This window comes from Halomonas koreensis (genome assembly GCF_031451675.1).
Lineage (GTDB): Bacteria > Pseudomonadota > Gammaproteobacteria > Pseudomonadales > Halomonadaceae > Halomonas > Halomonas koreensis.
Genome location: NZ_JARWAK010000004.1, coordinates 166,155 through 277,924, shown reverse-complemented (window position 1 = coordinate 277,924; position 111,770 = coordinate 166,155). Strand labels below are relative to the sequence as shown.

The 111,770-nt window shown below is 69.0% G+C and carries 105 protein-coding genes and 1 tRNA gene (1 of these 106 only partly in view); 62 read left to right on the top strand and 44 right to left on the bottom strand.

Going from position 1 to position 111,770, the window contains the following annotated elements; translation table 11 throughout:
• Nucleotides 1-246: 246 nt before the first annotated feature.
• A complete protein-coding gene (gene gmhB, locus QC818_RS07190) occupies nt 247-813 on the top strand; it encodes a D-glycero-beta-D-manno-heptose 1,7-bisphosphate 7-phosphatase (protein WP_309652164.1) in 567 nt (188 codons plus the stop codon).
• 393 nt (nt 814-1,206) lie between these two features.
• On the opposite strand, the gene gyrB is transcribed toward gmhB, so the two are convergent.
• The 4 genes from gyrB to dnaA form a co-directional block, all read right to left on the bottom strand.
• Nucleotides 1,207-3,627: a DNA topoisomerase (ATP-hydrolyzing) subunit B gene (gyrB, locus tag QC818_RS07185; RefSeq protein ID WP_309652163.1), complete on the bottom strand. Its 2,421-nt coding sequence runs from the start codon at nt 3,625-3,627 to the stop codon at nt 1,207-1,209.
• Between the two features lie 11 nt (nt 3,628-3,638).
• Nucleotides 3,639-4,754 (bottom strand): DNA replication/repair protein RecF, encoded by a 1,116-nt coding sequence (gene recF, locus QC818_RS07180; RefSeq protein ID WP_309652162.1) that lies wholly within the window; start codon nt 4,752-4,754, stop codon nt 3,639-3,641.
• A 15-nt stretch (nt 4,755-4,769) separates the two neighbouring features.
• A complete protein-coding gene (dnaN, locus tag QC818_RS07175) occupies nt 4,770-5,873 on the bottom strand; it encodes a DNA polymerase III subunit beta (protein WP_309652161.1) in 1,104 nt (367 codons plus the stop codon).
• A 73-nt stretch (nt 5,874-5,946) separates the two neighbouring features.
• Nucleotides 5,947-7,410, bottom strand: a complete 1,464-nt coding sequence (gene dnaA / locus QC818_RS07170; RefSeq protein ID WP_309652160.1) for a chromosomal replication initiator protein DnaA — start codon at nt 7,408-7,410, stop codon at nt 5,947-5,949.
• Nucleotides 7,411-7,967: 557 nt separating this feature from the next.
• Between dnaA and rpmH the strand changes: the two genes are divergently transcribed.
• From rpmH to mnmE, 4 genes are all read left to right on the top strand, one after another.
• Complete coding sequence (gene rpmH / locus QC818_RS07165) at nt 7,968-8,102, top strand: 50S ribosomal protein L34 (protein WP_008959105.1); 135 nt, start codon at nt 7,968-7,970, stop codon at nt 8,100-8,102.
• Nucleotides 8,103-8,115: 13 nt separating this feature from the next.
• Entirely contained in the window at nt 8,116-8,520 is a 405-nt protein-coding gene (gene rnpA / locus QC818_RS07160) for a ribonuclease P protein component (RefSeq protein ID WP_309652159.1), read from the top strand.
• Between the two features lie 192 nt (nt 8,521-8,712).
• Nucleotides 8,713-10,395 carry a membrane protein insertase YidC gene (yidC, locus tag QC818_RS07155; RefSeq protein ID WP_309652158.1) on the top strand — a complete coding sequence of 561 codons (1,683 nt, stop codon included), beginning with the start codon at nt 8,713-8,715 and terminating at the stop codon, nt 10,393-10,395.
• Between the two features lie 122 nt (nt 10,396-10,517).
• Nucleotides 10,518-11,888, top strand: a complete 1,371-nt coding sequence (gene mnmE / locus QC818_RS07150; RefSeq protein WP_309652157.1) for a tRNA uridine-5-carboxymethylaminomethyl(34) synthesis GTPase MnmE — start codon at nt 10,518-10,520, stop codon at nt 11,886-11,888.
• Nucleotides 11,889-12,216: 328 nt separating this feature from the next.
• Here the strand turns inward: mnmE and QC818_RS07145 are convergent, their stop codons facing one another.
• From QC818_RS07145 to rdgB, 3 genes are read right to left on the bottom strand one after another with little or no spacing between them, the layout of a single operon-like run.
• Nucleotides 12,217-12,888: an OmpA family protein gene (locus QC818_RS07145; protein WP_309652156.1), complete on the bottom strand. Its 672-nt coding sequence runs from the start codon at nt 12,886-12,888 to the stop codon at nt 12,217-12,219.
• A 35-nt stretch (nt 12,889-12,923) separates the two neighbouring features.
• Entirely contained in the window at nt 12,924-14,099 is a 1,176-nt protein-coding gene (gene hemW / locus QC818_RS07140; protein ID WP_309652155.1) for a radical SAM family heme chaperone HemW, read from the bottom strand.
• Nucleotides 14,096-14,701: an RdgB/HAM1 family non-canonical purine NTP pyrophosphatase gene (rdgB, locus tag QC818_RS07135; RefSeq protein ID WP_309652154.1), complete on the bottom strand. Its 606-nt coding sequence runs from the start codon at nt 14,699-14,701 to the stop codon at nt 14,096-14,098. Before rdgB ends, hemW begins: the two co-directional genes overlap by 4 nt.
• Nucleotides 14,702-15,039: 338 nt before the next feature.
• Here rdgB and QC818_RS07130 point away from each other — a divergent pair, with 338 nt between their 5' ends.
• From QC818_RS07130 to QC818_RS07120, 3 genes are all read left to right on the top strand, one after another.
• Nucleotides 15,040-15,711 carry a LuxR C-terminal-related transcriptional regulator gene (locus QC818_RS07130; RefSeq protein ID WP_309652153.1) on the top strand — a complete coding sequence of 224 codons (672 nt, stop codon included), beginning with the start codon at nt 15,040-15,042 and terminating at the stop codon, nt 15,709-15,711.
• A gap of 127 nt (nt 15,712-15,838) precedes the next feature.
• Nucleotides 15,839-17,254 (top strand): sigma-54 interaction domain-containing protein, encoded by a 1,416-nt coding sequence (locus QC818_RS07125; protein WP_309652152.1) that lies wholly within the window; start codon nt 15,839-15,841, stop codon nt 17,252-17,254.
• A 377-nt stretch (nt 17,255-17,631) separates the two neighbouring features.
• A complete protein-coding gene (locus QC818_RS07120; protein WP_309652151.1) occupies nt 17,632-18,540 on the top strand; it encodes a transporter in 909 nt (302 codons plus the stop codon).
• Nucleotides 18,541-18,612: 72 nt separating this feature from the next.
• Here the strand turns inward: QC818_RS07120 and QC818_RS07115 are convergent, their stop codons facing one another.
• The 10 genes from QC818_RS07115 to QC818_RS07070 form a co-directional block, all read right to left on the bottom strand.
• The gene (locus QC818_RS07115; protein WP_309652150.1) at nt 18,613-19,272 is read right to left on the bottom strand and encodes a hypothetical protein; all 660 of its coding nucleotides are present in this window, start codon (nt 19,270-19,272) and stop codon (nt 18,613-18,615) included.
• Between the two features lie 21 nt (nt 19,273-19,293).
• Entirely contained in the window at nt 19,294-19,998 is a 705-nt protein-coding gene (locus QC818_RS07110; protein WP_309652149.1) for a C39 family peptidase, read from the bottom strand.
• A gap of 63 nt (nt 19,999-20,061) precedes the next feature.
• Complete coding sequence (locus tag QC818_RS07105; protein WP_309652148.1) at nt 20,062-20,472, bottom strand: hypothetical protein; 411 nt, start codon at nt 20,470-20,472, stop codon at nt 20,062-20,064.
• A gap of 104 nt (nt 20,473-20,576) precedes the next feature.
• Nucleotides 20,577-21,734, bottom strand: coding sequence for a hypothetical protein (locus tag QC818_RS07100; RefSeq protein ID WP_309652147.1), 1,158 nt, complete (start codon nt 21,732-21,734; stop codon nt 20,577-20,579).
• 523 nt (nt 21,735-22,257) lie between these two features.
• The gene (locus tag QC818_RS07095) at nt 22,258-23,502 is read right to left on the bottom strand and encodes an AAA family ATPase (RefSeq protein WP_309652146.1); all 1,245 of its coding nucleotides are present in this window, start codon (nt 23,500-23,502) and stop codon (nt 22,258-22,260) included.
• Nucleotides 23,503-23,536: 34 nt separating this feature from the next.
• Nucleotides 23,537-24,826: a glutamate-1-semialdehyde 2,1-aminomutase gene (hemL, locus tag QC818_RS07090; RefSeq protein ID WP_309652145.1), complete on the bottom strand. Its 1,290-nt coding sequence runs from the start codon at nt 24,824-24,826 to the stop codon at nt 23,537-23,539.
• A 1-nt stretch (nt 24,827) separates the two neighbouring features.
• A complete protein-coding gene (locus QC818_RS07085) occupies nt 24,828-24,989 on the bottom strand; it encodes a hypothetical protein (protein ID WP_309652144.1) in 162 nt (53 codons plus the stop codon).
• Between the two features lie 35 nt (nt 24,990-25,024).
• Nucleotides 25,025-25,843, bottom strand: a complete 819-nt coding sequence (gene thiD, locus QC818_RS07080; protein WP_309652143.1) for a bifunctional hydroxymethylpyrimidine kinase/phosphomethylpyrimidine kinase — start codon at nt 25,841-25,843, stop codon at nt 25,025-25,027.
• An 8-nt stretch (nt 25,844-25,851) separates the two neighbouring features.
• Nucleotides 25,852-26,283, bottom strand: coding sequence for a protoporphyrinogen oxidase HemJ (gene hemJ / locus QC818_RS07075; protein WP_309652142.1), 432 nt, complete (start codon nt 26,281-26,283; stop codon nt 25,852-25,854).
• Nucleotides 26,284-26,292: 9 nt separating this feature from the next.
• Nucleotides 26,293-28,068 carry a chloride channel protein gene (locus tag QC818_RS07070; protein WP_309652141.1) on the bottom strand — a complete coding sequence of 592 codons (1,776 nt, stop codon included), beginning with the start codon at nt 28,066-28,068 and terminating at the stop codon, nt 26,293-26,295.
• A gap of 107 nt (nt 28,069-28,175) precedes the next feature.
• Between QC818_RS07070 and argC the strand changes: the two genes are divergently transcribed.
• From argC to QC818_RS06945, 25 genes are all read left to right on the top strand, one after another.
• A complete protein-coding gene (gene argC / locus QC818_RS07065; RefSeq protein WP_309652140.1) occupies nt 28,176-29,210 on the top strand; it encodes an N-acetyl-gamma-glutamyl-phosphate reductase in 1,035 nt (344 codons plus the stop codon).
• A 343-nt stretch (nt 29,211-29,553) separates the two neighbouring features.
• Nucleotides 29,554-29,907 (top strand): iron-sulfur cluster insertion protein ErpA, encoded by a 354-nt coding sequence (gene erpA / locus QC818_RS07060; RefSeq protein ID WP_309652139.1) that lies wholly within the window; start codon nt 29,554-29,556, stop codon nt 29,905-29,907.
• A 114-nt stretch (nt 29,908-30,021) separates the two neighbouring features.
• The gene (locus QC818_RS07055) at nt 30,022-30,789 is read left to right on the top strand and encodes a transporter substrate-binding domain-containing protein (protein WP_309652138.1); all 768 of its coding nucleotides are present in this window, start codon (nt 30,022-30,024) and stop codon (nt 30,787-30,789) included.
• Nucleotides 30,790-30,897: 108 nt separating this feature from the next.
• Nucleotides 30,898-31,569, top strand: a complete 672-nt coding sequence (locus QC818_RS07050; RefSeq protein WP_309652137.1) for an amino acid ABC transporter permease — start codon at nt 30,898-30,900, stop codon at nt 31,567-31,569.
• A gap of 12 nt (nt 31,570-31,581) precedes the next feature.
• On the top strand, nt 31,582-32,355 hold the full coding sequence (locus QC818_RS07045; RefSeq protein WP_309652136.1) for an amino acid ABC transporter ATP-binding protein: 774 nt from the start codon (nt 31,582-31,584) through the stop codon (nt 32,353-32,355).
• 527 nt (nt 32,356-32,882) lie between these two features.
• Nucleotides 32,883-34,778: a tRNA uridine-5-carboxymethylaminomethyl(34) synthesis enzyme MnmG gene (gene mnmG / locus QC818_RS07040; RefSeq protein ID WP_309652135.1), complete on the top strand. Its 1,896-nt coding sequence runs from the start codon at nt 32,883-32,885 to the stop codon at nt 34,776-34,778.
• A complete protein-coding gene (rsmG, locus tag QC818_RS07035; RefSeq protein WP_309652134.1) occupies nt 34,775-35,425 on the top strand; it encodes a 16S rRNA (guanine(527)-N(7))-methyltransferase RsmG in 651 nt (216 codons plus the stop codon). The genes mnmG and rsmG overlap by 4 nt, the downstream gene beginning before the upstream one ends.
• A gap of 58 nt (nt 35,426-35,483) precedes the next feature.
• Nucleotides 35,484-36,254 (top strand): ParA family protein, encoded by a 771-nt coding sequence (locus QC818_RS07030; protein ID WP_309652133.1) that lies wholly within the window; start codon nt 35,484-35,486, stop codon nt 36,252-36,254.
• A 40-nt stretch (nt 36,255-36,294) separates the two neighbouring features.
• Nucleotides 36,295-37,218, top strand: a complete 924-nt coding sequence (locus QC818_RS07025) for a ParB/RepB/Spo0J family partition protein (protein ID WP_309652132.1) — start codon at nt 36,295-36,297, stop codon at nt 37,216-37,218.
• A 214-nt stretch (nt 37,219-37,432) separates the two neighbouring features.
• Complete coding sequence (locus tag QC818_RS07020) at nt 37,433-37,819, top strand: ATP synthase subunit I (protein WP_309652131.1); 387 nt, start codon at nt 37,433-37,435, stop codon at nt 37,817-37,819.
• A gap of 14 nt (nt 37,820-37,833) precedes the next feature.
• Nucleotides 37,834-38,697: a F0F1 ATP synthase subunit A gene (atpB, locus tag QC818_RS07015; protein ID WP_309652130.1), complete on the top strand. Its 864-nt coding sequence runs from the start codon at nt 37,834-37,836 to the stop codon at nt 38,695-38,697.
• A gap of 69 nt (nt 38,698-38,766) precedes the next feature.
• Complete coding sequence (gene atpE / locus QC818_RS07010) at nt 38,767-39,015, top strand: F0F1 ATP synthase subunit C (protein WP_071943354.1); 249 nt, start codon at nt 38,767-38,769, stop codon at nt 39,013-39,015.
• 64 nt (nt 39,016-39,079) lie between these two features.
• Entirely contained in the window at nt 39,080-39,550 is a 471-nt protein-coding gene (locus QC818_RS07005; RefSeq protein WP_309652129.1) for a F0F1 ATP synthase subunit B, read from the top strand.
• Nucleotides 39,551-39,561: 11 nt separating this feature from the next.
• A complete protein-coding gene (locus tag QC818_RS07000) occupies nt 39,562-40,101 on the top strand; it encodes a F0F1 ATP synthase subunit delta (RefSeq protein ID WP_309652128.1) in 540 nt (179 codons plus the stop codon).
• Between the two features lie 16 nt (nt 40,102-40,117).
• Nucleotides 40,118-41,662: a F0F1 ATP synthase subunit alpha gene (gene atpA / locus QC818_RS06995; RefSeq protein WP_309652127.1), complete on the top strand. Its 1,545-nt coding sequence runs from the start codon at nt 40,118-40,120 to the stop codon at nt 41,660-41,662.
• A 67-nt stretch (nt 41,663-41,729) separates the two neighbouring features.
• Nucleotides 41,730-42,611, top strand: a complete 882-nt coding sequence (gene atpG, locus QC818_RS06990) for a F0F1 ATP synthase subunit gamma (RefSeq protein ID WP_309652126.1) — start codon at nt 41,730-41,732, stop codon at nt 42,609-42,611.
• Between the two features lie 66 nt (nt 42,612-42,677).
• Nucleotides 42,678-44,054 carry a F0F1 ATP synthase subunit beta gene (gene atpD, locus QC818_RS06985; RefSeq protein WP_309652125.1) on the top strand — a complete coding sequence of 459 codons (1,377 nt, stop codon included), beginning with the start codon at nt 42,678-42,680 and terminating at the stop codon, nt 44,052-44,054.
• Between the two features lie 24 nt (nt 44,055-44,078).
• Nucleotides 44,079-44,507, top strand: coding sequence for a F0F1 ATP synthase subunit epsilon (locus tag QC818_RS06980; protein WP_309652124.1), 429 nt, complete (start codon nt 44,079-44,081; stop codon nt 44,505-44,507).
• Between the two features lie 87 nt (nt 44,508-44,594).
• Nucleotides 44,595-45,965, top strand: a complete 1,371-nt coding sequence (mgtE, locus tag QC818_RS06975) for a magnesium transporter (protein ID WP_309652123.1) — start codon at nt 44,595-44,597, stop codon at nt 45,963-45,965.
• A 71-nt stretch (nt 45,966-46,036) separates the two neighbouring features.
• Nucleotides 46,037-46,834 carry an undecaprenyl-diphosphate phosphatase gene (locus QC818_RS06970; protein ID WP_309652122.1) on the top strand — a complete coding sequence of 266 codons (798 nt, stop codon included), beginning with the start codon at nt 46,037-46,039 and terminating at the stop codon, nt 46,832-46,834.
• A gap of 207 nt (nt 46,835-47,041) precedes the next feature.
• A complete protein-coding gene (locus tag QC818_RS06965; RefSeq protein WP_309652121.1) occupies nt 47,042-48,172 on the top strand; it encodes an FAD:protein FMN transferase in 1,131 nt (376 codons plus the stop codon).
• Between the two features lie 33 nt (nt 48,173-48,205).
• Complete coding sequence (gene glmU / locus QC818_RS06960) at nt 48,206-49,573, top strand: bifunctional UDP-N-acetylglucosamine diphosphorylase/glucosamine-1-phosphate N-acetyltransferase GlmU (RefSeq protein WP_309652120.1); 1,368 nt, start codon at nt 48,206-48,208, stop codon at nt 49,571-49,573.
• 10 nt (nt 49,574-49,583) lie between these two features.
• The gene (glmS, locus tag QC818_RS06955; RefSeq protein ID WP_309652119.1) at nt 49,584-51,416 is read left to right on the top strand and encodes a glutamine--fructose-6-phosphate transaminase (isomerizing); all 1,833 of its coding nucleotides are present in this window, start codon (nt 49,584-49,586) and stop codon (nt 51,414-51,416) included.
• Nucleotides 51,413-52,303 (top strand): DUF72 domain-containing protein, encoded by an 891-nt coding sequence (locus QC818_RS06950; RefSeq protein WP_309652118.1) that lies wholly within the window; start codon nt 51,413-51,415, stop codon nt 52,301-52,303. Before glmS ends, QC818_RS06950 begins: the two co-directional genes overlap by 4 nt.
• 318 nt (nt 52,304-52,621) lie before the next feature.
• Nucleotides 52,622-53,962 (top strand): sodium-dependent transporter, encoded by a 1,341-nt coding sequence (locus QC818_RS06945; protein ID WP_309652117.1) that lies wholly within the window; start codon nt 52,622-52,624, stop codon nt 53,960-53,962.
• A gap of 78 nt (nt 53,963-54,040) precedes the next feature.
• Here QC818_RS06945 and QC818_RS06940 read toward each other — a convergent pair whose 3' ends face one another.
• Nucleotides 54,041-54,247 (bottom strand): PA3496 family putative envelope integrity protein, encoded by a 207-nt coding sequence (locus QC818_RS06940; RefSeq protein WP_309652116.1) that lies wholly within the window; start codon nt 54,245-54,247, stop codon nt 54,041-54,043.
• A 194-nt stretch (nt 54,248-54,441) separates the two neighbouring features.
• On the opposite strand from QC818_RS06940, the gene hexR reads away from it, so the two are divergent.
• The gene (hexR, locus tag QC818_RS06935; protein ID WP_309652115.1) at nt 54,442-55,308 is read left to right on the top strand and encodes a transcriptional regulator HexR; all 867 of its coding nucleotides are present in this window, start codon (nt 54,442-54,444) and stop codon (nt 55,306-55,308) included.
• On the opposite strand, the gene QC818_RS06930 is transcribed toward hexR, so the two are convergent.
• Nucleotides 55,265-56,410, bottom strand: coding sequence for a glycosyltransferase family protein (locus QC818_RS06930; protein ID WP_309652114.1), 1,146 nt, complete (start codon nt 56,408-56,410; stop codon nt 55,265-55,267). The two genes, hexR and QC818_RS06930, sit on opposite strands and share 44 nt — an antisense overlap.
• A gap of 151 nt (nt 56,411-56,561) precedes the next feature.
• On the opposite strand from QC818_RS06930, the gene uvrD reads away from it, so the two are divergent.
• Together uvrD and QC818_RS06920 are read left to right on the top strand one after the other, a co-directional pair.
• Nucleotides 56,562-58,760: a DNA helicase II gene (gene uvrD / locus QC818_RS06925; RefSeq protein WP_309652113.1), complete on the top strand. Its 2,199-nt coding sequence runs from the start codon at nt 56,562-56,564 to the stop codon at nt 58,758-58,760.
• Nucleotides 58,761-58,949: 189 nt separating this feature from the next.
• Nucleotides 58,950-60,038, top strand: coding sequence for a TRAP transporter substrate-binding protein (locus QC818_RS06920; protein ID WP_309652112.1), 1,089 nt, complete (start codon nt 58,950-58,952; stop codon nt 60,036-60,038).
• Between the two features lie 64 nt (nt 60,039-60,102).
• Here QC818_RS06920 and QC818_RS06915 read toward each other — a convergent pair whose 3' ends face one another.
• A complete protein-coding gene (locus QC818_RS06915; RefSeq protein WP_309652111.1) occupies nt 60,103-60,510 on the bottom strand; it encodes an acyl-CoA thioesterase in 408 nt (135 codons plus the stop codon).
• Between the two features lie 157 nt (nt 60,511-60,667).
• Between QC818_RS06915 and QC818_RS06910 the strand changes: the two genes are divergently transcribed.
• The 6 genes from QC818_RS06910 (at nt 60,668) to cysZ (ending at nt 66,865) form a co-directional block, all read left to right on the top strand.
• Nucleotides 60,668-61,606: a PstS family phosphate ABC transporter substrate-binding protein gene (locus QC818_RS06910; protein WP_374710058.1), complete on the top strand. Its 939-nt coding sequence runs from the start codon at nt 60,668-60,670 to the stop codon at nt 61,604-61,606.
• 67 nt (nt 61,607-61,673) lie between these two features.
• Nucleotides 61,674-62,900: an ABC transporter permease subunit gene (locus QC818_RS06905; protein WP_309652109.1), complete on the top strand. Its 1,227-nt coding sequence runs from the start codon at nt 61,674-61,676 to the stop codon at nt 62,898-62,900.
• On the top strand, nt 62,897-64,447 hold the full coding sequence (gene pstA, locus QC818_RS06900; RefSeq protein ID WP_309652108.1) for a phosphate ABC transporter permease PstA: 1,551 nt from the start codon (nt 62,897-62,899) through the stop codon (nt 64,445-64,447). The genes QC818_RS06905 and pstA overlap by 4 nt, the downstream gene beginning before the upstream one ends.
• 30 nt (nt 64,448-64,477) lie before the next feature.
• Nucleotides 64,478-65,290 (top strand): phosphate ABC transporter ATP-binding protein PstB, encoded by an 813-nt coding sequence (gene pstB / locus QC818_RS06895; RefSeq protein ID WP_309652107.1) that lies wholly within the window; start codon nt 64,478-64,480, stop codon nt 65,288-65,290.
• A gap of 25 nt (nt 65,291-65,315) precedes the next feature.
• A complete protein-coding gene (gene phoU, locus QC818_RS06890) occupies nt 65,316-66,041 on the top strand; it encodes a phosphate signaling complex protein PhoU (protein ID WP_309652106.1) in 726 nt (241 codons plus the stop codon).
• Nucleotides 66,042-66,124: 83 nt separating this feature from the next.
• Nucleotides 66,125-66,865, top strand: a complete 741-nt coding sequence (gene cysZ, locus QC818_RS06885) for a sulfate transporter CysZ (RefSeq protein WP_309652105.1) — start codon at nt 66,125-66,127, stop codon at nt 66,863-66,865.
• A gap of 160 nt (nt 66,866-67,025) precedes the next feature.
• Here cysZ and QC818_RS06880 read toward each other — a convergent pair whose 3' ends face one another.
• Complete coding sequence (locus tag QC818_RS06880) at nt 67,026-68,456, bottom strand: MFS transporter (RefSeq protein ID WP_309652104.1); 1,431 nt, start codon at nt 68,454-68,456, stop codon at nt 67,026-67,028.
• A gap of 92 nt (nt 68,457-68,548) precedes the next feature.
• Here QC818_RS06880 and QC818_RS06875 point away from each other — a divergent pair, with 92 nt between their 5' ends.
• Entirely contained in the window at nt 68,549-69,388 is an 840-nt protein-coding gene (locus tag QC818_RS06875) for a helix-turn-helix transcriptional regulator (protein ID WP_309652103.1), read from the top strand.
• Nucleotides 69,389-69,480: 92 nt separating this feature from the next.
• Here the strand turns inward: QC818_RS06875 and QC818_RS06870 are convergent, their stop codons facing one another.
• From QC818_RS06870 to QC818_RS06850, 5 genes are all read right to left on the bottom strand, one after another.
• The gene (locus tag QC818_RS06870) at nt 69,481-71,448 is read right to left on the bottom strand and encodes a methyl-accepting chemotaxis protein (protein WP_309652102.1); all 1,968 of its coding nucleotides are present in this window, start codon (nt 71,446-71,448) and stop codon (nt 69,481-69,483) included.
• A 102-nt stretch (nt 71,449-71,550) separates the two neighbouring features.
• On the bottom strand, nt 71,551-72,885 hold the full coding sequence (gene phoR, locus QC818_RS06865; protein ID WP_309652101.1) for a phosphate regulon sensor histidine kinase PhoR: 1,335 nt from the start codon (nt 72,883-72,885) through the stop codon (nt 71,551-71,553).
• Nucleotide 72,886: 1 nt separating this feature from the next.
• Nucleotides 72,887-73,576, bottom strand: coding sequence for a phosphate regulon transcriptional regulator PhoB (gene phoB / locus QC818_RS06860; RefSeq protein WP_309652100.1), 690 nt, complete (start codon nt 73,574-73,576; stop codon nt 72,887-72,889).
• Between the two features lie 94 nt (nt 73,577-73,670).
• Nucleotides 73,671-74,564 carry a 4-hydroxybenzoate octaprenyltransferase gene (gene ubiA, locus QC818_RS06855; protein WP_309652099.1) on the bottom strand — a complete coding sequence of 298 codons (894 nt, stop codon included), beginning with the start codon at nt 74,562-74,564 and terminating at the stop codon, nt 73,671-73,673.
• A gap of 36 nt (nt 74,565-74,600) precedes the next feature.
• On the bottom strand, nt 74,601-75,077 hold the full coding sequence (locus tag QC818_RS06850; protein WP_309652169.1) for a chorismate--pyruvate lyase family protein: 477 nt from the start codon (nt 75,075-75,077) through the stop codon (nt 74,601-74,603).
• A gap of 136 nt (nt 75,078-75,213) precedes the next feature.
• On the opposite strand from QC818_RS06850, the gene QC818_RS06845 reads away from it, so the two are divergent.
• The 3 genes from QC818_RS06845 to QC818_RS06835 all read left to right on the top strand — a co-directional run bounded on the left by QC818_RS06845 (nt 75,214) and on the right by QC818_RS06835 (nt 77,385).
• Complete coding sequence (locus QC818_RS06845; RefSeq protein ID WP_309652098.1) at nt 75,214-76,374, top strand: NAD(P)/FAD-dependent oxidoreductase; 1,161 nt, start codon at nt 75,214-75,216, stop codon at nt 76,372-76,374.
• Between the two features lie 184 nt (nt 76,375-76,558).
• Nucleotides 76,559-76,855, top strand: a complete 297-nt coding sequence (locus QC818_RS06840) for an HU family DNA-binding protein (protein WP_309652168.1) — start codon at nt 76,559-76,561, stop codon at nt 76,853-76,855.
• Between the two features lie 173 nt (nt 76,856-77,028).
• Nucleotides 77,029-77,385, top strand: a complete 357-nt coding sequence (locus QC818_RS06835; protein WP_309652097.1) for a hypothetical protein — start codon at nt 77,029-77,031, stop codon at nt 77,383-77,385.
• A 182-nt stretch (nt 77,386-77,567) separates the two neighbouring features.
• Here the strand turns inward: QC818_RS06835 and recG are convergent, their stop codons facing one another.
• Together recG and QC818_RS06825 are read right to left on the bottom strand one after the other, a co-directional pair.
• A complete protein-coding gene (gene recG / locus QC818_RS06830) occupies nt 77,568-79,649 on the bottom strand; it encodes an ATP-dependent DNA helicase RecG (RefSeq protein WP_309652096.1) in 2,082 nt (693 codons plus the stop codon).
• Entirely contained in the window at nt 79,646-80,566 is a 921-nt protein-coding gene (locus QC818_RS06825; protein WP_309652095.1) for a hydrogen peroxide-inducible genes activator, read from the bottom strand. The genes recG and QC818_RS06825 overlap by 4 nt, the downstream gene beginning before the upstream one ends.
• 100 nt (nt 80,567-80,666) lie before the next feature.
• Between QC818_RS06825 and QC818_RS06820 the strand changes: the two genes are divergently transcribed.
• Nucleotides 80,667-81,539 carry an SDR family oxidoreductase gene (locus QC818_RS06820; protein ID WP_309652094.1) on the top strand — a complete coding sequence of 291 codons (873 nt, stop codon included), beginning with the start codon at nt 80,667-80,669 and terminating at the stop codon, nt 81,537-81,539.
• A 19-nt stretch (nt 81,540-81,558) separates the two neighbouring features.
• Here QC818_RS06820 and thpR read toward each other — a convergent pair whose 3' ends face one another.
• The 11 genes from thpR to QC818_RS06765 form a co-directional block, all read right to left on the bottom strand.
• Complete coding sequence (gene thpR / locus QC818_RS06815; protein ID WP_309652093.1) at nt 81,559-82,092, bottom strand: RNA 2',3'-cyclic phosphodiesterase; 534 nt, start codon at nt 82,090-82,092, stop codon at nt 81,559-81,561.
• A gap of 71 nt (nt 82,093-82,163) precedes the next feature.
• Complete coding sequence (locus QC818_RS06810) at nt 82,164-82,553, bottom strand: RidA family protein (protein ID WP_309652092.1); 390 nt, start codon at nt 82,551-82,553, stop codon at nt 82,164-82,166.
• Between the two features lie 75 nt (nt 82,554-82,628).
• Nucleotides 82,629-84,764, bottom strand: a complete 2,136-nt coding sequence (locus QC818_RS06805) for a RelA/SpoT family protein (protein WP_309652091.1) — start codon at nt 84,762-84,764, stop codon at nt 82,629-82,631.
• Between the two features lie 54 nt (nt 84,765-84,818).
• Nucleotides 84,819-85,079, bottom strand: coding sequence for a DNA-directed RNA polymerase subunit omega (rpoZ, locus tag QC818_RS06800; protein ID WP_309652090.1), 261 nt, complete (start codon nt 85,077-85,079; stop codon nt 84,819-84,821).
• Between the two features lie 84 nt (nt 85,080-85,163).
• Nucleotides 85,164-85,796: a guanylate kinase gene (gmk, locus tag QC818_RS06795; RefSeq protein WP_309652089.1), complete on the bottom strand. Its 633-nt coding sequence runs from the start codon at nt 85,794-85,796 to the stop codon at nt 85,164-85,166.
• A gap of 94 nt (nt 85,797-85,890) precedes the next feature.
• Complete coding sequence (locus QC818_RS06790; protein WP_309652088.1) at nt 85,891-87,087, bottom strand: MFS transporter; 1,197 nt, start codon at nt 87,085-87,087, stop codon at nt 85,891-85,893.
• Between the two features lie 126 nt (nt 87,088-87,213).
• Nucleotides 87,214-88,221 (bottom strand): glutaminase B, encoded by a 1,008-nt coding sequence (gene glsB, locus QC818_RS06785; RefSeq protein WP_309652087.1) that lies wholly within the window; start codon nt 88,219-88,221, stop codon nt 87,214-87,216.
• Between the two features lie 53 nt (nt 88,222-88,274).
• Nucleotides 88,275-89,741, bottom strand: a complete 1,467-nt coding sequence (locus QC818_RS06780; protein WP_309652086.1) for an alanine/glycine:cation symporter family protein — start codon at nt 89,739-89,741, stop codon at nt 88,275-88,277.
• Nucleotides 89,742-90,074: 333 nt separating this feature from the next.
• Complete coding sequence (locus QC818_RS06775) at nt 90,075-91,505, bottom strand: sigma-54-dependent transcriptional regulator (protein WP_309652085.1); 1,431 nt, start codon at nt 91,503-91,505, stop codon at nt 90,075-90,077.
• Nucleotides 91,502-93,259 carry a transporter substrate-binding domain-containing protein gene (locus QC818_RS06770; protein WP_309652084.1) on the bottom strand — a complete coding sequence of 586 codons (1,758 nt, stop codon included), beginning with the start codon at nt 93,257-93,259 and terminating at the stop codon, nt 91,502-91,504. Before QC818_RS06770 ends, QC818_RS06775 begins: the two co-directional genes overlap by 4 nt.
• Before the next feature lie 7 nt (nt 93,260-93,266).
• The gene (locus QC818_RS06765) at nt 93,267-94,130 is read right to left on the bottom strand and encodes a YicC/YloC family endoribonuclease (RefSeq protein WP_309652083.1); all 864 of its coding nucleotides are present in this window, start codon (nt 94,128-94,130) and stop codon (nt 93,267-93,269) included.
• Nucleotides 94,131-94,237: 107 nt separating this feature from the next.
• Here QC818_RS06765 and rph point away from each other — a divergent pair, with 107 nt between their 5' ends.
• Entirely contained in the window at nt 94,238-94,975 is a 738-nt protein-coding gene (gene rph, locus QC818_RS06760; RefSeq protein ID WP_309652082.1) for a ribonuclease PH, read from the top strand.
• Between the two features lie 77 nt (nt 94,976-95,052).
• Here the strand turns inward: rph and QC818_RS06755 are convergent, their stop codons facing one another.
• Nucleotides 95,053-95,820, bottom strand: a complete 768-nt coding sequence (locus tag QC818_RS06755) for an exodeoxyribonuclease III (RefSeq protein ID WP_309652081.1) — start codon at nt 95,818-95,820, stop codon at nt 95,053-95,055.
• 91 nt (nt 95,821-95,911) lie between these two features.
• On the opposite strand from QC818_RS06755, the gene pyrE reads away from it, so the two are divergent.
• The 3 genes from pyrE (at nt 95,912) to rep (ending at nt 99,233) form a co-directional block, all read left to right on the top strand.
• A complete protein-coding gene (pyrE, locus tag QC818_RS06750; RefSeq protein ID WP_309652080.1) occupies nt 95,912-96,592 on the top strand; it encodes an orotate phosphoribosyltransferase in 681 nt (226 codons plus the stop codon).
• Nucleotides 96,593-96,671: 79 nt separating this feature from the next.
• On the top strand, nt 96,672-97,142 hold the full coding sequence (gene trmL, locus QC818_RS06745; protein WP_309652079.1) for a tRNA (uridine(34)/cytosine(34)/5-carboxymethylaminomethyluridine(34)-2'-O)-methyltransferase TrmL: 471 nt from the start codon (nt 96,672-96,674) through the stop codon (nt 97,140-97,142).
• A 39-nt stretch (nt 97,143-97,181) separates the two neighbouring features.
• Nucleotides 97,182-99,233, top strand: coding sequence for a DNA helicase Rep (gene rep, locus QC818_RS06740; protein ID WP_309652078.1), 2,052 nt, complete (start codon nt 97,182-97,184; stop codon nt 99,231-99,233).
• Nucleotides 99,234-99,430: 197 nt separating this feature from the next.
• On the opposite strand, the gene QC818_RS06735 is transcribed toward rep, so the two are convergent.
• Complete coding sequence (locus QC818_RS06735; RefSeq protein WP_309652077.1) at nt 99,431-100,192, bottom strand: c-type cytochrome; 762 nt, start codon at nt 100,190-100,192, stop codon at nt 99,431-99,433.
• A 236-nt stretch (nt 100,193-100,428) separates the two neighbouring features.
• Between QC818_RS06735 and QC818_RS06730 the strand changes: the two genes are divergently transcribed.
• The 3 genes from QC818_RS06730 to QC818_RS06720 all read left to right on the top strand — a co-directional run bounded on the left by QC818_RS06730 (nt 100,429) and on the right by QC818_RS06720 (nt 104,383).
• A tRNA-Arg gene (locus QC818_RS06730) sits at nt 100,429-100,505 on the top strand.
• 204 nt (nt 100,506-100,709) lie between these two features.
• Nucleotides 100,710-102,470, top strand: a complete 1,761-nt coding sequence (locus QC818_RS06725; RefSeq protein WP_309652076.1) for a formate--tetrahydrofolate ligase — start codon at nt 100,710-100,712, stop codon at nt 102,468-102,470.
• 194 nt (nt 102,471-102,664) lie between these two features.
• Nucleotides 102,665-104,383 carry an EAL domain-containing protein gene (locus tag QC818_RS06720; RefSeq protein WP_309652075.1) on the top strand — a complete coding sequence of 573 codons (1,719 nt, stop codon included), beginning with the start codon at nt 102,665-102,667 and terminating at the stop codon, nt 104,381-104,383.
• A 4-nt stretch (nt 104,384-104,387) separates the two neighbouring features.
• Here QC818_RS06720 and QC818_RS06715 read toward each other — a convergent pair whose 3' ends face one another.
• The 3 genes from QC818_RS06715 to flgA all read right to left on the bottom strand — a co-directional run bounded on the left by QC818_RS06715 (nt 104,388) and on the right by flgA (nt 105,918).
• Nucleotides 104,388-104,837, bottom strand: a complete 450-nt coding sequence (locus tag QC818_RS06715; protein ID WP_309652074.1) for a flagella synthesis protein FlgN — start codon at nt 104,835-104,837, stop codon at nt 104,388-104,390.
• The gene (gene flgM / locus QC818_RS06710) at nt 104,834-105,124 is read right to left on the bottom strand and encodes a flagellar biosynthesis anti-sigma factor FlgM (RefSeq protein ID WP_309652073.1); all 291 of its coding nucleotides are present in this window, start codon (nt 105,122-105,124) and stop codon (nt 104,834-104,836) included. Before flgM ends, QC818_RS06715 begins: the two co-directional genes overlap by 4 nt.
• Before the next feature lie 101 nt (nt 105,125-105,225).
• Entirely contained in the window at nt 105,226-105,918 is a 693-nt protein-coding gene (gene flgA / locus QC818_RS06705) for a flagellar basal body P-ring formation chaperone FlgA (protein ID WP_309652072.1), read from the bottom strand.
• Between the two features lie 158 nt (nt 105,919-106,076).
• Here flgA and flgB point away from each other — a divergent pair, with 158 nt between their 5' ends.
• The 8 genes from flgB to QC818_RS06665 form a co-directional block, all read left to right on the top strand.
• Nucleotides 106,077-106,490, top strand: coding sequence for a flagellar basal body rod protein FlgB (flgB, locus tag QC818_RS06700; RefSeq protein ID WP_309652071.1), 414 nt, complete (start codon nt 106,077-106,079; stop codon nt 106,488-106,490).
• A 15-nt stretch (nt 106,491-106,505) separates the two neighbouring features.
• On the top strand, nt 106,506-106,913 hold the full coding sequence (gene flgC, locus QC818_RS06695; protein WP_309652070.1) for a flagellar basal body rod protein FlgC: 408 nt from the start codon (nt 106,506-106,508) through the stop codon (nt 106,911-106,913).
• A 4-nt stretch (nt 106,914-106,917) separates the two neighbouring features.
• A complete protein-coding gene (flgD, locus tag QC818_RS06690; protein WP_309652069.1) occupies nt 106,918-107,628 on the top strand; it encodes a flagellar hook assembly protein FlgD in 711 nt (236 codons plus the stop codon).
• A 65-nt stretch (nt 107,629-107,693) separates the two neighbouring features.
• On the top strand, nt 107,694-109,109 hold the full coding sequence (gene flgE / locus QC818_RS06685) for a flagellar hook protein FlgE (protein ID WP_309652068.1): 1,416 nt from the start codon (nt 107,694-107,696) through the stop codon (nt 109,107-109,109).
• A gap of 3 nt (nt 109,110-109,112) precedes the next feature.
• Nucleotides 109,113-109,868: a flagellar basal body rod protein FlgF gene (locus QC818_RS06680; protein ID WP_309652067.1), complete on the top strand. Its 756-nt coding sequence runs from the start codon at nt 109,113-109,115 to the stop codon at nt 109,866-109,868.
• Nucleotides 109,869-109,894: 26 nt separating this feature from the next.
• The gene (gene flgG / locus QC818_RS06675; RefSeq protein WP_309652066.1) at nt 109,895-110,677 is read left to right on the top strand and encodes a flagellar basal-body rod protein FlgG; all 783 of its coding nucleotides are present in this window, start codon (nt 109,895-109,897) and stop codon (nt 110,675-110,677) included.
• Between the two features lie 31 nt (nt 110,678-110,708).
• Nucleotides 110,709-111,395, top strand: a complete 687-nt coding sequence (locus QC818_RS06670; protein ID WP_374710062.1) for a flagellar basal body L-ring protein FlgH — start codon at nt 110,709-110,711, stop codon at nt 111,393-111,395.
• A 10-nt stretch (nt 111,396-111,405) separates the two neighbouring features.
• Nucleotides 111,406-111,770 carry the 5' portion of a flagellar basal body P-ring protein FlgI gene (locus tag QC818_RS06665; protein WP_309652064.1) on the top strand. 766 nt of this gene lie beyond the right edge of the window, so 365 of the gene's 1,131 nt are visible here — the first part of the coding sequence; the start codon lies at nt 111,406-111,408; its stop codon lies off the right edge, out of view.

Sequence of the window (111,770 nt, the reverse complement as noted above, 5' to 3'; positions counted from 1 at the left end):
CCCTCTTCCCTCTTCCCTCTTCCCTCTTCCCTCTTCCCTCTTCCCTCTTCCCTCTTCCCTCTTCCCTCTTCCCTCTTCCCTCTTCCCTCTTCCCTCTTCCCTCGCCCCTCGCCCCTCGCCCCTCGCCCCTCGCCCCTCGCCCCTCGCCCCTCGCCCCTCGCCCCTCGCCCCTCGCCCCTCGCCCCTTGGCAGTATGTGTTCCACGTGAAACACTCCCGCCATTCGCCACGCCTGCTGGAGCCCGCCATGCCACATGCCGACAAGCTCGTCATCCTCGACCGCGACGGGGTCATCAACCGGGACTCAGACGACTACGTGAAGTCGCTCGACGAGTTCCTGCCCTACCCCCAGGCCATCGACGCCATCACTCGGCTGTCTAGGGCCGGATGGACGGTGGCGGTGGCCACCAACCAGTCGGGCATCGCCCGGGGCTATTACGACGAGTCGACACTCGCCGCCATGCATGACCGGCTGCGCTCACTGGTCGGACAGGCCGGCGGCGAGCTCGCACGGATCGTCCACTGCCCGCACGGCCCCGACGACGGCTGCGACTGTCGCAAGCCCCTGCCGGGGCTGCTGACGCGGCTGCGTGACGAGCTGGGGCTGGCGACCCTCGAGGGGAGCTGGATGGTCGGCGACAGCCTGCGCGACCTGGAGGCCGGCGAGGCCGTGGGCTGCCGGCCGGCGCTGGTCCGCACGGGCAAGGGCGAGCGTACCCTGGCCAAGCATCCGGCGCTGGCGGAGGATGGTCATACGCGAGTCTTCGTCGACCTGGCCGCCTTCGTCGACTGGCTGCTCGAGGGGCAGCCATAAGGCTGCGAGGTGCGAGGTGCGAGGTGCGAGGTGCGAGGTGCGAGGTGCGAGGTGCGAGGTGCGAGGTGCGAGGTGCGAGGTGCGAGGTGCGAGGTGCGAGGTGCGAGTGGACAGCATGTAACGCATCGAAAAAAGCGCAACCCGAAGCCTTGGCCTCGGGCCTAGCCTATCGCTGGACTCGTGACTGCCCCACTCCGCCACCCGGCCTCTCTAGCGACCTCGAGAGCCCGCTGACCGGACTTGCGCCGACCTTCGCTGCTCCTCTGCTCGATGGATGATCAAGGAGGAAGCTCTTTAGCTGGCTCCAAAAGACACCGCCCCACGGCATCTGCCATGGGGCGGTTTTTCTTACGGCTTAAAGCTTAGGGCTTATGGCTCCGGGCGCAGCCCGGATTAGATGTCCAGGTTCGCCGCCAGGGCGTTACGCTCGATGAAGTCGCGGCGCGGCTCCACCTCGTCGCCCATCAGGGTGTTGAACATCATGTCGGCGGCCACGGCGTCCTCGATCGACACCCGCATCAGGCGACGGGTGTTGGGATCCATGGTGGTCTCCCACAGCTGCTCCGGGTTCATCTCGCCCAGGCCCTTGTAGCGCTGGATGGAGAGCCCGCGCTGAGCCTCCTGCATCAGCCACTCCAGGGCGTCGTAGAAGCTGTCGACCGACTTCTGGCGCTCCCCACGGGCCACGAAGGCGCCTGCCTCGAGCAGGTTGTCCAGGGTCTCGCCGAGCCCGGAGATGGCCCGGTAGTCGGCGCTGGTGAAGAAGTCGACGCCCCACACGTAGTCGCTGGTCACGCCGTGGGCGACCAGGGTCACCGCCGGCAGGAAGAAGCCCCGCTCGGTGTCCTCCTCCAGGCGGAAGGTGTAGCGCGGCCCGCCCTCGTAGGCGACCAGGGAGTCCATCTCGGCCTGCAGGAAATCGATCCACTTCTGCATGGTGACCCGATCGCCGAGGCTCGCCTCGCCCTCGAGCCGCGCGGCGTGCACGATCTTGCGCAACACCACGTCCGGGTAGACGCGGGACAGGCGGTCGATGCGGCGCATCACGTCCCGGTACTGGTCGACCAGCGCCTGCAGCTGCTCGCCGGCGATGCCCGGCGCGTCGGCGTTGACGTGGAGCCGCGCCCCGTCGAGGGCGGTGGTGGTCAGGTAGTCGGTCAACGCCTGCTCGTCCTTGAGGTAGAGCTCCTGCTTGCCGCGCTTGATCTTGTACAGCGGCGGCTGGGCGATGAAGACGTGGCCGCGCTCGATCAGCTGCGACATCTGGCGGAAGAAGAAGGTCAGCAGCAGGGTGCGGATGTGAGAGCCGTCGACGTCGGCGTCGGTCATGATGATGATCGAGTGGTAGCGCAGCTTGTCGGGATTGAACTCCTCCCGGCCGATGCCGCAGCCCAGGGCGGTGATCAGGGTCCCCACCTCCGCCGAGGACAGCATCTTGTCGAAGCGTGCCTTCTCCACGTTGAGGATCTTGCCCTTGAGCGGCAGGATCGCCTGGGTGCGCCGCTCGCGCCCCTGCTTGGCGCTGCCGCCGGCCGAGTCGCCCTCGACCAGGAACAGCTCGGACAGGCTGGGGTCCTTCTCCTGGCAGTCGGCCAGCTTGCCGGGCAGGCCGGCGATGTCCAGGGCGCCCTTGCGGCGCGTCATGTCGCGGGCCTTGCGCGCCGCCTCCCGCGCCCGGGCCGCGTCCAGCATCTTGTTGACGATGGCCTTGGCCTCGTTGGGCTTCTCGACCAGGTAGTCGGCGAACAGCCGTCCCAGCTCCTGCTCCACCGCCGTCTTGACCTCCGAGGAGACCAGCTTGTCCTTGGTCTGGGAGGAGAACTTGGGATCCGGCACCTTGACCGAGATGATCGCCGTCAGGCCCTCCCGGGCATCGTCGCCCGAGGTGTTGACCTTGGACTTCTTGAGCAGGCCCTCGGCGTCGATGTAGTGGTTGAGGGTCCGCGTCAGCGAGGCGCGGAAGCCTGCCAGGTGAGTCCCGCCGTCGCGCTGGGGGATGTTGTTGGTGTAGCAGAAGATGTTCTCGGCGAAGGTGTCGTTCCACTGCATGGCCACCTCGACCCCCACGCCGTCCTCGCGTTCGACGTTGAAGTGGAACACCGGATTGAGCACCGTCTTGTTGGTGTTCAGGTGGTCGACGAAGGCCTTGAGGCCGCCCTCGTAGTGGAAGAGCTCCTCCTTGCCGGTACGCTCGTCGATCAGGCGGATGGCGACGCCGGAGTTGAGGAAGGACAGCTCGCGCAGCCGCTTGGCCAGGACATCGTAATGGAACTCGATGTTGTGGAAGGTCTCGGAGGACGGCCGGAAGTGCACCCGGCTGCCGGACTGCTCGGTCTTGCCCACCACGTCGAGGGGGGCGGCGGGCACGCCATGATGGTAGACCTGCTCGTGCACCAGGCCGTTGCGCCAGATGGTCAGCTTGAGCTCCTCGGACAGGGCGTTGACCACCGAGACGCCGACGCCGTGAAGACCGCCGGACACCTTGTAGGAGTTGTCGTCGAACTTGCCGCCGGCGTGCAGCACCGTCATGATCACCTCGGCCGCCGACACGCCCTCTTCCTCGTGGACGTCGGTGGGAATCCCGCGACCGTTGTCGCTCACGGTGATCGACTCGTCGGGGTGGATGACCACCCGGATCTCGCTGCAGTAACCGGCCAGGGCTTCATCGATGGAGTTGTCCACCAGCTCGAACACCATGTGGTGCAGGCCTGTCCCATCGTCGGTATCGCCGATGTACATGCCGGGCCGCTTGCGTACCGCATCCAGGCCCTTGAGGACCTTGATGCTCGATGAGTCGTAAGCCTGTTCGCTCATTGACTACTCCGTCATGAAGTCTGTCTGTCCGTTGGCAGCAGCTGCCCCTGCCCCGATTCGGCCTGTTTCACGTGAAACATCGCCACCGGCGTTTGCGCGCTCCACGGGCCGGCCAGGGCCTCCGGGTCGACACTGGTAATGAATGCCTGGCAGCGCATCGCTTCCAGCCAGGCGCAGAAGATGCGGCGATGGTCGCTGTCCAGCTCGGCGGGAAGGTCATCGATCAGGTAGACGCAGGATCGGCCGGTGGCCTGTTCCAGCAGGCGCCCCTGGGCCAGCTTCATGGCGCTCACCACCAGCTTCTGCTGCCCCCGCGACAGCACCTCGATGGCCGGCCGACGATCCAGGCGAATCCCCAGATCGGCCCGCTGCGGTCCCTGCTGGGTGAAGCCCATCTGGCGATCGGTATCCCGCCCCTGGCGCAGCACCTCGCCCAGGGAGCGCTTGCGGTCCCAGCCCCGGGCATAGCGCAACTCGAGGCCGGGAAGCTCGATCAAGCCTGCCAGGGTCTCGGCGAAGACCGGCTGGAAGGCCGCCATCCACTCCCGGCGCAGCGCGTCCAGCTGCTCGCCCCACTGCACCAACTCCTGCTCCCAGGCATCCAGTGAAGCATCGCTCATTCTACCATGCCTGAGCAGGGCATTCCGATGCTTGAGCGCGCGCCGATAGCGGCGCCAGGCGCCCAGGAAGTCGCGTTTCACGTGAAACACGCCCCAGTCCAGGAACTCTCGGCGACCGGCGGGCGCGCCCTCCAGGAGACGGAAGGCATCGGGGTTGATCAGTTGGAGGGGCAGCACCTCGACCAGCCGCGAGACCCGGTCCAGCCGCTCGCCGGCCAGGCGCAGCTCGAGCTCGTCGGCCTCCCGGCGACGGCGCACGCCGAGGGACACCGGCGGCTCGCCGGCCAGGCGCCCGTGCAGGGTCAGCGCCTCGCCGTCATGGCGAATGGCGTGACGCAGCTGGCGGGTCCGGAAGGAGCGCCCCATGCCGAGCACATGGATGCCCTCCAGCAGGCTGGTCTTGCCGCTGCCGTTGGCGCCCGTGAAGAGGTTGATGCGCGGCCCGGGCTCCAGCTCCAGGGCCTGCAGGTTGCGCAGGCCCTGGAACGCGAGGCGATCGAGGGGCATGGACGGCGCCGGCCGTCAGAGGCGCATGGGCATGACGACGTAGAGGGCGTCGCCGCCACCCGGCTCTTCCATCAAGGCGCTGCTGTTGGGGTCGGCCAGGGTCATCTGGACCCGATCCTCGTCGAGCACGTTGAGGACATCGACCAGGTAGCCGACGTTGAAGCCGATCTCCATGGCCGGGCCGGCATACTCGATGCCGACGTTTTCCTCGGCCTCCTCCTGCTCGGGGTTGTTGGCCATGACCCGCAGGTTGCCCTCCTCCAGGTTGAGCCGCACGCCGCGGTACTTCTCGTTGGAGAGGATGGCGGTACGCGACAGCACCTGGCGAAGCTCGGCGCGATCGGCGATGAAGATCTTGTCGCCGCCGCGGGGCACCACACGCTCGTAGTCGGGGAACTTGCCGTCCACCAGCTTGGAGGTGAAGGTGAAGTCGCCGGTATGGGCGCGGATATGGGTGGCGCCGAGGGTCAGGCTGACCGGATCCTCGCCGTCGTCCAGCAGGCGCACCAGCTCGAGCACGCCCTTGCGGGGCACGATCAGCTTCTGGGCCGGCTCGACCTGGATCTCGGCCGGCCGCGAGCACATCGCCAGGCGATGGCCGTCGGTAGCCACCGAGCGCACCAGGTTGCTGCCGAACTCCAGCAGCATGCCGTTGAGGTAGTAGCGCACGTCCTGCTGCGCCATGGCGAAGGAGGTGGCGTCGATCAGCTGCTTGAGGGTGCCCCGGGGCAGGCTCAGCTCGACGCTGCTCTGGCCGTCCTCGATGCTCGGGAACTCGGCCACCGGCAGGGTCGAGAGGGTGAAGCGCGACCGCCCGCTGCGCAGCACGGCTCGCCCATCTTCCAGGGAGAGCTGGAGCTCCGACTGGTCCGGCAGCGACTTGCAGATGTCCATCAGCTTGCGCGCCGGCACGGTGATGCCGCCCGGCTCGTCCACCTGGCTGGCCACGGTGCGCCCGATCAGCTCGACCTCGAGGTCGGTGCCGGTCAGCGCGACCTGGTCCTGCTCGACCTGGATCAGCACGTTCGACAGTACCGGCAGGGTCTGGCGGCGCTCCACCACACCGGCGACCAGCGCCAGGGGGCGCAGCAGCGCTTCACGGGAGATGGAAAATTTCATGTCGTCTCCAACTTCTCTTGTCCTGGAGGGTATTGAGGCCGGCGACCCGACCGGTCGATCGTTCAACGGGGAATCAGCTGGTCAGAAGCCGCAGCAGATTCTTGTAGTCCTCGCGGATGTCCGCGCTCTCTTCCTGAAGCGCCTGCACCTTGCGGCAGGCATGCAGCACCGTGGTGTGGTCGCGGCCGCCGAAGGCGTCGCCGATCTCCGGCAGGCTGTGGTTGGTCAGCTCCTTGGCCAGCGCCATGGCGACCTGACGCGGCCGCGCCACCGAACGCGAGCGACGCTTGGAAAGCAGGTCGGCCAGCTTGATCTTGTAGTACTCGGCCACGGTGCGCTGGATGTTGTCGACGCCGACCTGCTTGTCCTGGAGGGCCAGCAGGTCCTTCAGCGACTCGCGGATGAAATCCTGGGTAATCGACTTGCCCATGAAGTGCGAATCGGCGATGACCTTCTTCAGCGCGCCCTCCAGCTCGCGGACGTTGGAGCGGATCTTCTGGGCGATGAAGAAGGCGGCATCGTGAGGCAGGTCGACCTTGGCCTGGTCGGCCTTCTTCATCAGGATCGCCACCCGGGTCTCGAGCTCCGGGGGCTCGATGGCCACCGTCAGCCCCCAGCCGAACCGGGACTTTAGCCGCTCCTCCACCCCGCTGATTTCCTTGGGATAACGGTCCGAGGTCAGGATCATCTGCTGGCCGCCCTCGAGCAGGGCGTTGAAGGTGTGGAAGAACTCCTCCTGGGAGCGCTCCTTGCCGGCGAAGAACTGGATGTCGTCGATCAGCAGCGCATCGACGCTGCGGTAGAAGCGCTTGAAGTCGTTGATGGCGTTGAGCTGCAACGCCTTGACCATGTCGGCGACGAAGCGTTCGGAGTGCAGGTAGACCACCCGGGCATTCTCGCGCCGTCCGGCCAGGGCGTTGCCCACGGCGTGCATCAGGTGGGTCTTGCCCAGGCCCACGCCCCCGTAGAGGAACAGCGGGTTATAGGCGCCGCCGGGATTCTCCGAGACCTGGCGCGAGGCGGCCCGAGCCAGCTGGTTGGACTTGCCCTCGACGAAGGTCTCGAAGGTGAAGTTGGGATTGAGGCCGCTGTTGTGCTTGAGGCTGCCCTCCACCTGGACCTGGCGCTCGCCGCCGGGACGGCGCGGCGGCTCGGGCTCCTCGACGGCCTGCTCGATCTCGCTCTCGTCGGCGACATCGCCCCGCGGCGGCGTGTGCACGGCGGGGGCTCGCGGCGCCGCGGAGACCGGGTCCCCCAGCTCGCGGGGCTGGGGGGCGGGGGCCGCGGCCCGGCGGCTGCCCACCGTCAGCACCACCTTGGGCGGCTTGGCGGGGGCCAGCTCGCGCATGAGCTCGCTGATGCGCTTGGCGTACTTGTCGCTGACCCAGTCGCGCACGAAGCGGTTGGGAGCCAGCAGCCGCAACTGGTTGGACTCCCCCTCCTCCGCCTGAAGCGGACGAATCCAGGTGTTGAACTGCTGGGAGCTCAGTTCGTCCTGCAGGGTATCCAGACACTGTTGCCAGAGAGCGAGCGACACGCGACCTCACCATTCGATTGAAGAACGACCGGGCATTGTATCGTCCTGCCGCCGGGTTATCCACATGAACCCCTGCCCCCGGATGCGCTGTGGAAAACCGGGCGGCCAGGGTGCGGACAAGCTGCCGGGATTTCGGGGATACCCCTCGGCATGTGGACAAGCGCCTCATTCATGCACCGTCCGTCCACCGCTCCTCCGACGCTCGTCCGCCACTTGCCCACAGCGATATAAAAATCGCAACATCCTGATCTGTGGATACTATATCGAATTATCCACACCATTCGTCCCCAATAGTAATAACAAGGCACTACAAACCTATAAAATTCGTAATAACGATTGGACCGCTTTCCACCGGTGGACGCCTGCCCGCGCTCGAAGGTCGCGCCGAGCCCTCCGCAAGCGCTCGGCGCACGATTGCGTCCCCGGAAAAATTGCGCCGAGGCCCCGCAATCACTACAATTTCCGGTCCTGAGCCGAATCTACCCGGATTCCCCACCGGAACCCGGGCGCCTCTGAATCGCCGATTTGTTCCAAAAACCACGTGGGAATAACGAGTTATGAAACGCACCTTTCAACCCAGCGTCCTCAAGCGCAAGCGCGCTCACGGCTTCCGTGCTCGCATGGCCACCAAGAACGGTCGTGCCGTCCTGGCGCGTCGTCGCGCCAAGGGCCGCAAGCGCCTGAGCGCCTGATCGCGGACCGCGCGTGTCCAGTCAGGGCTTTCCCCGGCAGCTGCGACTGCTGACTGCCGGGGACTACCGGCGCGTCTTCGAAACGGCCGCCTACAAGGTCCACGGCAAGGGGCTGATGGCCCTGGCCTCTCCCAATACCCTGGGATATCCCCGCCTCGGCCTGATCTTCAGCAAGAAGAACGTGCGGCGAGCCGTCGACCGCAACCGCCTCAAGCGCCTCGCGCGCGAGTCCATCCGTCATCGCCAGCACCGGTTACCCGCTGTGGATATCGTGCTGCTCGCCAGGCGCGGCGTGCACGAGCTGGACAACGCGACCGTCCATCGCCAGCTGCATGGCATGTGGCGGCGCCTGGAACGCGAAGCGACCAGGGCGGCAAAGGCCCGCGCCTCCGACACCCCCGCGGCAGATCGCCGATGAGGCACTGCCGGCAGCGACCGGAGCCTGCATGCGCATGACCCGGCCAGACGCCTCCCCGCTTGACGTCGCGGCATCCAGCCCCGACGCTCGACACACGCACGCTAGCCTGCCCCCGGCAGGCTTTCGCGTATGTCGGGTGCGCGTCAGGCATCGCGCCATCGGATTGTTCACCACCCATCGGGCAGATCCCTCATGGACGTAAAACGACTTCTCCTACTGGTTCCCCTGGCGATCCTCGCCTACCTGATCGTCGTGCAGTGGAACCAGGATTACGGCCAGGTGGCCACCGCGCCCCAGGCTCCGGGCATCACGAGCGAGACGCAGCCGGCCCCCGGCGACGGCGGCGCCGACGATCTCTCGGTGCCCGCCGAGCGCCCGGCCGCCGACGATATGGCCGGCACCATCCCCGGCGAAGCGCCGGCCGGCAACAGCCGTGACCTGGTGGCCGTCGCCACCGATGTCCTGGACGTGCGCATCGACCCGCAGGGCGGCGATATCGTCTACGCCGCCCTGCCCCGGCACAAGTTCGCCCTCGACTCCGGCGAGCCCTTCGTGCTGCTGTCCGACAACAGCCGGCGCAGCTATGTGGCCCGCTCCGGGCTCCAGCTGGAGGGGCACCAGGGGCGCATCACCTTCACCCCGGAACAGACCGAGTATCGCCTGAACGAGGGCGACGGCTCGCTGGAGGTGGACCTGCATGCCTCCGTCAACGACGTCGACATCATCAAGCGCTTCGCCTTCGCGCGTGACAGCTATGCCGTGGACGTCAGCTACCACCTGAACAACCGGGGCGAGACGCCGGTGACCGCGCGCTTCATCGGCCAGCTGGTCCGGGACGACAGCAGCGACCCCTCCAGCGGTCCCAAGATGGGCATGCGTTCCTTCCTCGGCGCCGCCTACTCCTCGCCGGAGACCCGCTACGAGAAGGTCGACTTCGAGGACATCAAGGAAGGCAACTTCGAGAACCGCGACGTCGAGGGCGGCTGGGTCGCCATGATCCAGCACTACTTCACCTCGGCCTGGGCCCCGCCCCAGGACCAGCAGAACCTCTACTACGCCACCACCGACTCCCGGGGCCGCAACGTGGCGGCCTTCGCCGGGGCCACCGAGCGCCTGGACGCCGACGGCGCGGCGACCCTGGCGGCGACGCTCTACATGGGGCCCAAGGTGCAGGATCGCCTGGAGGCGGTCGCCCCGCACCTGGAGCTGACCGTCGACTTCGGCTGGCTGTGGTTCATCGCCAACCCGCTGTTCTGGCTGCTCGATCACATCCATGACCTGATCGGCAACTGGGGCTGGTCGATCGTCATCCTGACCCTGCTGGTCAAGGCGGCCCTGCTGCCGCTGTCCGCCAAGGCCTACAAGTCCATGGCGCGCATGCGCAAGCTGGGACCGGAGATGCAGCGCCTGAAGGAGCAGTACGGCGACGATCGCCAGAAGATGTCCCAGGAGATGATGAAGTTCTACCAGAAGGAGAAGATCAATCCTCTGGGCGGCTGTCTGCCGATCCTGGTCCAGATGCCGGTGTTCATCGCCCTGTACTGGATGCTCCTGGAGTCCGTGGAACTGCGCCACGCGCCCTTCATGTTCTGGATCCAGGACCTGTCGGTGAAGGACCCCTACTTCGTCCTGCCGATCCTGATGGGCGCCTCGATGTTCGTGCAGCAGCTGCTCAACCCGACGCCTCCGGATCCGACCCAGGCGAAGATCATGAAGATGCTGCCGATCGTCTTCACCTTCTTCTTCCTGTGGTTCCCGGCCGGCCTGGTGATCTACTGGGTGGTGAACAACATCACCTCCATCGCCCAGCAGTACTTCATCACCCGCAAGATCGAGGCCGACCCGGATATCGGCAAGGGCATGAAGACCAAGTAGGGGCCCGCCCCTCGCCGCTCCAGACCCCCGCCCCGGCGGGGGTCTGGCGTTTCAGGCCCGCCCCGCGGACAATATCGCCATTCCACGGCATGGCCCCGTCGCCTCATCCAAGGAGTCACCCGATGGCCGAGCGCCTCTACCCCCAGGACACCATCGCCGCCCTGGCCACCCCGCCGGGTCGAGGCGGGGTGGGCATCATTCGCGTCTCGGGACCCGCCTGCCGGCGGCTCGCCGAGCCGCTGCTGGGGGAGTGCCCGCCCCCCCGTCAGGCCCACTATGGCCCCTTCCGCGGCCGCGACGGGATGATCGACGAGGGCATCGCCCTGTTCTTCGAGGGCCCCCACTCCTTCACCGGCGAGGACGTCCTGGAGCTCCAGGGACACGGCGGCCCGGTGATCATGGATCTGCTGCTGGAGCGCTGCGTACAGCTGGGGGCCCGCCTTGCCCGCCCCGGGGAGTTCTCCGAGCGCGCCTTCCTCAACGACAAGCTGGACCTGGCCCAGGCCGAGGCGATCGCCGACCTGATCGAGGCCAGCTCCCGCGGCGCCGCCGAGAACGCCCTGCGTTCGCTGCAGGGCGAGTTCTCGCGGCGGGTCGAGGCGCTCGTCCAGCGGCTGATCGAGCTGCGCATGTACGTCGAGGCGGCCATCGACTTTCCCGAGGAGGAGATCGACTTCCTGGCCGACGGCCACGTGGCCGACCAGCTGGCCACGATCCGCGGCGAGCTGGCCGAGGTGCGCGCGGCCGCGGCTCAGGGGGCGCTGATGCGCGAGGGCATGAGCGTGGTCATCGCCGGGCGCCCCAATGCCGGCAAGTCCAGCCTGCTCAATGCCCTCACCGAGCAGGACACCGCCATCGTCACCGATATCGAGGGCACCACCCGGGACGTGCTGCGCGAGCACATCCATCTGGACGGCATGCCCCTGCACGTCATCGACACGGCCGGCCTGCGCGATACGCCGGACGCGGTGGAGCGCATCGGCGTGGCCCGGGCCTGGGAGGAGATCGAGCGGGCCGACCGGGTGCTGCTGATGGTGGATGCCGCCACCACCGAGGCGGTGGACCCGATGGCCATCTGGCCAGCCTTCGTCGAGCGCCTGGCCGACCCCGGCCGACTGACCCTGGTGCGCAACAAGGTGGATGCCAGCCAGGAATCGCCGGGGCTCGACCCGGCCGGCGCCACCCCGGTGGTGCGGCTGTCGGCCAAGACCGGCGAGGGGCTGGAGAGCCTCAAGGAGCACCTCAAGGCGGTGATGGGCTATTCCGCCACCACCGAGGGACGCTTCTCGGCCCGGCGACGTCACCTGGACGCCCTGGATCGCGCCGGGACGGCCCTGGAGGCCGGCGAGCGCCAGCTGGCCGGCTTCGGTGCCGGCGAGCTGCTCGCCGAGGATCTGCGCGAGGCTCAGCAGGCGCTGGGCGAGATCACCGGGGAGTTCAGCGCCGACGACCTGCTCGGCGAGATCTTCGGCAGCTTCTGCATCGGCAAGTAGCCTTCCCGCGCCCGGGGTCGCCGCACGCTCCCGGGCACCTGCCTTCCCATCCCCCGAGGCATCGAGGATCGATGCGCCACGGCCCGTCGACGCCGATTATCGCGCCTCGCCATGGCAGCGGGGCGCTATCGCCTTGCGCCTCGGCTGCGTGCGCGGCAGTAGCGGGGCCTGCATGCCCCTACCCCCGGCGAACGCTCGGACAGCAGGTACATACGTAACTTCCTTTTTATTACGTAAAACGATCGCCGTTACGCCGCAAGGGCATAGCGACGCTGCGGGGAGGCGCCGGGGTGCGGCCGGGCCCGCGGGCCCGGCCGGAAAGAGGCGATCAGCGTTGAGCGATGGGCGTCAGAGTGATCTCGACGCGGCGGTTCTGGGCGCGGCCGGCCTCGGTCTGGTTGCTCGCCACCGGCTGGTTCTCGCCGTAGCCGCTCATGTAGAGGCGGTTCGAGGCGACCCCGGTGCGGGCCAGGTAGTCACCGACGGCCTGAGCACGACGCTCGGAGAGTCGCTGGTTGTAGGCGGCGTCTCCCGTGCTGTCGGTATGGCCGGCGATATTGACGCGGGTCTCGGGATACTGGGTCAGCACCGAGGAGACATCGTTCAGGGCGTTACGCGCCTGCATGGTCAGATCGCTGGAATCGAAGCCGAAGGTCACGCTGCTGGGCATGTTGAGGATGATGTCGTTGCCCTGGCGCTCCACGCCGATGCCGGTGCCCTCCATGCTCTGGCGGAGCTGCTGCTCCTGCTTGTCCATGTAGGCCCCGATGCCACCGCCGGCGGCCGCGCCCACGGCCGCGCCGATCAGGGCGCGATCGCGCCGGCTGGTGCTGCCATCGCCGCTGAGGGCCCCCGCCGCGGCACCGACCACGGCGCCGATGGCGGCCCCGGTCCCGGTCTTGCTGCGCTCGGTCTGGCCCGAATAGGGATCGGTGGTGGTGCAGCCGACCAGCAGGGCGGCGGCGGCGAGCGGGGCGATCATGCGAACGGTCTTGGTCATGGGTTCGTCGACTCCAGTTGACGAGTGCATTCCATCTAGCCCGTCTCGTCGATCAGGGCCAGCAACTCGTTCAAGAATAGTAGACCGCGGGGCGATGCTTGAAGCCGCTCCGCATCTTCCACCAGAAGTCCTTTTTTCCGCGCCTCGACCAGGCGCTGCAGCAGTTCCGCCGGTGGCCGCCCGGTGTGAGCCTGCCAGCTGGCCATCGGCACCCCCTCCACGAGGCGCAGCGCGTTCATGGCGAACTCCAGCGGCAGCTCCTCCGTCGGCACCAGCATCCGCCCGGCCACGAAGCCGCGGGGATCCCGGCGGCGACGCAGGTAGGCCTCGGGTTGCCGCGTCTTCCAGCGTCGCTCGATGCTCAGCCCTTGCTCGGCAGGCTGGCTGAGCTTGCCGTGGGCGCCGGCACCGATGCCCAGGTAGTCGCCGAAGCGCCAGTAGTTGAGGTTGTGTCGCGAGCGCCGTCCGGGGCGGGCGTAGGCCGAGATCTCGTAGCGGCCGAGACCGGCCGCCTCGAGCCGCTCGTGGCCCAGGTCCTGGATATCCCAGAGCACCTCTTCCCGGGGCAGGGCCGGCGGGTCCGAGTGGAAGGCGGTGTTGGGCTCGAGGGTGAGCTGGTACCAGGACAGGTGCTCCGGGCCCAGGGCGAGGGCCCGGTCCAGGTCGGCGAGGGCCAGCTCGGGCGTCTGCCCCGGCAGGCCGTGCATCAGGTCCAGGTTGAGGTTGTCGAACCCCGCCTCGCGAGCCTCCGCCACGGCGGCCAGGGCATCGTCGCCGGAGTGGATGCGGCCCAGCGCCTCCAGCTGCGGGGTCTGGAAGCTCTGCACGCCGATCGACAGTCGGTTGATGCCGGCCCGGCGATAGCCCGCGAAGCGACCGCGCTCCAGGGTCCCCGGATTGGCCTCGAGGGTGATCTCGATATCCCGGGCCAGGGGCAGGCGGGCCGCCAGGGCCTCCAGCAGGCGAGCGTAAAAGTCGGCGGACATCAGGCTGGGCGTGCCGCCGCCGATGAAGACACTGACCAGTTCGCGCCCCGCCGCCAGCGGCAGGTCGGCATCGAGATCGCCGATCAGCGCCTGCAGATAGTTGTCTTCCGGCAGCGAGGCCCCGCCGCCCACGCCGTGCGAGTTGAAGTCGCAGTAGGGGCACTTGCGCACGCACCAGGGCACATGCACATAGAGGGCCAGGGGCGGCCGTCGCGGCGCGCTCATGACAGCGGCCGGGCCTCGAGCCCGGCGAGCAGCTCGTTCAGGGCCCGCCCCCGGTGACTCAGGCGGTTCTTGTCCTCGGCGGGCAGCTCGGCGGCCGAGACGCCGCGTTCGGGCACCCAGAAGAGCGGGTCATAGCCGAAACCGCCCTCGCCGCGCGACGCCGTCAGGATGGCGCCTTCCCAGCAGGCCTGCACGATCAGGGGGACGGGATCCTCGGCATGGCGCAGCAGGACCAGCACGCACCAGTAGCGGGCGGTGCGCTGCCCGGCGGGAACGTCCGACAGCGCCTCCAGCAGCCGGGCATTGTTGCGCGCGTCGCTGCGGGGCTGGCCGGCGAAGCGGGCCGAGTAGATGCCCGGCCGTCCCTGCAGGGCATCCACGGCCAGGCCGGAATCGTCGGCCAGTGCCGGCAGGCCGCTGACGCGGCTGGCCTCCCGGGCCTTGAGCAGGGCGTTCTCCACGAAGGTCAGGCCGGTTTCCTCGACCTCGTCGACCGCAAAATCGGCCTGGGAGCGAACCGTCATGCCCAGCGGCGTCAGCAGTGCGCCGAGTTCGCGCAGCTTGCCGGCATTGCCGCTGGCCAGCACCAGTGTCGTCGTCATATTACCTCTCGTCGAAGTGTGAGGGGGGTGTGGAGCCGGGGCGCGATGAATGGAAAATCGACAGGGCCCGACACGCGACCGCGGGCATGCCGAGAATGAAATTCGTCATGCACGATCGAGCAGAAGCATGATGTCACAATACTTTCACAATAATAGGCTCCTGATTTATATGCGTTTATAAGGGCATATAAAGCAACCATGCTGTGCATAAACGTGCATATAACCAAACGTTAGTTACGCGATGTTACATAGTAGTCGACACTGAAACCCGGACTCGGTATCAGGGCGGCCGAGGCCAGCGGTACGGGGCACTTTGCTACTTCGAGGAGATGAGGGTCATGGCAGAGGACAACCTCCTGATCCAGCTGGTCACGGAATCGAACCCCCAGTCCCAGCTGTTCGCGGACTACCTGCATCAACAGCTGGAATGCCCGGTGACCATACTGTCACCCGAGGCCGCCTGTAAGCCCGCCGACTCGGAACGGCCGCTCTTCCTGCTGGATATCGATCACCTCGGCGACTCGGCCCTTCAGGCATGGCAGCGGCGGGCCGCCGAACAGCCCCACTGCGCCCTGGCCGCCTTCAACCTGCGGGACGAGGACCATGCCGTCGAGATCCTGGCCAGCATGCACCTCCAGGGCGTCTTCTACCGGGACGACGACCTGCCCCTGATCTGCAAGGGCCTGGGGCTCCTCCTCGAGGGCCAGCTATGGATGTCACGCACCCTCATGGCCCGCATGCTGACATTCTACCGGCGACACCAGCTGAATGCCTATCGTCCGGCCTGCGGGCTGACGCAGCGCGAACTGGAGATCATCGGCCTGCTGGGGTCCGGCGCCTCGAACATGGAGATTGCCGATCGGCTCTTCGTCAGCGAGCATACGGTCAAGTCGCACCTCTATAACATCTTCAAGAAGATCGACGTTCACAACCGCATGCAGGCGGTCAACTGGGCTCGGCAAAACCTGGGCGTTCCCCCGCCTTTTCCTGAACGAAAACCCGACAATTAATAGTTCCCTGAGATGAAGAAAATCATGCAATGGCGCGGCGGCAAGATGCTAGTTTTCCTCCTGTAGGACCGCATCGAACATTGTATTTTCCATGGCATTCATGGATAAAAATCATCAGGGAATCGACATGGCCATCAACGATAGAACCCTCATCGTCGACCTGCTCGAGGAAACCATCGAAGCGAGTCTTCCATGCATGGGTGGAGGCATGGAAAGCTGCTCGACACTGGGAAGGGCGTGGCAGCTGATGAAGAAGCATGAATTCGATGTCGGCGTCATGATCATGGACACGCCTTCCCTGAATCAGCTTCATGACATCGAAACGCTGATCAATGAGTTCGCGACCCGGTGGATCGCCCTGACCACCGCTAATACCCAGGAATCCTCGCCGGCGTGCCGCATCATTGCCCGGCTGTTCTTCGGCTACCATGTGCTCCCCGTGACTCCCGAGGCAATCGAGGACGAAATCCATCGGATAGCGGCCCTCGCCCGGCTGGAACGTCGAGAAGACGACATCCCCGACGACCCGGTGCACCGTGAGTGCCACATGGTCGGCACCAGCTCGATCATGAAGCGCCTCTATCGCACCATCCACAAGGTGGCCGCCGTCGATGCTCCGGTCTTCATTCAGGGAGAATCCGGCACGGGAAAGGAGCTCACGGCTCGCGCCATCCACCAGGGCTCCGCCAGGGCGCACCGCCCCTTCAGTGCCGTCAACTGTGGCGCCTTGCCGACGAACCTGATCCAGTCCGAACTGTTCGGTCACGAGAAGGGCGCCTTCACCGGGGCCAGCCAGCGCAAGATCGGCATCATCGAGGGCACCAAGGGCGGCACCCTGTTCCTCGACGAGATCGGCGATCTTCCCCTCGAGTTACAGGTAAACCTGCTCCGTTTCCTGGAGAACCGGACCATCCAGAGGGTCGGCAGCCATCAGGACATTGCGGTGGACGTGCGCGTCCTCGCCGCGACCCATGTCGACCTGGAGAAGGCCGTCGAGGACGGCAAATTCCGGGAAGACCTCTTTCACCGCCTGAATGTACTCCAGATCAGGATGCCCCCCCTGAGGGACAGGGGAGAGGACATCGAGATTCTCGCCCGGTATTTCTTCGATGCCTTCTCCTGCGAAAAGTCCACCCAGGTGAAGGGGTTCACCCGCGAAAGCCTGACGATGATGAGGCTATACGACTGGCCGGGAAACATCCGCGAGCTTATCAATCGCGTCCGGCGTGCCATGGTCATGTGCGAGCATGCGCTGATCAGGCCCGCCGACCTGGGGCTGGAGCGCCGCTCCTCCCGGTCTCGATACGCCGACAGCCTGGAAGAGGCTCGGGACATGGCCGAACGCAGCGTCGTCATGGCCGCCCTGGCGCGCAATACCTTCAATGTTCAGCATGCCGCCAAGGAACTGGGCATTTCTCGGGTCACCCTCTATAGGCTCATGGAAAAGCACGGCATTCAACGCCGACACCCCGAGGGGGACGGGGCATCCGGGGGCGCCGACAGCCTGCATGCTTCCAAGGTCATCCGCTTTTCCGGACGCTGAGGCGCATCGCGCTCCGCCGGTGCCATGAGCATGAAGAACGCCGGGGCTTTTAACGATCATTCTCACCCAGAGGAGGTAACCAAAAGCTCACGCGCTACGCCGTTGGCATGGCGAGTTTGGGCTACGCTGATTCTCGAGGCTTGGCAAGGGCCTCCCAGCCTCCTGAGCACTCAGGAGCCTATCCAAAGGGATCAAGGGGCATACCAATGAAATGTCACTACAAGAGCCTGGTGCTGGCAAGTGCTCTCGCGCCTGTCGCGGTATCCGGCCAGGCATTCGCCCAGTCGTCCGACGACGATACCCTCACCCCCGTCGGGCAGCAGCCTCCCCCTCAACGAGAGGCGCCGGAAATCCAGGCCATTCCGGATATCGGGGGGGTGCTGACGCCCAAGGGGCGCCTGGTCATCGAGCCGGAATTCCAGTACTCGCATGCCAGCGTCAACCGGCTGACCTTCCGCGGGGTGGAGATCCTCAACACCCTGCAGATCGGGGTCCTGGCGGCGGAGGACATCGATCGCGATACCTATACGGCCTCCGTCACCGGTCGCCTGGGCGTGACCGACCGACTCGAGCTGGAGCTCAAGGTACCCTACCTCTACCGGGACGACTCCCAGATCGCGACCGTCGACGTGGACCAGGAGAACCAGTTCGACGTGCCCAACAACCGCGACGGGAACGGCCTGGGCGATATCGAGGCGGCCCTGCACTACCAGATCAACACCCCGCCCCCCGGCTCGCCGTACTTCGTCGGCAACCTGCGCTACAAGTCCACCACCGGGGAAGGCCCCTTCGACGTCGACCGCGACAGCGACGGCATCGAGCAGGAGCTGCCCACCGGCTCCGGCTTCCACTCCATCGAGCCCAGCCTGACGATGCTGCTGCCCTCGGCGCCGGCGGTCTACTTCGCCAACATCGGCTACCTATTCAACCTGGAGGACGACGTCGGCGAGCGGGTGGGCGACTTCGTGATCGACGAGGTGGATCCTGGCGATGCGGTGCGCATCAGCCTGGGCATGGCGTATTCCATCAACCCGCGGTCCTCGTTCACGCTGGGCTACAAGAACGACTTCATCGAGGAGACGGATACGACCTTCACCGACCTCGACAACGGCAACACCACCACCCAGGGTTCCCGGAGCCTCAACGTGGGCTCCATGCTGCTCGGCTGGTCTTACCAGTTCAATCAGGACTCGGCCCTGAACCTCAACCTGGAGTTCGGCATCACCGAAGACGCGCCGGACACGACCCTGACCCTGCGCATGCCGATCGGCCTCAATGTCTTCTAGGACACGGCGGGGAGCGGGCAAAGGAAAGGCTGCCGTCTGGCAGCCTTTTCCTTGGTACTTGTACTTGCGCCCTCAGCGCGGCAGGCCGATCAGGGAATTGACGATCCTGTCCCGCTGCCTGGCCGCGCGAAGGCTGCCTATGTTGTTGATATGCACGCTGATGTCGATGGTGTTGTCCACCACCTGACCATTGGCGTTGGTGGCCAGGGTGCTGACGATGGCGTCGCGGGTGACGCGATGCAGCGCGGCGATCATGCCACCGCCCCGGCCGTTGGCCACCACGCCCGAGAAGTCGGCCAGCCCCGACAGATCGAGCCCTGCGCCGTTGATGCTCGCGGCGCCGAGCGACTGCCCCGGCCCGACCAGGGCGGCGGCGGGACCGCTGGGCTGGAGGTCCGTCAGTTGGCGAGACAGCACCTCGGTACCCGCGCGGGTGAAGGCCACCCGGGTCTCGTAGCGGAGGCGATCGTTGATCATGGTGGTCAGCCGGGCCCCGAAGTTGAGCTCCATGCCGCCCAGGCTGAAGCCGCCGCGCAACTCCTCGAGCCCCGCATCGGCGATGACATGGCCCCGATAGTAGATGTCATGCGTACCCCCCGACAGGATGCCCGGGGGCTCAGGCGTGATATGGCTCACGGCCATGGCGCTCGACGAGGCAAGCAGCGCCATGCCGACCAGAAGGCTAGTGGCCCTCCTCCGGATACCACACCGCGCACACTGGTACGTCTTCATGTCGGTAACTCCCGTTAGATGTTACCTGCCCAGCTCGTGGCGGCCGGGCAATGACAGTAGATAGGAGCCCACGCCGGCTCGCTGCACGCCATCCTCCAGCGGCGAGGCGGGCCTGACCCGCCAGTCGCGTTCGCTGTTGAAGTGGCGTTTCGCCAACTCGACCTCGGACCGAATGCCCAGCACCTTGTTGCTCCACAGGGTCTCGAAGGTCTCCCGCGGCACCACCACGGTGCCGGCCGCGGGATCCCCGACCAGGACATGGCGCGCATCCACGCCCTTTACCACCACGAAGTGCTTGTAGCCGCCGGTATCGACCAGGGTGATGGCCGGCACCCCGATGCGGATGAAGTCGTCCAGGGTGATCTCGAAGCCATCCGAGGGCAGCCCCTGGGCATCGAGATAGCGCTTCATGTCCAGCATGGAGAAGCCGTAGGTCTCGATCTGCTCCCTGTCGCCCTCGCGGATCATGGTCTCGAAGACCTGGGCTTCCGTGGTGGGGCGGTCGTAGTGATGCGTCAGCAGGGTCGCGACCGCCGCGGAGCCGCAGCTGAAGTCGTACTGCTGGCGTACCACGCCTTCCCAACTGATCTCGGCGAGGCTCTTGGCCTCGACCTGGAAGGTGCCGAAGGGGTTGGCGATGGTGACGGGACCCGCCTCGGCCCCGGTGCCGTGCCCCAGCAGCCAGGCGCTCAGGATCACGCCCGATACGCTTACCGCTCGCTTCATGATCGACGCCTCCCGTGGAAGCCTCCGACAAGCCCCCCGCTCGCTCCCGAGGGGGACGACGGGCTAGGGGTTGTTGATATAGATGCTGATGCCGATAGCGTTATTCACGGCATTGGCATTGCCGGTCACGTTGTTGAAGATGCCGGTGCCGCTGTAATGCCCCATGGCGCCGCTCTCGAAGGTGATGTCGCCGGTCACCATGTCGCCGTTGCGGACCCGGAAGCTCGAGCCGCTGGTGGTGGCCTCCATGTCCTGGATGCTCTGCACGTTCACCAGCTCGAACTGGACGCCCTCGCGCCCCCTGGCCGTCTCGAGTTCGCCGACTTCCATGGCCCCGAGCGACGCGAACCCCGCTGATGCCTGAGGGTGCGCCTCGGCCGCCAGGCCGGCCGCGCAGAACGATAGCGCCGCCATTCCCGACAGGAGAATGCCGGCACATCGAATGTAACGCCCTGAAAAGCCTGATCGTTTCATGGTCGTGTCTCCTGACCTTATGCGCCGAGCGCCGGGAACCGGCGGAGCGAACTCCGCCCGTTCCCGGCACGGCCCCTCCCATCCTCGAGGGGCCGGAACGCCTCTCAGTTGCCGATGCTCACGCCGCTGTGGGCAGAGACGCTGGTGCCGGCCAGCTGCGAGTTGTAGAGACCGGTGGAGTTGTTGATGTTGGAGACGCCTCCATACACCCCTCCGGCCGCCACCGAGACGCTGGCCGCGCCGGTGCGGAGCACCGCGGCGCCGCCGTTGCCGCCATTGCCGCCGTGGCCGCCGTTGGCGCCCGCCGCATAGGCCGGGCCGCCGATGCCCTGGCCGCCGCCGCCGCCGCCGCCATTGGCGTTGCCGCCATCGCCGGCCACCGCGCTGGCCCAGCCGCCGTCGCCGCCGTCACCGCCGGTGCCGGCGCCGGCGCCATAGCCCCGGCCGGTGCCGCCCGCATGGGCCTTGGCATAGGCATGATCGGAGTCGGCATCCTGGTCGTTATTCCCGCCACGACCATAGCGGTCACGATCCCGTCCTCCTCGCAGGACATCAAACGGAGGGCCGGGAGGGAAGCCGCCATCCGCGCCATTGTTGTTGGTGGCCTCGGAATCCGCATCGGCATCCGCGGAGCCGCCGCCGCCGAAGCCCAGGCCCAGCCCGATACCGGCCCCCAGGCCGCCATTGTCGCCGTTGGCCTCGGTGTCATCGACGTCGCCGCCGCGTCCGCCCCTGGCATTGCCACCATTGCCGCCGAGCCCGACGCCGGCGCTGACGGATACGACCAGTCCACCGCTGCCGCCCTGCGCCCCTTGGGCACCCTGACCGCCGCGAATCGTGATGGCATCTCCGTTGACGGTGGAACGCATCTTCTGCAGAGAGATGACATTGATCGAGGTGTTGTAGGACTCGCTCATCGCCCAGGCGTCGCCGCCGCGGCCGGTGGAGCCCCCGCTGCCGCCGGAGCCCTGGCCGAAGCCGGAGGCCGCGCCGCCGTCCCCGCCGCCGTCATCGCCGTGGTAGCGGCGCTTCCAGCCGGGGAAGCCGCCATCGCCGCCGCCGCCATTGGCGTAGCCCTTGCCGGTGCCGGTGCCGCTGCCGCCGTCGGCGTCACCGCTGTCGCCGCCGGTGGCCGAGGCGTTCGAGTTGACGGTCTGGGTGGAGTTGCCCTTGACGAAGCCGTTGCTGGGGTTGGCATGGGCGGTGGAAATCGCCATGACCAGCGCCAGCAGGGACGTACCCGCAATTGCATAAGCTTTCATGATCATTCTCCCGTTCGATTCGGCTGAATTCCCTTCATCTCGCCGGAGGATCCGCGACAGCGCGGCCGGCCTTCTTGCCTCCTGCCTGCGCACGCCGAAGGTCGCTCGCTGAGCCCTCGATGATCCCGTCGGCAGGCAGTCAATACGGAGCACGTGGCGTGCCAGCTTTTTGCAAGCCACTGTCGGAAAAGGCGGAATCGGGAAACACGAATGATCGAGACGGGATCGGGAAAGGCGGGCGCCGCCAGGGCGCGGCCGATACTGTCAGGCAGATGAAACAGTCCCTCGACCAGGGACCCGGAAAGGCGCCATTAACTCGTTATCCATCAAGGGGTTAACCTGCTGATACAGAGCGTACACAGTGCTGTTGCAGTCACGACACTGCGCCGAGCCCTGGTAATGATTCCTTGCTTATCAATGCATTACGAGGATTTTCGAGAGAAAGGCAGCGGGCGGGAGATGCAACGCCGATGAAACAGTCGGCGGGAAATCCCCGGCCTCGGGTCGAGGCCGGGGGGCGGGCTCAGCGCCAGTGGAGGTGCTCCTGGATCAGCCCGGCGAGGGTCTCGGCGGCGTTCTCGGCGGTGGTGTCCAGGTGCACCAGGTGCAGCCGCTCGTCGTCGCTGAAGGCCTCGAAGGCCGCCGTCTGGCGGGCCAGCACGGCCAGGCTGTCGGCCTCTGGGACGCCCTGGCGGTCGGCACGCTTGACGATCCGGCGCTTCAGGGTCGCCTCGTCCGCCTCGAAGCTCACCAGCAGCACCGGCAGGCCGCGGCTCTCGGCCTGATGGCGCAGGCGGTCGCGCTGTTCGCGGCGCAGGCAGGTGGCATCGACGCACACCGGCAGACCGGCATCCAGCAGGTCGCCGGCACACTCGGCGAGACGCCGGTAGGTCCGCTGCGTGGCGGTCTCGGAGAAGATATCCACAGCCGGATCGTCGCCGTCCGCCTGTGGATTATCTTCATGGAGGCGACGCCGCTCGGCATCGGAGCACAGCCGCACGGCCCCCAGCCGCGTGACCAGATTGCGGGTGAAGCGGCTCTTGCCGCTGCCCGCCACGCCCACGCCGACCACCAGCGGCGGGAACCGGAACTCGGCGTGCTGCTCGGCCAGTTCGAGATAGCGCCGGCAGGCGGCCATGGTCTCGGCGAGCAGGGCCGGGCGCTCGGCGTCCCCCGGCATCGCCTCGAGCCGGCGCAGGGCACGGCGGGCGCCGGCCAGACACTCCAGGACGCGGCACACCGACAGCAGCCGCCCGGCCCGGTAGTCGCCGGTCAGCCGCAGGTAGGCGTCCAGGGCCCGGCGAGCCAGGCGCGTCTCGTCACGCACCTCGAGACCCACCAGCAGCGAGGCCAGATCGGCGGCGGGATCCTGCACCACCGCCGCCCCGAAGCCCGCCAGATCGCGGTCGATGGCATTGGCCATCACCACCCGCCCCTCGTCCACCAGGCGACTGTCGGGGTGCTCGACGGCCCAGCTGCGCGGCAGCCGGCACGGCTCTCGAGCCTCCAGCACGGGAGCCAGGCGCGCCAGGCTCTCCTCGAGCCAGCGCGTCAGGGACGCCAGGCGCTGGCGATCCTCGTCGCCGCTCATCGCCCCGGTCAGGGCGGCGGTCTCGTCGGCCACCCGCTGGCGCATGGCGCGACTCAGGGGCGTGCCCTCGGCGTCGCCGATCCGGTGCCGGCCGTGCCAGCGGCCGAGGCCCTCGACCAGGGCGTCCAGTGACAGGTCGTCCCGGGCCGGGCGATCGGGGGAAGGTCGCTGCGTCATCGCGTGTCTCCTTGGGTGGCCATCGCCGCCGGCCTCAGGCCTCGTGCAGGGTCGCGAAGGCGGCCTCGGCCGCATCCAGGGTCAGCTGGATGTCCTCCGGGGCATGGGCGCTGGACATGAAGCCGGCCTCGAAGGCCGAGGGTGCCATGTAGACGCCATGCTCGAGCATCGCGGCGAAGAAGCGGCGGAAGGCGTCGCCATTGCAGGCGGTGGCCTGGGCGAAGTTGTCGACCCGGCTCTGGCCGGTGAAGAAGACGCCGAACATGCCGCCGGCGCGCTGGGTGATCATGTCGATGCCCGCCGCGTCGGCCCGCTCCTGGAGGCCATGGCACAGGGTCTCGACCCTCTGGGCCAGGGCGTCGTGGAAGCCGGGCGCGCGCAGCTTCTCGAGCAGGGCGATGCCCGCGGCCATGGCCAGCGGATTGCCGGCCAGGGTGCCGGCCTGATAGATGGGCCCCAGCGGCGAGATGTTCTCCATGATGCCCCGGCGACCGCCGAAGGCGCCCACCGGCATGCCGCCGCCGACGATCTTGCCCAGGCAGGTGAGGTCCGGCTGGACGCCGTAGTGGGCCTGGGCGCCGCCCATGGCCACGCGGAAGCCGGTCATCACCTCGTCGAAGATCAGCACGCTCTCGTGGCGATCGCAGACCCGGCGCAGGGTCTCGAGGAAGCCCGGCTGCGGGGGAATGCAGTTCATGTTGCCGGCCACCGGCTCGACGATGATGCAGGCCACCCGGTCGCCGATCTCCTCGAAGCAGGCCTCGACGGCCTCGGGATCGTTGTAGGGCAGGGTCACGGTGTGCTCGGCCAGGGCCGCCGGAACCCCCGGGGAGCTGGGCTCGCCATGGGTCAGGGCGCCGGAGCCGGCCTTCACCAGCAGGGAATCGGAGTGGCCGTGGTAGTTGCCCTCGAACTTGACGATCTTGTCGCGCCCGGTGTAGCCGCGAGCCAGGCGGATCGCCGACATGGTGGCCTCGGTACCGGAGTTGACCATCCGCACCATCTCGATGCTGGGGATCATCTCGCAGATCAGGTCGGCCATGCTGGTCTCGATGGCCGTAGGGGTGCCGAAGGACAGGCCGTTGTCGAGCCGCTCGCGCACCGCCCCCAGCACCTCGGGGTCGGCGTGGCCGGTGATCATCGGCCCCCAGGAGCCCACGTAATCCACATAGCGCTTGCCTTCCACGTCGAAGAGATAGGCCCCCTGGGCACGCTCCATGAAGACCGGCGGGCGCTCCAGTCCCTTGAAGGCCCGCACCGGCGAGTTCACGCCGCCGGGAATGTGACGGCAGGCCTTCTCGAAGAGCTGTGCGGATGTGGTCATGTCAACCTCGTTTCCTGTTGAAGGGTTTCATCGTATCGGCCGGAGAGCGCGTCGCGGCGGGCGCCGGCCTGTGGATAATTCTCTGGACAATATCTTGGCAGTCGGTGATATGCCGGTGAACGTCGCCCAATCCGGCCGCCGTCGTCGCCTGGTTGTCTTCCATTCTCGATGCTCGTCCCGCCGAAGACCAGCCCGCCCCTAACGCGTCATGGCCGGGAGGCGCCAGAGCCGGCGGGGCAGCGCCTGATCGTGCCCGGGCCGCCAGCCATGGGCCAGCGCCTCCCAGGTGAAGGCCTGGGCCTGCTCGCAGGCCGTCGCCAGCGACTCGCCCAGCGCCAGCCGCGTCGCCAGCGCCGAGGCCAGGGTGCAGCCGGAGCCGTGGAAGTCGCCGGGCAGCCGCGGCCAGCTCCATTGGCGATCGCCGTCCGGCACGTGCAGGGTATGCACCACCCGGCCGGGCGGGACATTCGCCCCGGGCGTATCGGTGCCGGTGACCAGCACGGCCTGGCAGCCCAGGTGCATCAGCGCCACGGCTCGCTCGGTGTCGTCGGCGCAGTCCGCGCCGGCCAGCCGGGCCAGCTCCTGGCGATTGGGCGTCAGGATATCCACACGGGGGAGCAGCTCGCGGCGGAAGGTCGCCTGCAGCGCGGCTGTGGACAACTCGCTGCCGCCGCCGGCCCTGAGCACCGGATCGACCACCACCGGCACGCCGGGGCGCTGTCTCAGGATCTCGAGCGCCGCCTCCAGGGTGGCCGAATCCGCCAGCAGGCCGATCTTGATGGCGGCGATCTCGATATCGGCCAGGGACGCGGCCATGTCGCGCAGGGTCTCGGCGGCCACCGGCTGCACGGCCTGGACGTCCCGGCAGTTCTGGACCGTCAGCGCGGTGGGCAGGGTCAGCGCCCAGCCGCCGCAGGCGGCCACCGCCTCGGCGTCCGCCACCAGGCCGGCACCGCCGGTGGGATCGTGGCCGGCCAGCACCAGCACGACCGGCAGATGGGGCTGGGTCTCGGGCATGGCGACCATCAGAACGGCTTGAGCACGGCGAGGATGACGATCGCCACCAGGGCCAGCACCGGCAGTTCGTTGAAGACGCGGAAGTAGCGGTGGGTCCGGGTGCAGCGCGCGGCGGCGAACTGCTTGAGGTACACCAGGCAGACATGATGGTAGGCCACCAGGGCGACCACCAGGGCCAGCTTAACGTGCATCCAGCCCTGCCCGAGCCAGGCCGGGTTGAGGTACAGCAACCCGCCGCCGAGGGCCAGCACGGCGATCATCGAGGGCGTCATGATGCCCCGATAGAGCTTGCGCTCCATGACCGTGAAGTAGTCGATGGCCTGGCGTTCGCCGCGATCCCGCGCCATGGCGTGGTAGACGTAGAGCCGCGGCAGGTAGAAGAGGGCGGCGAACCAGGTCACCACGGCCACCAGGTGAAGGGCCTTGATCCAGGGGTACATGTCGACTCCTCAGCCGGAGGGTGTATCGCGGTAGCGGTAGTAGCGCTCGATGGCGTCGCGGGTGATGATACCGGAAATCCGCTTCTGCTTCGGGCGATGGCCGTGCTCCACGTAGAGGGCGTCGGCGTGCTTGGTGTTGAGGCGATCGAAGGCCTCGGACAGCGTCGCCTGGAGGTGGATCGGCGCCAGGTCCAGGCGCTGGCCGGGAATCTCCAGCAGGTCGAGACGGCCATCCCGGGCGATCAACTTGTCGTTCGCGTCATGCTCCAGCATCCAGCGGGCCAGGTCGGCGGCCTTCATCGCCAGCGCCGGCTTGGCGTCGCTGGAACGCTCGATCACCACCCACACCGGCTTGGCCTCGAGCAGGGCTCCGGCCTGCTCGAGGGTCACCCGCCGCCGGGTGCGCACCAGTTCGCGCTCCATCACCGCCGGCACCGAGACCCGGTTGAGCGCCTGCATCAGCGGCTGCTGGAGGGGGTGCAGGCCATGCCGGGTCACGCTGACGAAGAAGCCGTCGCAGCCGCACAGCTGCCGGGAGGTCAGCCCCGCCACCACCACCGCCAGCATGCCCGGCAGGATCAGGTTGGGGTTGTGGGTCAGCTCGAGCAGCGCCATCAGGGCGGCCAGCGGCGCCTGGAGCACCGCGCCCATCATCGCGGCCATGCCCAGCATGGCATAGACGGCGGGACCGGCGGCCAGCTCCGGCATCAGCTGCGCCCCGAGCAGCCCGCACAGCGCGCCGGCCGCGCCTCCGGCCACCAGCACCGGGCCGATAATGCTCACCGGGATGCCGCAGGCCACGGTGACGGCGGTGAGCAGCAACTTGCCGATGGCCACCGCCAGCAGCACGTCCAGGCCCAGCTCGCCGCCGATGGTCAGCCCCAGGGTGTCGTAGCCCATGCCCTGCACCTGGGGGTACCACCAGGCCACCAGCCCGACCAGGCCACCGGCCAGCGCGAAGCGCGCGGATAGCGGCAGGCCCTGGAGCCGGCGCCCGGAGCGGGCGATCCGCACGAAGGCGCCCGCCAGCAGCCCGATGCCCAGGGCGCTGAGCACGATCCACGGCAGGTTGAACAGCGAGCCCAGCATGACCCCGCTCTCCTGGAAGGGGCGCTCGAAGCCGAACACCGCCTGGGCCACCACGGCTCCCATGGTCGAGGCCAGGATCACCGGCATGAAGCCGGTGATGGTGTACTCCATCATCACCACCTCCATGGCGAAGATGACCCCGGCGATGGGCGTGTTGAACGAGGCCGAGATGCCGGCGGCGGTGCCGCAGGCCACCAGCACGCGCAGGCTGTTATGGGGCAGGCGCAGGCGCTGGCCCAGGCCGCTGCAGGCCGCCGCCCCCAGGTGGATCGCCGGCCCCTCGCGCCCGGCGGAGAGCCCGCCCAGCACCGAGATCAGCCCCACCCACCACTGGGTGAACCAGTTGCGCAGCGGGAAGCGGCCCTGGTGGTAGGTCAGGCGCTCGAGCACGTGGGCCACGCCGATCTGGCGGCCGGCGGGCGGCAGCCACCACAGCCAGACGCCGATCAGCGCCACCGCCAGCAGCGGCAGTAGCGCACGGGCGGCCGGGGCCAGCGCCTCGAAGGCCTCCGGGTCGCCGCCGGGCAGGAAGGCCAGCGCCCCCAGGGCCAGCAGCAGGCGGAACAGCACCATCAGCCCGCCGGTGATCAGTCCCGATACCAGGCCCAGCACGCACAGCTGGGGCAGCGCATCGACGCTGGCCAGCTGGCGCCGGAACCGATCGAGACTGAAGCGCGGTAGCGAGAGACGCGGCAAGATGACCTTCCTGTTGACCCTGACGCCCCCTCTCCTGTGGGAGCTCTCTCTCTTGTGTATCATATCCGGAGACACAGGTCCCAGCGTCCACCAGTGAGGAGTCCATCGTGATCAAGGTCGGAATCGTCGGCGGCACCGGGTACACCGGCGTCGAACTGCTCAGGCTGCTGGCTCGCCACCCCGAGGTGCGCGTCGAGGCCATCACCTCGCGCAGCGAGGCCGGCCTGGGCGTCAGCGAGCTCTACCCCAACCTGCGCGGGCACTACGACGCGCTGCGTTTCAGCGAGCCGGATCCCGAACGGCTGGCGGCCTGCGATGCCGTCTTCTTCGCCACCCCCCATGGCGTGGCCCACGCCCTGGCCGGCGACCTGCTGGCCCGCGGAACCCGGGTGATCGACCTCTCGGCCGACTTCCGCCTGCGGGACGCCGCCGAGTGGGAAGCCTGGTACGGCCAGCCCCACGGCGCCCCGGCGCTGCTCGACGAGGCCGTCTACGGCCTCCCCGAGGTCAATCGCGAGCGCATCCGCCAGGCGCGGCTGATCGCCGTGCCCGGCTGCTACCCCACCGCCGTGCAGCTCGGCCTGCTGCCGCTGCTGGAGGCCGGCCTGATCGACGCCGACCATGTCATCGCCGACTGCAAGTCCGGCGTCACCGGCGCCGGTCGCGGGGCCAAGGTGCCCTCGCTGCTCGCCGAGGCCAGCGAGTCGATGAAGGCCTACGGCGCCTCGGGGCATCGTCACCTGCCCGAGATCCGCCAGGGGCTCGGCGACGCCGCCGGCGGCCCGGTGGGGCTGACCTTCGTGCCCCACCTGACGCCGATGATCCGCGGCATCCATGCCAGCCTCTACGGCCGCCTGACCGGCGAGCCCGGCGATCTCCAGAAGCGCTTCGAGGAGCGCTTCGCCGACGAGCCCTTCGTCGACGTCATGCCGGCCGGCAGCCACCCCGAGACCCGCAGCGTCAAGGGCGCCAACGTCTGCCGCCTGGCCGTGCACCGCCCGGGGGACGGCGACACCGTGGTGGTGCTCGCGGTGATCGACAACCTGGTCAAGGGCGCCTCCGGCCAGGCCGTGCACAACCTCAACCTGATGTTCGACCTCGACGAGCACGCCGGCCTCGACGCCCCGGCCATGCTGCCCTGACACCACCGCTCCCCGCACTGGCGGAGCCCGGGGACCGGGCGCAGCGAGGGTCTTTTCCAGGGGTGAGGCGGAAGGAGAAGAATATCCGTGGGATCTTCTTCCCGCCGAACGGCTTGGCCATGGAGGGCCAAGACCGGTCCTGCCAGCGGAGCGGGACGCGAGAGCGCCGCAGGGAAAAGTAGCGTACAGGGACGTATTCACAGCGCCCTCGCGATGGTCCGGCATCCCGGGGCCTGCCCCCGGGATACCTCCGCCCAGACCTTCCCAATAGTTGACCCTTTTGCTGGGGGTTGTGGATAATCGCCACCCTGCACGACATTCACCGATTCCGGGGAGGTCACCCATGAGCGGTGCCGCATCCTTCGTTCCCACCCCCCTGCTGCTCTCCGACGGCGCCAAGGCACGACTCCAGGCGTTGATCGAGGAGGAAGGCAACCCCGAGCTCAAGCTGCGCGTCTACGTGACCGGCGGCGGCTGCTCCGGCTTCCAGTACGGCTTCGACTTCGCCGAGGCGGTGGCCGAGGACGACACCCTGGTCGAGTTCGGCGACGTCGCCCTGGTGGTCGACCCGCTGTCCTACCAGTACCTCGTCGGCTCCACCGTGGACTTCGAGGAGGGCCTGGCCGGGGCGCGTTTCCTGATCCAGAACCCCAACGCCACCACCACCTGCGGCTGCGGGGCCTCCTTCATGGTCTGACGCCGAGCGTTGAGACCCCCGCCCCCGGCGTCGTCTGCCGAGACTTGACGCTCTGGGGACAACTCGCCATGGTTGATTAGGTATTCCAAAACAAATCATGCCATGGAGAGTCACATGCAACGTCACATCAAGGCGGCCTCGCTGGCGTCCTGCCTCGGCCTGAGCCTGGGCCTGTCCGCCGCGGCCGGCGCCGACAACCATGTCCTCGACGTCGTGACCGACCCGAGCTTCGTGCCCTTCGAGATGATGGACCAGGAATCCGGCGAGATGGTCGGCTTCGACATGGACATCATCGCCGAGGTCGCCGAGCGTGCCGGGTTCGAGTACAACCTGCGCACCATGGACTTCAACGGCATCATCCCCGCCGTGCAGACCGGCAACGTCGACATCGCCATCGCCGGCATCACCATCACCGACGAGCGCGCCGAGATCGTCGACTTCTCCGACCCCTACTACGACAGCGGCCTGCGCCTGCTGGTCAACCAGGGCGACGACAGCATCCAGGCCGTCGAGGACCTGGAGGGCAAGTCGGTGGGCACCAAGATCGGCTCCACCAGCTACGACTTCCTCCAGGAGAACCTCGGCGACGCGGCCGACATCACCCCCTATCCGGGGTCCAGCGACATGTACATGGCCCTGCTCGGCGGCAGCGTCGACGCGGTCTTCTACGACGCCCCGAACGTCGGCTACTTCTCCCAGACCCAGGGCGAGGGTCGCGCCAAGGTCGTCGGGCCGCTCTACGAGGGCCAGCAGTACGGCATCGTGCTGGTCAAGGGCAGCGACTGGGTCGAGCCCGTCAACGAGGCGCTTGCTTCCATGAAGGAAGACGGCACCTACGACGAGATCCACGCCAAGTGGTTCGGCACCCCCGGCGCCGAGTGATGCTCGCCGCCGTCTGAACGGGGTCGGGTCCCAGGACCCGGCCCCGTTGCGTTGCGACCCCGCGTCGCCGCGACGCCCTCCCGCCACGATCCCAGACGGAGACCCCACGTGGACGTCACCTTTCAATTCGACTGGCAGGCGGCCTTCGCCTCCATTCCGCACCTGCTCACGGGTATCCCCTATACCCTGCTGATCTCCTTCGCCGGCCTGGCCATCGGCTTCCTCATCGGCATCGTCTTCGGGCTGCTGCGCATCAGTCCGTCCCGCTGGCTGAGGCTGCCCGCCGTGGCCTACATCGAGATCTTCCGCGGCACCCCGGTCCTGGTCCAGGTGCTGTTCATCTTCTACGGCCTGCCCCAGCTGCTGGGCGGCCCCATCAACGCCCTGGTCGCCGGCATCGCGGCCATCGCGGTCAACTCCGGCGCCTACATCTCGGAGATCGTCCGCGGCGGCGTCCAGTCCATCGAGCGCGGCCAGCGCGAGGCCGGCCTCTCGCTGGGCCTGTCCCGGCGCCAGACCTTCCGCTACATCATCTGGCCCCAGGCCTTCCGCCGCATGATCCCGCCGCTCGGCAACCAGGGCATCATCAGCATCAAGGACACCTCGCTGTTCTCGGTCATCGGCGTCGGCGAGCTGGTGCGCCAGGGCCAGGTCTATATCGCCACCACCTTCAACGCCCTGGAGGTGTACCTGATGGTCGCCGCCCTCTACCTGGTGATCACCCTGTCGCTGTCCTTCGCGCTGCGCCTGCTGGAGCGCAAGGGCCTGGTCGGACAATAAGGAAGGCATGACATGAACGCACAGACGTCCAAGACCGGCGGCGACCCCATCGTGCGCCTGGACAAGGTCAACAAGCACTTCGGCAGCCTGCACGTGCTGAAGGACATCGACCTCGAGGTCACGCCCGGCGAGGTGGTGGTGATCATCGGCGCCAGCGGCTCGGGCAAGTCGACCCTGATCCGCTGCATCAACGGCCTCGAGGAGTTCCAGCAGGGCGAGCTCGTCGTCGACGGCAACCCCCTCAAGCCCCACGGCAAGGCCACCCAGGCGCTGCAGAAGATCCGCACCGAGGTCGGCATGGTCTTCCAGCAGTTCAACCTCTTCCCCCATCTGAGCGTGCTGGACAACGTCACCCTGGCGCCCATGCGGGTACGCGGGCTGAACCGTGCGACGGCCGTCGAGACCGCCGAGCGCCTGCTCGAGCGCGTCGGCATCGCCGACCAGGCCCACAAGTATCCGACCCAGCTGTCGGGCGGACAGCAGCAGCGCGTGGCCCTGGCGCGAGCCCTGGCCATGGAACCCCGGCTGATGCTGTTCGACGAGCCTACCTCGGCCCTGGATCCGGAGATGATCGGCGAGGTGCTGGACGCCATGCGCGAGCTCGCCAACGAAGGCATGACCATGCTGGTGGTCACCCACGAGATGGGCTTCGCCCGGGAGGTGGCCGATCGGGTCATCTTCATCCACAAGGGCGAGATCGCCGAGGAGGGCCCCCCGGAGACGATCTTCGACGCGCCCCGGGAAGAGCCCACCCGTCAGTTCCTGTCCCGGGTGCTCAAGCACTGACGCTCTCGTCGCCAGACCGCGAAAAGGGGCCCTGTCGTCATCGACAGGGCCTTTTTTTGCCTGTGGACAATAAATCGGCCGAACCCCCCGCCAGCCCCTTGATGACGGGGGCGAGCGGCACCTTCCCGGGTTGTTCACAGCCACGGTGACAAGGCCGGTAGGGGTCGGTGGAAAAGCGGTGACGATCTCGAGCTGTGGGTAACCGGCGCAGTCATCCACAGGCCCCGAACATGCCGTCCGCAGCTCCCCCGCGCGCCGTCCCCGTATCCCTCAACATTCCAGGCTGTTGATAAAAAAGCATTAAAATGGCTTTTCCACAGAAAATGTCCACACCAGTAGTCACTACCACAACAGAACTTCTCTTTATCTATCTGTTTATTTATTAGGTCAGGGAGGAAGGACGGCAAGGCCGCGGCCTCCCGGTGTGGAAAACCCTGACGATGATCCACAAGAGGGTTATACTGGCGGGCTGATTCCACTTCCCTGATCCGCAACACTCGGCGCGGCGCCGCCGAACGAGGTGAACCTTGGAGTACCCCGACCGCTTCGACGTGATCGTCATCGGCGGAGGCCATGCGGGGACCGAAGCCGCCCTGGCCTCGGCCCGCATGGGCTGCCGGACCCTGCTGCTGACCCACAACATCGAGACCCTGGGCCAGATGTCCTGCAATCCCGCCATCGGCGGGATCGGCAAGAGCCATCTGGTCAAGGAGATCGATGCGCTCGGCGGCGCCATGGGGCTGGCCACCGACCTGGGCGGCATCCAGTTCCGCGTGCTCAACGCCCGCAAGGGCCCCGCCGTCCGGGCCACGCGAGCCCAGGCCGACCGGGTGCGCTACAAGGCGGCCATCCGCGGCATGCTGGAGAACCAGCCCAACCTGACGCTCTTCCAGCAGGCCGCCGGCGACCTGATCGTCGACGGCGACACCGTGCGCGGCGTGGTCACCGAGACCGGGGTGCGCTTCCTGGGGGAAACGGTGGTGTTGTGCACAGGCACCTTCCTGGGCGGGGTTATCCACATCGGGCTGGACAACAGCCGCGGCGGACGCGCCGGCGACCCGCCGTCCAATGCCCTGTCCGAGCGGCTCCGGGCCCTGCCGTTCCGCGTCGATCGGCTGAAGACCGGGACCCCGCCGCGACTGGACGCCAAGAGCGTGGACTTCTCGGTGCTCGAGGAGCAGCCGGGGGACACCCCGACCCCGGTGATGTCCTACCTGGGCGATCGCGGCATGCACCCCCGACAGCTCAGCTGCCATATCGCCCATACCAACGAGCGCACCCACGAGATCATCCACGCCAACCTGGAGCGCTCGCCGATGTTCTCCGGGGTCATCGAGGGCGTGGGACCGCGCTACTGCCCGTCCATCGAGGACAAGGTGCACCGCTTCGCGGACAAGGCGAGCCACCAGATCTTCGTCGAGCCCGAGGGCCTGGACACCCACGAGCTGTATCCCAACGGTATCTCCACCTCGTTGCCCTTCGACGTGCAGCTGCAGGTGGTGCGTTCGATCCGCGGCCTGGAGAACGCCCACGTCACCCGGCCGGGCTACGCCATCGAGTACGACTTCTTCGATCCCCGCGACCTCAAGCACTCGCTGGAGACGAAATTCGTCCACAACCTGTATTTCGCCGGGCAGATCAACGGCACCACCGGCTACGAGGAGGCCGGCGTCCAGGGACTGCTGGCCGGCCTCAACGCCGCCCGCCGGGCGCGCGGCCTCGAGGCCTGGTGGCCCCGCCGCGACGAGGCCTACCTGGGCGTGCTGATCGATGACCTGATCACCCTGGGCACCCGGGAGCCGTACCGGATGTTCACCTCCCGGGCGGAGTACCGGCTGCTGCTGCGCGAGGACAACGCCGACCTGCGCCTCACCGAGGCGGGGCGCGAGCTCGGCCTGGTGGACGATCGCCGCTGGGCGGCCTTCAGCGAGAAGCGCGAGGGCATCGAGCGCGAGAGCGCCCGGCTCAAGGCCAGCTGGGTGCAGCCCGGCAGCGAGGCCGCCGAGCGGGTCGCCGAGAAGACCGGCAAGGCCCTGCCCCGGGAGTACAACCTGCTGGACCTGCTCAAGCGGCCGGAGCTCGGCTACCGGGACGTGGCCGGCCTGGTCGGCGAGCCGGTGGACGACGAGCGGATCGCCGAGCAGGTCCAGATCCAGGCCAAGTACCAGGGCTACATCGACCGCCAGCAGGACGAGATCGACAAGCTCAAGCGCCACGAGGCCACCCGGCTGCCGGATGACCTGGACTACGCACGGGTCGAGGGGCTGTCCAACGAGATCCGCCAGAAGCTCGCCGAGGCCCGGCCGGAGACCCTGGCTCAGGCCGGCCGCATCTCCGGGGTGACCCCGGCGGCGGTCTCCATCCTGCTGATTCACCTCAAGAAGCGACGCCTGCTGGACGACACCCGGGTGGCCAACGGATGACCGCACACGACACGACCCTCGCGGCCCCGCTCGAGCGCGGCCTGACGGAGCTCGGCCTGGAGGTCGACGAGGCCCGCCGCGAGCGGCTGCTGGCCCTGGTGGGCCTGTTGCACAAGTGGAACCGCGCCTATAACCTCACCGCGGTACGCGAGCCTCGGGAGATGGTCGCCCGCCACCTGCTCGACAGCGCCGCGGTGTTGCCCCATGTCCGCGGCCCCAGGCTGCTCGACGTGGGCGCGGGCCCCGGGTTACCGGGCCTGGTGCTGGCGATCCTCGCCCCCGAGCTGGACGTCACCCTGCTCGACAGCAACGGCAAGAAGGTGCGTTTCCAGCGCCAGGCGGTGATGGAACTGGGCCTGACCAACGTCACGCCGGTCCAGACCCGGGTCGAGGCCTTCGCGGTGCCCGAAGGGGGCTTCGATCAGGTGATCTCCCGGGCCTTCGCCAGCCTCGAGGACTTCGTCGCCCTGAGCGCCTCGCTGCCGGCCCGGGGCGGCCAGTGGCTGGCCATGAAGGGGCCCGCCGTGGAGGATGAACTGGCCGGGCTGCCCTCGGGCGTCGCCGCGGTGGCCTGCCACGACCTGGCGGTGCCCTTCACCGAGGGCAGCCGCCGCCTGGTGATCCTCGAGCGCGTTCCGGCCGCCTGACGCCGCGATGGGCGCGGTCGGGGCCGCGAACCCTGTCTCCCAACGCAAGGATGTCGCCGTGACCAAGATTATCGCCTTGACCAACCAGAAGGGGGGCGTGGGCAAGACCACCAGCGCCGTCAACCTCGCCGCCAGCCTGGCCGGCCTGGACCGGCGGGTGCTGCTGGTGGACCTGGATCCCCAGGGCCATGCCACCATGGGCAGCGGCATCGACAAGCACGAGCTCGACGGCAGCGTGCTCGACGTGGTGCTGGGCGAGCGTCGCCCCTCCGAGGTCATCCTCGACTGCCCCGAGGCGGGCTATGCCCTGCTGCCCGGCAATGGCGACCTGACCGCCGCCGAGGTGGAGCTGCTGGAGCGGGAGGAGGGCCGCGAGCAGAGCCTGGTCAAGGCGCTGGGCGAGGTGGCCGGCGAGTACGACGTGGTGCTGATCGACTGTCCGCCCTCGCTGAGCCTGCTCACCGTCAACGGCCTGACCGCCGCCGACGGCGTGCTGATCCCGCTGCAATGCGAGTTCTACGCCCTGGAGGGGCTGTCCGCGTTGCTCGATACCGTCGAGCAGATCAAGGCCAGCGTGAATCCGGGCCTCGAGATCTTCGGCATCCTGCGCACCATGTACGACTCGCGCAACAGCCTGACCCGGGACGTCAGTAAGCAGCTGCGCGACTATTTCGGCGATGCCCTGCTCAAGACCACCATCCCGCGCAACGTGCGGGTCGCCGAGGCGCCGAGCCATGGGCTTCCCGTCACCAAGTATGCCCGCTTCTCGCGGGGCAGCCAGGCCCACCGGGTGCTGGCCAAGGAACTGATTCGCCGCCTGTCGTTGTAGTCCACGCCGCTTCGGTGTGATCACCAGTGAGGGAAAGTCGATGACGCGCAAACAACGCGCCCTGGGACGCGGCCTGGATGCCCTGATCGGCGCCGGCGCCCGGCGTCGCGAAAGCCTGGACCTGCCGGAGCTCGACGGCGACCCGGAGGCCCCCGAGGTCAACGGCGCCGCCCCGGCGCCGTGTCCCGAGGAGCGCCTGGAACGGCTCCCGCTGGGCCAGCTGAGCCGCGGCCGCTACCAGCCGCGCCGCGACATCCAGCCCGAGGCGCTGGAGGAACTGGCCGACTCGATCCGCGCCCAGGGGGTGATGCAGCCCATCGTGGTGCGGCCCACCGGCGAGCAGCGCTACGAGATCATCGCCGGCGAGCGCCGCTGGCGGGCCGCCCAGCTCGCCGAGCTGGACGTCATCCCGGCGGTGGTCCGCGAGGTCTCCGACGAGGCGGCCCTGGCCCTGGCGCTGATCGAGAACATCCAGCGCGAGAACCTCAACCCCATCGAGGAGGCCCTGGCGCTCAAGCGCCTGCTCGACGAGTTCGAGCTGACCCAGCAGCAGGCCGCCGATGCGGTGGGCCGCTCCCGAGCCCAGGTGGCCAACCTGCTGCGCCTGCTGGCCCTGGACCCCGAAGTCCAGACCCTGCTCGAGCGCGGCGACCTGGACATGGGCCATGCCCGGGCCCTGCTGGCGCTGTCCGGCCCCAAGCAGCGCCAGGCCGCCCACGAGGTGGTCAACAAGGACCTCACCGTCCGCGCCACCGAGGCGCTGGTCAAGCGGCTCACCCAGGGCGAGGCGAAGCCGGCCGAGGCCCCGTCGCAGAGCCCCGACGTGGCGCGGCTGGAGTCCCGCCTGGCCGAGCTGCTCGGGGCCCCGGTGAAGATCCAGCACGGTCGCGGCGGCAAGGGGCGGGTGACCATCCGCTATGCCAGCCTCGACGAGCTCGACGGCATCCTCGAGCACATCCGTTGAAAGGGCGATGGCGTTTAGCTTGCTAAACGGTTAACCGGATTTTTCTCGCCTTTTCGTCGTAAGCTGGCGTGATATCGCGCGAAATCGCCTCGCGATCGGTTGAAGCCTTCGAGGGGCTTCCCTATAATCGCGCCGGACCCGCCGTTGGGTTGACGGGCGGCGGTCCTTGAAGGCGATCGGGACGCCGGATGGCGGCACACTGCACGGAGACTCCATGGCAGCCAGGATCAAGCGTCCCAGCGTTCGACGACTGCTGCTGGTGCAACTCGCCGCGGTGTGTCTGATGACCCTCCTCGCCGGTGGGTCGGGAGGTGGTCCTTCGGCGCTGTCGGCATGGCTCGGCGGCATGGTGGCCTTCCTGCCCAATGCCTTCTTCGCCTGGCGAGTCTTCCGCCATCAGGGAGCTCGACATACCAGGAACATCGTCAACGGCTTCTACCGCGCGGAAGCCGGGAAGTTCGGTTTGACGGCGGCTCTGTTCACCCTGGTGTTCATTGCAGTGCCTCCCTCAAACCCCGCTTTCTTCTTTGGCGCTTACGTGGTGACGCTGTTCGTCCACTGGCTGGGGCCCTGGCTGCTGCGGCGACCGTCACACACCTGATATCGAGGCAGATCATGGCAGGCAACAACCCGACTCCCACGGAGTATATCCAGCACCATCTGCAGAACCTGACCTTCGGCAACCACCCGGAGCACGGCTGGACCATCGCCCATTCGGCCGAGGAAGCCTCCGAGATGGGCTTCTGGGCGCTGCACCTGGACACCCTGGGGTGGTCCATCGGCCTGGGCCTGGTGTTCGTGCTGCTGTTCCGCAAGGTGGCCCTCAAGGCCACCACCGGCGTGCCCACCGGCCTGCAGAACTTCGTCGAGCTGATGGTGGAGTTCGTGGACAACTCCGTGAAGGATACGTTCCACGGCAAGAGCAAGCTGATCGCGCCGCTGTCGCTGACCATCTTCTGCTGGGTCTTCCTGATGAACCTGATGGACCTGGTGCCGGTGGACTTCCTGCCGATGCTGGCCCAGAAGGTCGGCGCCATGTTCGGCGCGGACCCGGCCCACGTCTACTTCAAGGTGGTGCCGACCACCGACGTCAATGCCACCCTGGGCATGGCGCTGTCGGTCTTCGCCCTGATCCTGTTCTACACCATCCGCGAGAAGGGCTTCACCGGTTTCATCGGCGAGCTGACCCTGCATCCGTTCAACTCGCCGAACAAGCTGGTCCAGGCGCTGTTCGTGCCGGTCAACTTCCTGCTCGAGGCGGTGACCCTGCTGGCCAAGCCGATCTCGCTCGCCCTGCGTCTGTTCGGCAACCTCTACGCCGGCGAGCTGATCTTCATCCTGATCGCCATGATCGGGCTCTGGCAGCTGCCGCTGCACTTCACCTGGGCGGTGTTCCACATCCTGGTCATCACCCTGCAGGCCTTCATCTTCATGATGCTGACCATCGTCTATCTGAGCATGGCGGTGGAGAAGCACTGACGCTTCACCCTTAACCCTTACCACTCACCCTTAACCATCAACCTCTAAACCTAACTGGAGAGAACCACCATGGAAGCACAAGTTCTGGGTCTGACCGCCATCGCCGTGTCCCTGCTGATCGGCCTGGGCGCCCTGGGTACCGCCATCGGCTTCGGTATCCTGGGTGGCAAGTTCCTGGAAGGCGCCGCTCGCCAGCCGGAGATGATCCCGATGCTGCAGGTGAAGATGTTCATCGTCGCCGGCCTGCTGGACGCCGTGACCATGATCGGTGTGGGTATCGCGCTGTTCTTCACCTTCGCCAACCCGTTTGTCGGTTAACTCGCCGCGGTCGCAAGACCCGACGAGCCCTTAACCCCAAACACGTGACGCGAGAGGTGCTGGCGTGAACCTGAACCTTACCCTGATCGGCCAGGCTATCGCCTTTGCGTTCTTCGTCTGGTTCTGCATGCGGTTTGTATGGCCCCCGGTCATGCAGGCCCTGCAGGATCGCCAGAAGAAGATCGCCGACGGCCTGGACGCTGCCAGCCGTGCTTCACGCGATCTCGAACTGGCCGAACAGCAGGCCAACGAGACGCTGCGCGAGAGCAAGGAGCAGGCGGCCGAAATCCTGGAGCAGGCCCACAAGCGGTCCAACCAGATGATCGACGAGGCACGTGACCAGGCCCGCCAGGAAGGCGAGCGCATGATCACCCAGGCCAAGTCCGAGATTGAGCAGGAAGTGAACCGGGCGAAGGAGGAGCTGCGCGAGCAGGTATCGCGGCTCGCCGTCGTGGGCGCGGAGCGGATCCTGGAGTCCTCCATCGACGAGAAGCGGCACGCAGAGCTCGTTGACAATCTCGCCAAAGAGCTTTGAGGAGGTGACCCATGGCGGAACTGTCTACCGTCGCTCGCCCCTACGCTAAGGCGGCGTTCGAATTCGCCGCTGAACGCCAGGCGCTCGAGGACTGGTCCGGCATGCTCACCACCGTGGCGCGTGTCGTCGAGGACGACGACATGCGCCGTCGAGTGCTGGGCAATCCGCGGCTTTCCGGCGCACAGAAGGTGGACGCCCTGGTCGAGATCTGCGGCGACGCCGTGACCGACGAGGTCGCCAACTTCGTGCGCCAGGTCGGCCGGAAGAACCGGCTGACGGCCCTGCCGGCGATCGCCGAGCAGTTCGAGCTGCTCAAGGCTCAGCAGGAGAAGCGCATGGAGGTCGATATCGTCTCCGCCTTCCCGCTGGACGACGCGCAGCAGGACAAGCTCGCGAGTGCGCTGGCCAAGCGTCTGAACCGCGAAATCTCCATTACCACTCAGGTGGATGCAAGCCTCCTGGGGGGCGTGATCCTGCGCACCGGCGACACCGTCATCGACGGCTCGGTGCGTGGTCGACTGAACCGCCTCCACGAGGCCCTTTCCGCCTGAGTCTGAGGGACATGGCATGCAGCAACTGAATCCTTCCGAGATCAGCGACATCATCAAGCAGCGCATCGAGAAGCTGGATGTCGCATCCGAAGCCCGCAACCAGGGCACCATCGTCAGCGTGTCTGACGGCATCGTGCAGATCCACGGTCTCACCGACGCGATGTTCGGTGAGATGATCGAGTTCCCCGGCGGCATCTACGGCATGACGCTGAACCTCGAGCGCGACAACGTCGGCGCCGTGGTGCTGGGCGACTACCTGCAGCTCGAAGAGGGCATGACCGCCCAGTGCACCGGGCGCATCCTCGAGGTGCCGGTGGGCCCCGAGCTGCGCGGCCGCGTGGTCGACGCCCTGGGCAACCCGATCGACGGCAAGGGCGACCTGGGCGCCAAGCAGACCGACGCGGTGGAGAAGGTCGCCCCCGGCGTCATCACCCGTCAGTCCGTGGACCAGCCGATCCAGACCGGCTTCAAGTCCATCGACGCCATGGTGCCGATCGGCCGCGGCCAGCGCGAGCTGATCATCGGCGACCGCCAGATCGGCAAGACCGCCATCGCGGTCGACGCCATCATCAACCAGAAGGGGACCGGCGTCACCTGCGTCTACGTGGCCATCGGTCAGAAGCAGTCGACCATCGCCAATGTGGTGCGCAAGCTGGAAGAGCACGGCGCCATGGAGCACACCATCGTGGTCGCCGCCGGCGCCGCCGATCCGGCCCCGATGCAGTTCCTGGCCGCCTACTCCGGCTGCACCATGGGCGAGTACTTCCGCGATCGCGGCGAAGACGCCATGATCGTCTATGACGACCTCTCCAAGCAGGCCGTGGCCTATCGCCAGGTCTCCCTGCTGCTGCGTCGTCCGCCGGGCCGCGAGGCCTTCCCGGGCGACGTCTTCTACCTCCACTCTCGCCTGCTCGAGCGCGCCGCCCGCGTGAACGCCGACTACGTCGAGAAGTTCACCGACGGCGAGGTCAAGGGCAAGACCGGCTCGCTGACCGCGCTGCCGATCATCGAGACCCAGGGTGGCGACGTCTCCGCCTTCGTTCCGACCAACGTGATCTCGATCACCGACGGTCAGATCTTCCTCGAGACCGACCTGTTCAACTCGGGCATCCGCCCGGCGATCAACGCCGGCCTCTCGGTGTCCCGCGTCGGTGGCTCGGCCCAGACCAAGATCATCAAGAAGCTCGGCGGCAGCGTGCGCCTGGCCCTGGCCCAGTACCGCGAGCTGGCGGCCTTCGCCCAGTTCGCCTCCGACCTGGACGAGGCCACCCGCAAGCAGCTGGAGCACGGTCAGCGCGTCACCGAGCTGATGAAGCAGGCTCAGTACTCGCCGATGTCCGTGGCCGAGATGGCCGTCTCCCTGTACGCCGCCAACGAGGGCTACCTGGAAGACGTCGAGGTCAAGAAGGTGCTGGACTTCGAGCGCGCCCTGCAGGACTTCATGAAGTCCGAGTACGCCGAGCTGCTCGACAAGATCAACCAGACCGGCGACTACAGCGACGAGATCAAGGAAGGCCTCAAGGCCGGTCTCGACAAGTTCAAGGCCACTCAGAGCTGGTAATCCCGCCGGCCCGCCCTCCGGGGCGGGCCCTGGAGCATTCTGAGTGCCACGAACGGAGTAGATCGCTATGGCAGCTGCAAAAGAGATACGCACCCAGATCGGGAGCATCAAGAACACGCAGAAGATCACCAGTGCCATGGAGATGGTCGCTGCGTCGAAGATGCGCAAGGCGCAGGACCGGATGAGGGCCAGCCACCCCTACGCCAAGCAGATCCGCAAGGTCGTGGGCCACATCGCCGATGCCAACCCGGAGTACAAGCATCCGTGGATGGAGGAGCGCGAGGTCAAGCGGGTCGGCTACATCGTGGTGTCCAGTGATCGCGGCCTGTGCGGCGGCCTGAACGTCAACATGTTCAAGGCCATCGTCAAGGACGCCCAGGCCTGGCGCGACAACGGCGCCGAGCTGGATTTCTGCGCCCTGGGCAGCAAGGCCACCACCTTCTTCCGCAAGTATGGCGGCAGCCTGGTCGCGGCCAAGAGCGGCCTCGGCGAGGCCCCCAAGGCCGACGACCTGATCGGCAGCGTGAAGGTGATGCTGGATGCCTACGACGAGGGCAAGCTGGACCGCCTGTACGTGGTGTTCAACGAGTTCGTCAACACCATGACCCAGAAGCCGGTGGTCCGTCAGCTGCTGCCCCTGTCGCCCGAGATGGGTGCCGAGTCGCAGAGCGAAGAAGACAAGCGTCCCGGAAGCTGGGACTACCTGTATGAGCCGGATGCCAAGGAGCTGTTGGATAGCCTGCTCGTGCGTTTCGTCGAGGCGCAGGTCTATCAGGCGGTGGTCGAGAACGTGGCCTGCGAACAGGCCGCGCGGATGATCGCCATGAAGAGCGCCACCGACAATGCCGGCAATCTGATCGACGACCTGGAGCTGGTGTACAACAAGGCCCGTCAGGCGGCCATCACCCAGGAAATCTCCGAGATCGTCGGTGGCGCCGCCGCCGTATAGCGCCGAGGGAGGGCATCGCCCTCCCGGCAACCGGGTTTCATTTGCAGGTATTTGAGAGGAACCAAGATGAGCGGACGTATCGTACAAATCATCGGCGCGGTGATTGACGTAGAGTTTCCGCGGGACGACGTGCCCAAGGTCTACGACGCGCTGAAGGTCTCCGACAAGGAGACCATCCTGGAAGTCCAGCAGCAGCTGGGCGACGGCGTGGTGCGCTCCATCGCCATGGGCTCCACCGAGGGCCTGAAGCGTGGCATGGAGGTCACCAACACCGGAGCGGCCATCTCCGTGCCGGTCGGCAAGGAGACCCTGGGACGCATCATGAACGTCCTGGGCGAGCCGATCGACGAGGCCGGCGAGATCGGCGAAGAAGAGCGCATGCCGATCCACCGCAAGGCACCGGGCTACGCCGATCAGGCGGCAGCCGAGGAGCTGCTGGAGACCGGCATCAAGGTCATCGACCTGGTGTGCCCCTTCGCCAAGGGCGGCAAGGTCGGCCTGTTCGGCGGCGCCGGCGTCGGCAAGACCGTCAACATGATGGAGCTGATCCGCAACATCGCCACCGAGCACAGCGGTTACTCCGTGTTCGCCGGTGTCGGCGAGCGGACCCGCGAGGGCAACGACTTCTACCACGAGATGCAGGAGTCCAACGTCCTCGACAAGGTGTCGCTGGTTTACGGCCAGATGAACGAGCCGCCCGGCAACCGCCTGCGCGTGGCCCTGACCGGCCTGACCATCGCCGAGAAGTTCCGCGATGAAGGCCGCGACGTGCTGCTGTTCGTCGACAACATCTACCGCTACACCCTGGCCGGTACCGAGGTGTCCGCACTGCTGGGCCGCATGCCCTCCGCGGTGGGCTACCAGCCGACCCTGGCCGAGGAGATGGGCGTCCTGCAGGAGCGCATCACCTCCACCAAGACCGGCTCCATCACCTCCGTGCAGGCGGTGTACGTGCCCGCGGACGACCTGACCGACCCGTCCCCGGCCACCACCTTCTCGCACCTGGACGCGACCGTGGTACTGGCGCGCTCCATCGCCGAGCTGGGCATCTACCCGGCCATCGACCCGCTGGACTCCACCTCCCGTCAGCTGGATCCGCTGGTCATCGGCGACGAGCACTACAACGTCGCCCGCGGCGTGCAGGGCGTGCTGCAGCGCTACAAGGAGCTCAAGGACATCATCGCCATCCTGGGCATGGACGAGCTGTCCGACGAGGACAAGCTGACCGTGGCCCGGGCGCGTAAGATCCAGCGCTTCCTGTCGCAGCCGTTCTTCGTCGCCGAGGTGTTCACCGGCGCCCCCGGCAAGTACGTGTCCCTCAAGGAAACCATCCGTGGCTTCCAGGGCATCCTGGATGGCGAATATGACGAGCTGCCGGAGCAGGCCTTCTACATGGTCGGCACCATCGACGAGGCCGTCGAGAAAGCCAACCAGATGAAGTAATCCCTCCACCTGGGAGACGTCATCATGACGAAAACCTTCAAGTGCGAGATCGTCAGCGCCGAGGCGTCGATCTTCTCCGGCGATGCCGAGCAGGTCGTGGCGGCCGGTCGCGTGGGGGATCTCGGGGTGCTGGCCGGCCACACGCCGCTGCTAACCGAGCTGGCCCCCGGCCCGGTGCGCATCGTCCGGGGCGGAGGTGAAGAGGATCACTTCTATGTCTCGGGCGGTTTCCTCGAGGTCCAGCCCGAGGTGGTCACCGTGCTCGCCGACACCGCCGTGCGCGCCGACGACCTGGACGAGGCCGCCGCCGAGGAGGCTCGCCAGCAGGCCCTCAAGGCCATGCAGGACAAGTCCGCCGAGATGGACTACACCCGTGCCACGGCCGAGCTGGCCGAGGCCATGGCCCAGCTGCGGACCATCCAGCAGCTGCGGCGCAAGGCGGGCCACAGCTGACGCTCGACCCGCCCTGTGCGATGATGGCGCCCCCCGGCCTGCTGGTCGGGGGGCGCCTTCGTTCGCGCCGGCACCGGGAGGACCCCCATGCCCCTCGATGACACCCTGACCCGCCATCGGGACGCCCTGCTCGACGCCCTCGAGGCGGACGACCGCCCGCGCCTGGACGCCCAGCTGCCGGAGCTGCGCTCCGCGGACATCGCCGAGATCCTCCAGGACCTGATCGGCGACGAGGACCTGCTGCGCGCCCGCGCCCTGCTGGAGTGCCTGCCCCTGGAGCGCCGGGCCAGCGTGATCGGCCATCTGCACGGCGAGGAGCAGCTCAGCATCACCGAGACCATGGGCGATGACGTCCTGCAGGCGGTGCTCGAGGAGATGGGCGCCGACGAGCGCGCCGACCTCTTCAAGGTGCTCGGCGACGATCGCCGCGAGGCGCTGCTGAGGCGCATGGCCCACCGCGAGCGTGAGGAGCTCAAGCGCCTGGCCAGCTACGAGGAGGGCACCGCCGGGGCGCTGATGACCTCGGATTACGTGGCCATCCCCGCCGGCATGACGGTGTCCCGGGCGCTGATGCGGGTTCGCCAGACCGCACCGGACGCCGAGACCGTCTACCAGCTCTACGTGATCGATCCCGAGGGCCGGCTGGCCGGGACCATGTCGCTGCGTCAGTTGATCGTGGCGCGGCCCGGCGCCCGGGTCGACGACCTGATGATCCACGACGTCATCCATACCCGGGTGGACACCCCCCAGGAGGAGGTGGCCCGGGTGGTGGCCCGCTACGACCTGCTGGCCCTGCCGGTGATCGACGAGGCCAGCCGCCTGGTGGGCATCGTCACCCACGACGACGCCCTGGACGTGGTGGAGTCCGAGGCCACCGAGGATATCCACAAGGGGATGTCGATCGGGACCCTGGAGGACGGCGTCAGCCGGGTGCCGCTGTGGAGTCTGTACCGCAAGCGGGTCACCTGGCTGGTGCTGCTGGTGTTCGGCAACCTGTTGTCCGGGGCCGGCATCGCCCACTTCGAGGCGACCATCGCCGCCCAGGTGGCGCTGGTGTTCTTCCTGCCGCTGCTGATCGGCAGCGGCGGCAACGCCGGCGCCCAGGCCGCCACCCTGATGGTCCGGGGCATGGCCACCGGCGACGTCGGGGTGCGCGACTGGGGCAAGCTGCTGGGTCGCGAGCTGCTGGTGGCCGGCTCGCTGGGGCTGACCATGGCGCTGGCCGTGGCGCCGATCGGGGTGTTCCGCGGCGGCGAGGCGGTGGCCCTGGTGGTGGCGGTGAGCATGATCGCCATCGTGCTGTTCGGCAGCCTGCTGGGCATGTGCCTGCCCTTCCTGCTCGACCGGCTGGGCTGGGACCCGGCCACCGCCTCGGCGCCACTGGTCACCACCCTGATCGACGCCTCCGGGGTGCTGATCTACTTCAGCATCGCCACCCTGGTGCTGTCCGGCGGCTGAACGGGCGGACAGGCAGGTCCCGGCCGTGTATCCTCTGCCTCCGACCGATACTCGCCCCGACAGAGCGCCCCATGGATTGGCTACAGATCGTCCTGCTTTCCATCGTCCAGGGACTGACCGAGTTCCTGCCGATCTCCAGCTCCGCCCACCTGATCCTGGTGCCGGTGTTCACCGACTGGCCCGACCAGGGCCTGGCCTTCGACGTGGCCCTGCACCTGGGCAGCCTGATCGCGGTGGTGCTGTACTTTCGCCAGGAGCTGGTGGCCATGGCGGGCAGCTGGTGCCGCAGCGTCGCCGGGCGCGGCACCGACGCCGACGCCCGCCTGGCCTGGTGGGTGATCCTGGCGACCATCCCGGTGGGGCTGGCGGGCCTGGCCTTCAAGGACACCATCGAGGCGGTGATGCGCGCGCCGCTAGTCCTGGCCGGGGGCCTGATCGTCTTCGCCCTGGTGCTGGGCTATGCCGACTGGCGGCATCGCGGCAGCCGCAGCGAATACCGCATGACCTGGCGCGATGCCCTATGGATCGGCCTGGCCCAGGCCCTGGCGCTGATTCCCGGCACCTCGCGCTCGGGCATCACCATGACCGCGGCGCTGATGCTGGGCCTCAACCGCGAGGCCGCGGCGCGCTTCTCCTTCCTGCTGTCGATCCCGGTGATCGTGCTGGCCGGCGGGCTGGAGACGCTGGAACTCGCGGAGGTCGCCGCGCCGGTGGCCTGGGGCGACCTGGCCGCCGGGACGTTGTTCTCCGGTCTCAGCGCCTACCTGTGCATCCATTTCTTCCTGGCCTTCATCCGGCGGATCGGCATGCAGCCCTTCGTGGTCTATCGGCTGATCCTGGGAGTTGCCCTGATCTGGCTATTCGGTTGAGGAAGCACTGATTTATTGCTGCGCTCGACGACCCATAGGGAGCTGGGAAGTGCGCAGGTTCGTCGGTAACGAACCTAGCCATCCTCCGGATGTTTGTCGCTTCGCTCGGTTCTGCGCTCCGGCGGCAACCAGGCTAGGCGTCCCCGCCTCTCGTCGTTCGCGACATGAATCAGCACATCCTTCGGTCGTTTTTTTTGGAGTCCCGTCATGTCCCTCCCTAGCCTTCGCCTTGCCTTCCTGACGCTGCTGCTGGTCGCCCTGCTGGCCGGCTGCTCGGAGCGGACCCTGGAGCCCCCGGTCACCCTGGAGGGCGATATCTTCGGCACCTTCTACCAGGTGACCATCGCCGAGCCGATCACCGCCGAGCGCCGCGATGCCCTGGAGGAAGGCATCCTCGCCGAGCTCGAGAGCGTGGATGCCTCCATGTCCACCTATCGCGACGACGCCGAGCTGGTGGCCTTCAATCATGCCCCGGTGGGCGAGTGGCAGCGGCTCTCCGCGCCGCTCGTCGAGGTGCTGGCCATCGCCCGCTCGGTGGCCGAGGCCAGCGACGGGGCCTTCGACGTGACCGTGGGCGGGCTGGTCAACCTGTGGAGCTTCGGCCCCGAGGCGCGCCCGAGGGAGGTACCGGAGGATGCCCTGATCGAGGCGCGGCTCGCCGAGGTGGGCATGGACACCCTGGAGCTCGACGTCGAGGCGCGGCGGGCGCGGCGCCTGAAGGACGTCTTCGTCGACCTCTCGGGGGTGGCCAAGGGGCATGCCACCGACCGGGTGGCCGACTACCTGGCCGAGCAGGGTCTCGAGCACTACCTGGTCAACCTGGGCGGCGAGCTCGAGGTCGCCGGCTTCCGCGACGGCGAGGCCGAACCCTGGCGCGTCGGCGTCGAGATTCCCCGCGACGGCCGCCCCCAGGCCAAGTACGTGCTGCCGCTGGAGGCGACCTCGGTGGCCACCTCCGGCGACTACCGCAACTACTTCGAGGCGGACGGCCGCCGCTATTCGCACACCATCGATCCGCGCACCGGGCGACCGATCCGCCATCGCCTGGCCTCGGTGACGGTGGTCGATCCCTCCAATGCCCGGGCCGACGCCTGGGCCACCGCCCTGTCGGTGCTCGGCGAGCGGGAAGGCATGGCCGCGGCCCGGGAGCAGGGCCTGGCCGTGCTGATGCTGGTGCGCCGGGGCGACGGCTGGCAGAGCCTGGCCAGTCCGGCCTTCGCCGCGCGCTTCGGCCGCGACACCCTCGCGGAGATGGGCGTCGAGGTGGTCGACGCGCCGCTGGCCGCCGCCCGGGGAAACACCGACGTGGATGCCGGCCCCTCGGACGCACTAGAATGAGCCGATTCAACGGTTGACCGACAAGGAGTCACGATGAGCCTCGATGTGGTGATACTGGCGGCCGGGCAGGGCACCCGGATGCGTTCGGCCCTGCCCAAGGTGCTGCACCGCCTGGCCGGAAAGCCCATGCTGCGTCACGTGATCGATACCGCCGCCGGCCTCGAGGCCGAGCGCACCCATGTGGTGGTGGGTCATGGCGCCGAGCGGGTCCGCGAGGCGCTGGCCGACCGCCCGATACGCTTCGCCCTGCAGGCCGAGCAGAAGGGCACCGGCCATGCCGTGGCCCAGACCCTGGAGGCCCTCGGCGAGGGCAAGGTGCTGGTGCTCTACGGCGACGTGCCGCTGATCCGCCGCGAGACCCTGCGCGACCTGCTGGCGCGGGTCGACGAGCACCACCTGGGCCTGCTCACCGTGACCCTGGACGATCCCACCGGCTATGGCCGCATCCTGCGCGACGAGGCCGGCGAGCCGGTGGCCATCGTCGAGCACAAGGATGCCTCCGAGGCCGAGCGCGCGGTGCGCGAGTGCAACACCGGCATCATGGCGATGACCGCCGCCCAGCTGCGTCGCTGGCTGCCGCAGCTCTCCGACGACAACGCCCAGGGGGAGTACTACCTCACCGACGTCATCGCCATGGCCGCCGCCGAGGGCGTGCGCGTCGCCACCGCCCAGCCGGCACGCCCCCTGGAGGTCGAGGGCGTCAACAACCGGGCACAGATGGCGCGCCTCGAGCGCGCCCACCAGCACGACATCGCCGAGGCGCTGATGGCCGAAGGCGTGGCGCTGGCCGACCCCGCGCGCCTCGACGTGCGCGGCACCCTGACCTGCGGCCATGACGTGGAGATCGACGTGGGCTGCGTCTTCGAGGGCGACGTCGAGCTGGGCGAGGGCGTGCGCATCGGCCCCCACTGCGTGATCCGCGACAGCCATGTCGGCGCCGAGACGCTGATCGAGCCCCACAGCGTGATCGAGGGGGCGGTGGTCGCCGGCCACAACCGCATCGGGCCCTTCGCCCGGCTGCGGCCCGGCTCGCGCCTGGCGGTGGGCGCCAGGGTCGGCAACTTCGTCGAGACCAAGAACGCCGAGGTCGGCGAGGGCAGCAAGATCAACCACCTGAGCTATGTGGGCGACGCCCGCCTGGGACGCGGGGTCAACGTCGGGGCGGGTACCATCACCTGCAACTACGACGGCGCCAACAAGCATCGCACCGAGATCGCCGATGGCGCCTTCATCGGCTCCAACACCGCCCTGGTGGCGCCGATCAGCGTGGGCAAGGACGCCACCGTGGGGGCCGGCTCTACCCTGACTCGGGACGTGGCGGACAACAGCCTGACGGTCAGCCGGGGCCGTCTGATCAGCAAGGAAGACTGGCAGCGGCCGGTCAAGAAAGACGAGCTCTGAGGAGAGAACCATGTGTGGCATCGTCGGCGCCGTCGCCCAGCGCAACGTCCAGGGCATCCTGCTCGAGGGGCTCAAGCGGCTCGAGTACCGCGGCTATGACTCGGCCGGCATGGCCGTGCTCGATGTCGAGGGCCGCCTGTCGCGGCGCCGGGCCCTGGGCAAGGTGGCCGCCCTGGAGGAGCGCCTCACCGCCGCCCCCCTGGCCGGCCGCTGCGGCATCGCCCATACCCGCTGGGCGACCCACGGCAAGCCCAGCGAGGCCAATGCCCATCCGCACCAGTCCGGGGAACGCCTGGCCCTGGTGCACAACGGCATCATCGAGAATCACGAGGCGCTGAGAAGCGAGCTCGAGGCCGAGGGTTACGCCTTCGCCTCCGAGACCGACACCGAGGTGATGGCTCACCTGCTCGACCGCGAGGCCCGCCAGGGCGACCTGCTGGCGGCGGTGCAGCGGGTGCTGGCGCGCCTCGACGGGGCCTATGCCCTGGGCGTGGTGCGCGCCGACGAGCCGGACGTGGTGATCGGCGCCCGCCAGGGCAGCCCGCTGGTGGTCGGCGTGGGCATCGAGGAGGCCTTCCTGGCCTCCGATCCCCTGGCGCTGCTGCAGGTCACCGACCGCTTCATCTACCTGGAGGAGGGCGACGTGGTGCGCCTCTCCGCCGGCGGCGGGATCGAGGTGTTCGATGCCGCGGGGACGCGGGTGGAGCGTCCCGTGCAGACCTTCGAGCATGGCGACGGCGCCGCCAGCAAGGGCGACTATCGGCATTTCATGCTCAAGGAGATCCACGAGCAACCGGCGGTGATCGCCGCGGCCCTGGAGGGCCGGCTCGGCGAGCGCAGCGTGCTGATCGAGAGTTTCGGCCCCGACGCCGAGTCGCTGTTCGGCGAGGTGCGCCAGATCCACCTGGTGGCCTGCGGCACCAGCTACCACGCCGGCATGGTGGCTCGCTACTGGCTAGAGCGCTATGCCGGGGTGCCGGTGCAGGTGGAGGTGGCCTCGGAGTACCGCTATCGCCGGGTGGTGGTGCCCGAGGGAACCCTGCTGGTCACCCTCTCGCAGTCCGGCGAGACGGCCGACACCCTGGCGGCGCTGCGCTTCGCCAAGGGGCTCGGCTACCTGGGCAGCCTGGCGATCTGCAACGTGCCCGGCAGCTCCCTGGTCCGGGAGTCCGACCTGACGCTGATGACCCAGGCCGGCCCCGAGATCGGCGTCGCCTCCACCAAGGCCTTCACCAGCCAGCTCGCCGCCCTGATGCTCTTCACCCTGGCGCTGGGGCGGGTGCGCGGTGCGCACGCCGACGAGCAGGCGACCCTGGTCGAGGCGCTGCGCCGCCTGCCCCACCAGGTGGCCGAGGTGCTGGCGCTGGATCCCGCCATCGAGGCGCTGTCCGCGGCTTTCGCCGAGAAGCACCATGCCCTCTTCCTGGGGCGCGGACCGCACTTTCCCGTCGCCCTGGAGGGGGCCCTCAAGCTCAAGGAGATCTCCTACATCCACGCCGAGGCCTATCCCGCCGGCGAGCTCAAGCACGGCCCCCTGGCGCTGGTCGACGGCGATATGCCGGTGGTGGCGGTGGCGCCCAACGATGCCCTGCTCGACAAGCTCAAGTCCAACCTCCAGGAAGTCCGGGCCCGGGGCGGCGAACTGTTCGTCTTCGCCGACGAGCGGGTGGCCCTGGAGGACGGCGAGGGTATCCGGGTGCTGCGCCTGCCCCACGTCGAGGATGCCCTGGCGCCGCTGCTCTATACCCTGCCGCTGCAACTGCTGGCCTACCACGTGGCGGTGCTCAAGGGCACCGACGTGGATCAGCCGCGCAACCTGGCCAAGTCCGTGACCGTGGAATGAGCGCCAGCGCCGCGGCGTCGCGGGACGCGACGCCGCGCCTTCACCTGGGCCTGCCGATGTGGGCCAACCCCGACTGGCGGGGCGGGCTCTATCCGCCCCATGGCGGCGGGGAGGGCCACCTGGGCGACTATGCCCGGGTCTTCTCCGCGGTGGAGGGCAATACCACCTTCTACAGCGGCGCGCCCCGGCCCGAGACGGTGGCGGCCTGGGCCAGGCAGGCGCCGTCCGGCTTCCGCTTCTGCTTCAAGCTTCCCGCCGCGCTCACCCACGATCGGCGCCTGGCCGGGATCGAGGACGATCTGGACGCTTTCCTGGCGGCCCTGGCGCCGCTGCACGATCGACTGGGGCCGATGATGGTCCAGCTGCCCCGGGATTTCGGCGCCGCCGAGCTGGTGCGTCTCGAGGCGCTGCTGTCGCGCTGGCCGGGGTGGCTGCCCTGTGCCGTGGAGGTGCGCCATAGCGAGTTTTTCCACAAGGGGAGCGCCGAGGCGGCCCTCAACCGATTGTTGATAACTCATGGCGCGAACCGGGTGATGCTCGACGTCCGCCCGCTGTTCTCCACCCCGGCCGGCGGCCATCCGGGCCTGCGGCAGGCTCAGCACGAGAAGCCGAAACGCCCGCTGCACGTGCTTTCCACGGGGAGCTTTCCCGTCATCCGTTTCATCGGGCATGTTGACGAGGCGACCAATATCCGCTATTTCGCGCCCTGGATCGAGCGCCTCGCCCTGTGGATAAAACAGGGGAAAACCCCTTGCCTCTTTGTGCACACCGCCGACAACCGCCGCGCCCCCGAGCTGGCGCGCCGACTCCATGCGGCCGTCGCCGAGCGAGCCGGGCTGCCCGCCCTGCCGGCCTTTCCCGGCGAATGCCAGGCCGCGCTGTTCTGATCGACGTCAGACGCCGCGGTGGTTTTCCCGCCATGGCTGGCCACCAAGCGTATGATCGGATATTTTTACGGCTTGATCGTCACTTGCCATGGAATATTGTGGAGTTGATCGTTTATCCCGCGTGATTCCCATGATATTCCTCCCGAGGTTCCCGCCCTGGCGGCGGGAGCGTAGCTTCGGCAGCGATCCTGCTTGGCATGCGTTATGCCCTTGAATACGGGGTTCCGCGATCCGGCCCCCGTGGACGTGGCGACTACAATCACAACGCCGTCATCGCATCCGATCGATCGGTGACGACACGCTTTATCAAGGTGAAACATGTCGAAATCTACCCATGCACAGTGGTCATCCCGACTGACCTTCATCCTCGCGGCCACCGGGTCCGCGGTCGGTCTGGGCAATATCTGGAAGTTTCCCTACATGGTGGGTGACAGCGGCGGCGCGGCCTTCGTGCTGGTCTACCTGCTGTGCATCGCCCTGGTGGGCCTGCCGATCCTGATCGCCGAGTGGCTGGTCGGCCGCCGGGGGCAGAAGAACCCGGCCAACTCCATGGCCGATCTGGCCAAGGCCTCGGGGCGGACGAAGGCCTGGATGCTGGTGGGCATCAGCGGGATCCTGGGCGCCTTCCTGATCCTTTCCTTCTACAGCGTGATCGGCGGCTGGTCGCTCTACTACACCCTGGGCTCCGTGACCGGCGGCTTCACCGGTCAGGACGCCGACGGCATCGGCGGCCTGTTCAGCGACATGCTGGGCAATCCCGGCCTGCTGCTGGCCGGCCACTCGGTGTTCATGCTGCTGGTCATCGGCATCGTGGCCCGGGGCGTGACCAAGGGTCTGGAGGGCGCCGTGCGCAGCCTGATGCCCGCGCTCGGCGTGTTGCTGGTGGTGCTGGTCGGCTACGGCATGACCACCGGTCACTTCGGCGAGGCGCTGAGCTTCATGTTCAACCCCGACTTCGGCGCCCTGGACGGCGGCGTGGTGCTGGCGGCCATGGGTCAGGCCTTCTTCACCCTGTCCCTGGGCATGGGCATCATGATGGCCTACGGCTCCTACCTCGGCGAGGACGTGAACCTGCTCAAGACCGCCCGCACCGTGATCATCCTGGATACCGCGGTGGCGCTGGTGGCCGGCCTGGCGATCTTCCCCATCGTCTTCGCCAACGGCCTCGACCTGAGCTCCGGCCCGGGGCTGATCTTCGTCACCCTGCCGCTGGCCTTCGGCAACATGGGCGGCGGCGTGATCCTGGGGCTGTTCTTCTTCCTGCTGCTGACCTTCGCCGCCCTGACCTCGGCCATCTCGCTGCTGGAGCCGGTGGTGGAGTTCGTCGAGGAGCGCACCCCGCTGTCGCGGGTCGGCGCGACCCTGGTGGCCGGCGCGGCGACCTGGGCGCTGGGCATCGCGGCGCTGCTGGCCTTCAACGTCTGGAGCGACGTGCTGATCTTCGGCCTGAACGTCTTCGACCTGCTGGATACCGTGACCAGCAAGTTCCTGCTGCCGCTCACCGGCCTGATGGCCGTGGTCTTCGTGGCCTGGTTCCTGGATCGCGACAGCGTGCGGCAGGAGCTCGGGCTCGGCGACACCGCCGCGACGGTGTGGACCATCGTGTCCCGCTTCGTGGCGCCGATCGGCGTGATCGCGGTCTTCGTGTCCAGCCTCTGAGCGTCCGCGTCGCCCCGGGCGACGACGCCAACGACGAGCCCCGCCGCGTGCGGGGCTCGTCGCGTCTGGCCCCGCGGCTCAGTGCATCTCCGCGTCGTCCTCGGGGAGGTCGGCGATGTCCTGGCTGAGGCGCTTGAACTCCTCGTGGAGCTCGATGCCGCGGCGCGCCCGCAGGTTGCGCTGGGCGGCGCTGCGGGTGCGCTGTTCGTGTTCGGCGACTTCCATGCTCATGAAGATGTCGAGAAGCTCGCTCTTGACGGAGGTTAACCGTTCGACATTGCGCATGATCGACTCTCCTGTCTGCAGTGAGGGTGCCGGCATCATTGACGCTGCGCGACACTGCATTTCTTACTATACCCCACTTGACAGAATGATGAATGGCGGCTCGCCAACGCCCGCGAGCCCCCGGTAGTGCCCATCGGACGCCCGCTTGGGGCATACTGGGCACCACGACCCCGATGTTCCACAAGGAGTGCCCCGTGAGCCTTGGCCTGTTCGATGAAATGAGACGCCGCATGGAGCACTTCCGCCGCTCCGAGCAGAAGGTGGCACGCTTCGTGCTGCGCAACCCCGAGGAAGTGATCCACATGCGCATCGTCGACCTGGCGACCGAGGCCAAGGTCAGCGAGCCCACGGTGGTGCGCTTCTGCCGGGCCCTGGGCTGCAACGGCTTCCAGGACTTCAAGCTCAAGCTGGCCCAGATGCTGGCCACCGGCAGCCAGTTCGCCCAGTTCTCGATGAACGACAGCGACTCGGTGGCGGAATTCTCCCACAGCATCTTCGATTCCACCGTGGGCACCCTGTTGTCGGTGCGCGACCGCCTGGACAACGAGTCGCTGAATCGCGCCATCAATGCCCTGGCGATGGCCAACCGGGTGGAGTTCTACGGCTTCGGCGCCTCGGGGGCGGTGGCCTTCGACGCCCAGCACAAGTTCTTCCGGCTGCAGATCTCCACGGCGGCCTACGCCGATCCGCACATGCAGAACATGTCGGCGGTGACCCTCAAGGAAGGCGACGTGGTGGTGGCGATCTCCCAGACTGGGCGCACCCGGGCGCTGGTGGCCAGCGTGCGCCTGGCCCGCGAGGCCGGCGCCACGGTGATCGGCCTGTGCCCCAGCGGCTCGCCGCTGGCCGAGGAGGTGACCCTGCCGCTGTACATCGATGTCCACGAGGACACCGAGATCTACACCCCGATGAGCTCGCGGATCGCCCACCTGGTGCTGGTCGACGTCCTGGCGGTGGGCGTGGCCAAGACCCGCGGGCCCAGGCTGGCCGAGCAGCTCAAGGCGGTGAAGAAGAGCCTCAATCCGCTGCGCTTTCCGGAACCGGATCCGCATTCGGAGTGAAGGCGTCCCCTGTCGCTGTGCTCTTCGGACGACGACGCAGGTGGCTGTCATCGAGGACCAGTCCATCGAGGCCGACCTCTTCGAGCTTGTTCAGGTGTGGCTGCCAGTTGGTGGTGATGCCGAGGAAGTGCAGGAAATAGGCGTGTTCACTGGTCATCCGCTGCGGCCGGTTGCGGCGTAGCGGGCGTTTTCCGGGCAGGAGCAGGGGGCTCCACGTGTTGTGCTGGGAGATCACGTCCACGCCCTCGCTCAGGCAGACGAACTTGCGTGCCGATCGACGTCGCTCGGCATAGCGCCGGGTGAAGTCGAAGTGAGTGTAGGGGGCACGCTCGGGACGCACGAAGGGCACGTTGTAGCTCTCGAAATACAGGGTGTCGCGTCCTTCCAGCTCCGTTTCCAGCTGGTCGGGATCGGCGATCAACAGCTCGTCGATGTCGAAGTTGAAGAGTCGGCCTTGTCCGGCGAACTTTCTGAGGCAGTGATTGAGGGCGCCAGGCTGGGCGAACTTGTTGTGTCGCCTGCCGGGAGGACCATAGGGAAAGTTCCAGCGAATTACGGTGGCGCGGCCTCGTAGCGCCGTCTCCAGTGCCTCGATATTGTCACTGCCGTTGTCATAGAGGATGACATCATCGATGCCGTAGTTGTGGCGGTAGAAATCGACCCAGGCAGAGATCCACTCCAGTCGATTGTTCTTGGAAATGGCGGCCAGAACCTTTCTTCCCTTGGGCAGGGCAAGCGGGGGGAGTCGATGTCGGGATACGAAGTCGCCCAGCTCGAACGAGATGTCGTTGATGGCGAGGGGAGTGATACGAGCTTCCAGCAGTGACAGCTTCTGCTCCGGGAGTTCGCGAAGCCGATAGCGCACGCGTGCCCCATTGATCCTGAGCGTCATCCTGGCGAGTGCTTTCCGTAGGTTGAGAGCAGGGGGGCCTATGGCGCGCAGACGTGAAGCCTCGGCATCGATAAAGACATCGTAGAAGAGGGTACGGTCATCGAAGAGAGCGAGCTCGCGCGACGAGACGGCATTCTTGCGATTCGGAAGCCGCCTCAACGATGAGGCGGCGGGCAGGCGTACGGCATTCAAGGCGGCGAGCTTGGCCATGGCAGAGTCCATTCTTCACTGGCACTAAGAAAAGCGGGGATCCTAAACGGCCTTGGGACGCGATGCCAGTGACGGCGAGCCGCCGGCTCTCGGCGGCGGCCCGTTATGGTAAGCTATGCGCTCATTTTTTGAGCAGCGATGCCTTCCCGCTATGGACGACGTCACGGCGATCCTCGATCACATGAACCCGGCCCAGCGCGAGGCCGTCAGCGCGCCCCAGGGCAACATGCTGGTGCTGGCCGGCGCCGGCTCGGGCAAGACCCGGGTGCTGGTGCATCGCATCGCCTGGCTGATGCAGGCCGAGGGGCTCTCGCCCTACGCCGTGCTGGCGGTGACCTTCACCAACAAGGCGGCCCGGGAGATGCGCACCCGCCTGGAGGCCCTGCTGGGCATCTCGCTGCGCCACGTCTGGGTCGGCACCTTCCACTCCATCGCCCATCGCCTGCTGCGCACCCACTGGCAGGACGCCCGCCTGCCCCAGCACTTCCAGATCATCGACGGCGACGACCAGCTTCGCCTGATAAAGCGGCTTCTCAAGGACCACGACATCGACGACGAGCGCTTCCCGCCGCGCCAGGTGCAGTCCTTCATCTCCGGCTGCAAGGAGGAGGGGCTGCGCCCGCACCAGGTGGACGCCCACGGCGACGCCTACATGCGCCAGATGGTCGAGCTCTACGAGCGCTACCAGCTGACCTGCGAGCGCGGCGGCCTGGTGGACTTCGGCGAGCTGCTGCTCAGGAGCCTGGAGCTGCTGCGCGACAATCCGGCGCTGCTGGCCCACTACCAGGAGCGCTTCGCCCATGTGCTGGTCGACGAGTTCCAGGACACCAACACCCTGCAGTACGCCTGGCTGAAGCTGCTCACCGGCATGCGCACCCCGATGACGGTGGTCGGCGACGACGACCAGTCGATCTACGGTTGGCGCGGCGCGCGGATCGAGAACATCCGCCGCTTCGAGCAGGAGTTCCCGGCCACCAGGACGGTGCGCCTGGAACAGAACTACCGCTCCACCAGCGCGATCCTCGACGCCGCCAACGCCCTGATCCGCCACAACGCCGAGCGCATGGGCAAGGAGCTGTGGACCGCCGGCGATCGCGGCGAGCCGATCTCCGTCTACGGCGGCTTCAACGACCTGGACGAGGCCCGCTACATCGTCGACACCCTGCGCGAGAAGGTCGAGGAGGGCAGCAACCGGCGCGAGATCGCCATCCTCTACCGCTCCAATGCCCAGTCCCGGGTGATCGAGGAGACCCTGATCCGCCAGGGGGTGCCCTATCGCATCTACGGTGGCCAGCGCTTCTACGAGCGCCTCGAGATCAAGAACGCCCTGGCCTACCTGCGGCTGCTGATCAACCGCGATGACGACGCCTCGCTGGAGCGGGTGATCAACGTGCCGGCCCGCGGCATCGGCACCCGCACCGTGGAGGTGCTGCGCGAGCGGGCGCGCCGAGCCGGCGTCTCGCTGTGGCAGGCCCTGCACGACGCCCAGCTCGACGGCTCCCTCAAGGGCCGCGCCGTCGGCGCGGTGCGAGCCTTCGCCGACCTGATCGAGCGGCTCGACGACCAGACCTCGGGGATGGCGCTTCACGAGATCATCGATCATGTCGTCGAGCGCTCCGGGCTGGTCGAGCACCACCGCAACGAGAAGGGCGAGAAGGGCCAGGCCCGGGTCGAGAACCTGGAGGAACTGGTCACCGCCGCCAAGGCCTTCACCCAGGGCGAGGCCCTGGAACCGGTGGAAGTCGGCGAGGGCATGGCCGCCCTGGAGGCCTTCCTCGCCGAGGCGGCGCTCAACGCCGGCGAGCACGAGGCCGACGAGTTCGAGGACTGCGTGCAGCTGATGACCCTGCACTCGGCCAAGGGCCTGGAGTTTCCGGTGGTGTTCATCGCCGGCGTGGAGGAGGGGCTCTTCCCCCACAAGATGTCGCTGGAGGAGCCCGGTCGCCTCGAGGAGGAGCGCCGGCTGTGCTACGTGGGCCTGACCCGGGCGATGCAGAAGCTCTATCTCACCCACGCCGAGCTGCGCCGGCTGCACGGCAAGGAGACCTTCCAGCGGCCGTCGCGCTTCCTGCGCGAGCTGCCCGAGGAGTTTCTCGAGGAGGTGCGGCTGCGCGGCCAGGTTTCGCGGCCGGTCACCGCCTCGCGCCCCGGGCCGCGCCAGGAGGGCGTCGACGGCGGCGCCGACCTGCCCTCGCTGTCGCTGGGCCAGCGGGTCAGCCACCCGGTGTTCGGCGAGGGGGTGATCCTCAACGCCGAGGGCGACGGGGAGCGCGCCCGGGTCCAGGTCAGCTTCGAGGGCGAGGGCGACAAGTGGCTGGTGTTGGGCTTCGCCAAGCTCACGCCGCTCTAGGATTCCCCGCGGCGGGGGCGCGATGCCCCGGTCTTCCCCCGACCTCGCTCGTCGCTTCCCGGCGCGGGGCCGGAGCCGAGGGGCGTTCGCTTGCCGGTGAAATCGGCTTTCGCGCATACTGCCGGACGGACACGGGCATGCCGTCCGGCATGCGGCCACGATAAAGAACAGCAAGGAGCCGCCCTCGCCATGGAGCGTCGCAACTTCCTCAAGACCCTGGGCGCCGGTACCGCCGGCGTCGCCGCCGCCCCCTTCGTCAACACCGCCAGCGCGCAGGAGACCGTCACCTGGAACATGGTGACCTCCTGGCCCAAGAACTTCCCCGCCCTGGGCACCGGGGCAAACGACCTCGCCGCGCGCATCGAGCGCATGTCCGGCGGGCGCATGCGGGTACGGGTCCACGGCGCCGGCGAGATGGTGCCGGCCCTGGAGGTTTTCGACGCCGTCTCGGCCGGGACCGCCGAGATGGGCCATTCGGCCTCCTACTACTGGCGAGGCAAGGTCGCCGCGGCCCAGTTCTTCACCGCCGTGCCCTTCGGCATGACCACCACCGAGACCAACGCCTGGCTCTATCATGGCGGCGGCCAGGAACTCTGGGACGAGCTCTATGCCGAGCACAACCTCAAGCCCTTCGCGGTGGGCAACACCGGCACCCAGATGGCCGGCTGGTTCAAGCAGGAAATCGCCTCGCTCGAGGACATGCAGGGGCTCAAGCTGCGCCTGCCGGGGCTGGCCGGCGAGGCCATGAACGGCATCGGCGTGACCACCCTGACCATCCCCGGCAGCGAGATCTTCACCGCCATGCAGACCGGCGTGCTCGATGCCGCGGACTGGGTCGGGCCCTACAACGACCTGGCCTTCGGCCTGCATCAGGTCGCCGACTACTACTACACCTCGGCCTGGAACGAGCCCAGTGCCATCCTCGAGGGCACCGTCAACCTGGACGCCTGGAACGCCCTGCCCGAGGACCTTCAGGCCGTGGTGACCGAGGCGACCCGGGCCGCCAACCTGGCGATGATCAGCGAATACGCCTATCGCAACGCCGAGGCCCTGAAGACCCTGGTCGAGGAGCACGGCGTGAAGCTGCGGAGCTTCCCCGAGGACGTCATGGCGGCGCTCCACGAGTCCTCGCGCCGAGTCATCCGGGAGCAGGTGGAGCGCGACGAGGCCTCGCGGCGGATCTTTGATGCCTATCGGGACTTCCAGCGGACGGTGCGCCCCTTCACCGACGTCGGCGAGGCCGCCTACCTGAAGGCGCGGGACGGCCTGGTCGGCTGATCCCGGGCGGCCGGGGGCGCCGGTCGGGCGCCCATGCCCTCGCCGCGCTCAGGCGCTCAGGCGCTCAGGCGCTCTGGCGCACGGCGCGAATGCGGCCGTTGTCGTCCAGGGCGACGGTCACGAAGCGTGCCTCGGTGACCTTGTGAAGCTCGTCGGGGTCGCGCTCGTGGGGGGCGCGGCTCCACACCTCGACGTCGATCTTGATCGAGCTGTGGCCGATCTCGCGGACGTCGGTGAAGATGTTGACCATCGAGCCCACCCGCACCGGGCACAGGAAGTCCATGGCCTCGATGGCCACGGTGGCGGTGCGCCCCCGCGCCTCGCGGCCGGCGGCGAGCTCGGCGGCCTGGTCCATGTGGCCGACCAGCCAGCCGGCGGGAATGTCGCCATGGAAGTTGGTGTCCTGGCGGCTGGCGACCAGCTTGAGGGTCAGCTGGCCACGGGGCGCCGGGATATCGTCGAGTTCGCTCATGGGGCTGCCTGGCTTGTTGTTGTGCGGGAGGTCTCGGAGGCCGAAAATGGGCTCGAATCGGTGAGTTATCATAAACGCCAAGGGCCCGGCGGCTCCACCCTTGTGGCCTCACGCCGCGCCCCCAACGTCCGCTGCGGGAGGAGAGATGATGGCGGCCATGCGCCGAGGATGGCTGATCGGCCTGATGTTGCTGCTGGTCGCCCCGGGCGCCGCACCGGCCCTGGCCGACCACGGCGTGGGCACCCTGGACACCGTCGGCTCCGACACCATGGCGGGGCTGATGCTGCGCTGGGGCGAGCGGCTCGGCCGCGAGCATCCCGGGCTCAGGGTTCAGCTCCAGGCCAGCGGCTCGGCCAGTGCCCCGCCGGCGCTGACCGCGGGCACGACCCTGGTGGGCCCCATGTCGCGGCCGATGACCGAGGCGGAGCGCGCGGCCTTCGTCGCGCGCTACGGCTATCCGCCCCGGGACATCGTGGTGGCGCGGGATGCCCTGGTGGTGGTGGCGCATCGCCACAACCCGCTGTCCGCCCTGTCCCGCGCCGAGCTCGATGCGATCTTCTCCGAGAGCCGTCGCTGCGGGGCGCCCCGCGGCATCCGTCGCTGGCAGGCCCTGGCGCTGGCGCGACCGAGCGGACGCATCGCCCTGCACGGACGCAATGCCGTGTCCGGCACCCACGGCCTGTTCCGGCGCGAGGCCCTGTGCGGCGGCAGCTTCCGCCCCGAGGTCAACGAGCATCCGGGGTCGGCGGCCGTGGTGGCGGCGGTCGCCGACGATCCCCGGGCGCTGGGCTACGCCGGCCTCAATCACCTGACGCCGGGCGTGAAGGCCCTGGCGCTGCGCGACGCCGAGGGGCGCCTCCGGCGGCCCGAGCCGGCGGCGGTGCGACGCGGGGCGTATCCGCTGGCCCGGGACCTTCACCTCTACGTCAATCGGCCGCCGGACGGGGACCTGCCCGCCGCCGAGCGGGCCTTCCTGTCGCTGGTGCTGTCCGCGGAGGGGCAGGCCATCGTCGAGGAACTGGGCTTCGTCTCGCTGCCGGCCGAGGCCCTGGCGGCGCAGCGTCGACGCCTCGGCCTGCCGTCGGCCGGTGATTGAGCCTGTCACGCCGCTGTCATGACAATGTCGTACTTTTCCGCTAACCCATGCCACCTTCAGGACCGCCATGCGCGACGCCGCCCCCGACATGCCCCTGAGACGCCGCCTGCGGCAGGGCCGTGACCGCCTGGCCACGGCTCTGATCACCGCCGGCGGCATCGGGGTGATCGCCGCGGTGATGGCGATCGGCGTCTTCCTGGCGGTGGAGGTGCTGCCGCTGTTCTGGGGCGGTGGCCCGGGCGGCCCCGAGGTCGATCTCGAGACCCTGTGGCTGCCCCAGTCGTATCCCGGGCTCGAGGCGCCGGCCCATCGCTGGCAGCCGACCCTGCCGGACAGCGATCCTGGGCCGCGCTTCGGCATGGCGCCGCTGGCCTGGGGGACCCTGGAGGCCGCGGCCTGGTCGCTGCTGATCGCCGTGCCGCTGGCGCTGGGGGCGGCCGCCCACTCGGCGCTGTTCATGTCGCGGCGCCTGCGGACCCGCCTGAAGCCCACCCTGGAGCTGATGGAGGCGCTGCCCGGCGTGGTCATCGGCTTCGTCGCCGGCCTGGTGCTGGCCCCCTGGCTGGAGCGCCAGCTGGCCCTCGCGGCGACCCTGGTGCTGCTGTTGCCCCCGGGCCTGCTGTTGGCCGGCGGCCTGCGGGGGGCCCTGCCCGGCGGCCTGCGCCGCCGGCTGCCGCTGGGCTGGGCGGCGCTGTGGCTGCTGCCCTGGGTGGGGCTGGTCGCGGTCCTGGCGGCCTGGCTGGCCCCGTCGCTGGAGGCCGCCTGGTTCGGCGGCGACCTGCGCGGCTGGATCGAGACCACCCTCGGCCTCGACTATGCCGGCCGCAACGCCGTCATCGTCGGCATGGCCATGGGCTTCGCGGTCATGCCCAGCATCTATGCGCTCGCCGAGGATGCCCTGTCCGGCGTGCCCGCCAGCCTGGCCGAGGGCGCCCAGGCGCTGGGGGCGACCCGCTGGCAGACCCTGTGGCGGGTGGTCCTGCCGGCGGCCAGTCCCGGGGTGCTCTCGGCGGTGATGATCGGTGCCGGTCGGGCCGTGGGCGAGACCATGATCGTGCTGATGGCCAGCGGCAACACCGCCCTGATGACCGCCAACCCCCTCGACGGCCTGCGTTCCCTGGCCGCCAGCATCGCCATCGAGCTGCCCGAGGCCGCGCCCGGAGGCCTGCACTATCGGCTGCTGCTGCTGGCCGCCTTGTTGCTGTTCGTCTTCACCTTCCTGGTCAACACCCTGGCCGAGGTGGTCCGGAGCCGCCTGAGGCGTCGCTATCGGCGCCTGGGAGGGGCCCCGTGAGCCGCTGGTGGCGCGGTCGCGGTCGGCTGCCCCGCGGCGAAGGGCCCTGGGCCTGGCTGGCCGCCGGCAGCGTGGCGCTGTCGGTGCTGCTGCTGGTGCTGCTGTTGGGGCTGCTGGCGGTGCGGGGCCTGGGGCATTTCTGGCCCGCCGACGTCGACCGGGTGACCCTGTCGGACGGCCGCGTGCTGGCCGGTCGCGCGGTGAAGGAGGCCCCCCTGCCGGGAGACGCGGGGCGCGAGCGCCTGTACCGCACCGACAATCGCGACCTGGACGGCGCCCTCTGGGACTGGGTGCCGGTGGACGCCATCGAGCGGGTCGACCATCCCGACGACCTGGTGGTGCTGGAGCGTCGCCGCTGGGGGGCCTTCGTCGGCCGGCTGGTGGCCTGGCTTCCCGAGGAGGGCGAGCGCCTCGAGGGCGAGGCCGCCTGGTCGGCCCTGCGGGCGCGGCTGGCCCGGCTCGAGCGGCAGCGCGAGGCGATCGACCGGCTGCGCGAACAGACCCTGCTGCCGCTGGTTCGCCGGCTCGAGCACGATGCGGCCGGCTCGACGGCGGCGCTGGAGGCGGTGCGGGCGCGGCTGCGGGCCCTGCGCGCCGAGATGGCCGGCGACCGTCTGCTCCTCGAGAGCGTCGATGGCCGGCGCCTGATCCAGCCCGTCGAGGCGGTGCTGCGCGCCGCCCGTCCCAACGCCATGGGCGTCGGGGGCAAGCTCGTCGCCTGGGCCGAGGGCGTCTGGCGCTTCCTCTCCGAGGGGCCGAGGGCGGCCAACACCGCCGGCGGCGTCTGGCCGGCGATCTTCGGCACCATCCTGCTGGTGATGCTGATGTCGCTGCTGGTCACCCCCTTCGGGGTCCTGGCGGCGGTCTATCTCAACGAGGTGGCCCACCAGGGGCGCCTGACCCGGCTGGTGCGCATCGGCGTGCGCAACCTGGCCGGCGTGCCCTCCATCGTCTACGGCGTCTTCGGCCTGGGGGTCTTCGTCTACGGCCTCGGCGGGCGCCTGGACGCCTGGTTCTTCGAGGACGCCCTGCCCTCGCCGACCTTCGGCACCGGGGGCCTGCTGTGGGCCTCGCTGACCCTGGCGCTGCTGACCCTGCCGGTAGTGATCGTGGCCACCGAGGAGGGCCTGGCGCGGATCCCCGACCGCCAGCGGGAGGGGGCCCTGGCCCTGGGCGCGACCCGGCTGGAGATGCTGACCCGGGTGGTGCTGCCCATGGCCACGCCGGCGATGCTGACCGGCGTGATCCTGGCGGTGGCCCGAGCGGCGGGGGAAGTGGCGCCGCTGATGCTGGTGGGCGTGGCCAAGCTGGCGCCCCAGGTCCCGGTGGACGGCGACTTTCCCTTCCTGCATCTTGAAAGGAAATTCATGCACCTGGGCTACCATATCTTCGATGCGGCCTTCCACGGTGGCGATGTCCAGGCGGCGATGCCGCTGATCTATGCCACGGCATTGCTGCTGGTGCTGGTGATCCTGGTGCTTAACCTGACTGCAATATTTCTGCGTCATCATCTGAGATCGCGCCACGGCACCCTCTCGCAGCACTGAGACGCGGCCGTCGCGCCAACGGGGTATTCGATGTCGGTCAAGCGGGACCCGGCCCCCTCGCGGGGAGCCTTCGTCGATTTCGCGCCCGAGGCCACCAGTCTGGAGGTCTCGGGGTTCGGCTTGTGGTATGGCGATACCGCGGCCCTGCGCGACCTGACCCTGCGGGTGCCACGGCATCGGGTCACGGCCTTCATCGGGCCCTCGGGCTGCGGCAAGTCGACCCTGCTGCGGGCCCTCAACCGGCTGCACGACCTCAACGAGGAAGTGCGCCGGGAAGGCTCGATCCGCCTGGAGGGCCAGGACATCCATGCGCCGGAGGTGGCGGTGGCGGAGCTGCGACGCCGGGTGGGCATGGTCTTCCAGGCGCCCAATCCCTTCCCGATGTCGATCTATGACAACGTTGCCTTCGGGCTGCGCCTGCAGGGCGGGCTGCGCAAGCGGCGCATCGACGACATCGTGGAGTGGGCGCTGCGCTCGGCGGCCCTGTGGGACGAGGTCAGGGATCGGTTGCAGGCCTCGGCCTGGTCGCTGTCCGGCGGCCAGCAGCAGCGCCTGGTGATCGCCCGGACCCTGGCGGTGGGCCCCGAGGTGCTGCTGCTCGACGAGCCCGCCTCGGCCCTGGACCCGATCTCGACCCTGAAGGTCGAGGAGCTGATCCGCAACCTCAAGTCGAGCCTGACCCTGGTGCTGGTCACCCACAACATGCAGCAGGCGGCGCGGGTCTCGGACTACACCGCCTTCCTGCAGGACGGCGAGCTGGTGGAATACGCCCCCACCGACACCCTGTTCACCAATCCGCGCCTGAGGCGCACCGAGAACTACATCACCGGACGCATGGCCTGACGCCCTGCTCCCTCAGGAGAGTCTCATGGAGATCACCAGCGATATCCACAGCCAGCATATCTCGCGGCAGTTCAATCATGAGCTCGAGGAGCTCAAGACCCACCTGATGGCCATGGGCGGCCTGGTCGAGAAGCAGGTCCAGGACGCCGTCCGGGCGCTGCTCGACGGCGACTCCGGCCTGGCCCAGCGGGTGGTCGAGAACGATCGTGCGGTCAACGACATGCAGATCAAGATCGACGACGAGTGCACCCGGGTGCTGGCGCGCCGCCAGCCCGCGGCCTCCGACCTGCGCCTGGTGCTGGCGGTGATCCGCGCCGCCTCCGACCTGGAGCGCATCGGCGACGAGGCCAGCAAGATCGCCCGCAACGCCCTGGAACTGGTGGAAAGCCAGAACGGCAGCCGCGGCTTCGTCGAGGTGCGCATCATCAGCGAGCACGTGCGCAAGATGGTCCGCGACGCCCTGACCTCCTTCGCCCGCTTCGACACCGAGCTGGCGCTGAGCGTGGTCCAGGAGGACGATCAGGTCGACAACGAGTACAAGACCGCCATGCGCTCGCTGATGACCTTCATGATGGAGGACGCCCGGGCCATCTCGCCGGTGCTCGGCATCATGTGGATCCTGCGCGCCCTGGAGCGGATCGGCGACCACGCCAACAACCTGGCCGAGTATGTCGTCTACCTGGTCAAGGGGCTCGACATCCGCCACCAGGATCCGGATGATCTCGGCGACGAGGTGCTCGGCGAGAGCTGATGCCGGCCTGCCGACACCGCCCATGAGCCGGCCGTCGCCCCTGGCGACGGCCGGCGTCGTCGTGACGGAGGAAAGAGAGACCCATGCTGGATGCCTTCACGGCGCTGACTCGGGGGACCCGTCTGGTCTTCACGCCCGGCCTGCGCCGCTATGTGTTCCTGCCGATCCTGGCCAACCTGGTGGTCTACGCGGCCATGCTCGCCTATGTGCTGGGCCACTTCGGCGGCTGGCTGGACGGCTGGATGGCCATGGTGCCGGGCTGGCTCGACTGGCTGTCGTGGCTGATCTGGCCGCTGTTCCTGGTCAGCCTGGTGCTGATCGTGTTCTTCAGCTTCACTTTGGTGACCCATCTGATCGCCGCGCCCTTCTACGGCTTCCTCGCCGAGCAGGTGGAACGCCGGGTGACCGGCCAGCCGCCGCTGGACGACCGCGGCTTCCTGCGCACGGGGGTCGACGCCCTGGGCCGCGAGCTGGTCAAGCTGGCCTACATCCTGCCGCGCATGGCGGCACTGTTCGTGATCAGCTGGATCCCGGTGATCAACCTGATCGCCCCGCTGCTCTGGGCGCTGTTCTCGGCCTGGACGATGGCGATCACCTACCTCGACTACCCCATGGACAACAACAAGGTGCCCTTCGCCGAGATGCGCCGGCGCCTCGCCGCCCGCCGCTGGGCGACGCTGAGCTACGGCGGCTGGGTGACCCTGATCACCTGGCTGCCGCTGGCCAACCTCTTCCTGTTGCCCGGGGCCGTGGCCGCGGCGGTGCTGATGTGGGATCGGCACTATCGCGACCTGGTGCCCGGCGCCGCCGCCAAGACCCCTTGACCCACTCGCGCAGCCGATCGCTCGGTCCATCGGGGCCCGCCTGCTCCCTTTCGGGAACAGGCGCGTGCGCCCTGCGATCCCCCGGGGGCTTGCGTCGCCGAGGGGGATCGCTCCGGGGGCCGTCGCGTCGAGCACCATGTGCCGCGGGACGGGCGATGGGCTAGCTCGAGATGGCGGTTGTGTCAGACCGCTCCCGAGTCGTGGCCTGACGAACTAGCAGGGTGGCGATCAAGGCGGCTCCGCCGAGCACTTGCATCTCCTCCGCGAAGGCATGCGCTTGGTCCTCCGGGCCGCCGAGCATCACCGGGCCGAGGAAGAGTCCGGCGACCGCGACGCCCAGGGTGCCCCCGATTTTCTGTGTGGTGCTGATCAGGCCCGAGGCCATGCCGGCCCGGTGCGACGGCAGGCTTGCGAGGACGAAGTTCAGCAAGGGGGGCATGGTCAGCCCCTGGCCGATGCCAAGCACCACCAGCGCGGGCACCAGGGGCCAGGCATCATGGGGAGCTGCATGCGCGACCGCTGTCGACAGCAGGAGAAATCCTCCGGCATAGAGCGTTCCGCCCCCGATCAGGATCGACTCCCCCAGGCGCCGTCGCAGTCGAGGCGCCAGCAGCGAGGCGCCCACGAACCCCAGGCTGGCCGGCGAGAGGGTGAGGCCGGCCGCGAATGCCGAGAGGCCGAGCCCCGCCTGAACCAGAATGGCGAAGGAGAGAAACAGGGCCGTCGCGGAAGCATAGACGATCAACACCACGGCCAGCCCGAGGCGCAGCCGAGCGTGATGGAAGATGCCGGGATCGATCAACGGCGCCCCGCCGGCGCGGGCAAGTCGCCGTTCGTGCACCAGCAGCAGGGCGAGCAGCGCCAGCCCGGCGGTGAGGCTGACGACTGTCCAGGAGGGCCAGTGGCGCTCTGGCCCCTCCAGCAGGGCAGCGAAAAGCCCCCACAGCCCGAGGGTGCCGAGCAGGGCGCCAGGCACATCGAAGCTCCGCACGGAGTGTTCCGCCGCACGAGGCAGACGCGAGGTTCCCAGCAGGATCAACAGGCCCAGTGGAAGATTGATCAGGAAGATGGCCCGCCAGCCTAGTCCGAGCACATCGGCATGAATCAGCAGGCCGCCCAGCACCTGGCCGGCGATGGCGGCGAGGCCCAGGGTCATGCCCAGTCTGGCAAAGAGACGATGGCGAGACTCCGCCTCGCCGACCCGGCGAAGGAAAGCGTAGATCTGCGGGAAGAACAGCGCCGCCGTGACCCCCTGCAATAGCCTGCCGAGGATGAGCCATTCCATCCTCGGCGCTGCGCCGCACCACAGCGAAGTCGCGATGAAGGCGGCGATACCGAGCCGGAACAGTCGTCGGCTCCCGAAGGCGTCGCCTAGCCGTCCGGCCAACAGCAGGCAGCCGCCGAAGCCAAGCTCATAGGCCACGATGACCAGGCCGGCCCGGCCGAAGTCGGCTTGGAAGGTCGCACGGATGCTCGGCAGGGCGATATTGACGACGAAGGTGTCGAAGATGGTGAGAAAGGCTCCGAGCAACAGGGCGGTCAGGCCGAACCCGGGAAGATCGGCGGAGTGTAGCGCGCCGTGACGCATCATGACGTTCTCCTTGTGGACGGGGAGCGGTCATTATGTGCACTCCATTAGCCTGTTACTATATAGCCGCTTATCATATTACTCAGAGTCATCCCATGCCCCAGTCGCGCCTGCGTCGCACCCGCCAAGAGCTCTCGGCCTTCCTGCGCCATGCCCGTGATCGCCTGAAGCCGGAAGAGGTCGGGTTGCCGAGAGGACATCGCCGTCGTGCCCCGGGGCTTCGACGCGAGGAAGTCGCCGCCCTCGCCGGCGTCGGCGTGAGCTGGTACACCTGGCTCGAACAGGGGCGTGCGATTCGCCCCTCGCCATCTCTCCTCGAGCGCCTCGCCGAGGTGCTGCGACTGGCTCCTCGAGAGCGCCAGCACCTGTTTCATCTGGCGGGCCTGGAGGGGCCTCCGCCCGCCGCTTGCGAAGAAGTGCAGGCGGTCGGGGACATGGCTCGACGTCTCGTCGAGGACCTCGGGCGACGCCCCGCCTTCGTCCTCGATGCGCGTTGGGACGTGCTGCTCTGGAATCGGGCCGCGGCGCGCCTATATGCGTTCGCCGGCCGACCCAACCTGATTCGACTGCTGTTCACCGACCGGGGGTTGCGGGATCGCCTGGAGGAGTGGGAGGTCCAGGTTGCAGGGATGCTGGGCAGCTTCCAGCGAGACTTCGCCCGGGACGCGGAGAACGATCCGGCGATGCGCACTCTCGTCGATGAATTGCGCCACGAATCGGCGGCGTTTCGCTGTTGCTGGGAGCGGTATCGGGTCGCTGCCGAATGCCGGGGACGTCGCCGGTATCGGCTCGAAGGCCTCGGCAGCGTGTCCTTCGACCATATGACGCTGGTGCTGGACGAGCGCCGCCGTCAGCGGCTGGTGGTGTATGAGGCAGACACCTCGGAGGCGGCGGGACGTGCCTTCGAGGCCGAGATCGCGGAGTTCGGGAGCTAGGCAGAGACGCCGTGCGGGCAGGTGGGGGCGAGCCGCCCACCTGCCGACGGACGAAGCAGGGGCAGCGGCAAGCGGTGCCCTACCGAACCGCCTCAGGCCGGCAGGGCCGGAGGCATCGCCACCGGCGCCGCCTCGGCGTCGGCCGCCGACGCCGAGATCCGGAGGCGCCCGATCAGGGCGCTCATGTCGCCGGCCTGGTCGTCCAGCGAGCGGCTGCTGGTGGCCACCTGCTCCACCAGGGCGGCGTTCTGCTGGGTGACCTCCTCCAGCCGGGCCATGGCCCGGTGGATCTGCTCGATACCCCCGGACTGTTCGGCGGCGGCCGCCGAGATCTCGCTCACCAGGGCATCCAGGTCGCGCACCTGCCCGGCGATGGTCGCCAGGGAGCCGCCGGTGGCCTTGACCAGGGCCTCGCCGTCGCCGACATGGGCCACGCTGTCGTCGATCAGGCGGCGGATCTGCTGCGCCTCCTCGGCGCTGCGGCTGGCCAGCTGGCGCACCTCTCCGGCCACCACGGCGAAGCCCCGACCCTGCTCGCCGGCGCGGGCCGCCTCCACCGAGGCGTTCAGAGCCAGCAGGTTGGTCTGGAAGGCGATCTCGTCGATGGTGCCGACGATGCCGTTGACCCGCCGGCTGGCCGCATGGATGCGCTGCATGGCCTCGCCGGCGCGCTCGGCGACGCGACTCGCCTGTTGGGATTCCTCGGCGACCCGGTCGGTCATCTGCTCGGCCTGGCGGGCCGATTCGGCGGTCTGGTGAACCGTGGCGGTGATCTGTTGCATGCTGGAGGCGGTTTCCACCAGCGAGGCCGACTGCTCCTCGGTGCGCCGGGCCAGGTCCTGGTTGCCCTGGGCGATCTCGCCGCTGGCGGTCTCCACCGAGCGGGCGCCGCGGCGAATGCTGCCCACCAGCTGTTCGCTCTCGTCCGAGGCCTGGTTGAAGGCGTCGTACAGCGCCGAGAGCTCGTCGCTGCCAGGTACGCTCAGGCGCTGGGTCAGGTCGTTGCCGCGTCCGCGGATGATCGCCAGGTTGCCGGCCAGCGGCCCGAGGATGCTGCGCACGATCAGGCTCGACAGCCCCAGCGCCAGCACCGCGGCCAGGGCCGCGATCGCCAGGTATCGCCAGAAGTCGCCTCGCGCCGCGTCGCGAAGGGTCAGGGCGCGGGTCCGGATGGTCGTCGCCGTGGCGTCCTCCACCGCCTTGAGCCGCTCGAGCTTGCGCGTCTGCCGGTCGAACCATTGCCCGGCGTCGACCCCATAGTCGCCGGCGACGCCCGCGGACAGGGCGCGCTCGCGCAGCGCCTCGACCCGCGCGATCTCCGGTCCGCTCAGGGCCGCGTCGAGCCGTTCGCGAAGGGCCTCGCCGGCCAGGCCGCGAAAGCCCTGCAGGAAGGCCGCCTCGCGCCCCTGCAGCGACAGCAGGCGCCGATAGCGCGCCCCCGACATGGCATCGGCGGCGAAGGCATTGGCCAGCAGGGCACGCTCGATGCCGGCCAGGTCCTTGGCCTGGAGCAGGCCGGCGTAGGCGCCCAGCACGCGGGTGATGTCCGCGGCCTCCGCGGCGTGGGCGAGGCGCTCCACCATGGCCATCAGCGCCTGATTCATGGCGGTGTAGCGGGCCACGGCCGACCCGGTGTCGGCCGTCAGCGCGTCCACGTCCCGGCGTAGCTCGGGCAGCTCGGCCAGCTGGCGGCGCACCCGGGTGGCGGCCTCGCGCAGCGCCGGCGTGAGGCGCTGTGCCCCCAGCTCGGCCAGGGCCTCCTCGAAGGCGTCGCGGCGTGCCGTGCTTTCCGGGCGCTGAGCCTCGAGCCGTTCGCCGAAGCGACGCCCCTCGCTGCCCAGGTAGCCGGCGGTCATGCCGCGCTCGAGCTGCAGGGCATGAATCAGGTCGCCGGCGCGGCCCGACAGGGCGGTCAGCTGGACGAGGTCGTCCATGTTGTCCGCCAGTCGCTGGCGCTCCAGGGCGCCGCTGGTGGCGAACCAGGCCAGGGCCAGCAGGGGCAGGGCGAGCACCAGCCAGAACTTGCGGGTGACGGGCAGGCGGTGGAGGAAGCGGGACATGGCAGCGGCTCCGGGGGAAGGCAAGGGGCTATCCGGTCTTTCGTCCCCGCCGCCCGGGGCTTGACCCTCCGGCCGGTGAAATCGCGCCCGCCTTGACCGGGATCAGCTTTCCCCGGCGCCGGCGCGGCGGGAATCGGCCGTCGCCCGGTCCCCGACCAGCCGGTGGGCGGGAAAGACGCAGCGGAAGGTGGCGCCCTCGCCGAGCCGGGAGTCGATCTCCAGGCGGGCGTCGTGGCGCAGCAGCACGTGCTTGACGATGGCCAACCCCAGGCCGGTGCCGCCGGTGGCGGTGCTGCGGCCCTTGTCGACCCGGTAGAAGCGCTCGGTGAGGCGCGGGATATGCAGCGGATCGATGCCCTCGCCGTCGTCCTCCACCTCCAGGCAGGCGCCGTCCTGCCAGGGGCGCCAGCGCAGCACGATGCGGCTGTCGTCGCCGGCATAGCGCACGGCGTTGAAGGCCAGGTTGGAGACGGCGCTGTGGATCTCCTTCTCGCTGCCCAGCAGGCCGCGGACGTCCTCGATGCTCACCTCGAGGCGCTGTCGACCCGCGGAGAGGGCCTCGGCGTCTCGGCGCACCGTGTCCAGCAGGCTCGCCGGGTCGAGGCGGGCATCGTCCTGGCCGCCCTGGTCGATCTCCAGCCGCGACAGCAGCAGCAGGTCGTTGACCAGGTTCTGCATCCGCTCGGCCTGGCTCTGCATCTGCACGATGCCCCGCCCCAGCCGTGGCGGCAGCTGGTCGGCCATGTCGCCGTAGGTCTCGAGGTAGCCGGCGAGCACGGTGAGCGGGGTGCGCAGCTCGTGGGAGACGTTGGCGACGAAGTCCCGGCGCATCTGCTCCAGGCGGTGCAGGCGGGTGATGTCCCGGGCCATCACCAGGCGCTCGTCGTCGCCGTAGAGGGTGATCTGGAACTGCAGGATCATCTGCTCGTCGATGGGCGACGACAGCGTCAGCGGCTCGCGGTAGTCCCGGGCATGGAAGTAGTCGACGAAGCGCGGGTCGCGCAGCAGGTTGGTGATGTGCTGGCCGCGGTCGTGGGCCGGCTGCAGCCCCAGCATGCGCTCGGCGGCGCTGTTCCACCATTCCATGTCGCCGTGGCGGTCGAGCATCACCACGCTGTCGCGCATCGCCTCCGAGGACTCCTGGATGCGCCTCAGGGTGTCGCGCAGCCGGCGCTGGGTGAGGCGCTGGCCCTTCTGGTAGCGGTACAGGCGATCGAACAGCTCGCCCCATAGCCCCGAGGCGGCCGGCGGCTCGTCATGGGGGTGGTGGGTCAGCCACTCCTGGAGGGCATGCAGCTGGCGGAGCTGGTAGGCCAGGTAGAGGGCCAGTGCCGTCGCGAGGCCGTAGCCGATGGCGCCGAAGGGCCAGCCGATCAGCAGGCCGACGGCGAGCAGCGCCGCCAGCCGCCACAGTTCGCGTCGCCACAGCCGTCCCACGTCAGCCCTTGGCGGAGAAACGGTAGCCCGTGCCGCGCACGGTCTGGATCAGTTGCTGGTGGGGCTCGCCCAGGGCCTTGCGCAGGCGGCGGATGTGGACGTCCACGGTGCGCTCCTCGACGTAGACATTGCCGCCCCACACCTGGTCGAGGAGCTGGCCGCGGGTGTAGGCGCGCTCCTGGTGGGTCATGAAGAACTGCAGCAGCCGGTACTCGGTGGGGCCGATCTCCAGCGACTGGCCGTCGACGCTGACCCGATGGCTGACCGGATCGAGGACCAGGCCCTCGACCTCCACCGGCTCCTCGACGCCGCGGGGCGTGGCCCGGCGCAGCACCGCCTTGAGCCGCGCCACCAGCTCGCGGGGCGAGAAGGGCTTGGTGATGTAGTCGTCGGCCCCGGACTCCAGCCCCTGGATCTTGTTGTCCTCCTCGCCCTTGGCGGTGAGCATGATGATCGGCAGCTCCGCCGTGCTCTCGTCGCGCTTCAGGCGCCGGGCGAGCTCGATGCCGCTGGTGCCGGGCATCATCCAGTCCAGCAGCACCAGGTCGGGCTGGTGGTCGACCACCATGGCGTGGGCGGTCTGGGCATTGTCCGCCTCGAGGACGCGATAGTCGGCCATTTCCAGCGCCACGGCGATCATCTCGCGGATCGGCGCCTCATCATCGACGATCAGTACGGTCTTGGCGGTCATCCCGGGGCCTCATGGTCAAGGTCAATGACAGGTTGGTGACGATGACAGCATGTCCTTGTGACAATACCGTGACAGTCGCCGCCTGTCGCCCCATTCAGCCGCCCGCGCCGGGCCACAGCGAGAGCGCGATGCCGGCGAACGCCAGCAGCCCCGACCAGTGGTTGTTGAGGAAGGCGCGGAAGCAGCGTTCCCGCTCCCGGCCGCGGATCAGTCGCTGCTGGTGGACGAAGGTGGCCGCCATGGCGGCCAGCCCTGCCCAGAAGAAGCCGCCCAGGCCCAGCCGTCCCCCGGCCCAGCCCAGCAGCGCCAGGGTGGCCAGCTGCAGCAGGCCGATCATCAGGGTATCGGCGCGGCCGAAGAGCACGGCGGTGGACTTGATGCCGATCCGCAGGTCGTCGTCCCGGTCGACCATGGCGTACTCGGTGTCGTAGGCCACGGTCCAGGCCAGGTTGGCGGCGAACAGCAGCCAGGCCTCCATGGGCACCTCACCGAGCACCGCGCCGAAGGCCATGGGGATGGCCCAGGAGAAGGCCGCCCCCAGTACCACCTGGGGCAGGTGGGTGTAGCGCTTCATGAAGGGGTAGACGGCGGCCAGGATCACGCCGCCGATCGACAGCATCACGGTGAAGGCGTTGGTGAGGCAGACCAGCCCGAAGGCGGCCGCCACCAGCCCGGCGAACAGCGCCTTGGCCTCGCCTTCGGCGATGCGGCCGGTGGCCAGGGGGCGATCCCGGGTGCGCTTGACGTGGCCGTCGAAGTGGCGGTCGGCGTAGTCGTTGACCACGCAGCCCGCGGCGCGCATCAGGTAGACGCCGGCGACGAAGATCAGCAGCAGGCGCCGCTCCGGCAGACCCTCCGCGGCCACCCACAGCGCCCAGAGGGTCGGCCACATCAGCAGCCAGGTGCCGATGGGGCGGTCGAGGCGGGTCAGGTGCAGGAAGTCGGGCAGCCGGGCCAGGCCCTTGGGGCGCATCAGGGTTCGGTCCATCTGGGTCTCCCGGTTGTTCGAACGGACCCGGGGAGCCTAGCGCGATGGCAGGGCCAGGTCATCCGCCATGGCGTCCAGGAAGAACTCCTGGACCAGCACCGCGAAGCGGCCGTGGCGCAGCACCGAGCGGCGTCCCCAGGGGCCGGGCAGGGCGTGGAAGGGCGCGGGTTCGGCGCTGACCTCGATGGGGCCGCGCTCGAGGTCCGGCTGGCGGAACAGCCAGCTGCCCAGGGAGCGCTCGCCCAGCCGTTCCAGGCGCTGGCCGCGCAGGCCGTGGAGCGGGGCCACCGAGCGCGCCACCACCCAGGGGCGGTCGTCGAGGCACAGCGCCACCTCGCGCAGCCAGGCGCGGCGGGTCGGCGGCAACCCCAGCGCCAGGGCCTCGTCGCGGCGCGGGCGGCCCAGGCGCTGGTCGAGCAGGCGGACCCGGAAGCGCCGGGGAGCGCCGGCCCGGGTGAGCCGCGTGGTCAGGGAGTCCCGCGAGGCCACCCACGGCCACCAGGCCTGGCTCATGGCCGGGCGCGCCGCCGCCAGGGGGCGCCATCGGGGGGCGATTGCCGGGCCGTGGTTCACGTCTGTCTCCGCATCCTGTCCAGGGGGCGGCTAGTGTACCATGGCGGGCCGAGCGCCCCCCGCAGCGAGGAGTTCCATGAGCGCACCCCTGACCATCATCGGCTCCGGCATGGCCGGGCTCGGCCTGGCGCGCCAGGTCCGGGCCCGGCAGCCCGAGCGGCCCGTCACCCTGATCACCGCCGACGGCGGCGAGGACTATTCCAAGCCTTTGCTCTCCACCGGCTTCGCCAAGGGCCTGCCGCCGGAGCGGCTGGCCGCCCGGGATGCCCTGGCGGTGGCCGAGCAGCTGGGGGTGGTGATGCGCACCCACACCCGGGTCGAGGCCATCGATCCGCATGCGCGGACCCTGGCCATCGGCGCCGAGCGCCTGCCCTGGGACGAGCTGGTGCTGGCCACCGGCGCCGTCCCGGAGCCGCCCTTCGCGATCCCCGACGCCCTCGCCGACCGGGTGCACACCGTCAACGACCTCGACGACTATCGCGCCTTCCAGGGGGCCCTGGCGAGCCTGGGGAAGCCGGCCCGGGTGGTGGTCGTCGGCATCGGCCTGGTGGGCTGCGAGTTCGCCAACGACCTGGTCGCCGGCGGGCACCGGGTCGAGCTGGTGGCGCCGGAACCGGCACCCCTGCCCAGGCTGCTGCCCGAGCCCCTGGGGCGGGGGCTGGGGGAGGCCTTCGCCGAGGCGGGAATGGCCCTGCATACTGGCCGCATCGTCGAGGGGGTGGCGCCGGCGGGGAGCCGTGTGGGGCTGAGTCTGGACGATGCCACGACCCTGGAGGCCGATCTGGTGCTGGTGGCCACCGGCCTGCGGCCGCGGGTCGCGCTGGCCGAGGCGGCCGGCTTGTCGGTGGGGCCGGCGGGCATCCATACCGACCGTTACCTGGCGACCTCGGCGCCGGGCATCCATGCCCTGGGCGACGTGGCCTGCGTCGACGGCCTCAACGCCATGTACGTCCAGCCGCTTCAGGCCGGCGCCAAGGCGCTGGCCGGGACCCTGGCCGGCACCCCGACCGAGGTGCGCTACGGGCCCTGGCCGGTGCTGGTCAAGACGCCGCTGCTGCCGGTGGTCTCGCTGCCGCCCACCGCGCCGCCCGCCCGCTGGCGGATCGAGGGCGAAGGGCGCGACCTGAGTGCCCTGGCGGAGGACGAAGACGGACGTTTGATCGGATTTGCGTTGACAGGGGCCTGCGTGCGTCGGAAAGTCGAACTGGCGCGGGCTGCACCGCCGTTGCTAGGCTAGTGACGTCAACGACGGCGCCCCCGGCAGGGCGGGCGCGGCAGCAGCGTTGTACGACGGCGTCATTCGCATGTCGCCTCGCCGGCGGGTGCGTCATCACGGCAGTATCGCCAGTACCGGCCGCATGCGAGTGAGGCACTACCGGATTCACCGTGAACAACAAGGGGCCGATGGGACCATCGGCCGGATGTCATACCAGGAGGGCTGTATGCGCAAACCAGAACTCGCCGCGGCGATCGCCGAGCGTGCCGATCTTTCCAAGGACAAGGCGAGCCAGGTGCTCAACGTGATTCTCGATGAGATCACCGGCAGCGTGTCGGACGGCAAGGACGTCTCGCTGATCGGTTTCGGCACCTTCACCGTGCGCGAGCGTGCCGCCCGCACCGGCAAGAACCCCCAGACCGGTCAGCCGCTGACCATCCCGGCCAGCAAGACCGTGGCCTTCAAGCCGGGCAAGGGGCTCAAGGACGCCGTTACCAAGTAAGGCGCGAGACGGCCCGCGGCGCGGGCCTTTCCCCCAGGCAGCCCGGCGTGGCCAATTCCGGTCGACTCCGCCCTCTGCCATGCGCCCGCAGGCGCCGAGGGCCGCCGGACGACGCTTCCGGGCTGCCGATGACTCCCCTCTCTGTTTGCTTTCCTGCCACGGACGGAACCGCGATGAAGTTGCGACTGATGCTGTGGGTGCTGGGCGTGCTGCTCAAGCGGGCCCGGACACGCAAGGCGGCCTTCCGCGAGCGCCTGAACGCGCTGCAGCGCCTCGACTGGGGCGTCGGCACCGAGGACCTGCGCATCGCCCGCCACTACCGGATGTCGCCCGCGGGCATCGAGACGGCCCCCGGGCTGCCGGTGGATCTCGACCTCGAGCTGCGCTTCGAGGACGCCGACAGCGCGATCCGCCTCCTGCGCAGGCCCACCCAGAAGGCCTTCCTCGACGGGATGATGGACGGCCGGGTGCGGCTGGTGGGTGACGCCGGCGACCTGCAGAAGCTGCAGGGGCTGCTCAAGCACCTGTGACCGGGCGTCGCCCGGGGCTGTAAGCCGGAAGGGCGGCGCTTCGCGCCTGAGGAAGCGCGGCTGCGCCGCTAGAAGAAGGAAGTACGGCGCTTCGCGCCTTGAAGAAGCAAGAGGACCCCCTATCTTGGCTTCCCTCTTCCCTCTTCCCTCTTCCCTCTTCCCTCTTCCCTCTTCCCTCTTTGTCAGACCTGCCCGTAGCGCCCGGCTTCCTCGCCCAGCCAGCGGCGGATCAGCGGGCGGCTGGCCTCGGGATGCTCGGCGAGCAACGCCTCGGCCAGTGGCGAGACCCGGGGCAGCAGGTCGGCGTCGCGCTCCAGGTCGGCGATCTTCATCTGCGCCAGGCCGGTCTGGCGGGTGCCCAGCACCTCGCCGGGGCCGCGAATCGCCAGGTCCTGTTCGGCGATGCGGAAGCCGTCGGTGGTCTCGCGCATCACCGTCAGCCGCTGCCGCGAGGGCTCCGACAGCGGTGGGTGATAGAGCAGCACGCAGAAGCTGTCGGTGGCGCCGCGGCCCACCCGGCCGCGCAGCTGGTGCAGCTGGGAGAGCCCCAGCCGCTCGGGGTTCTCGATGATCATCAGGCTGGCGTTGGGGACGTCGACGCCGACCTCGATCACCGTGGTGGCCACCAGCAGGTCCAGCTCGCCGGCCTTGAAGGCCGCCATGACCTCGGCCTTCTCGGCGGCCTTCATGCGCCCGTGGACCAGGCCCACGGCGAGCTCCGGCAGCGCCTCCACCAGCTCGTCCCGGGTGGCCTCGGCGGCCTGGCATTGCAGCGCCTCGGATTCCTCGATCAGGGTGCACACCCAGTAGGCCTGGCGGCCCTCGGCGCAGGCGTGACGAATGCGCGCCACCACCTCGGGGCGGCGCTCGTCGGGCACCACCACCGTCTTCACCGGCGTGCGGCCGGGGGGCAGTTCGTCGATCACCGAGACGTCCAGGTCGGCGTAGGCGCTCATCGCCAGGGTGCGCGGGATCGGCGTGGCGGTCATCACCAGCTGGTGGGGCGTCAGGCCGCCGGCCTCGCCCTTCTCGCGCAGCGCCAGGCGCTGGTGGACGCCGAAGCGGTGCTGCTCGTCGACGATCGCCAGCCCCAGGCGCTGGAAGTGGACATCGCCCTGGAAGAGCGCATGGGTGCCGACCACCATCTGTGCCCGGCCGTCGAGGATCGCCGCCTTGGCGTCGAGCCGGGCCTTGCCCTTGAGCTTGCCGGCCAGCCAGGCCACCTCGATGCCGAGCGGCTCGAACCAGGCCTTGAAGGCCCGGTAGTGCTGCTCGGCGAGGATCTCGGTGGGCGCCATCATCGCCGCCTGGCAGCCGCCTGCGATGGCCGACAGCGCGGCCATGGCGGCGACCACCGTCTTGCCCGAGCCCACGTCGCCCTGGACCAGGCGCAGCATGGGACGCCCTTCGGCCAGGTCGGCGCGGATCTCGTCCAGCACCCGTCGCTGGGCGCCGGTCAGCGAGAACGGCAGCTGGGTGAGGAAGCGGGCCTGCAGGCCGCGGCCGTCGGGCAGCGGCGGGGCGCCATCCTCCTGGATGCGCAGGCGCACCTCGCGCAGGCTCAGCTGGTGGGCCAGCAGCTCCTCCAGGGCCAGGCGTCGCCCGGCCGGGTGACGCCCCTCGACCAGCGCCTCGGGGTCGGTGTCGGGGGCCGGGTGGTGCAGCGCGCGCAGGCAGTCATGCAGCTCGGGCAGCGCGAAACGCTCGCGCAGCGCCTCGGGAATCCACTCCGGCAGCGCCTCGGGCGCGGCGTCCAGCCGGGCCAGGGCCTGATCGATCAGCGCCCGCAGGCGCGTCTGGTGCAGGCCCTCGGTGGTCGGGTAGATGGGCGTCAGGTGGTCCTCCACCGCCGGCGTGCCCTCGCCGAGCAGGCGATATTCCGGGTGGTAGAGCTCGAGCCCGGTGGCGCCGGCCCTGGCCTCGCCGAAGGCGCGCACCCGGGTGCCCGGGCGGAACTGCTGCTGCTGGGCCGGCGAGAAGTGGAAGAAGCGCAGGCTGAGGATGCCGGAGCCGTCGCGCAGGCGAATCAGCAGGCTGCGGCGCCGGCCGCGGACCACGTCGGCGGCCACCACCTCGCCTTCCACCACGGCCTCGTCGCCGGCGCGCAGGGTGGCGACGGGGGTGATGCGGGTGCGGTCCTGGTAGCGCAACGGCAGGTGGAACAGCAGATCGGCGACGGCGTCGATGCGCAGCCGGGCCAGCTTCTGGGCCAGCGCCTCGCCGACGCCCTTGATATCCGTGACGGGGGCGTCGAGGCCGCTCATGCGGGCTCGGGCTCGGCCGCGCGGCAGCTGGCGATGGCCTCGGTGACCGCGTCGATGGCCTGGGGGCGGGGGAAGCTGGCGCGCCAGGCGATGGCCACGGTGCGCCCCGGCCCCGGCGGCGTGAAGGGGCGACTGATCAGCAGGCCGCTCTCGTAGTGGCCGGTGCCGATGGCCGAGCGGGGCAGCACGGTGATGCCCAGCCGCGAGGCGACCATGTGGCGGATGGTTTCCAGCGAGCCGCCCTCGGCGGTCAGGGTGTTGTGGGGGCTGTTGAGCTTGTGGCTGATCGCCGGACAGGCCTCGAGGATCTGGTCGCGGAAGCAGTGGCCCTCGCCCAGCAGCAGCAGGCGTTCCTCGAGGAGGGCCTCCTTGTCGATGCTCTCGCGGCCGGCCCAGGGGTGATCGGCCGGCATCAGCACCTCGAAGGCTTCCTCGTAGAGCGGCTTGGTCACCACGTCGGTCTCGGTGAAGGGCAGCGCCACGATGATGGCGTCGAGCTCGCCGCTGCGCAGCTTGCGGCGCAGGTCGCCGGTGAAGCCCTCCTCGATGTAGAGCGGCATCTGGGGCGCCCGACGGGTCAGTTCCGGCACCAGGTGCGGGAACAGGTAGGGGCCGATGGTGTAGATGGCGCCGATGCGCAGGGGGCTGGCCAGCTGGTCGCGGCCGGCGGTGGCCAGCTCCTTGATCACGCTGCTCTGCTCGAGCACGCGCTGGGCCTGCTCGACGATCTTCTCGCCCAGGGGGGTGACCTGGACGGTGGACTTGGAGCGCTCGAACAGCGCCACGCCGAGCTCTTCCTCGAGCTTCTTGACGGCCACCGAGAGGGTCGGCTGGGAGACGAAGCAGCGCTCGGCGGCGCGGCCGAAGTGGCGCTCCTGGGCCAGGGTTACGATGTAGCGGAGTTCTGTTAGAGTCATTTCGGTGCCGGGGCTTCCTCGATAGTGCTGTGGTCGCGGGCCCCATCCGTCAGGGCACCCCATCGGTCATAGGGACTTTTTATCAGGGGGCGAAGGAAAGGTGAAGACGACGACGCTGATTCTGGGTTGCGGCGATATCGGTACGACCCTGGGGCGCGAGCTCCGGGCGAGCGGTCATCGGGTGGTCGGCGTGCGCCGACGGGCCGAGCGGCTGGCCGACAGCGGTATCGAGGGCGTATCGGCGGACCTCGGCGATGCCCAGGCCCTGGCCGGGCTGCCGGACGCCGATATCCTGGTCTATGTGGTGAGTGCCGACCGCTTCGAGGAAGACGCCTACCGGGCCGCCTATCCGGATGGCCTCAAGGCGGTGCTCGCCGAGTTCGGGGCCCGCAAGCGCGCGCCGCGGCATGTGTTCTTCGTCTCCTCGACCAGCGTCTATGCCCAGCAGGACGGCGAGACGGTCGACGAGGCCAGCCCCGCCGAGCCCACCGGCTTCTCGGGGCAGCTGATGCGCGAGGCCGAGCGGGCGCTGGTCGAGCATGCCCTGCCCGGCAGCGCGGTGCGCTTCTCCGGCATCTACGGGCCCGGTCGCGACCGGCTGATCCGCCAGGTCGGCGAGGGGCGCATCGCCCCGGCCAGCCCGACGATGTATTCCAACCGCATCCACCGGGACGACTGCGCCGGCGTGCTGGCGCACCTGATCGGCCGCGCGCTGGTCGGCGAGCCGCTGCACGACCTCTATCTCGCCAGCGACTGCGAGCCGGCGCCCCTCCACGAGGTGATGGCCTGGCTGGCCAAGCAGCTCAAGGTCGAGGCCACCGAGACCATCCAGTCGCCGCTGCGACGCCGGGCCAGCAAGCGCTGCGACAACGCCCGCCTGCTCGAGAGCGGCTATCGCTTCCGCTTCCCGACCTTCCGCGAGGGCTATGTCCAGGTGCTGCGCGAGGGCGGTTACCTGCCGGCCACCACCTAGGCAATGCCCGATGCCGCGTCTAGCGCCCTGCGTCGCCCGGCGCGGCGGGCGTTCGCGCCAGGCGGCGATAGTGGCTGCCCCGCGGCGTGACGGTCGACTGGATCAGCTCGACGCAGGCGTAGTCCCAGTTCAGGGCCACATCCGGCAGCGCGGGGCTCGGCGGGTGCGTCGCCTTGCGCAGCAGGGTGACATGGGGCACGAAGCGGGTCGGTCGGCCCTCGACGCCGAGGACCTCTAGGCCGTCCCACAGTTGGTGCTGCAAGGCCATCAGCGCCGGCTCTCCCTCCGCCCCGCCGAGCCAGACGATGCCCGGGCGGCGGAATCGGCCCCAGCGGTCGAGCCGCCAGCGGCCGGGCAGCGGGGTGAAGCTCGATAGCCAGTCGGCGATGGCCTTGGCCCGACTCGCCGGCTGCTCGCCGAGGAAGGCCAGCGTGAGGTGAAAGCTGTCGTCCGGCATGCGCCGGCCGCCGCAGCGGGTCCGGGCGGCATCCGCCAGCGCGCCGAGCCGCCGGCGCAGGGCCGGCGGCGGGACCAGGGCCAGGAACAGGCGCATGGCATCGTTGCCCTCTGCGTCAGAGGGCGTGCCCGATCCCGAGAGTCTGCTGGCCGGGCGGGGCAACGCTATCAGTCGCCGATGACCAGCACGGCCTCGGCCTCGACCTGGCTGCCCTTGGGCAGCGCCTTGACGCCCACCGCGGCGCGCGCCGGGTAGGGGGCGTCGAAGTACTCTTCCATCACCCGATTGACGATGGCGAAGTTATCCAGGTCCACCAGGTAGAGGTTGAGCTTGACCAGATCCTTGAGGCCGCCGGCGGCTTCCTCGCAGACCGCCTTGAGGTTGGTGAAGACCTGGCGGGCCTGGGTCTCGAAGTCGTCGGAGACGATCTCCATGGTGGCCGGGTCCAGCGGGATCTGGCCGGAGAGGTAGACGGTGTTGCCGGCCTTGATGGCCTGGGAGTAGGGGCCGATGGCGGCGGGTGCCTGGTCGGTGTTGATGACGGCCTTGTTGCTCATGGTGTGCTCCGTGTTGTTCGCGATGCAATGAAGGACCCCGCCCGCCGCGACCGCGACGGGCGGGGTCGGGAAGGCTCAATTGCCCAGGCGGGTGATGCGGCTCACATGGGACAGGTTGCGCAGGCGCTTGATGATGCGCGCCAGATGCACGCGGTTGCGCACCGCCAGGGTCAGGTTGACGATCGACAGGCGAGCGTCGCGCTCCTCGATGCCGATGCGCTCGATGTTGGCGTCGGCGTCGGTGACCAGGCCGGCCAGCTCGGCCACCAGCCCCCGGCGGCTCTCGACCTCCAGGCGCAGCGGCACCGGGAAGTCCTCGTCGGACTGCTCGGACCACTCCAGGGCGAACAGCTTGTCCGGATCGCTCTTCAGCTCGGCCAGGTTGCGGCACCCGGCGCGGTGCACCACGATGCCCTTGCCCACCGAGAGGTGGCCGATCACCGGGTCGCCGGGCAGCGGGTGGCAGCAGCGGGCGAACTTGATCACCAAGCCCTCGGCGCCGCTGATCACGATCGGTCCCTGCTGGCGCCTGTCGGCCTCCTGGGCCGGGACCTGTTCGCCGTGCTGCAGGTCGACCAGCCGGCGGGCGACCACGTGGGCGACCCGGGTGCCCAGGCCGATGGACTCCAGCAGGGCGTCCTCGCTCTTCAGCTCCAGTTCGCCCAGCAGGGTGTCCAGCGGCTTGGCCGGCAGTTCCTCGAGGCTGGTCTCGAACGCCGCCAGGGCCTTGTTGAGCAGGCGGCGGCCGAGCTGGACGGCCTCGGTGTGCTGCTGGTGCTTGAGGGCGTGGCGGATCGCCGAGCGCGCCTTGGCGGTGACCACCACGTTGAGCCATGCCAGGTTGGGCCGGGCCCCGGGGGCGGTGATGATCTCCAGGGTCTGGCCGCTCTGCAGGCGCGTCGACAGCGGCGCCAGGTGGCGGTCGATGCGGCAGGCGATGCAGCGGTTGCCGATGTCGGTATGCACGCTGTAGGCGAAGTCGATCACCGTGGCGCCCTGGGGCAGCTCCATGATGTCGCCCTTGGGCGTGAAGACATAGATGTCGTCGGGGAAGAGGTCGTTCTTGACGTGCTCGATGAACTCCAGCGAGTCCCCGGCGTGGCGCTGCATCTCCAGCAGGCCCTTGATCCACGAGCGGGCCCGGGCGTGGCTGCCCTCGGCGATGGGATGCTCGGTCTGCCCGGCCTTGTACAGCCAGTGGGCGGCGATGCCGTTGTTGGCCATGGCCTCCATCTCGCGGGTGCGGATCTGCACCTCGATGGGCATGCCGTTGGGCCCGAACAGGGTAGTGTGCAGGCTCTGGTAGCCGTTGGCCTTGGGGATGGCGATGTAGTCCTTGAAGCGCCCGGGCACCGGCTTGTAGAGGTTGTGGACCACGCCGAGGATGCGATAGCAGCTGTCGACGTCCTCGGCGATGATGCGGAAGCCGAAGACGTCCATGATCTCGGCGAACGACTTGCGCTGGTCGCGCATCTTCTTGTAGATCGACAGCAGGTGCTTCTGGCGGCCCACCACCGAGCCGGTCAGGCCCTCGTCGTCGAGGCTCTGCTGCAGGCTGTTCTGGATCTGGCGGATCGCCGAGCGGCGATGGCCCCGGGCGCTGGCCACGGCGCGCTTGATGCGCTCGGCGCGCATCGGGTGCAGGGCCTGGAAGGACAGGTCCTCGAGCTCGACGCGGATGGTGTTGATGCCCAGCCGGTTGGCGATCCGGGCATAGATTTCCAGGGTCTCGCGGGCGATGCGGCGCTTCTTCTCGGGACGCAGGGCGCCCAGGGTGCGCATGTTGTGCAGGCGGTCGGCCAGCTTGACGATGATCACCCGGATATCCCGGGACATCGCCAGCACCATCTTCTGGAAGTTCTCCGCCTGGGCGACCGCCTTGTCCTCGAAGGTGATCTGGGTCAGCTTCGAGACGCCGTCGACCAGCTCGGCCACCGGCTTGCCGAACTGCTCGCCGAGAGCCTCCTTGGAGACGCCGGTGTCCTCGATGACGTCGTGCAGCATGGCGGCCATCAGGCTCTGATGGTCCATGTGCATGTTGGCGAGGATGTTGGCCACCGCCAGCGGGTGGGTCACATAGGGCTCGCCGGAGCGGCGCCGCTGGCCGTCGTGGGCCTGCTCGGCATAGTAGAAGGCACGCTTGACCTGCTGGATCTCGTCCGGGGGGAGGTAGCCGCCGAGGCGGTCGGCCAGGTCATCGATGGTGAACATGCGGCGCGCCCTGAAGGTTGCGTGATGGCCCTGCGGTTGGCGTCGACGGGCGGATCACTCCTCGGCGGGGATGCCCGGCTCGCCTTCCGGACGGGTACGCACGGGGGCCTCGATGGGCTCGTCCAGCACGCTGGAGTCGACCAGGCCGTCGGCGATCTCGCGCAGCGCCATCACCGTGGGCTTGTCGTTCTCCCAGGGCAGCAGGGCATCGCGGGAGCCGCGGGCCAGCTGGCGGGAGCGCTGGGTGGAGATCATCACCAGCTTGAAGCGGTTTTCGACGTTTTCCAGACAATCTTCGACTGTGACTCGCGCCATGGATGCCTTCCTGAATGCTGACGGGCGAAGCCCCGGTCGGCGCCTCAGCGCCCCGGGGATTCACCGATGAATAGATCGGATAGATTACTCGACGCCCGCTTCCCCTGACAAGAGCGCCGCCAGCAGCGGGCCGTGGCGCTCGCGCATGCGCTCGCCGCTCAGGCGCCGGGCGATGACCAGCGACTGCAGCTCGCGCAGGGCGGTGGTGAAGTCGTCGTTGATCACCAGGTAGTCGTACTCGTCGAAGTGCGACATCTCACTGACCGCCTCGCGCATGCGCGAGGCGACGACCGCGTGCTCGTCGGTGCCCCGGCCGGCCAGGCGGCGCTCCAGCTCCTCCCGCGAGGGCGGCAGGATGAAGATCGATACCGCCTCGGGTAGCTGCTCGCGGGCCTGGCGGGCGCCCTGCCAGTCGATCTCCAGGATCACGTCCTGGCCGGCGGCCAGCAGGTCCTCCACGGCCCGGCGCGAGGTGCCGTAGTAGTTGTCGAAGACCCGGGCGTGCTCGAAGAAGTCGCCCCGGGCAATCATCGCTTCGAAGGCCGCCACGTCGACGAAGTGGTAGTTCACGCCGTCGACCTCGCCTTCCCGGCGGGGCCGGGTGGTGTGGGAGACCGAGACCTGGATGCCGTCGAGGCTTTCGATCAGTTCGCGCACCAGGCTGGTCTTGCCGGCGCCGGAGGGAGCGGAAACGATGAAGAGCGTACCTTGAGCCATGGGCGGAGTCCTGAACTGGCAACGGGTGAGCGACTGCGGGAAAGGCCGGAGTATCGCACAGTCGATGCCGCCCCCGCAGCCTTCGCCGCGGCGTTCAGCGGGCGGTCGCCCGCGCCGGGCGCTCCTCCAGCCGGCGCCCGGTAAAGAACACCAGCAGTCCGCCGGCGGCCAGGCCGGCGCCGACCAGGCCGCTGGCCGACCAGGGCGCCCCGGCCTTGATCACCACCGCCGCCAGCCAGGCGCCCAGGGCGTTGGCGCCGTTGAAGGCGGCATGGTTCATCGAGGCGGCCATGGTCTGGGCGTCGCCCGCGACGTCCATCAGCCGGGTCTGCAGCGCCGGCCCCAGCGCCATGCTGGTGCCCACCAGGCCGACGAACAGCAGCCCGGAGGCCAGGTGGTCGGCGGCGAGGAAGAAGCCGCCCTGCACCAGCAGGCACCACAGCAGGATGCCGGGAATCGCCCGGAGCAGGTCGCGGTCGGCGGCGCGGGCGCCGGCCAGGTTGCCGAGGATGGTGCCGAGCCCGAAGATCGCCAGCACCCAGGGCCCCAGCGCCTCCGCCATGCCGGCCTGGGTCGACAGGGTCGGTACCACATAGCTGAACACCGCGAACATGCCGCCGAAGCCGATGCTCGCCACGCCCAGGGTGAAGAGCACGCGCTGGCGGCGCAGACCGGCGAGCTCGCGCCGGGGGCTGGCGCCGGGGTCGCGGGGCTGGGCGGGCACCCAGAGCCGGATCAGCGCGGCGGTGGTCAGGGCGATGACGCCGACACCGGCGAAGGCGATCGGCCAGCCCAGCGCCTGGCCGGCCCAGGTGGCCAACGGGGCGCCGATCACGATGGCGCCGGTCAGGCCCAGCATCACCCGGCTGACGGCGCGGGCGCGCTGCTCGACGGGCACCGCCGCGGCGGCGACCAGCGCGGCGACGCCGAAGTAGGCGCCGTGGGGCAGGCCGGCCAGGAAGCGCAGCCCGACGAAGGGCCAGAAGGATGTGGCCATGGCGCTGGCGAGATTGCCGGCGGCGAACACCAGCATCAGCGCGATGAGCAGGGTGCGGCGCGGCACCCGGGCGGCCAGCGCCGAGATCAACGGCGCGCCGACCACCACGCCCAGCGCATAGCTGGAGATGGCGTAGCCGACGTCGGCGGCGGCGACCTGGAGGTCGCCGGCGACGCGCTCCAGCAGGCCCATGATCACGAACTCGCTGGTGCCGATGCCGAAGCCGCCGAGGGCCAGGGCCAGCTCGGCCAGGCGGGGATGACGCGCGGTGGCACCGGACGGGGTGGTCGGCATGGCGAACCTCCTGGGCAGCGCCCGATCGAGTACGAGTTAAGCCAGGAATCTTACTCTTTGTTTGCGACCAAAGTCTAAGTTTTGGCGCCGATCATGCGGATTCTGGCCCTTATAACAGTAATAAAACTACATGGCGGGTGCTGCCTTGCGCCCCGAAGGCCATTCGGCGGGGAGGGTGCCGGACCAGCGGCCCAGGTCGTCGGCGAGCAGTTCGAGGGCGTACTGGGCGGCCACCGAGTTGCCGCGTTCATCCAGCGCCGGCGACCAGGCGCAGACCGAGAAGCGGCCGGGCACGATGGCGACGATCCCGCCGCCGACGCCGCTCTTGGCCGGCAGTCCCACGCGATAGGCGAAGTCCCCCGCGGCATCGTACATGCCGGAGGTGAACATCAGGGCGTTGATGCGCTGCGCCATGGCCGGCGGGACGAAGCGGTCGCCCGTGGTCATGGCGTGCCCGTCCGCCGCCAGGTAGTTCAGGGTGACGGCAAGGTCGGCACAACTCATGCGCAGCGCACAGCAGGCGAAGTAGGCGTTCAGGACCTCGTCGACCTCATTGTCGAGGTTGCCGAAGGCCTTCATCAGATAGGCCGCCGCGGCGTTGCGAGAGCGATGCCGCCATTCCGAGGCCAGGACCTGCCGGTCGATCAGGAGGCCGGCGTTGCCGGAAAGCGTCCTGGCGACGTCCTGGAGATGTTTCGACGGCGTGGCGAAGGCGCCAACCAGGTGGTCGGCGACCACGATGGCGCCGGCATTGATGAAGGGGTTGCGGGGCTTGCCATGCTCGGTCTCGAGTTGCATCAGGGAGTTGAACGGCATGCCCGAGGGATTGAGGCCGACCCGTCGCCAGAGGGCATCCCCATGGCGACGCAGGGCCAGGCTGAGCAGCAGGACTTTCGACAGGCTCTGGATCGAGAAGGGTATCTCGGCGTCACCGGCCGTATACAGCTGCCCGTCGTTGGTGCAGATGGCGAGGCCGAACCGCTCGGGGTCCTGGTCCGCCAGGGCCGGAATGTAATCGGCGACCCGTCCCATGCCGAGCTTCGTTCGGGCTTGACGGTCGATATCTTCCACCCAGGCCTGCAGCGCCGGCGAGCTGCCGGGCCGCGGTCGGGCGGCGCGGGAAGGCGTGGTCATCCTGAGGCCTCGACAGGCGGGAGAGGGCCCGGTTGAGCCGGGCCCTGGTGGGGTCATCGGGTGGCCGGTGCGGCCGCCGCGGTCCGCTGGGCCCGCTCGCGGTCCTCGGGCTCGATCTCCCAGGCGGTCGGATCCACGTTCAGGTCGTCGAACCTGGCGGCGTCGAAGATCGGCTGCTTCACTCCGTCCCGGATCTGGCCATCGAAGTCGCTCAGGATGCGTAGCCCCGGCTTGAACAGCAGGATCAGGGCGACGAGGTTGGCCAGGGCCAGCAGGCCCATGGTGGTGTCGGCGAAGGCGAAGACGGTACCCAGGTCGGTCATCGCCCCCCAGGTGCACAGGCCGATGATGGCCAGGCGGAAGGCGTTGAACAGGGTACGATTGCCCCGGCTGAAGAAGTCGAGGCTGTTCTCGCCCAGATAGTAGTTGTAGAGGATGGTGCTGAAGCCGAACAGCAGCAGCGCAACGCTGACGAAGCTGCGGCCCCATTCGCCGACGTGGTCGGCCAGCGAGGCCTGGGTCAGGGCGATGCCGTCGATGCCGGCGCCGGCGGCCGGATCATAGGCCCCGCCGAGCAGGATGATGAAGGCGGTGGCCGAGCAGATGATCATGGTGTCGATGAACACCGAGAAGGCCTGCACGATGCCCTGGTTGACCGGGTGCGGTATATAGGCGACGGCGGCGACGTTGGGCGCGCTGCCGAGGCCCGCCTCGTTGGAGAACAGGCCGCGCTTGACGCCCATCATGATCGCCGCGCCGATGCCGCCGCCGATGGCCGGCTCCAGGCCGAAGGCGCTGTTCACGATCAAGCCGATGACGTCGGGCAACTGTGTCGCGTTCAGCGCCAGCACCACCAGGGCGATCAGCAGGTAGCCGCCCGCCATCACCGGGACCAGCACCTCGGTGACCCGGGCGATACGCTTGACGCCGCCGAAGACGATCAGGCCCACCAGCAGGGCCAGGCCGAGCCCGGTGTAGCGGGCCGGGATGCCGAAGGCATCGTCGAAGGAGGTGGCCACGGCATAGGACTGCAGGGCGGTGAAGGCGAAGCCGAAGGTCGCCAGCAGCAGCACCGAGTAGAGGCCGGCCAGCCAGTGCCAGCGGCGGCCGAGGCCGCGGGCGATGTAGCGGGCCGGGCCGCCGCGGTAGGTGCCGTCGGGCTCGGCGGTCTTGTAGGTCTGGGCCAGGGTGCACTCGAGGAAGCTGGTGGCCATGCCCATCAGGCCGACCACCCACATCCAGAACACCGCGCCCGGGCCGCCGAGGGTGATGGCCACGGCGACGCCGGCGATGTTGCCGCCGCCGACTCGGCCGGCCACCGACAGCAGCAGTGCCTGGAAGGAACTCAGATGGCCGTGTCCGTCACGCTTGAAGGCCTGGCTGGCGCCGAGGATGCGGAACATGCGGCCGAAGTAGCGGAACTGCACGCAGCGCGAGGCGATGGTGAATCCGACGCCCACGGCGATCAGCAGGGCGATCAGTACCTTGCCCCACAGCAGGTCGTTGATCAGAGCGAGCATGCGGCACCTCCCTGGTTGGCGATCGTCATGGCGGGGGAGGCGGTCGCGGCCGGTGTGGCCGCCTTCGTTGTTGTTGGCATCGGTCGTCGAACCTCTTGCTCTTGGAATGTGGTGGCTCCCTTCGCGGAGCCACTTCCTATGGAGCAAGGCGCATGCCAGATGGTGAGTTTTCCGTTAACGTGTTGTTTTATTGGTTTTCTTCGTGAGTCGTGGGCCGGCACGCGGTCGCGAAGGGGTATAACCCTACGACGGCCCGACGCCATGATTCTCATGTAAGTTTCTGAAATAAAAGGGATAAATGGCGCTATAACCCCGGTTATCGAGGCGACCGGGTTATAGGGGTTCCGGGCCGGCCTCGCGCAGCTTCTTCAGCCGCTTGCTGAGTGCCGGCTGGGAGATGCCCAGCAGTCGCGAGGCGATCGACTGGTTGCCCTCGGCGCGGCGCATGGCCTCGCGGACCAGCAGGTCGGCGACCTCGTGCAGCGTCGGCAGGGGTTCGTCGGGGGCGAAGACATGACGTTCGGCGCAGGCCTTTGAGGGCTCGGGGAGCATGCGTCCCGGCTCGATGGCGCGCCGGAACACCTCCATGGACAGCGTCCGCGAGCGGTGGACGCTCATGGCGTCATAGGCCATGGCGCGCAGTTCGCGCACGTTGCCGGGGAAGGGGTGGTTGGCCAGTAGGACCGGCAGTTCCGGGGGGTAGGTCGGCCGGGGCTTGCCGAGCTCGTCGGCGGCCTCGGCGAGGAAGTGGTCCAGCAGCAGCGGGATGTCGCCGCGGCGTCGCCGCAGCGGCGGGAGCCACACCTGGTGGGTGCGCAGTCGGTAGTAGAGGTCCTTGCGGAAGTCGCCTTCCCGCTGGCGCGCTTCGAGGTCGTGATGCGTCGCCACCACGATGCGCGCCCGCGCCCGCTTGGGCCGGTCGCTGCCCAGCGGGTAGTACTCCCCCTCCTGCAGCAGGCGCAGTAGCTTGACCTGTGACGCCGGGCTCAGGTCGCCGATCTCGTCGAGGAACAGGGTGCCGTCCGCGGCCTTTTCGATCATCCCGTCGCGGGGGCGGTCGGCCCCGGTGAAGGCGCCCTTCTCGTGACCGAAGAGCGTATCGGCGAAGACGCCGTCGTCGAGCCCCGCCGCGTTGACGCAGACCAGCGGGCCGCGGCGATCGCTCAACTCATGGGCCGCCCGGGCGATCAGCTCCTTGCCGACGCCGCTCTCCCCGCCGATCAGCAGCGGCTGGCCGCTCGGGGCCACCGACTCGAGGTACTGGAAGACCGAACGCATGCCCTTGTCGTCGGTGACGATGTCGGCGAAGGCCTCGGGGTGTTCCAGGGTGTCATTGAGGAAGCGCCGACGCAGCTCCTGGTTCTCCTGGCGCAGTTCCTGCAGGCGGATGGCCCGCTTGATGCCCTCGATCAGCCGGCTCTGTTCGTCGGTCTTGACGAAGTAGTCGAAGGCGCCGTGCTTGATGCAGTCGACGGCGGTCTCCACCTGATTCAGGCCGCTGATCACGATCACCCCGACATCGGGGTGCTCCTCGACGATGCGCCGCAGCAGCTCCTCGCCCGACAGGTGGGGCATGGTCAGGTCCAGGGTCACCAGGCCGATGTTCTCGCGCGCCAGGATGTCCATCACCTGGCGGCTGTCCTCGCAGCGATGGAGGTTGTTGATGCCGTCGCTGCGTTCCAGGGCGATGCTCAGGCTGCGCAGAAAGGAGGGCTCGTCGTCGACCAGCAGCAGGCCGAAGGTGGGATAGAGGTTCATGCTCATCGCTCGTCCTGAGAGGAGGCGTCATCGTCGTCGGCCGGGGCCACGGGCAGCGTCAGGGTGACGGTGGCGCCCTCGCCGGGACGCGAGGCGAAGGCCAGGTCGCCGTCATGCTCGCGGACGATGCCGGCGGAGACCGACAGCCCCAGGCCGGTGCCGCCGGACTCGCGCCGGGTGGTGAAGAAGGGGTCGGTCAGTCGGGAAAGCGTCGTCGGGTCGATGCCCCGACCCTCGTCGCGCACTTCCAGGGTCACGGCCCCGTCGTCGGGGAGGTGGCGGGTGGTCAGACGGATGCCCTGGTCGCGTCCCTCGAGTGCCTGGCAGGCGTTCAGCACCAGGTTGATCACCACCTGCTCGATGCGCTGGGCATTGCCCCGCACGGCGGGCAGGTCGCCCGCATAGTATGCCTCGAAGCGGTCGGTGGCCTGGCGGATCGAGTTGTCGACCAGGCGCACCGCGGTCTGGACCACCTCGTCGAGGTCGAGGCGCTCGCCGAGATCGCGGCTGCCCTGGCGGGCGAAGTCCTTGAGATCGCCGACGATGCGCTTGATGCGCCGGGTGCCCTCCAGCATCTCGTCGAGCATCGAGGGCGCCTCGTCGCGCATGCGCGAGTAGGGCAGGCCGCCGAACGGGAAGTCGCCGTGCTCGCGATAGTGGGCCTCGAGCACGGGCCGGGCATCCTCATAGGCATCCCGCAGCACCGGCAGGTTCAGCAGCAGCAGGCCGCTGGGATTGTTGATCTCGTGGGCGACGCCCGAGACCAGGACGCCCAGCGAGGACATCTTGTCGGCCTGGATCAACTGCTGCTGCTGGCGCTGGAGTTCCTCGGTGCGGCTCGCCACCTCGCGCTTGAGCATGCGATTCCAGACCACGATGCCGCCCAGAATCAGCAGCAGCAGCGCCGAGGCGATGGCGCCGATCAGGCCGAGCCGCTTCCACGGCAGGCCTTCCCCCTGCTCCAGGGGGCCCAGCCACTTGTCGTAGATCGCCTGGTGACGGCCGGTGTTCTTGAGGATCGCCAGGCCCTCGCTGAACTGGGCCAGGACGTCGGCATTGCCCTCCTTCACCGCATAGCCGTAGCGCAGCGAGAAGGGCCGGGCGACCGGCACGAGGTTGGTCAGCCCCAGCTCGCGACTGAGGTAGAGCGCCGGGAGATTGGCCACCAGGGCGTAGTCGTGCTGGCCGGCGGCGAGGGCACGGAGCGCGTCGGCATGGGTGTCCGTGGTGAACAACTTGGCCCCCACCGCCTGCTCGATCAGCAGGTCCTGCATGATGTCGCCGCGTTGGACGATGACCTCCTTGCCGCGCAGCGCCTCCAGGCTTTCCACGGGCGGCGTGCCGCGACGGGCGAAGATCGACTGATGGACGATGGCGTGGGGCGGGGCGAAGTCGAAGCTGGCGTCGCGGGCCTCGGAGTAGGACATGCCCTGCAGGGCGTCGATCTCGCCGGTTTCCAACTTGCGGCGCATCTCGCTCCAGGGGCCCAGCTCGATGCGCACCTCGACGCCCATCACCTCGGCGATGGCCCGGGTCAGCTCGACATCGTAGCCGGCGGGACGGCCGTCCTCGTCGAGGAATTCGTAGGGCGGGTGGTAGTGGTCGCCGCCGACCACGATCACGTCATCGTCGCCGCCCGGCTCTCCGGCCGCGCCCGGGGTGGTCTGGCCGGCGGCAGACCAGGCGGCCAGGCATAGCGACACCAGCAGGGCCAGTCGCAGGCCCGCCGAGAGGCAGGGAGCGTTCGAGCGCACGGGCATCGCGAGGCTACTCGATGTTCTGGATCTGCTCGCGCATCTGCTCGATCAGCACCTTTAGCTCCACGGCACAGCGGGTGGATTCGGCGACCACCGACTTCGAGGACAGGGTGTTGGCCTCGCGGTTGAGCTCCTGCATCAGGAAATCCAGGCGTCGACCGATGGGGCCGGGCTGGCCCAGCTGGCGTTCGACCTCGGTGACGTGGGCCTCCAGCCGGTCGAGCTCCTCGGCGACGTCGGCCTTCTGGGCAAGCAGTACCAGCTCGGCCTCCAGGCGCTGGGGGTCGAGCTCGGTGCGCATCTCCGCCAGCCGCTCGAGCAGCTGGGCGCGCTGGCGCTCGAGGATCCCCGGCAGCAGGCGTCGCACCTCGGCGACCTGTTCGCGGATGCCATCGAGGCGTGCGCGGATCAGCGCCTCGAGCTTGTCGCCCTCCCGGGCGCGGCCGGCGAGCAGGTCGTTCAGGGCCGCCTGGAACAGCGCCTGGGCCTCGGCCTTGATCGCCGCGAGATCCGGCCCCGCCGACTCGACCACCCCGGGATGCCCCAGCAGCGCCAGGGCATCGGGCAGCGGAGCCTCGGGCACCTCCGTGCGCACCTCGTCCAGCGCCTGCGCCAGGGCGCGCAGCCGCGGGCGGTTGACGGCCAGCGAGGCGTCGGCCTCGGCCGGCTCGAAGCGCAGCTGGCACTCCACCTTGCCGCGACCCAGGCGGCGGCGAAGGGCCTCGCGGAAGCCCGGCTCGAGGTCGCGCAGCGCTTCGGGCAACCGGAAGTGGGGTTCGAGATAGCGCTGGTTGACCGAGCGCAGCTCCAGCTGCAGCCGGCCCCAGGCGGCGTCGCGGTCCTGTCGCGAGAAGGCCGTCATGCTGTGGACCATGGAAGACTCCCGGTATCGCATCGATGGGAGAGCAGTGTAAACGATTCCGTCTCCAGACCGTGTAGAATGCCGGCGATATCATTCCCCGACCATTCGAGAGAGGTGCCATGTCCTCGGACATCCGGCGTCCCAGCGGACGCGCCCCCGATCAGCCCCGTGAGATCCGCCTGACCCGCGACTACACCCGCCACGCCGAGGGCTCGGTGCTGGTGGAGTTCGGCGATACCCGCGTGCTGTGCAATGCCAGCGTCGAGGCCGGCGTGCCGCGCTGGCTGCGCGGCAAGAAGCAGGGCTGGGTCACCGCCGAGTACGGCATGCTGCCCCGGGCCACCCATACCCGCGGCGGCCGCGAGGCGACCCGCGGCAAGCAGGGGGGGCGGACCCTGGAGATCCAGCGGCTGATCGGTCGCTCGCTGCGGGCGGCGGTGAACCTCAAGAAGCTCGGCGAGTTCACCATCACCGTGGACTGCGACGTCATCCAGGCCGACGGCGGCACCCGCACCGCGGCCATCACCGGCGGCTGCGTGGCCCTGGTCGATGCCGTTCGCTACCTGCAGCGCGAGAAGCTGATCAAGGGCGACCCCTTCCACCAGCTGGTGAGCTCGGTCTCGGTGGGCATCTACCGGGGCGTGCCGGTGGTCGACCTGGACTACCCGGAAGACTCCAGCGCCGGCACCGACATGAATGTGGTGATGGCCGAGGGCGGCGGCCTGATCGAGGTGCAGGGCACCGCCGAGTCGGGCACCTACAGCCGCGCCGAGCTCGACGCCATGCTCGATCTGGCCGAGAAGGCCGGGGCCGAGCTGTTCGATCATCAGCGCCAGGCGCTGGGCATCCGCCGCTGACCCTGAACGCAGGACGCCGGCCCGAAGGCCGGCGTCCTGCGTCGCACCCGGGCGCGACGGCGACGAAGGGAGGCGCGTCAGAGCGTCAGGTCGTACTCGACGATCAGCGGCGCGTACTCGGAGAAGGTGGCGTCGTAGTCGATCCAGGCGTCCACCACATGGCGGCGGAAGTTGGGGCCGACCAGCTGGTAGTCGATGCGCCAGCCCTCCTGGCGCTCCCGGGACTGGTCCTGGTCCAGCGCCGGCCACCAGGTGTACTCGCCGGCGTCGCGATTGGTCTCGCGGAAGGTGTCGATGAAGCCGGTAGGGCCGAGCACCTGATCCATCCAGGCGCGCTCCTCGGGCTTGAAGCCGGGCGTCGTCTGGTTGTCGGCCCAGTTGGCCAGGTCGATGGTCTTGTGGGCGATGTGCCAGGTGCCGCAGATGATGTACTCGCGGCGCTTGCGGGCCATCTTGGACAGGTATTCCTGGTACTGGGCCATGAAGGCCTGCTTGGCGGCCGGGTCGCTGCCGTCGGGCATCAGGAAGCTGGCGATGCTGAAGCGGTCGTAGTCGGCCTGCAGGAAGCGGGCCTCATGGTCGCACTGGGGGAAGCCCAGGCCGTACATGATCGCCTTGGGGATCTTGCGGCAATACAGGCCCACCCCGGAGAAGCCGTCCTGCTCGGCGTCCAGGAAATAGCCCTCGTAGCCTTCCGGGAAGAGAATGCTGTCGTCGAGTTCGAAGCTCTTGGCCTTGAGGTTCTGCACGCAGACGACGTCGGCATCCTGGTTGGCCAGCCAGTCGAGGAAGCCTCGACCCACCGCTTCGCGGATGCCATTGACATTGATCGTGGCGATTTTCATACATGGTCCCTTTTGCGTCGCGCGTGTATGATACCCGACGTTTCGACGTTTGGGTAAATGGCGTCAGCCAATAAACGTGATAGGAGGCTCCGTGGCCGCATCGACCCTGCAACCCTACCAGCAGGCCTTCATCGAGTTCGCCATCGAGCAGGGCGTGCTGCGCTTCGGCGAGTTCACCCTCAAGTCCGGGCGCGTCAGCCCCTACTTCTTCAACGCCGGGCTGTTCAAGACCGGCCGCGCCCTGGCGCAGCTGGGCCGCTTCTATGCCCGGGCCATCGCCGACAGCGGCCTGGAGGCCGACGTGCTGTTCGGCCCGGCCTACAAGGGCATTCCCCTGGCGGCGGCCACCGCGGTGGCGTTGGCGGATCATCATGACCGCGATCTGCCCTATGCGTTCAATCGCAAGGAGGCCAAGGATCACGGCGAGGGCGGCCAGATCGTCGGTGCCGCCCTGGAGGGCCGCATCCTGATCGTCGACGACGTCATCACCGCCGGCACCGCCATCCGCGAGGTGATGGGGCTGATCGAGGGCGCCGGGGCCGAGGCCGCCGGCGTGGTGGTCGCCCTCGATCGCCAGGAGCGGGGCGGCGACGACGGCGATGCCCGCAGCGCCATCCAGCAGGTGGCGGCGACCTACGGCATGCCGGTGGTGAGCATCGTCACCCTGGACATGGTGCTCGAGTATCTGGAGGTCCACGCCGGCGCCGAGCTGCGCGGCCACGCCGAGGCCATCCGTGCCTATCGCGACCGCTACGGGGTCGCGAACGACTGAGACGAGCGCCTCGCTGCCCCTCTCTCGGGCCCCTGACGGGGCCCGAGCGCGTTCCAGGCCATCATATCAGGAGGCGTCGATGCTCGACGTGGTGCTCTACCAGCCCGAGATCCCGCCCAACACCGGCAACCTGATCCGGCTCTGTGCCAATACCGGCTTCCGGCTGCACCTGATCGAGCCGCTGGGCTTCACCCTGGACGACAAGCGGCTGCGCCGCGCCGGCCTCGATTACCACGAGTGGGCCCGGGTGAGGGTGCACCCGGACTGGGCGGCCTTCCTCGAGGCGGTAGCCCCGGGCCGCGTCTTCGCCGTTTCGACCCGGGGCCGTACCGGCTATCATGAGCCGGCCTATCGGGAGGGCGACGCCCTGGTGTTCGGCCCTGAGACCCGCGGCCTGCCCCAGGCCATGCTGGATGCCCTGCCCGAGACGCAGCGCCTGCGCATCCCCATGCGGCCCGAGAGCCGCAGCCTGAACCTGTCCAACGCCGGGGCGGTGCTGGTCTTCGAGGCCTGGCGCCAGCTGGGCTTCCCCGGCGCCGGCCATCTGTAGGCGCGCAGCGTGCTGCGCGATCGTGGAGGAAACCGCGCCATGAGCATTCAGCAGCGAATCGCCAAGCTCAATCCCCGCCAGCAGGAAGCGGTACGGGCCATCGACGGCCCCTGCCTGGTGCTGGCCGGCGCCGGCTCCGGCAAGACCAGCGTGATCACCACCAAGATCGCCTACCTGGTCCAGGAGTGCGGCATGAGCGCCCGGCGCATCGCCGCGGTGACCTTCACCAACAAGGCCGCCCGGGAGATGAAGGAGCGGGTGGGCCAGATGCTCCAGGGCCGCCAGGGTCACGGCCTGACGGTCTCCACCTTCCACACCCTGGGGCTCAACATCATCCGCGGCGAGCTCAAGACCCTGGGCTACAAGCCAGGCTTCTCGCTATTCGACCCCGAGGACGCCAAGGCGCTGCTGCGCGACCTGATGAACAAGGACGCCCAGGTCGACGCCGAGGCGATCAACCAGGTCCAGGCGACCATCTCCAACTGGAAGAACGACCTGGTCCGGCCCGGCCAGGCGCTGTCCCATGCCGGCAGCGAGGACGAGCTGTTCGCCGCCCGGGTCTACGAGGCCTATGTGCGCCACCTCAAGGCCTACAACGCCGTGGACTTCGACGACCTCATCCTGCTGCCCGTGACCCTGCTGCGCGACGATCCCGAGGCCCTGGCCCGCTGGCGGCGCAAGATCCACTACATGCTGGTGGACGAGTACCAGGACACCAACGTCAGCCAGTACCAGCTGGTGCGCCTGCTGATGGGCGAGCGCCAGACCTTCACCGTGGTCGGCGACGACGACCAGTCGATCTACGCCTGGCGCGGGGCGCGGCCCGAGAACCTGGTGACCCTGGGCGAGGACTTCCCGCGGCTCAACGTCATCAAGCTCGAGCAGAACTACCGCTCCACCGGCACCATCCTGGGTGCCGCCAACACCCTGATCGCCAACAACCCCCACGTCTACGAGAAGACCCTGTGGTCCGACATGGGGCGGGGCGAGGCGATCCGGGTGGTGGTCAACCGCCACGAGGAGGCCGAGGCCGAACGCGTGGCCAGCGAGATCCTCACCCGGCGCATCAAGGAGCGCGCCGAGTGGCGCGACTTCGCGGTGCTCTACCGCGGCAACTTCCAGGCCCGGCTGCTGGAGCTCAAGCTGCAGCATTACCAGATCCCCTACAAGCTCTCCGGCGGCACCTCCTTCTTCTCGCGCAACGAGATCAAGGACGCCATGGCCTACCTGCGGCTGCTGATCAACCCGGCCGACGACAACGCCTTCCTGCGCATCGTCAACGTGCCGCGCCGGGAGATCGGGCCGACCACCCTGGAGAAGCTGGCCAACTACGCCACCGAGCGGGGCAGCTCGCTGTTCGCCGCCTGCCGGGAGCTGGGGCTGGCGGAGCAGTTGCCGACCCGGGCCGTCGAGCGGCTCGGGAGGTTTACCCACTTCATCGAAGGGGTGCGCCGGCGCATGGACGGCGGCGACGCCATCGCCGCCATCCGCGAGATGCTGCGCGAGATGGACTACGAGGCCTGGCTCTACCAGAACGCCAGCGCGCCGACCATCGCCGAGCGGCGCATGGCCAACGTCTGGACTCTGGTCGACCAGCTCGAGAAGTCGATGCAGGCCGATCCCGAGGAGGACGCCACCAGCACCGCCACCGAGACCGACGGCGTGGAGGCGGCGATCTCGCGGCTGGTGCTGCGCGACATCCTCGAGCAGCAGGCCGAGGAGGACGACTCCGACCGCGTGCAGCTGCTGACCATGCACGCCTCCAAGGGCCTGGAGTTCCCGCATGTCTACCTGATGGGCCTCGAGGAGGAGCTGCTGCCCCATCGCAATGCCATCGAGGTGGGCACCGTGGAGGAGGAGCGGCGCCTGGCCTATGTGGGCATCACCCGGGCGCGGCGCACCCTGACCCTGACGCTGGCCCGCCAGCGCAAGGCCTACGGCGAGCTGATGGACTGCACGCCCAGCCGCTTCCTCGACGAGCTGCCGGCGGATGCCCTGGAGTGGGAGGGGCGCGCCGATCGTGAGGATCCGGAGAAGAAGCAGGCCCGCGGCCAGGACGCGTTGGCGGGGATCCGCTCGCTGCTGGGATGATCCCGGGTGCGAGGTGCGAGGTGCGAGGTGCGAGGTGCGAGGTGCGAGGTGCGAGGTGCGAGGTGCGAGTGATGGAAGCCTCGTGGGTCGGGTAGGCGAGCCTGCGAGCGCACCCGACAATCAATGCGCCGTGGCGACGGCGGAAAGCAAGCGGGGCGCCCTAGGGCGCCCCGCTGTCGTCTCCCGCGCGGTCGTCCTTACTCGACGCTGCCGAGCAGGTGATCCACGGCGGCCTTGACCTCGGCGTCGGACAGGCCGGGGTTGCCGCCCTTGGCGGGCATGGCGTTGAAGCCGTTGATGGCGTGGTCGTAGAGGGTCTCGGTGCCCTGCTCGAGACGCGCCGCCCAGGCGGCGGCGTCGCCCTTCTTCGGGGCTCCGGCGGCGCCGGTGTCGTGGCAGGCCATGCACACGCTGTTGTAGATGGCGGCGCCATCGATGCCGGCGGTGGCCGGTTCGGCGCTGGCGTCCGCGCCGTCATCGGCCGGGGCCGCGTCGTCGCCGCCGGCGGCCTGGGCGGGCACCTCCATGACCGGCTCCACCAGGTAGGCGACGGCGGCCTGGACTTCCTCGTCGGAGAGGTTGGGGTTGCCGCCGCGGGCCGGCATGGCGTTGAAGCCGTTGATGGCATGGCCCAGCAGCGTCTCGAAGCCCTTGTCGGTACGACCGGCCCAGGCCGCCTCGTCGCCGCGCTTGGGTGCCCCGGCGGCGCCGGTGTCGTGACAGGCCATGCAGACGTTGTTGTAGATGGTCTCGCCGTCGGCGCCGCCGGAAGCGGCGCTATCGCCACCGCCGCTCGCGGCCATGGCGGTGCCGCAATCCTCGCCCTGCAGGCACACCTCGCCCACCGGCGCCAGTCGCTCGGCGATGGCCTCGCGGTCCACGTCTTCCTGGGCATGGGCCATGCCCGCGGTCAGGCCGAGCAGGGCCAGACACCCCATGATCAACTTGCTGGATTTCACTCTCACCACCTCTTGACGGTCTTGTCATCGAATCACGGTCGGCATCACGACAGCCGCAGGACGCCATGAAGCGCACAATGCGCGCCAGTATAGCGGGATCGACAATCACTGGAAAATGTCGCCGATCAACTCCCCGGCAGTCGGGGCGCGGCGATGATGGCCGCCCGGCTGGACAGCCGCCGGGTCGGCAGGATAGGATATGGCTCGCCTGACGGGCATTCCCCGTCGGGCCGTGTGCGCCCTTAGCTCAGCTGGATAGAGCGTCGCCCTCCGGAGGCGAAGGTCAAAGGTTCGAATCCTTTAGGGCGCGCCAGAATCTCAGGGCCCACGGTCATCCGTGGGCCCTTTTTCGTGTGCCGTCTTCCGCCGTCGGGGCGTGGCGCCTCCGTCATGGCCGTTTCGACTACGCGGATGTCGCAACCGGAATGCTCGCCCGCGCCGAGACGGACCACGCTGCTGTCAGGGCCCGGGAGCGGGCGTTGTCGGGCCCCGCCGGACGCACACGAAGGGGGGCGAGATGACCGACTATATCCCGTTTCGAGACGATAGGTCCGCCGCTCGCCCGGCCTCGCCGCCGGAGTCACCCCCCAGCGGCACCCTGCCGCCGCCGGGCTCGCCGGACATCCTCATCGCCCGGGCGGTGCCGCCGCGGCCCATCGCCGAGGTCGCGGCCCGTCTCGGGCTCGACGCCGACCGGCTGCTGCCCTTCGGTCACGACAAGGCCAAGCTGCCGCATGATCTCACCGACGGCCTGGCCGCGCGGCCCCAGGGCAAGCTGGTGCTGGTGACCGCCATCACCCCGACGCCGGCCGGCGAGGGCAAGACCACGACCACGGTGGGGCTCGGCGACGGCCTGAACCGGCTCGGCCACCGGGCGGCCATCTGCCTGCGCGAGCCCTCCCTCGGCCCCTGCTTCGGCATGAAGGGCGGGGCCGCCGGCGGCGGCCGGTCCCAGGTCATCCCCATGGAAGACATCAACCTGCATTTCACCGGCGACTTCCATGCCATCACCAGCGCCCATAACCTGCTGTCGGCGCTGATCGACAACCACCTGTACTGGGGCAACGAGCTCGATATCGACCCCGAGCGCATCGCCTGGAAGCGGGTGATGGACATGAACGATCGGGCGCTGCGCCACCTGACCGTCGGCCAGGGCGGTCAGGGGGTGATGCGTCGCGACGGCTTCGATATCACCGCGGCCTCCGAGATCATGGCCATCCTCTGCCTGGCCGCCGACCTGGCCGATCTGCAGCGCCGGCTGGGCGAGATCCTGGTGGCCCGGGATCGTAGCGGCCGGCCGATCCGGGCGCGCGATCTCGGCGCCGACGGGGCCATGGCGGTGCTGCTCAAGCAGGCCCTGGCCCCCAATCTGGTCCAGACCCTGGAGCACAACCCGGCCTTCGTCCACGGCGGCCCCTTCGCCAACATCGCCCATGGCTGCAACTCGGTCATGGCCACCCGGGCGGCGCTGTCGCTGGCCGATATCGTGATCACCGAGGCCGGCTTCGGCGCCGACCTAGGGGCCGAGAAGTTCTTCAACATCAAGTGCCGCCAGGCCGGCCTCTCCCCGAGCGCCGTGGTGGTGGTGGCGACCCTGCGGGCGCTCAAGATGCACGGCGGCGTGGCTCGGGAAGCCCTGGGTGAGGTCGATCCCGAGGCCGTGAGGCGCGGCGCCCGCAACCTGGCGCGGCATGTCGATAACCTGCGCACCTTCGGCGTGCCGCTGCTGGTGGCCATCAACCAGTTCGACCAGGACGCGCCGGAAGAGCACGAGACCCTGCGCCAGGCCTGTGGCGAACTGGGCGTCGAGCTGGTGGTCAGCAGCCACTGGCGCGACGGTTCGGCCGGCAGCGAAGCCCTGGCCGAGCGGGTGGCGGCCATGCTGGAGGAGGAGCCCGCCCCGGCGCTGTCGTTCACCTATGGCGACGAGGCCCGGCTGGAGGACAAGATCCGAGCCATCGCCACCCGGCTCTATGGGGCCGCCGACATCAGCCTCGACGACGGCGTGCGCCAGCGGCTCGAGGAATACGAGGCCCTGGGCTATGGCCACCTGCCGGTCTGCATCGCCAAGACGCAGTACAGCTTCGCCGCCGAGCCGGCCATGAGCGGGCTGGCCGCCGGCCATGTGCTGCCGGTGCGCGACACCGAGCTCGCGGCCGGCGCCGGCTTCGTGGTGGCGCTGTGCGGTTCCATCATGCGCATGCCGGGTATGCCGCGACGCCCGGCGAGCCTCGGCATCCGGCTCGACCCGCGCGGCGAGGTCGACGGCCTGTCCTGATCCGGGGCGGCGGGCCCCCGCCGGGCTGGTATACTTCAGGCCAGCGTGGGCAGGCTGGTGAGGCACTCGCATGAGGCGAGGCCGTCCCGTCAACGGGCGTCGTGAGGGAACCCGCTTCGTCATTCGTTTCGCGCTAAAGAAGGCTTCGATTCGGCCGACACCATGTCGACACCTTGAGATCGCGAGACGGCAGCATGACGGGCGACGGCACCAGACCACCAACCAGCCATTCCGGCACGCCGGCGTCCGTGCAGCGCCTGCCGGCGGCGCTGTCCCACCTCGCCGTCGAGCGCACGCCGGTCGGCCTGATGCTGGTGGATGACGACTACCGCATCCGCTGGGTCAATGCCGGCTTCCGCCAGCTGCTGGCCGCCCGGGCCCCGGAGCCGGTCGGCGCGCTGCTCGGCGAGCTCGTCAGCCGGCCCGCCTATCTGAGCTCGACCGACCCCGGCCCGGCGGGCGGCTGGCAGTCGGTGCGGCTGGGGCAGCGGCCGGAGGATCGCCTGGTGCTGATGACGGGGACGCCGGCCGATGCTCGGGGGTTGCGCCTGTTCACCTTCCTCGACCCCTGGGAGGAGGGGCTCAGCGGTCCGTCGCTGTCGCTGGGCCTCCACCGGGACCCGGTCAACCGTCTGGCCAGCGTCTGGCTCTTCGAGGATCGCCTGCGCCATGCCCTGGAGCGCTCCTCGCGACCGGACCAACCCGTGGGGCTGCTGCTGGCGCGCCTCGATCAGCGCGAGGCCCTGCGAGAGCGGCTCGGAGTGGAGGGCCTGGAGGCCCTGCTGCAGCAGGTGGAGCGGCGCCTCGCCCAGACCCTGCGCCGCGAGGACAGCCTGTCGCGGTTGAGCGAGGGATGCTGGGGGATCCTGATCGAGCACCCGCTGTCCCCGGTCGGCCTGCAGACCGCCGCGCTGCGCTGTCTCGAGGCGATGGAGCCGCCCTTCCGGACACGCGGGCGTGCCCAGCAGCTGCTGAGCCTGAGCATCGGCATCGCGATCTCGCCCGACGACGGCGAAACCGCCGACCAGCTGCTGTGCGGCGCCGAGAGCGCCCTGGGAGAGGTGGAGCCGGGGCGCCATGCCTTCTTCGACGCGGCCCTGCGCCGGCGGCTGGCGGCCGACCTGGCGTTCCGCCAGCAGCTCCAGGAGGCGCTGATGGCCCCGCAGCGGCACTTCCGGGTGGTCTATCAGCCCCAGCTCGACCTGCGCAGCGGACGCTGCGTCGGGGTCGAGGCCCTGGTTCGCTGGCGACATCCCGAGCGGGGCCTGCTGCCGCCGGGCGACTTCCTGCCGGTGGTCGCCGAACTGGGCCAGCAGGTGCGGCTGGATCGCTGGGTGCTGGGTGCCGTCGTCGCCCAGCATGCGGCCTGGCGGTCTGCGGGATCGCCCCTGGCCGAGCTGGCCGTGGCGGTCAACCTGTGCGCCGAGATGCTCGACCAGGAGGTCTTCGATCGACGCCCCCTGGATGTCTTCCTGCGCCATCAGGCCATCGAGCCCGGCTGGCTGAGCCTCGAGTTCGCCCAGGACGATCTCGTCACCCAGGCGGCGGCCAACGGGCACCTGATCAAGCGCCTGCGGGCGCTGGGGGTGGGGCTGGTGGTCAACGACTTGGGACGCGGCGGGCTGGACCTGATGGGCCTGGCCGGCCTGGCCGTGAGCCGGGCCAAGCTGAGCCGCTCGCTGATCGCGGCCCTCCCCGAGGGGACGTCCCGTGAGGGCGCCGCCCTGGCGGCCATGCTGAAAGGATTGCCGATGATGGGGCTGGAGGCCGTGGCGGTGGGCATCGAGACGCCGGGCCAGCTATCGTCGGTCAGGGGGCTCGGGATCGATCTGATGCAGGGAAACGCCCTGGGGGCGCCGCTGTCGGCGGAGCCTCTGGAGGCCTGGCTGGCGGCTCGGCGGGCGCCCGCCTGAGGCGTCAGGCTCGGGCGTCGAGGCGTCTCGGTTGCAGCCCGGTGCGGCCGTCGGCGCCGTAGACGGCGGGATTGGCCAGGCGGTGGATGTAGTCGAGCATTTCCTGATTGTGGCCCATGCGCAGCTCCAGCAGGCGGCCGTTGCGCTCATTGAGCCGTGCGACCTCTCCGGCCGTGGCCAGCAGCGCCTCCCACTGCGCCAGGCAGTCGGCATCCGCGGCCGCCTGGCGGGCGCCGTCGCGGCCGGCCGGGTAGCCGAGCCGCCGCTGCACCTCGGCGCGGCGCCGCTCGGTGCCCTCCAGCGACTCCTGCAGCTGCGTCTTCTCCTCGGCCACCGCCTGCAGGCGGTGGCCGTCGATATCGCCGGCCACCAGCAGCGCCTGTTCCTCCTCCAGCCGGTCCCGCAGGGTCGACAGGCGCCCGACCTGTTCCTCGAGCAGCCGCTGGAGACTCATGAGCCCTCGCTCCGCTGGCCGAGCAGGTCCTGGACGCTGGCGAGTAGGCCGTCGGCGATGCGCTCCGGGTCCAGCTCCAGCCGGCCGTCGCGAATGGCCTCGCGGATCTCGTCGACCCGGGCGGTGTCGATGTCCTGGCTGGCATCGGCCGCGCTGTGGCGAAGATGCGTTTGCGTCGCCGACTCGGCGCCCTCGTCGGCGGGCGACGACGCGCCCTGGGGCTGGCGAGCCGGGTCGCGCGGCTCGATCTGGCCGGGACGCAGGGGATGGTGATTGTCGACTTTCACGGTGAAGGGCCTCGTGACCGGTGCGTTACCCGGGCTATCGGCGCCCGAAGGCGTAACTTTAATGGCCTTGCCGGGTGACTTCCAGCCTGGCCCCGGCCGATTCAGCCGTCCACCGCCAGGCGGCGGGGGCCGATGACTCGCCCCTCGATGATGCGCCGGTCGTCCAGCCTTACCCGGATGCGTTCGCCCCGGCCGCCGGCGCCCAGCGCCTCGGCCTGCCGGGTCACCCGGAAGCCGTCGCCGCGCGCCTCCAGCGTCACCCGGTCGCCGCGATCCACCAGGTGGGGCGGGCGCAGCTGATGAGCCTGGAACGGCCGGTCGGCGGCCAGCGGACGCCGCGCCACCTGGCCGACGACGGCCTCGGGATCGCGCAGCGCCTGGCGTGGCAGGCGGTTCAGCGCGCCGCGGCGCATCGCCAGGTCGTGCCGGGAGAGGCGCTCGCCGGTCGCGATGCGCCGGGCCGTGACCGGGTAACGGCCGATCGCCTCGACCTCGGCCTGCAGGTAGCGGGTGCGCCGCTCCGCCCCGCCGCACTCGACCCCCACCGACACCCGGCCGAGCGGCGGGCGCGCGCCGTCCGGCAGGAAGGGGCGCGGGTCCTGGCACGCCGGGAAGCGGGCGTTCGGGGGGTGGAGGGTGACGCTCACCGATTCGCCGAGGCCGGCGGCCTCCCGCTCCAGGAAGGCGCCCGCGGCCTGCACCCAGGGCGCCTCGGCCAGCGCCTGGGCGGGGCCGGCCAGGGTCAGCACGGCCAGCACGGCACGCATCAGCGGGCGGGGGAGTCGCGGCGTCATGGCGAGGTCCTGTTCGGGAGCTGTGGACGAGTCTAACGCGCGTCGCGTTGCCGGAACCGGGGAAATGGCCCCCCTTCCTCCGGCTGTTCGTTCCTTTGGGGTGACCGCGGGCTGGCTATTCTGCACCCTCGACGAATTTCCATTTCCGGGAGCGCCGGATGATCGACCAGCTCGAAGCCGCCTTCAATTTCCACCAGCAGGCCCTGGGGCTGCGCCATGAGCGCCAGAAGGTGCTGGCCAGCAACATCGCCAACGCCGACACCCCGGGCTACAAGGCCCGCGACATGGACTTCGGTCGCGAGCTGGAGAGGGCCGTGAAGCAGGGCCAGGCGGCCGGCGGCGGCCTGTCGCTGTCGCGCACCGCCGAGGGGCACCTGCCCGGCCAGGGGCCGGCGTCGGTGGGCCGCGACCTGCTCTACCGGGTGCCCGACCAGCCCAGCCTGGACGGCAACACCGTGGACATGGATCGCGAGCGCACCGCCTTCGCCGACAACTCGGTGCGTTACCGGACGGCGCTGACGATCCTCAACAGTCGCATCCAGGGCCTCAAGAAGGCCATGCAACCCGAATAAGCCAGGAGCGGATCCATGTCGATGTTCTCTGTGTTCGATATTTCCGGCTCGGCCATGAGCGCCCAGTCGCAGCGCATGAACGTGACCGCCAGCAATCTCGCCAATGCCGACAGCGTCGCCGGCCCGGACGGCGAGGCCTATCGCGCCAAGCAGGTGATGTTCGAGAGCCGGGCCGCCTCCCGGGCCGGCATCGGCGGCGTGGGGGTGCGCGAGGTGGTCGAGGATCCCTCCCCGCTGCGCCAGGAGTATCGCCCCGAGCACCCGCTGGCCGACGACCAGGGCTACGTGAGCATGCCCAACGTCGATCCCGTGGCGGAGATGGCGAACATGATCTCGGCCTCGCGTTCCTATCAGGCCAATGTCGAGGTCATGAACACCAACAAGCAGTTGATGCTCAAGACCCTGACCCTGGGCGAGGGCTGATCCCATGGCGAACACCATCGATTCCAGCGTGACCAGCGCCCTCAACGCCGGCGCGGCGAGCGGCCGGGCGGGGCAGTCCGCGGCCCTACAGGACAGCTTCATGACGCTGCTGGTGACGCAGCTGCAGAACCAGGATCCGCTCAGCCCGATGGAAAACAAGGAGATGACCTCCCAGCTGGCGCAGATCAACACCGTCAGCGGCATCGAGAAGCTGAACGACTCCCTGGGGCAGATCAACGACCAGATCGATGCCGGCCAGACCCTCCAGGCGTCCGGCCTGATCGGCAAGGGCGTGCTGGTGCCGGGGGATCGCATCCTGCTCAGCCAGGGCGAGGCCGCCGAGGGCGAGGAAGGCGATGGCGAGGTCACCACCACGCCCTTCGGGGTCGAGCTCGAGCAGCCGGCGGACAACGTCACCGTCACCATCACCAACCAGGCCGGCGAGGTGATCAACCGCTACGACCTGGGCGGCGTCGATGCCGGGGTGGAGTCCTTCAGCTGGGACGGCGAGACCAGCGACGGCCAGATCGCCGCGGACGGGGCCTACCACGTCAGCGTCGAGGCCACCCGCGGCGGCGAGCCGGTGCCGGTGGACAGCCTCAACTATGCGGTGGTGGGCAGCGTGACGCCGCCCACGGACGGCGGGCCGCTGACCCTGGACCTGGGCGCCGTCTATGGCCGGGTCGAGCTCTCCGACATCAAGCAGATCCTCTGACAGCCGGGCCGGCAAAGCGTCGGCCGCTCCACGCTTCGCAACGCAGATAACGCAGGGATAGTGACATGGGTTTCTCACAAGCGCTCAGCGGCCTGAACGCCGCCTCCTCCAGCCTCGACGTGCTGGGCAACAACATCGCCAACTCCCAGACCGTGGGCTACAAGAGCTCCAGCGCCCAGTTCGCGGACGTCTTCGCCGGCTCCACCGGCCTGGGCACCAAGGTCTCGACGGTCCTGCAGGACTTCGAGGCGGGCAACATCGAGGCCACCGGCCGCGAGCTGGATCTGGCCATCAGCGGCCAGGGCTTCTATCGCTTCCAGCAGAACGGCGAGGTGGTCTACTCGCGCAACGGCCAGCTATCGATGACGCCGGACGGCTACCTGCAGAACGCCCAGGGGGCCCGGATCATGGGCTACGGCATCAACGCGGCCGGCAACGTCGAGACCGGCGGCCAGCCCGAAGTGCTGCAGGTGCCGTCAGAGGAGATGCCCGCCAGCGCCACCACCGACGTGGCCACCACCCTCAACCTGGATTCCCGGGAGGTCGTCGGCGACGAGCTCAGCCAGACCACCCTCGCGACCGGGGGAACGGCGCCCAACGACGAGACCACCGTCAACTACCACTATTCCAACAACTTCACCGTCTACGACTCCCTGGGCAATCCGCGCAATATCACCGTCTATTACGAGAAGGGCGAGCAGCGCGTAGATAACACGACGGCCACGCCGCGCGATGTCTACTACGACGCCAGCAGCGGCAACAACGTGTACTACAACAGCGGTACCGGCAACTACGAAGATCAGGCCGGGACGGCCCTGGCGACACAGCCGGATACCGCCAACCTGACGGCGGTGATGGACGATACGGCCAACACCTGGACGTCGCGCATCGCCATGGATGGCCAGCTGCTGGCGAACGGCGCCGACATGCCCCAGCAATCGCAGCTGACCTTCGATGCCAACGGCCAGCTGACCGCCGGCGGCAACCAGACCTATACCTTCGCCTCCGCCGGCTTCCTGGGCGGCGGGCCCCAGGACCTGACCTTCGACCTGAACCTGGCCGGCTCCACCCAGTTCGGCAACAGCTCGCGGGCCAGCGATCTGACCCAGAACGGCTACACCTCCGGCGCCCTGGTGGGCATCACCATCGAGGAGGACGGCACCGTGACGCGCAACTACACCAACGAGCAGTCGCGCCCCGCGGGCCAGATCGCCCTGGCCAACTTCCGCAACCCGGAAGGCCTCCAGGCGGTGGGCGACAACGCCTGGACGTCCACCGCGGCCTCGGGCCAGGAGCTGCTGGGCGAGGCCGGCACCGGGGTGCTGGGGACCATCGAGGCGGGGGCCATCGAGACTTCCAACGTGGACCTGGCCAAGCAACTGGTGGACATGATCGTCACCCAGCGCGCCTATCAGGCCAACTCCCAGACCATCAAGACCCAGGACGAGGTCCTGCAGGCCTCCATCAACCTGAGCCGCTAAGCCATGGATCGCATCCTCTACACCGCCATGAGCGGCGCCCGGCAGAGCATGGAGCAGCAGTCGGTGGTCAGCCACAACCTGTCCAACGCCTCCACCACCGGCTTCCGCGCCCAGCTGCACGCCATGCGCGCGGTGCCGGTTCAGGGCGAGGCGCGCCTGGACACCCGGGCCTCGGTGGCCGCCTCGACCCCGGGCAGCGACTTCTCCGCGGGCCCCATGAATCACACCGGCCGCGCCCTGGACGTGGCGATGCAGGGTGACGGCTGGCTGGCCGTGCAGGCGGCGGACGGCAGCGAGGCCTATACCCGCCGGGGCGACCTCCAGGTGGATGGCGACGGCCTGCTGCGCAGCGCCGGCCGCCCGGTGCTCGGCGAGGGCGGCCCCATCCAGGTGCCGCTGGGCGCCTCGTTGTCGATGGGCAGCGACGGCACGCTCAGCGCGATCGGGGCCGGCCAGGACGCCGATGCCCTGGCCATGGTCGGGCGCCTCAAGCTGGTCTCCCCGGGGGAGGCCGGCCTGGTGCGCGGCGATGACGGCCTGTTCCGGGCGCCGCCCGGCGAGGACGGGGCCGTGGCGCCGCTGCCCGCGGATGATCAGGCCCGGCTGGTGAGCGGCGCCCTGGAGGGCAGCAACGTCAGCGCCGTCGAGACCATGGTGTCGATGATCGACGTGGCCCGCCGCTACGAGATGCAGACCAAGGTCATGAGCACCGCCGACGAGAACGCCCAGCGCGCCAACCGCCTGCTGTCGATGAGCTGAGCCCCGACCAACACGAGGAAATCCGCATGATCAAGTCACTGTGGACGGCCAAGACCGGCCTGGAATCCCAGCAGGTCAAGCTGGACGTCATCTCCAACAACCTGGCCAACGTCAACACCAACGGCTTCAAGCAGTCCCGGGCGGTGTTCGAGGACCTGCTCTACCAGAACCTGCGCCAGCCGGGCGCCCAGAACAATGCCCAGGACAGCCTGCCGTCGGGCATGCAGGTGGGTACCGGCGTGCGCCCGGTGGCCACCGAGCGGCTGCACACCCAGGGCGGGCTCGAGCAGACCGGCAACTCCCGGGATCTGGCGATCGAGGGGCGGGGCTTCTTCCAGGTCCAGATGCCGGACGGCACCACCGCCTATACCCGTGACGGCAGCTTCCAGCTGGACCAGAACGGCCAGATGGTCACCGCCAATGGCTACCCGCTGGAGCCGGCGATCATCGTGCCCGCCAACGCCCTGTCGGTGAGCATCGGCGAGGACGGCATCGTCTCGGTGAAGACGCCGGGCAACAGCCAGTCCGAGGAGATCGGCCAGATCACCCTCTCGACCTTCGTCAATCCCACCGGCCTGGAGAGCCTGGGCGGCAACCTCTATGCCGAGACCACCGCCTCGGGGCCGCGCACCGAGAATGTGCCGGGCATCAACGGGGCCGGCAACGTCCTGCAGAACTACGTCGAGACCTCCAACGTCAACGTGGTCAAGGAGATGGTCAGCATGATCCAGACCCAGCGGGCCTACGAGATCAACAGCAAGGCCGTGAAGACCAGCGACGAGATGCTGGCGCGCCTCGCGCAGCTGTGACCATGATCGGCGACGGGAGGCAGGCTTCATGATGGGCGTCGTATCCGGCCGGCTCGGCCCGCTGCGCTGGCTGGCCGTGCTGGCCCTGCTGGTGCTGGGGGGCTGCGCACAGATTCCCCACGCCTCGGTGGTCGGCGAGCAGGAGCGCATCGAGATCCCCGAACGGCCGGCACCGCGGGCCAACGGCTCGATCTACCAGCCGCGGCGCGGCTACCAGCCGCTGTTCGAGGATCGCCGGCCGCGCATGGTGGGCGATATCCTGACCATCGTGCTGGACGAGCAGGTCAGCGCCAGCAAGAACGCGCAGTCGAATGCCGATCGCAGCGGCTCCGCCGGCCTGGATCTCGCCCAGCTGCCGGATGCCCTCGACACCCTGGCCGAGTACGGCTTCGACGTCTCCGGCGAGAGCGACTTCGAGGGCGGCGGCGGCTCCCAGGCCAACAACTCCTTCACCGGCACCATCACCGTCACGGTGGTGGACGTGATGGGCAACGGCAACCTGCGGGTGAGGGGCGAGAAGCAGATCGCCATCAACCAGGGTACCGAGTTCATTCGCTTCGGCGGCGTGGTCAATCCGCGCACCATCACCGGCGAGAACACCGTGCCGTCCACCTCGGTGGCCGATGCCCGCATCGAGTACGTCGGCGACGGCTACATCAACGAGGCCCAGCACATGGGCTGGCTGCAGCGCTTCTTCCTCAACGTCTCGCCCTTCTGATGGTGATCGCATGACCCCACGCAAGACGCTCCCCATTCCCGGTATCGCCGGACGGGTGCTGCTCCTGGCGCTGTGCTGCCTGCTGGCCCTGCCGGCCCAGGCCGAGCGACTGCGCGAACTCGGCAGCTTCGCCGGCGTGCGCGACAACGCCCTGGTGGGCTATGGCCTGGTGGTGGGCCTGGACGGCACCGGCGACCAGACCATGCAGGCGCCCTTCACCGGCCAGAGCCTGACCAACATGCTCTCCCAGCTGGGCATCACGGTGCCGCCCGGCACCAACATGCAGCTGCGCAACGTGGCGGCGGTGATGGTCACCGCCGAGCTGCCGCCCTTCGCCCGCCCCGGCCAGCGCCTCGACGTGGTGGTGTCCTCGGT

Coding starts and splice junctions, on each gene's coding strand:
- gmhB (WP_309652164.1), top strand. CDS start 247: ATGCCACATGCCGACAAGCTCGTCATCCTCGACCGCGACGGGGTCATC.
- gyrB (WP_309652163.1), bottom strand. CDS start 3,627: ATGAGCGAACAGGCTTACGACTCATCGAGCATCAAGGTCCTCAAGGGC.
- recF (WP_309652162.1), bottom strand. CDS start 4,754: ATGCCCCTCGATCGCCTCGCGTTCCAGGGCCTGCGCAACCTGCAGGCC.
- dnaN (WP_309652161.1), bottom strand. CDS start 5,873: ATGAAATTTTCCATCTCCCGTGAAGCGCTGCTGCGCCCCCTGGCGCTG.
- rpmH (WP_008959105.1), top strand. CDS start 7,968: ATGAAACGCACCTTTCAACCCAGCGTCCTCAAGCGCAAGCGCGCTCAC.
- yidC (WP_309652158.1), top strand. CDS start 8,713: ATGGACGTAAAACGACTTCTCCTACTGGTTCCCCTGGCGATCCTCGCC.
- mnmE (WP_309652157.1), top strand. CDS start 10,518: ATGGCCGAGCGCCTCTACCCCCAGGACACCATCGCCGCCCTGGCCACC.
- QC818_RS07145 (WP_309652156.1), bottom strand. CDS start 12,888: ATGACCAAGACCGTTCGCATGATCGCCCCGCTCGCCGCCGCCGCCCTG.
- hemW (WP_309652155.1), bottom strand. CDS start 14,099: ATGAGCGCGCCGCGACGGCCGCCCCTGGCCCTCTATGTGCATGTGCCC.
- rdgB (WP_309652154.1), bottom strand. CDS start 14,701: ATGACGACGACACTGGTGCTGGCCAGCGGCAATGCCGGCAAGCTGCGC.
- QC818_RS07130 (WP_309652153.1), top strand. CDS start 15,040: ATGGCAGAGGACAACCTCCTGATCCAGCTGGTCACGGAATCGAACCCC.
- QC818_RS07125 (WP_309652152.1), top strand. CDS start 15,839: ATGGCCATCAACGATAGAACCCTCATCGTCGACCTGCTCGAGGAAACC.
- QC818_RS07115 (WP_309652150.1), bottom strand. CDS start 19,272: ATGAAGACGTACCAGTGTGCGCGGTGTGGTATCCGGAGGAGGGCCACT.
- QC818_RS07110 (WP_309652149.1), bottom strand. CDS start 19,998: ATGAAGCGAGCGGTAAGCGTATCGGGCGTGATCCTGAGCGCCTGGCTG.
- QC818_RS07105 (WP_309652148.1), bottom strand. CDS start 20,472: ATGAAACGATCAGGCTTTTCAGGGCGTTACATTCGATGTGCCGGCATT.
- QC818_RS07100 (WP_309652147.1), bottom strand. CDS start 21,734: ATGAAAGCTTATGCAATTGCGGGTACGTCCCTGCTGGCGCTGGTCATG.
- QC818_RS07095 (WP_309652146.1), bottom strand. CDS start 23,502: ATGACGCAGCGACCTTCCCCCGATCGCCCGGCCCGGGACGACCTGTCA.
- hemL (WP_309652145.1), bottom strand. CDS start 24,826: ATGACCACATCCGCACAGCTCTTCGAGAAGGCCTGCCGTCACATTCCC.
- QC818_RS07085 (WP_309652144.1), bottom strand. CDS start 24,989: ATGGAAGACAACCAGGCGACGACGGCGGCCGGATTGGGCGACGTTCAC.
- thiD (WP_309652143.1), bottom strand. CDS start 25,843: ATGCCCGAGACCCAGCCCCATCTGCCGGTCGTGCTGGTGCTGGCCGGC.
- hemJ (WP_309652142.1), bottom strand. CDS start 26,283: ATGTACCCCTGGATCAAGGCCCTTCACCTGGTGGCCGTGGTGACCTGG.
- erpA (WP_309652139.1), top strand. CDS start 29,554: ATGAGCGGTGCCGCATCCTTCGTTCCCACCCCCCTGCTGCTCTCCGAC.
- QC818_RS07055 (WP_309652138.1), top strand. CDS start 30,022: ATGCAACGTCACATCAAGGCGGCCTCGCTGGCGTCCTGCCTCGGCCTG.
- QC818_RS07045 (WP_309652136.1), top strand. CDS start 31,582: ATGAACGCACAGACGTCCAAGACCGGCGGCGACCCCATCGTGCGCCTG.
- rsmG (WP_309652134.1), top strand. CDS start 34,775: ATGACCGCACACGACACGACCCTCGCGGCCCCGCTCGAGCGCGGCCTG.
- QC818_RS07025 (WP_309652132.1), top strand. CDS start 36,295: ATGACGCGCAAACAACGCGCCCTGGGACGCGGCCTGGATGCCCTGATC.
- QC818_RS07020 (WP_309652131.1), top strand. CDS start 37,433: ATGGCAGCCAGGATCAAGCGTCCCAGCGTTCGACGACTGCTGCTGGTG.
- atpB (WP_309652130.1), top strand. CDS start 37,834: ATGGCAGGCAACAACCCGACTCCCACGGAGTATATCCAGCACCATCTG.
- atpE (WP_071943354.1), top strand. CDS start 38,767: ATGGAAGCACAAGTTCTGGGTCTGACCGCCATCGCCGTGTCCCTGCTG.
- QC818_RS07000 (WP_309652128.1), top strand. CDS start 39,562: ATGGCGGAACTGTCTACCGTCGCTCGCCCCTACGCTAAGGCGGCGTTC.
- atpA (WP_309652127.1), top strand. CDS start 40,118: ATGCAGCAACTGAATCCTTCCGAGATCAGCGACATCATCAAGCAGCGC.
- atpG (WP_309652126.1), top strand. CDS start 41,730: ATGGCAGCTGCAAAAGAGATACGCACCCAGATCGGGAGCATCAAGAAC.
- atpD (WP_309652125.1), top strand. CDS start 42,678: ATGAGCGGACGTATCGTACAAATCATCGGCGCGGTGATTGACGTAGAG.
- QC818_RS06980 (WP_309652124.1), top strand. CDS start 44,079: ATGACGAAAACCTTCAAGTGCGAGATCGTCAGCGCCGAGGCGTCGATC.
- mgtE (WP_309652123.1), top strand. CDS start 44,595: ATGCCCCTCGATGACACCCTGACCCGCCATCGGGACGCCCTGCTCGAC.
- QC818_RS06970 (WP_309652122.1), top strand. CDS start 46,037: ATGGATTGGCTACAGATCGTCCTGCTTTCCATCGTCCAGGGACTGACC.
- QC818_RS06965 (WP_309652121.1), top strand. CDS start 47,042: ATGTCCCTCCCTAGCCTTCGCCTTGCCTTCCTGACGCTGCTGCTGGTC.
- glmU (WP_309652120.1), top strand. CDS start 48,206: ATGAGCCTCGATGTGGTGATACTGGCGGCCGGGCAGGGCACCCGGATG.
- glmS (WP_309652119.1), top strand. CDS start 49,584: ATGTGTGGCATCGTCGGCGCCGTCGCCCAGCGCAACGTCCAGGGCATC.
- QC818_RS06950 (WP_309652118.1), top strand. CDS start 51,413: ATGAGCGCCAGCGCCGCGGCGTCGCGGGACGCGACGCCGCGCCTTCAC.
- QC818_RS06945 (WP_309652117.1), top strand. CDS start 52,622: ATGTCGAAATCTACCCATGCACAGTGGTCATCCCGACTGACCTTCATC.
- QC818_RS06940 (WP_309652116.1), bottom strand. CDS start 54,247: ATGCGCAATGTCGAACGGTTAACCTCCGTCAAGAGCGAGCTTCTCGAC.
- QC818_RS06930 (WP_309652114.1), bottom strand. CDS start 56,410: ATGGCCAAGCTCGCCGCCTTGAATGCCGTACGCCTGCCCGCCGCCTCA.
- uvrD (WP_309652113.1), top strand. CDS start 56,562: ATGGACGACGTCACGGCGATCCTCGATCACATGAACCCGGCCCAGCGC.
- QC818_RS06920 (WP_309652112.1), top strand. CDS start 58,950: ATGGAGCGTCGCAACTTCCTCAAGACCCTGGGCGCCGGTACCGCCGGC.
- QC818_RS06915 (WP_309652111.1), bottom strand. CDS start 60,510: ATGAGCGAACTCGACGATATCCCGGCGCCCCGTGGCCAGCTGACCCTC.
- QC818_RS06910 (WP_374710058.1), top strand. CDS start 60,668: ATGCGCCGAGGATGGCTGATCGGCCTGATGTTGCTGCTGGTCGCCCCG.
- QC818_RS06905 (WP_309652109.1), top strand. CDS start 61,674: ATGCGCGACGCCGCCCCCGACATGCCCCTGAGACGCCGCCTGCGGCAG.
- pstB (WP_309652107.1), top strand. CDS start 64,478: ATGTCGGTCAAGCGGGACCCGGCCCCCTCGCGGGGAGCCTTCGTCGAT.
- phoU (WP_309652106.1), top strand. CDS start 65,316: ATGGAGATCACCAGCGATATCCACAGCCAGCATATCTCGCGGCAGTTC.
- cysZ (WP_309652105.1), top strand. CDS start 66,125: ATGCTGGATGCCTTCACGGCGCTGACTCGGGGGACCCGTCTGGTCTTC.
- QC818_RS06880 (WP_309652104.1), bottom strand. CDS start 68,456: ATGATGCGTCACGGCGCGCTACACTCCGCCGATCTTCCCGGGTTCGGC.
- QC818_RS06875 (WP_309652103.1), top strand. CDS start 68,549: ATGCCCCAGTCGCGCCTGCGTCGCACCCGCCAAGAGCTCTCGGCCTTC.
- QC818_RS06870 (WP_309652102.1), bottom strand. CDS start 71,448: ATGTCCCGCTTCCTCCACCGCCTGCCCGTCACCCGCAAGTTCTGGCTG.
- phoB (WP_309652100.1), bottom strand. CDS start 73,576: ATGACCGCCAAGACCGTACTGATCGTCGATGATGAGGCGCCGATCCGC.
- ubiA (WP_309652099.1), bottom strand. CDS start 74,564: ATGGACCGAACCCTGATGCGCCCCAAGGGCCTGGCCCGGCTGCCCGAC.
- QC818_RS06850 (WP_309652169.1), bottom strand. CDS start 75,077: ATGAGCCAGGCCTGGTGGCCGTGGGTGGCCTCGCGGGACTCCCTGACC.
- QC818_RS06845 (WP_309652098.1), top strand. CDS start 75,214: ATGAGCGCACCCCTGACCATCATCGGCTCCGGCATGGCCGGGCTCGGC.
- QC818_RS06840 (WP_309652168.1), top strand. CDS start 76,559: ATGTCATACCAGGAGGGCTGTATGCGCAAACCAGAACTCGCCGCGGCG.
- QC818_RS06835 (WP_309652097.1), top strand. CDS start 77,029: ATGAAGTTGCGACTGATGCTGTGGGTGCTGGGCGTGCTGCTCAAGCGG.
- recG (WP_309652096.1), bottom strand. CDS start 79,649: ATGAGCGGCCTCGACGCCCCCGTCACGGATATCAAGGGCGTCGGCGAG.
- QC818_RS06825 (WP_309652095.1), bottom strand. CDS start 80,566: ATGACTCTAACAGAACTCCGCTACATCGTAACCCTGGCCCAGGAGCGC.
- thpR (WP_309652093.1), bottom strand. CDS start 82,092: ATGCGCCTGTTCCTGGCCCTGGTCCCGCCGCCGGCCCTGCGCCGGCGG.
- QC818_RS06810 (WP_309652092.1), bottom strand. CDS start 82,553: ATGAGCAACAAGGCCGTCATCAACACCGACCAGGCACCCGCCGCCATC.
- QC818_RS06805 (WP_309652091.1), bottom strand. CDS start 84,764: ATGTTCACCATCGATGACCTGGCCGACCGCCTCGGCGGCTACCTCCCC.
- rpoZ (WP_309652090.1), bottom strand. CDS start 85,079: ATGGCGCGAGTCACAGTCGAAGATTGTCTGGAAAACGTCGAAAACCGC.
- gmk (WP_309652089.1), bottom strand. CDS start 85,796: ATGGCTCAAGGTACGCTCTTCATCGTTTCCGCTCCCTCCGGCGCCGGC.
- QC818_RS06790 (WP_309652088.1), bottom strand. CDS start 87,087: ATGCCGACCACCCCGTCCGGTGCCACCGCGCGTCATCCCCGCCTGGCC.
- glsB (WP_309652087.1), bottom strand. CDS start 88,221: ATGACCACGCCTTCCCGCGCCGCCCGACCGCGGCCCGGCAGCTCGCCG.
- QC818_RS06780 (WP_309652086.1), bottom strand. CDS start 89,741: ATGCTCGCTCTGATCAACGACCTGCTGTGGGGCAAGGTACTGATCGCC.
- QC818_RS06775 (WP_309652085.1), bottom strand. CDS start 91,505: ATGAGCATGAACCTCTATCCCACCTTCGGCCTGCTGCTGGTCGACGAC.
- QC818_RS06770 (WP_309652084.1), bottom strand. CDS start 93,259: ATGCCCGTGCGCTCGAACGCTCCCTGCCTCTCGGCGGGCCTGCGACTG.
- QC818_RS06765 (WP_309652083.1), bottom strand. CDS start 94,130: ATGGTCCACAGCATGACGGCCTTCTCGCGACAGGACCGCGACGCCGCC.
- rph (WP_309652082.1), top strand. CDS start 94,238: ATGTCCTCGGACATCCGGCGTCCCAGCGGACGCGCCCCCGATCAGCCC.
- QC818_RS06755 (WP_309652081.1), bottom strand. CDS start 95,820: ATGAAAATCGCCACGATCAATGTCAATGGCATCCGCGAAGCGGTGGGT.
- trmL (WP_309652079.1), top strand. CDS start 96,672: ATGCTCGACGTGGTGCTCTACCAGCCCGAGATCCCGCCCAACACCGGC.
- rep (WP_309652078.1), top strand. CDS start 97,182: ATGAGCATTCAGCAGCGAATCGCCAAGCTCAATCCCCGCCAGCAGGAA.
- QC818_RS06725 (WP_309652076.1), top strand. CDS start 100,710: ATGACCGACTATATCCCGTTTCGAGACGATAGGTCCGCCGCTCGCCCG.
- QC818_RS06720 (WP_309652075.1), top strand. CDS start 102,665: ATGACGGGCGACGGCACCAGACCACCAACCAGCCATTCCGGCACGCCG.
- QC818_RS06715 (WP_309652074.1), bottom strand. CDS start 104,837: ATGAGTCTCCAGCGGCTGCTCGAGGAACAGGTCGGGCGCCTGTCGACC.
- flgA (WP_309652072.1), bottom strand. CDS start 105,918: ATGACGCCGCGACTCCCCCGCCCGCTGATGCGTGCCGTGCTGGCCGTG.
- flgB (WP_309652071.1), top strand. CDS start 106,077: ATGATCGACCAGCTCGAAGCCGCCTTCAATTTCCACCAGCAGGCCCTG.
- flgC (WP_309652070.1), top strand. CDS start 106,506: ATGTCGATGTTCTCTGTGTTCGATATTTCCGGCTCGGCCATGAGCGCC.
- flgD (WP_309652069.1), top strand. CDS start 106,918: ATGGCGAACACCATCGATTCCAGCGTGACCAGCGCCCTCAACGCCGGC.
- flgE (WP_309652068.1), top strand. CDS start 107,694: ATGGGTTTCTCACAAGCGCTCAGCGGCCTGAACGCCGCCTCCTCCAGC.
- QC818_RS06680 (WP_309652067.1), top strand. CDS start 109,113: ATGGATCGCATCCTCTACACCGCCATGAGCGGCGCCCGGCAGAGCATG.
- flgG (WP_309652066.1), top strand. CDS start 109,895: ATGATCAAGTCACTGTGGACGGCCAAGACCGGCCTGGAATCCCAGCAG.
- QC818_RS06670 (WP_374710062.1), top strand. CDS start 110,709: ATGGGCGTCGTATCCGGCCGGCTCGGCCCGCTGCGCTGGCTGGCCGTG.